This window comes from Brevibacterium aurantiacum (assembly GCF_003932995.1).
GTDB lineage: Bacteria > Actinomycetota > Actinomycetes > Actinomycetales > Brevibacteriaceae > Brevibacterium > Brevibacterium aurantiacum.
Genome location: NZ_CP025333.1, coordinates 3,452,454 through 3,567,796, shown reverse-complemented (window position 1 = coordinate 3,567,796; position 115,343 = coordinate 3,452,454). Strand labels below are relative to the sequence as shown.

Genomic DNA, 115,343 nt, shown 5'->3' with positions numbered 1-115,343 from the left:
ACGCTCTGGGTCGTCGTGCCTACCGCGCTCCCATCCGATTCATCGCTCTGTGGTTTGTGATCTTCGCGCTCGTCGGCGCCGGTGTCGCGGCCTTCGCGAAGGACTTCGACAACGACTTCACCCTCCCAGGGTCCGAAGCTCAGGTCGCACTCGATTCGATGGAGACGACCTTCCCAGAAGCCTCAGGTGTGGGCGCCTCCGTCATCGTCGTCGCCGCCGATGGCGACTCGGTCAATGACTCCACGTACAAGGATGAGATCGAGAAGGAAGTCGATCGGCTCGAAGACCTCCCTCACGTCGACGCCGTGACCTCGCCGTTCGACAAGATGGTCAAGGGTGCGATCAGCGAGGACGACTCCGCTGCGATGATCTCCGTCCAGTACGACGGCACCCAGCAGGAGGTCGGCGAAGCGGCCCCCGACCAGCTTCTCGACGAACTGGATCCGATCCGCGACGCCCTGCCCGAGGGCTCCCAAGTCGAAGGCGGAGGCCAGCTCTTCCAGATCACCGGCGTGGAGATCTCCTGGGTCGAAGGCATCGGCGTCGTCATCGCCTTCATCGTCCTGCTGCTCACCCTCGGATCCTTCCGCGCTGCCGGCATGCCGCTGATCACAGCACTCATCGGCGTCGGCATCTCCGTTCTCCTGGTCGTGGGATCCACGGCCTTCGGCGCAGTCAACTCTTCATCGATCATGTTGGCGCTGATGTTGGGCCTGGCGGTCGGCATCGACTATGCCCTCTTCATCGTCTCCAGGGCCCGGGCACTCCTGGCCGAGGGACATGACCCGCTCGAAGCCACCGGACGGGCCGTCGCCACCGCCGGATCGGCCGTCGTCTTCGCGGGCATGACCGTGATGATCGCGCTGCTCGGCCTGTCCCTGGCCGGCATCCCGTTCCTCACCGTCATGGGCATCGGCGCCTCCGGGTCCGTCGTCGTCGCCGTGCTCATCTCCCTGACGATGGTTCCCGCGCTGCTGGGATTGGTCAAGGACAAGATCACCCCCAAGCCGACGAAGCGCTACCGTCGGGCGTTCGCAACCGCGCAGGAGAAGGCGGGCGACTCCGTCTCTCGGTCTGAGATTGCCGCCGAGGCGGAGGCTGAGGCCGGTGAACCGTACCCGAAGACGATCATGAACAAGTTCTTCGCCGGTTGGCTGCACGTGGTGACGAAGATTCCGCTGCTGACGGTCGTGATCATCGTCGGTGGACTCGCATTGTTCGCCATCCCTGCCTCCAACCTCCAGCTCTCCCTGCCCACTGCAGGCAGCCAGGAGGAGGGCACGCCTGCCCGCACGAGCTATGACCTCATCGACGAGCACTTCGGTCCCGGCTTCAACGGACCGCTGGTCATGACGAGTGAGATCGTGACCTCCGACGACCCCCTCGGCGATGTCGAGAAGATCGAGAAGGAGATCGAGGACGTCGAAGGCGTCGACCAGGTCATCCTCGCCACCCCGAACCGGGACGCGACGACAGCTCTGTTCCAGATCATTCCGACCACGAGCTCCGAAGATCCGGCGACTCTCGACACCGTCGACCGCCTCCGTGATCTGAGTGCCGACATCGAGGACGAGGACGGTTTCGAAACCGCGGTCACCGGTGCGACGGCGATCCAGATCGATGTCTCTGATCAGCTCGGCAAGGCGCTGGTGCCCTTCGGCATCTTCGTCGTCGGCCTCTCGATCATCCTGCTCATGATGGTCTTCCGTTCGATCTGGGTGCCGATCAAGGCCACCGGCGGTTTCCTCCTGTCCGTCTTCGCCTCCTTCGGCACCGTGGTCCTCGTCTTCCGCGACGGACTCTTCGCCGGTGCGATGGGCATCGATTCGACCGGTCCGGTGATCAGCTTCCTGCCGATCATCGTCATGGGCATCCTCTTCGGGTTGGCCATGGACTACGAGGTGTTCCTCGTCTCCGGAATGCGCGAGGCCTACGTCCACGGTGCGAGTGCCCGGGGTGCGATCAAGGCCGGCTTCGCCTCGTCGGCCCGAGTGGTCTCGGCCGCGGCGATCATCATGTTCTCCGTCTTCGCCGCCTTCGTTCCCGCGGGTGAGCCGATCATCAAGTCCATCGCGCTTGCCCTGGCCTCGGGAATCTTCGTCGACGCCTTCCTGGTGCGCATGTCCTTGGTGCCTGCAATCATGCAGATGCTCGGCGACAAGGCCTGGTGGCTGCCGAAGTGGCTCGACCGCATCCTGCCCCGCCTCGATGTCGAAGGAGAGGGCCTGGCCCACGAGGTGGCTCTGCGAGATTGGCCGGAACCGGACTCCGAATACCGGGTCTACGGTCGCGGCATCGCCGTCAGCTCGGGTCGACGCGGATTCGCCCAGGTCGACATCTCGCTCTCACCGGGCCAGATCCTCGTCGCCAGCGGCCAAGCACGCAAGGCATTGCTGCTGGCTCTCTCCGGTCGCGTCGGACTGACCGCCGGTGAGATGAAGATCGGAGACATGGTCCTGCCCGAACATGCCGGACGGGTGCGTCGTCGTGTCCCGTACTTCGACCTCGATAAGAACGGGCCGGGGACGATGCCAGGGTCACGCGAGCTCTCACAGCTGCGCACCTCGGCGCCGGACCTGCTCATCATCAGCGAAGCAGGTGCACTGGCCGGAGAAAGCGGCCGGGACGTACGCGATCTACTCTTCGATCTGCAGGCCGAGGGCACGGCAATCGTGCTGGGTCTGCCCGACGGCGACATCACCGGGATCCTGTCCCCGAACACGAACTACTTCCACCTCGATCTCGATGAGGCCAAGCCGGAGGCTGAGCGTGGAACCGACAATGACAACGGCGGCGTGCAAGCTCACGCGGCCGGTCGCAGCGAAATGGAAGGCGTGCAGTCGTGAGACTCGAACGTGCGAACTCGAAACGGCCCGTGACCTGGCTGTCCCTCTTCGGTCTGGTGCTCATCCCGATCATCGTGGCCGCTGGATTCATTCTGGCCACGTACAACAGCACCGATCGCCTCGATACGATCGAGGCCGCGATCGTCAACAATGACGACGGCGCCGAGGTGGATGGTGAGACCGTGCCGATCGGCCGGCAGCTGACCAGCGGGCTTGTGGGTGAAGAGGACAACAACATCCATTGGGTCATCACCGATGAGGACGATGCCGAGAAGGGCATGTCCGATGGGACCTACGCAGCGACTCTGACGATCCCCGAGGGCTTCTCCCGGGCTGTGACCTCGGTCAGCGATGCCAAGTCGGCAACTCAGACGCAGCTCGACGTCGACGTCTCCGGAGTCGCTCCGGCCGCCGACACCCAGATCGCGCAGTCCGTGGCCGGAGTGGCACGGACAACCTTCAACACGCAGATGACCGAGACCTACCTCGACAACATCTATGTCGGCTTCAACGACATGGGTGATCAGATGAAGGACCTCGGAGACGCCGCCGGTGAACTCGACGAGGGTGGCGAAGAGCTGGCGAAGGGGACGGAGAAATCCGCGAGCGGGGCCGGTGAACTCTCCGCCGGTATGGACAAGCTCGACTCTTCTGGATCCGAACTCAGCAAGGGCGCCGGAGACCTGTCCAAGGGTGCTGGTGAACTGTCGAAGGGCACCTCTGAACTTTCGGGCGGTCTCCAGGACATGAAGAAGTCGACGGCGGATCTGCCCGACAGCACGCAGAAGCTGGCTGACGGTGCCGGAGAGCTCTCCGGGGGAGTCGACGAGTACACGAAGTCCATCGACCAGATCATCAAGGGCTTCGCCGGTTCCGGTGACTCCGGCTCCGGCGAGGGCGGTCTCGATGATCTCCTCAAGGGCGGCAAGGACCTCGACAAGGGTGCCCAGGGAGTCTCCGAGGGTGCAGAAGGCCTGTCAACGGGTCTCGGCCAGTACCGCGACGGGCTCCAGGAAGGCGCCGACCAGGCCGATCAGCTGGCCAAGAGCGGAACCGTGACCGGTCTCGATTCGCTGGTGTCGGCGGGCATGATGACCCAGGACGAGGCCGATCAGGCACGTGCTCAGATGTGCCCTGCCGGCACACCGGACGAGGTCTGCGCCGGCATTGAGAAGGCCTACGCTCAGGGGCTGCTCAACGGCACCTCGGGTGGCCTGAACAGCGCCGTCGACGGTCTGGAGCAGAAGCAGGACGGCGAGTCGCTGCTCGGCGGAGCGGACAAGCTCGCCGACGGTGCGGGTGAACTCAGCGACGGCATGAGCAAGTTCGTCAAGGGACTCGAAGACGGCCTCGGTGAACTCACCAAGGGCATGGAGGACATCTCGAAGAATGCTCCGAAGCTGCTCGAGGCCTCGAAGGGCCTGCGCGATGGTGCCTCCGGTGTCGCCGAAGGCAATCAGAAGCTTGCCGACGGAATGCCGGAGCTCAGCGACGGCATCGCCAAGGTCGCCGATGGTTCGAGCGAACTCGACGACGGTGCCGGACAGCTCTCCGATGGACTCGGCGAATTCTCCGCGGGACTCGACCAGTACACGACCGGTGTCTCCACTGCTGCCACCGGCACCTCTGACCTTGCGGCCGGACTGGACACCCTGTCCGAGGGCACAGACAAGTATTCGCAAGGAGTCGGCAAGTTTGCCGACGGTGTGAAGAAGGGCGCGGACGAGGTTCCCTCCTATTCGGCACCGGAGCGTGACAAGCTCTCCACAGTCGCCTCGGAGAACATCAAGTCGCCGGACTCCTCCGACGCGGGCGATGTGCTGCAGGGATCGACTCTTGCGCTGCTCATCATGCTCGCCCTGTGGGTCGGCGGACTCGTCACCTACACGGTGCTCAAGCCGATCCCCGCCTCGACTCTGCTCTCGACGAAGTCCTCGGTGGCCGTCTGGCTGCGCGGATTGGTGCCTGGCGTAATTGTGGGACTGCTGCAGGCCCTGGTGCTGTCGATCCTGGCGGTGACTGTGTTGGATATCGACGCCGTCCAAGGCTTCGACATCGCGGTGTTGACGTTCGTCTCCGCGCTGGTGTTCATGGTGCTCAACTTCGCACTGGTGGCGTGGTTCGGCGGCGTGGGCAGGTTCCTGTCGGTGATCGCCGTGGTCCTGGCTGTAGCCGGCCGAACGATCGGCGCGGTGCCCGGCTTCTTCGACTTCCTCGCCCCGATCCTGCCGCTGACGCCGGCGATGAACGGCTTCGCTGCGATCACCGCCGGAACCACGGGCGTGGCCGCTGCCTATGGCGGCCTGCTGGCCTGGGCGATCATCGGAGTCGTGATGTCCCTCCTCGCGATCGTGCGAGCCAGGACCACGAAGCCCGAAGCCGCCCTCGAAATGGCCGACGCCTAAGGGGAGACCCGCTTGGCGGGTGCCGCCTGCGTGGGGAGTGTCCCGCGTGGGTGCCGCCTGCGTGGGGCTGTTCAGGGAAACAGCTCCATCGAAGTTGAATAGCTCTGCTTTAAAGGCGAGCTATTTAACTTCGATGCAGCACCAGCAGGAACTCGCGCGCTGCTGCACCTTCAGATGAGGTCGAGGATCGCTGCTGCCGCGGCGTGGGAGTCGTTGAGAGTTGCGGCGTTCGTATTGGGGTTCGCTGCGATCGCCAGCCCCCATTGGACCGAGGAGAGTTGAATGGACAGCGCGAAACGGCGGGGGTGAACAGCGCCCTCCACGTCGATCGTGCGGTAGGGCCGCGGGGTGAGCGCGAGCCCGTTGAGGAACTTCTCGCGGCCATCATCCAAGGTCAGGCGGGCAGGCGTGAGCTGACCGCGTTCGACCATCCCATGCACCAGCACATCGGCTGCCCTGGACACCGCGTTCGTCGGTGAAGCCGCATCGATGACCACACTGCCGGTGATGTCGCCTGCCACCTGCGCCGAGGTGACTGTGAAGATCTGCGGCAAAGGATCCCCGGTTGGAGCCGCGGGCCACCCGCTTGCAGGTGTTGCACCCACGTCCGCAGGTGCAGCGACCTCGGGACTCGCTTCGATGCGCATATCGGGGCCGATGAACTCGACGAGGCCGGCTTCGGCCAGTGCGAGAAGCTCGGCGATGCGCTGCGGGGGAGGACCGTCGCAGATGCCGGAGACGAAGCTTTCGAACCAGCCGCAGATCTCCATGTCGATGCTGACTCGGTCGATGTGGCCGGCCACGATGAGCTCTTTGAGCAGCAGTCGAGACTGCCAGAGCACGGTGAACAGCGATTTCTCAGCGCTGCCCTCTGGCCCGGACAGAGAATCATGAAGGTCGTTGCGGAGGAAGTCGAGCATCCACTCGTGCAGAGAATTGGTCTCCCGGGGGCCACGACTGTCGAACTCTCGACCTTCGAGAGGATTGAGCAGCTCGTGCAGTGACATGCGGTGGGCCGGATCGGGGACGAGGCTCTCCTCGATCTCCGACCATGCGAAGGCCTCACGGGTGACACGACCCTGCCGCGCAGCCTCGGCGCCTTCGTGCTCTCGGGACTCGGCCGCGCCCGTGGCTGCGGAGTCCCCGCTGCCAGCACTGGTCTCGCGCGTCTCGGGGTGGGTCTCCTGCCAGGTGCGCCTGGTCAGGTGTCGGGACACCGCCTCGGCGATGGCCTCACGCAGCTGACCGGGATCACCGGCGAATGCTCCGGGACGGATCCGGGACAGGGTGCTGTAGTAGGCGAGACGGAGATCGGCGAGGATCAGCGGCCACAGCTGGTCGTTGAAGCGCGCACCGGCTTTGCGGTCGCCGTCGAGGTCATCGAGACCGGCCAGCAATGCGATGTTCTCCCGCGTGAAGTAGCGCAGCGGCCACGGTGAGCGCGGGTGGGCCTGGCAGATGGGTTTGCTGCGGTAGGGGACGCCGCGACGGGAGCCGAGCAGCAGACGAGGTTCCTCACCGCTGCGCACATAGCGGAGCTCGCCCGCGATGTCGGGACCCGGGTCGAATCGGCCGCCACGTTCGTGCGTGAACAGGGTCTGCAGATCGAAGTAGTTCAGGCCCATGCCACGGACGATGACACGGTTGCCAGGGGCCACCTCGGCGACGGGAGCTTCGGCAGGCAGGCCCTGCGGGATGTAGAGCCCGCCGGAGCGCTGCGCGAAGGCCGCGAGCCGGGCACGCTCATCGGTCTGCGCACTGGGAATATGGCCGACGGCGAGGACGACGGCGGAGGCGATGATGGCGGTGCCATCCTCACAGCGAACCAGCTGCGGCGGCACGGTCTCGGGATCCGCGGACGTGTGGCCGAAAGGTTCGACCGGCGGGAGATCGATGACCGATTCGACCTTCGTGGGGTGCTCGACGATCTCGATGAAGTCGGGTGCCATGTCGCGGATGCGAGCGTAGGCATCACGCAGATAGCGGCCGTAGAGAGTCCGGCTGGGGAACGTCGCGTCGACGGGATCCGTTCCACCCATGTCGCGATACCACTGCGCCATATCGGGGCCGAAGCGATCGGACGCGGCGCCGGAGTCCGCAGCAGTTTCGGGGGAGACGAAGGAGCAGCTGGAGTCGGGGAAGATCGTCTGTTCGGCAATCGTCGTGTTCATCAGCAGCGTCTCGGGCTGATCCGTGCGCCAGACGATGCCCGCACCCGGAGGGTAGGGGTCGATGAGGTGGATGACGATCGCGGGCGGGGTGTCAGCACCCACACCAGTACCAGCACCGTCGCCGTCGGCGCTCGAGAACCGTTCGGCGGCGAGGGCGACGAGCCTCTCGAGGACCGAGAGTCCTCGCGGTCCGGCGCCGATGATCGCGACCGAGTGGGCCTGCGAGTCCAGGCTTTCGGCGCTCGAAGCGCTCGTCTCAGCTGAGCTGCTGGTTCCTGACCATGGTGAAGAAGTCGTCACCCTTCATCTCCGGCTCCCGGGCCTGGATAGCCGGGGAAGTCGTCGCCGGGCTTGAAGCCCTTCGGGTAGCACTTGCCTTCGGCGTTGGGCTCGCCGGGCTTCGTGGTCTCGGTGGGCTCGCCGCCCTCTTCTTCGGCGGGCTGGTCCTCGGCAGATGCCTCCTCCGAGGGAGACTCCTCCGAAGGTGCCTCCTCGGCGGTGTCCTTCTCCTCATCCGTGGTCGGCTTGTTCGTCGGTTTCGCGGTCTCTTCGCCATCGGACGCGCCCTTGACCTCGCCGAGGATCCACTTGTGGAGGACGTCGAAGTCGGGGTCGTAGGTCGGGGTGACGTCGTTGTTGATCTGCACCGTTGTCACGTCGCCCTTCTGCATGGCGACAGCGAGTTCGATGAAGGCCGGGACCTCGTTCTGCGGGATCGAGGTGGCGATGTTCTGAGTCGCTGAGTTCGCGAGCTTCGGATACGCCGTCGCGAGTTCGCGCGGATCGATCTGGTCGAGGGTTGTTTTGATCATGCGCTGCTGACGGCACATGCGGTCGTAGTTGTCGCTGCCTTCACGCGACCGGACGTACCAGAGTGCGTCCTTGCCTTTGAGTGTCTGCGGGCCCGGGTCGACCCAGCCGTAGACCTCGTTGGCGACTCCAGACATCGATTTGCCGCCGCCCATCGGGATGGGACGTTCGACGTCGATCTTCACACCGCCGATGGCATCGACGACGTCTTCGAACCCGGCCATGTCGACCGCAGCCCAGTAATCGAGATTGAGGCCGAGTGAACCCTCGACTGCCTGCATCGTGGTGAACATACCCGGCTCCAGGCCATGGGTGTCGCCGATCTTGTCCTTGTTCTCCTCGCCCCACTGCCAGACGGAGTTGATGAGGTCGACCGAGGGTTGGCCCGTGGGCCGAAAGCCGTCGGGCCAAGCCTTCTCCAGTTCGCTGCCTTCGGGGAAGATCGGGAACGCGAGGTTACGCGGCACTGAGATCAGGGCGGTGTTGCCTGTCTTCGTGTCGATGGAGGCGACGAGCATGGTGTCGGGACGTGTGCCCTCGCGGTCATCGCCGTTGTCGCGGCCCATGAGGAAGACGTTGATGTAGGGCTTGTCGGCCCAGAGGTCCTCGGCGCTCTTGGAATGTCCTGTGCTGTCGCCGAACAGGCTCGAGACCGTATCGCCCTGGACCCGGGAATAGACCGAGCCGACGCCGAAGGGAATGCCGATGATGAGCGCCAGAGAGACGACGAGCACGCCGGCCAACTTGTTCTGCCACGAGGTATAGCGGTGCCCTTTGCGCAGCCCGAAGTGGGAGATCACGATCACGAGGATCCAGATCACGCCGATGACGGCGAGGACGATCGCGAGGAAGGTCAACATCGTCGGACTTGAGACGACGGTGCCGAACGCGCGGATCGGTCCCTTGATGAGGACGTAGACGAGAGCGACGAGGAAGGTGAGGACGAATCCGCCGAGCAGGATGAAGCCCAGGGGACGGAAACGTGTGCGCAGCAGCCCGATGCCCGGGAGCAGCGTGCTCAGCGAGGTCCAGCCGACAAGGCTGGGGAAGGCTTCCCCGACTCGTGAGGAGTGGCGACGTGCGCGCGGAGCCTCGTCCGCGGACGCTGCCTCGGCCTCGCGGCGGTCCCTGCGCCGTTGAGGTGCTTCCGCTTCGTCGGCGAAATCATGTGCTGATTCCCTCGCCGAGGTGGGGCGGTTGTTCCGTGCGCCGGTGGGCCTGCTGGACTCGGCAGCGAATGTCGCTGGCGCGCCGGGGGAATGCTCCGTTGTGGAGGCGCTGTGGTCCCGGGCCTTGTCATCGTGTGCTTGGGCGGCCGATGCCACACCTGCTGCTGAGGCGCCGCTGGCTCCTGCTGCGCGAAGCATCCGTGCTTCGCGGCGGGTCCGTGGCGCTACCGGGCGAGGTGTCGGTGCCTTCGACTGGTTCTGCTGAGAGTTCGACTGGTTCTGTGCTGAGGACGAGTTCTGAGACTGTGCGGGCCTCCGGCCGGACTGTGACTGAGCTCGTGACTGCGACTGCGACTGTGACGGCGTCTGTGGCTGCGATGTCGGGCGGAGCGAATTGGATCCATCGTCACTGGCTGTGGCATCACCGCGGAATCGAGGACGAGAAGAAGCGCGGAGCCGATGACCAGCAGGGCGTGAATTGGGGTCGTTCCCATTCGGCCCGTGCTTGTCAGGGGGAATCTCTGGCAAGTTCTTAACTCCTCATAAATTACGTCTCGTGCTATATGCGTTGCTCACGATGCAGGCCATCGGCGCGCATCGTGGACGATGTCAGCGCAGGGGGCACCTCCGTAGCATCGTTCCCGAACCCGTCAGAGAGCAAACCGCAGAGCACTTCAGATCGATTTTACGCTTGTACATTGATGAATGCTGGAATTCGCGTGTACGTGAGCATGGGAGTCTGGTCGCCATCCCCTTCTATTCGGCGATCCACCCCTGAGATGTTTATGATCAAGGCCACTCTTTGCCCGCACATTTTGCTCTTCGCCATTGGTTTCGCATAGGCTGTTCCCCGTAGTGCAAACTGCAGATTCGACGCTCTCTTCGCAGAGTGGCATCGAGTCAGTATTTGGAGTCGTGGCTGAGCGGCCGAAAGCGTCACCCTGCTAAGGTGAAGTCCCTTGAACTGGGGACCGAGGGTTCAAATCCCTCCGACTCCGCGTTGTTCGAAACCCCCGTCTGACCAGGTGAACACTGGGCAGGCGGGGGTTTTTCGTGCGCTCGCTCCCGCCGCGTGCCTAGGCTCACGCCAGACTCCCACTCACACTGGCATCCAGACTCTGGTGTGATCGGCCCCGATCCTTTAGGCTCAGGATTGTCAGTCAATCCTGTGTTGGCTGACATTTGCGTCTACGAGAGGGCAGTGTCATGAAGATCTTGGTGGTCGGAGCAGCAGGGCACGTCGGAGGAGTTGCTCGAGCCGAACTGGAAACCCGAGGGCACCAGGTCATCGCAGCCTCGCGGTCGACAGATCCCGGAGTTGATACCTCGGACCCTGAATCGATCGCTGCGCTGCTCAAGGCCGTCGGGCGAGTCGATGCCATCGTCGTCGCGGTCGGTGCCGCGGCATTCAAGCCGGTCACCGAACTTTCGCGTGAAGACTATCTGGAGGCCTTCACATCAAAGGCCCTGGGGCAGGTCGAATTCGTCACGCAGGGCCTCGACTACCTTAATGACGGTGGTTCGATCACTGTCACCACCGGTGTGCTCAGCCGGGAGCCTGTGCCGACTGCCGCTGCGGCAGCATTGGTCAACGGCGCCGTCGAATCGTTCGTCATCTCCGCAGCACCTGAGCTTCCGCGCGGCATCCGGATCAACGCGGTCAGCCCCAATGTGCTGGCGAACTCCCCGCACTTCCACGACGCATTCGCGGGAATGGTCCCGGTTACTGACGAACAGGTTGCTGCGGCCTTCGTGCGCTCCGTCGAAGGAAACGTCACCGGCAGGGTTCTATCTGTCTGACCCAGTCCGTGATTCGACCGAACTCAACAATCGATACCGATCAGGAGGCGTCGGAGTGGACTCATCGAAATCAACGAAGAATACCGTGGGACGCCCAACGGCAGGCACGTCGGCATCGCAGGCCCCGCTGGACTCTTCCTCGAGCGCGGCACGGACTCCTGCGTCCAACACGGAACGCAGGCAGCGCGTCGTCGATGCAATCAAAAGGCGGATCATCCTCGGCGAGATCCGCCCGGGCCAACGCATCATCGAAGCAGAAATCACCTCTTCTCTCGACGTGAGTCGCCCCACCGCTCGCGAGGCGCTCAATCAGATGGCCAGGGACGGCTTTCTCATTCAGGAGGCCTATCGGGGCCTTCGCGTGGCCGATATTGAGGCCGATTCCCTTCTGGAGATCGCTCGAGTCAGGGTCGCCCTCGACACGGAGGCGATCAGCGAGATTCTCGCCGACCAGTCTGGGCAGCGCATGGCCGTGCTGGAGGCGGCATGGCGGAAGTTCGAGAAGGCGACAGCGGGATCGGATCCGCTGGCTCTTCACGAGGCGCACGTGGAATTCCACCGGGGCATCTGGGAAGCGGCGGACAACTATCTGCTCATGCGCATCTGGCCGGTGATGGAGGCCCAGATGACCATCGTCTTGGCCTATGACCAGTTCACCCGGACGAATCCCGCACGGGCTCATGCCATCCATGCGGCACTGATGCGCGCGATTCGCACCGGCGATCCGGCGCAGATCCGCACTGCTCTCGACGTACACACCATGGACAGTGCGCAGGAGCTGGCACTGCTGGCTCCCGGCTCGGCTGAATGACCGGTCCCGAGGCGTGATCGGGGGAGTCGCTCCACCCGTGGTGGAGGCCGTCAGGAAACTCTGTGCCGAAGAGCATTGACGCGGTCAGATCGAGTGCGTAGCGTAAACCTCAGAGGGATTGTCATACAATCCCTGCGGCCTGAGGCTGCGGCCAGCGGCGGTCGCAGTCGACACTGAGGGAGACCTGCATGAAGGTAGTCGTTGTCGGTGGTGGAGTGGTCGGGCTGACCAGCGCCTATGAATTGGCGAGTGCCGGCTGTGAGGTCACCCTCCTCGAAGCAGGAAAGTGCGGCGCCGGTGCATCCCACGGCAATGCCGCAAAAGTGGCGCTGGCGGAAAGCACTCCGGTGCCAGGGCCTGGTGTCTTGCTGCAAGGCATCAGATGGATGCTCAGACCCGACAGCCCCCTGTCGATCAAACCGTCCGTGGCCCCCGGCTATCTGAGCTTCCTGCTCCGCATGGCCCGGCACTGCAATGCCCGGGACTTCGAGGCCGGACTCGACGTGCACCTGCGGCTGGGAGAAGACGCGAATGCGCTCTTCGACGACTACCAGCGCCAGGGCATCGATTTCGAGATGCATGCTCGAGGAGTTCTCCTCGCCTTTGAGACCACCGCTCGATTCGACGAGCACAGGCAGACGTTGCCAGCCTTCGCCTCGGCCGGACATATCGGCGAAGAGCTTCACGGTGATGACCTGCTGGCAGCAGAGCCGGCCCTGAGCGACCGCATTCGCCATGGAATCTACTTTCCCTCCGATCGCCAGATAGAGCCCGACTCCCTGACCCGCGGACTGCTGGGGAAGTTGAGCGAGCTCGGAGTGAAGGTGTGCGAAGGAGTCAGTGTGCGCAGCTTCGTGCGCACCGGTGACACAGTGACTGCGGTCGTCACCACTGATGCGGAAGTCATCGCAGCCGATGCCGTCGTCGTGGCTGCGGGTGTCCCGACCGGCGCACTCGCGTCTGAGCTCGGAGGCAGGCTGCCCATCTACTCCGGCAAGGGGTACAGCATCGACTACTCTCCGGCGCCGATAGAGCTCAGAACCTCCCTGACTCTCGAAGACACGAGAGTCGCAGTCACTCCGCTCAACGGCATGCTGCGTCTGGCGGGAACGATGGAGTTCGGCAGCCGCAATGACGATGTCAACGACATCCGCGTCGAAGCCATTCGCCAAGCCGCCCGCCAGTCATTCCGGGACTGGGGCGAGAACCCGACCCGCGAGCGAGCCCCATGGGCGGGCTCACGGCCGATGACACCGGATGGGCTTCCGGTGATCGGCGGTCTGGGAACCGCGAAGAACGCCTACATCAATTCCGGGCACTCGATGTTGGGGCTGACCCTGGCCCCAGCCTCGGCGAAAGTGCTTACCGACATCATGCTCGACCGCTCCTCCAGCCTCAGCACCGATCTCCTCGCGCGGATATCGCCGCAGCGATTCTGATCGCCTCACCCCGCCGTTCGACGCCGAACGACGAACACCAGTTGAAAGGCCACCACCATGACGACCACCTTCACCGGCATCTACGCCGCGTGCATCACCCCATTCAGCTCTGATGGTGCCGAGATCGATATCGCCGGTATCTCAGCTCAGGTCGAGCACATGATCTCCAACGGTGTCCACGGTCTGGTTCCGGGCGGCTCGACCGGAGAGTTCACGGCTCTCACGGTCGCAGAGCGCAAGGCCTGCAACCGTGCGTACATCGAAGCCGCCGCCGGGCGCGTGCCCGTGGTCGCCGGCACGGGGGCACTGTCGACAGCAGAGACCATCGAGCTCAGCCGAGATGCCGAGGAAGCCGGAGCCGATGCTCTGATGATCGTGCCTCCCTTCTACGACACTCCTTCATTCGAAGAGATCCTCGTGCACTATCGGGCGATCTCGGACGTCGTCGACATCCCGATCATGTTCTACAACATCCCGGATGCCACAGGCCTTGAGCTCAGCGCCGAAGAGTTCGGACGTCTTGGTCGGGAAGGAAGAGTCGCGAACTTCAAGGACACCAGCGGCGACTTCTCCAAGTTCACCTCGGTCTACCTGAACCACTCCGACGACATCCAGCCCATCAACGGCTGCGACACGTTGACCTTCGCCGCACTGGCACTCGGAACCGGTGCCGGAGTGTGGGGAGCCGCCAGCTTCATTCCCCGCCTGTGCACCGATCTGTACTCTGCGCTGGCTGTCGACGTCGACATGCCCCGGGCGCGGGACCTGTGGAAGAAGATCCATCCGATCTGCGTCTTCCTCGAATCCCACAGCTACGCCTGCGGGGTGAAGACCGGGGTCGAGCTCGTCGGGCTGCCGGCAGGACCGACACGTGGACCGATTCTGCCGCTGGCCTCGGAGCATCGTGAGGAGCTCCGAGGTCTCCTCACCGCAGCAGGCCTCGACACCGTCGCCTGATCGTCTAACGCGGTCTGAATAGGGGAGGGACACAATGACCAACAGGCAGCTCATCCAAACAGTGGACGTTCACGCGGCGGGAGAGCCGGGTCGGGTCCTCATGGGTTCTGGCCTGCGCGTCAAGGGCGAGACCATGGTCGAACGTCTTCGCTACTGTCGGGACCACCTCGACGACCTGCGCACCCTGATCCTCCAGGAGCCGCGCGGATATCCCGGGCTCTGCTCACCGCTCATCGTTCCCGCAGCAGATCCCAGCTGCGACTTCGGCATGATCGTCATGGAGCAGGGTGGGTTTCGACCCATGTCGGGTTCGAATCTCATCTGTGCAGTCACGGCACTCATCGAAACGGGCGCGATCGACGTCAGCGAACCTGTCACCACACTGCGCGTGGACACGGCAGTCGGAGTCGTCACGGTGCGGGCACAGGTCGAAGATGGTCGGGCCGCACTGATCACCTTCGACAATGTGCCGTCCTTCGTCCATGGCCTTGACCTGCCCTTGGACGTCCCCGGCTACGGCACGATTCCCGTTGACGTCGTCTTCGGGGGACAGTTCTACGTCCAGACCTCTGCCGAGCACCTCGGCGTCGAGCTCGAACCAGCCAACGCCAAGGAGATACTCAGAGCCGCAGCAGCGATGAGGAAGGCCGCCGATGATGCCTTCGACGTCGTCCACCCGCTCATTCCCGAGATCGACTCGATCGATCTGCCGATGATCCACGGGCCGGCACGCAGCGAGGGCACGCACGGCCGCAATGCAGTCGTCCTGCCCAACGGCGAGGTCGACCTGGATGACCCGAGCACCTGGTCGGGCACCTTTGACCGATCACCGTGTGGAACCGGGACGAGCGCACGCGTGGCGGCGAAATTCGCCAGGGGAGAGCTGGCCATCGGGGAGAAGTTCGTCCACGAGTCGATGATGGGCACCACCTTCACCGCCGAGGTGAAGGAGACAGCAACCGTCGGAGACCTCCCCGGGATCATCCCGACGATCAGGGGCCGCGGATGGATCACCGGATTCCACCAACTCGTTCTCGAAAGTGACGACCCGTTCCCCGTCGGCTACACCGTCGGCGACATCTGGGGACAGGGCATGGGTCGAATGACGGCCGAAACCGCCGCCACAGACCGCTCGACTGCAAAGGAATAACAGCATGGATCTCGACGGCCGCACCATCCTCGTCACCGGGGCCGCCGGTGGCATCGGCTCGGCGATCACCGCAGCTTGCGCGCGACTGGGCGGAATCGTCATCGCCGTGGATCGAGTGGAGGTGCCTCACGATCCATCTCTGACCGCCGAGGTGGCAGCTCGGGTCACGTCATATCCGGCCGATATCTCGACTGCGGACGGCTGCACCGACCTCGTGACCCGGGTGCAGGAGCGCTTTGACTCCATCGACGGCCTGGTCAACTGTGCCGGAGTGATGCGCAGAGGTTCCCTCCTCGACATCGGTGAGGACGATTGGGCGGCGAGCTACTTCGTCAACGTCGACGCCGTCATGCGTCTGTGTCGCGGGATCCTGCCGATGATGATCGCGGCGCAGGCCGGCTCCATCGTCAACATCGCCTCCCAATGGGGTCTGCACCCGGCGGGCGGGCACATCGCCTACAACAGCTCCAAGGCCGCGGTCGTCTCGTTCAGCCAGAGCCTGGCGCGTGACTACGGTGGCGAGGGGGTGCGGGTCAACGCCGTGTGCCCTGGTGAGATCCTCACTCCGATGCTGCAGCAGAAGCTCGATACTTCGAATATCGCCGAGGCGGAACTCGCCGAGTCCATCCCCTTGGGCCGGCTGGGACGCCCCGCTGACGTTGCGGAGCTGACGACGTTCCTGCTCAGCGATCGAGCATCGTTCATCTCCGGCGCCGCGATCGAGATCACCGGAGCCCAACGTGTCGGCTGATAGGCCACATCGGGCGCGACGGTGATTCGTCGGGCTCACTGATAAAGGAGGACAGCATGAGCGTCGAAGCAGCTCGCCCACTGGCAGGAAGGCGAGTCCTCGTCACGGGAGGATCGAAGGGCATCGGGGCAGCAATTGCCAGAGCCGTCCACAGAGACGGGGCGACGGTGGCGATCCACTTCAACTCCGACGAAGCCGGTGCCCGTGACCTCGCTGCCGAACTCGGTGACCGGGCATACCCAGTCCTTGCTGACCTGGCACGCCCCGGGGCTGCCAATGGTCTGTGGGCCGCGGCGGGCGAGACTCTCGGCGGCGTTGACACCCTCGTCAACAATGCTGGCGCCTGGATCCCCTCACCGCTCGCCGACGCAGACGAATGGGAACAGGGGTGGGAGGTGAACCTGCAGCTCAACCTCATCGCTGCGGCGGACCTGTGCAGGTGCGCGCTCCTTGATTTCCCCAACCTCGGCGGTGGCGCGATCGTCAACGTCACGAGCCGTTCGGCTCATCGCGGTGACGATGCAGAGCATCTCGCCTATGGTGCTGCCAAAGGGGGACTGCTGAGCCTGACCAAGGGCATCGCCCGGAGCTTCGGTCATGCCGGTGTCCTCGCCTATGCGATCGCTCCGGGATGGGTGGACACCGGACTTGCAGCCGGGGAGATCGACGACGAGGCGATCGCCGAATTGCCGCTGCGTGAAGTCACCCCGCCAGAAGACGTCGCCGAACTCGTGGCATTCCTCGTCTCCGGACGGTCCCGGCATCTGACCGGTGCGACTCTCGACATCACCGGAGCCGACTACGTGCGCTGAGGTCCGAACTCAGCGCACGCAGGCAGCACCGCTTCAGAACCGAACGGCGCTTCAGAACCGCACGGCGTCGATGAACTTCTTCAGCTCCGGGTCCTCTGTCTTGTTGAACGCGTCGTCTGGAGTCGCATTCACCGCGATCTCCCCCTGATGGAAGAAGACGACCCGGTCAGCGGCCTTCGAAGCGAACGCCATATCGTGCGTGACCAGGGCAACGGCGATGCCCTCCTCTTCTTTGAGCCTGCGCAGGACGTCGAGAACCTCGGCCGCCACCGGCGGATCGAGGGCACTCGTGATTTCGTCGCAGAGCAGAAGCTTCGGGCGCATCATCAGTGCACGGGCGATCGCCACTCGCTGCCGTTCACCACCGGAGAGCTCGCTGGGGCGGGAGTGGATGTGGTCGGACATCCCCACCTCGGCGAGGGCCTGCTCTGCTCGCTCCAGCGCTGCTGACTCCGACATGCCCAGCCGTTTGCGCGGGGCCAACGTGAGGTTCTTGAGCACATCCATGTGCGGCCACAGGGTGTAGCTCTGGAAGATCATGCCGACGTGGGAGTCGACCTGCTTCCATGCCGGAGTGCGTTTGGCGTCCTCGAATACGACCTCGCCGTCGAATGTCATCGTGCCGGCGTCGGGGTCGGTGAGTCCGGCGATGGCCCGCAGAAGCGTGGACTTGCCCGATCCCGACCTGCCGATGATGACGGTGATGTCACCGGCCAGCATGTCGAAGTCGATGCTCTTCATGACCTCACGGTCTCCGAAGCTCTTCTGCAGTCCGCGGCAGGAGACGAGCACATCGCCGGACTTTGCGGTGATGTCCCTGTGCATCCCGGTGTGGGCAGTCGTGTTCTCGCTCATGGTTTGACCTCGACTTTCGTTCCGGGTGCCATCTGTGCGGCCAAGCTCCTCTTGCGAGTGCCTCTCACATTGCCTGTGGCCATGAGGTTGCGCTCGATCTTGCTCAGGATGAGCGAGGCCGGGAACGCGATGATGAAGTACATGAGCGCGGCGACGGTGAGGATCTCCAGTGCCCGGTAGGACTCGGTGGAGATCTTGTTCGCGGTGAACATCAGGTCTGCCACAGCGATCGTCGAGACCAGTGCGGTGTCTTTGAATATCGAGATATTCAGAGACATGATCACCGGCAGCTGCTGTTTGAGCGCCTGCGGGACGATGATGTGGCGAATCTGCTGGAACCGAGTCAGCCGCAGCATCTTCCCGGCCTCCACCTGTTCGGGTGGGACCGATTGGAATCCGCTGCGGTAGGCCTCTGCCATGAAGGCTGTGAGGTTGAGGGTGAGCGCGATGATCGCCGAGATCGTGCCGGGGATGGTGATCCCTGTCAGGGTCGGCAATGCGTAGTAGACCCAGAACAGCTGCACCAGCAGCGGCGTGCAGCGGAAGATCTCGATGTAGAGCTGGGCGAGCCAACGCACTACCTCGATATTGGACATGCGCAGCAGAGCCAGCGGGATGGCGATGATCATACTGAGCACGATGACGATGACCGCGATCTCCACGGTCAGGAGCAGGCCTTCGAGCAACCGTGGGAAGTTGTTCGAGACCACGCTCCAGTCGAACGTGTAATTCATGGGAATTCCCTTCTACCGGGGGCGAGGTCGATCACTTCATTGCGAGATCGCCGAGGTCGTCGGCACTCACGACTCCCGCCTTTTCCAGCGCGGCATCGAAGGATCCGTCGTTCTTCGCGTTCTGGATTGCGATGTTGATGACCTGCAGGGAGCGAGGATCGATGTCCGCGCTGACTCCGTAGTTCGAGTCGCTCTTGAAGATGACGGGCTTGGGGCGCACGATCTTCAGTGACTTGTTCTTCTGCGCGGCGTCAGCCAGAGTCGGCAGATCGCCGAGCGCGGCGATGGCGCGGCCCGATTCCATCGCGGTGACCGACTGCGGGATCGCCTCGGCGTTGACGATGTCGACGCCGAGGTCGACGACCCGTCGTTCGTACGAGGTGCCCGTTGCCACGGCGACCGGCTTCTTCTTTTTGAGGATGTCCTCGGTGGACTTCAGCCCGGACTCAGCCTTGACGATCCAGACACCTTCATAGGTGTAGACAGGGTCGGTGAACTGAATGGCCAGGGAGCGCTCCGAGGTGGCGTCGAGGTAGGCACCGACGTCGAACCTGTCGGCCTGCAGGCCGGAGACCATCTTTGACCATTCCGCTGCGACGGGAGTGAACTTCACTCCCATCTCATCGGCGAGGTTCTGCAGCGGCAGCACATTCGGCCCGCCCATCTTCCCGTCCTTCTGCTCTCCGGTCATCGGGGGAGCCGACGCGATTCCGACTCGGAGCTCGCCTTGGTCCTTGATCTTCTGGATCCATGCGCCGTTCTCGGTGCCCCCGGCACTGCCTCCGGACCGGAGTCCAGCTCCGAAATAGCCGCCCGCCAGCGCGAGTACGATGACGGCGACGATTGCAATGATGATTTGACTTGTCTTGGACATCTTTGTCTCTCTTCGTCAAAATGCCGACCCTGCTCCGGGTCGACCCTGCACGGTATGGCGGGGCCCATCAGGGTGACGGACAGACACAATCCTCCCGCCGGTGTGTCATACAATCGACCATATAGCGACTTCTGCGCAATATCGAGAGTAGAGCGCAAACTGGACCCGCAAGTGTTACCGAATCACTGATGAGTGCGGTGATCCGCAAAAGTCAAAGTTTTGGGTTGTCAGACAATTTCAGGCTGATTCAGTGTGCCGCGTCGGCACGGTGAGACGTTTTGCGGACTCGCTGGCCTCAGCGCCTTACCGGTTTGTGCGCAGCCACAGAATGGCGACGTGGAGCGCGGTGCGCGATTCTGCGTCCTCCAGCGAGACGCCAAGCCTGCGCTGCAATCTGTCCAACCGCGCATAGAGCGCCGGCCGGGACAGGAAGCCGCTGCGGGCCAGTGCTGACTTGTTCCCGCCGTGTGCGAGGAACTGTTCGAGAAGACCGAGCATCTCCTCGCCATCGGACTGACCTCCGGGCTGACTTCCGGACTGGTTCCCAGGCCGATCCCCTCGCCCACTGGGGGCTTCGAGCAAGGGAGCAAGTTCTGCCTCTGCGAAGGCTCGAACACTCGGATCATCGTGCAGAGACGAGAGCAGTCCACGCAGCCTCACGTCGGAGAAGCGGTAGTACTGGCGTTCCCTCAGCTCGAGAGTCGAGGCGATCTCGGCCACCTGGGTCGCGGGCTCGAGCCCGGCAGCGGAGTCGATGAGCGACTCGCTCATGCGTCCGACGCCGACGGTGGTGCCGTCAGCGGGAATCTCAGCGATGAGCCGCTGCAGGGTCGTATCGACATCGACACCGGCAGGCAGTGCCAGCACAACCCCGAACGATCCCGACTGGAGTCCGGCCGAGAGCGTCGAGCAGCGATGGGCGCTCGCGGCAGACACGAAATCACGATGCAGTGACCGCTCGCGCAGCTGGAGGGTCGTCGGATCGGTGCTCGGGCCCCGATCGATGCGCACGACCAGAGGAATCATGCGCCCTCGCGGAGCGAATCCTAGATCTGCTGCCCTGGCCCGGACCTGCTTTTCGTTGAGGTCTGTCGATTCGATGATCTCGCGCACCAGCCCGCCCTGGGCCTGGACGAGGAGGTCCTGTTCATCACGCTCAGCCATTCGTGCCAGTGTCAGAGTCTGCGCAGCACGCTCGATGACCTGCGCAGCCTCCTCATCTGACCTCAGGCGACTGGGCGCCAGCAGACGCCCCCACCTGCGATCCCGCAGCCCCACCGGGGTCTGCAGCCACCGCTGCCCCTGTTCGCGTTCACGTCCAGGGCCACCGGCCTGGGCGAGCACACGATGCCCGACATCTTCTAGCAGCACAGGGGTGCCCAGCAGCTCCGCAGTTCGATTGACGATGTCCTGGGCTCCAGCGCTCTCGAGGCTCAGCTGCGTGAACACCTCGTGGACCGTGCGCGCATGTTCGACGCGAGCGAGCTGCCGCTTGAGCAGCTCCTGGTGAGCCAGCTCCGTGACGCGGACGAATTTGATGCGGCGGCGCAGGACCACGATCGGAAGCTCTCGACCCTGAGCTGCCCTTCGCACGTTCTCGATCGCGGCCTCATCGGGCCTGCCGTCGTCATGGATGAGTTCGATGACCGCGCCGGCGGCCGAGGCTGATTCGAGCTGATCGAAGAAGGTTGCCGTCGACTCCAATGAGGACCGGTAGGACATTCCCGTGCTGAGGACGAGTTCGCCGCCCTCGAGGAACTGGGCGACATTCTCCGAATCGGCGATGTGGACCCATCTCACGACTCGTCCCACCTGGTCGCCACCGGACACGAGCTCGGGCTCGCCAAGGCGAATCTCCTCAACGTCGAGCAGGCTCGCGAAGGTCAGATCCGGTGCTGGCTGCGACCAAGCCTCCATTACGTCACTCCTTTGTGTGTTCTCGAAATCATGGTGTTTACACAGTGTAAATCGAGCCAGGGAAACGTTGACAGGGTGTCCATAGTGAATCGGGTTCGACTGACCCACCATTGAAGGATCAGGGTCACCTCAACGGTCAGACCCACCTCGGCGATATGGGATGAACTGCGAAAGGACGGCACAGCATGACTGTGATGAACGCGAACGAAGACGTCGACCGCGAGGTCGTGGGCACAAGCGATGCGGGTACGGAGCCTGTTGAGACCCAGAGCCACGACTCTCGAACGTTCACCGCGGAAGAGCTGAGTGCCGGTCAGCAAGCTCATGATCTGGACCGGGCACACGTCTTCCATTCCTGGCAGGCGCAGGGTCCGTTCACCCCGATGACCGTGCTGGCAGCCGAAGGGCCCTATGTCTGGGACGGGGAGGGGCGGAAGCTGCTCGACATGTCCTCGCAGCTGGTGAACACGAACATCGGGCACCAACACCCGAAGGTCGTCGCCGCGATCCAGGAACAGGCGGCGAAGCTGTGCACCATTGCGCCTCAGCACGTCAACGATGCTCGGTCCGAAGCCGCCCGGCTCATCACCGAAGTCACCCCCGGCGACCTCGACCATGTGTTCTTCACCAACGGTGGTGCCGATGCCAACGAGCACGCAATCCGGATGGCGCGCCTGCACACCGGACGGACCAAGGTGCTCTCCGCCTACCGCAGCTATCACGGAGGCACTCAGCTGGCCGTCAATGTCACCGGTGACCCGCGGCGCTTCGCCAACGACTACTCGGCAGAAGGCATCGTCCACTTCATGCCCGCCTACCAGTACCGCTCCTACTTCGGGGCGACGACCGAGGCAGAGGAGACGCAGCGGGCGCTGCAGCACCTCGAGGACATGATCACCTTGGAAGGGCCGTCCAACATCGCCGCGCTCATCCTCGAGACCGTGCCCGGAACGGCCGGAATCTACGGGCCGCCGGCCGGGTACCTCGAAGGGGTGCGGGAACTGACATCGCGTCACGGCATCGTCTTCATCGCCGACGAGGTGATGGCCGGCTTCGGGCGGACCGGAGCCTGGTTCGCCGTGGACCATTGGGGAGTGACACCGGACCTGCTGACCTTCGCCAAAGGCGTGAACTCGGGCTATGTGCCCCTCGGCGGAGTCGCGATCTCCGATGACATCTTCGAGACCTTCCGCGACCGCGTCTACCCGGGCGGACTTACCTACTCGGGCCATCCTCTGGCCTGCGCGGCCGCGGTGGCGACGATCACCGCCATGCGCGAGGAAGGCATGATCGGCAACGCCGAACGCCTGGGTCGCGACATCATCGGACCCGCACTGCACGAGATGGCGCAGCGCCACCCCTCGATCGGCGACATTCGCGGAATGGGATGCTTCTGGGCCGTCGAACTGGTCAAGGACCGAACCACCAGTGAGCCGATGGCGGCCTACGGCGGCAGCTCACCGGAGATGAACCGGGTGATCGCTGCGATGAAGTCAGGCGGGGTGCTGCCGTTCGCGAACTTCAACCGGATCCACGTCGTACCGCCGCTGAACACGCCCGACGACGACGTGTGCTTCGGCCTCGAGGTGCTCGACCAGGCGCTGAGCATCGCCGACGGATACGTCAACTGACCTTTTCGGCCCTCGCCGGGTGGACTGTGAACAGCAATACATTCCGCACCTGGTGAGGGCACGTTCGGCCAGCTCAGAGATGAACGCAGAGTGTCGTGAGTGGAGTTCTGTCGAACAGTGGGTGAAGACTCAGGGAATTAGGCGGTAGACTTTTCGCAGATTGAGGTCGCTGCCCGCCAGCTAAATCATCCACGGTCCGAATTGTGTCTACGTTCAAGGTCGCTTAGTGGAAATCATCTTCGTCGTCGTGCTGGTCATCGTACTGGCACTGTTCTTTGACTTCACCAATGGCTTTCACGACACAGCCAATGCCATGGCGACACCGATAGCCACGGGAGCGATCAAGCCGAAGACGGCGGTCACCCTGGCAGCGCTGCTCAACCTTGTCGGAGCCTTCCTCTCCACCGAGGTGGCCAAGACCATCTCCGGGGGCATCATCAAAGAAGGTGGTGGGGGAGTCCAGATCACTCCGGACTTCATCCTCGCCGGCCTCATCGGTGCGATCATCTGGAACATGGCGACCTGGCGCTTCGGCCTGCCGTCATCGTCCTCGCACGCACTGTTCGGTGGACTCATCGGTGCCGCAATCGTCGGCGCCGGTCTCAACTCCGTGGACTTCGGCGTGTTCTTGTCCAAGGTGGTCCTGCCCGCACTCGCGGCTCCGATCATCGCCGGCGTGGGTGCCTATCTGTGCACCCGACTGGCCTACTCCATCACGCGTCGCAACGGCGAGGGCAAGACCGCTCACCGGGCGCCGTTCAAATACGGTCAGATCTTCAGCTCCTCGCTCGTGGCACTGGCACACGGGACCAATGACGCTCAGAAGACCATGGGCGTCATCACCCTCGTGCTCGTGTCCGCGAACCTGCAGGATCACGGAACCGGCCCGCACATCTGGGTCATCACCGCCTGCGCGCTGGCGATCGCCTTGGGCACCTACGTCGGCGGATGGCGAATCATCGACACCCTCGGTACGAAGCTCACAACCGTCAAGCCCGCTCAGGGTCTGGCCGCCGAGACTTCGACCGCAGCCGCCATCCTCGCCTCGTCCCACCTGGGCTTCGCCCTGTCGACGACGCAGGTCGCCTCGGGATCGGTGCTCGGCTCGGGACTGGGACGCAAGGGCGCAGACGTTCAGTGGTCCACCGCTGGACGCATCGCCTCCGGTTGGCTGCTGACCATCCCGGCGGCAGGAATCGTCGGTGCTATCGCAGCCGGTGTCGCACACTTGGGCACCATCGGAGTCATCCTCGACACCATCGTCGCCGTCATTGCGGTCCTCTGGATCTTCCTCAGCTCACGCAAAGTCGCCGATCCGGAGATCTCGAACTTCGACACCGTCGGCGAGGCTGTGGGAATTCGCGGTCGTAAGCGCAAGCTGCGCAAGGACCGCAACCGCAAACGCGCCGCTATGAAACGTGCCGCTCGCATCGATGCCCGCGACCAGCGAATTTCAGACAGGGCGGACGCGAAGTCCGATGCCGGCGTCACTGTCGATACGGATTCAGAACCTGCTTCCGGCTCCGGGGTTGCTTCCACCTCCGATACGGCGGAGACCGAAGTCGACGGGGCCCGCGCGGACAAGGGAGATACGAAATGATCGAGTGGAGCTCATTCCTCATCGTTGCGGTCGCGACCTGGGTGTCGGCGATCGTCGTCATCACGCTCTTCTCCACCGCAGTGCGAATGAGGGCCGTGCACGTCGACCTGGCCGCCGCGGGGCAGAGTAAGCCACTGCTCAGGGTCGGTTATTGGGCTGTGTTCGGTGTGTGCAGCATCGTCGTGCTCGTCGGCGTCTACCTCATCGTCCCGGCCCTCCACGGAGCGTAGGGCCTGGGGCGTCAGGCCCGGCGGCTAAGACCCGGCGGCTGATTCCAAGCGGCGACTGATCGCGTGGCGCTTGATGCAGAGCCTTATCGCTCCGGCGCCCCACGGCGTCTAGCCCTCGAAAGCTTCTAACTGCACGTCTCGTAATCGAGCGCGTCCCGGACCGTCACTGCTTCACTTCCTCGCTGCCAGCGGCAAGCAGCACCGGTCGTCGCATTCACTACAGTCCGTCGCTTACACAACCGTTAGTTCTGCACGTCCTCCCCGGACCCTCTCGTCCTACAGTTCCTGCGGTGCGCATTAGTGCTCCCGGTACGTGATGAGATTTCTGGCATTGGCAACCAGCCCGGAGCCTCGTCCAGGCCTCTGCCCACCACTTCGAACGGTTTCCGGCTGACTGCCCACCTCAGGGACTGAACCACACGGACCCCGCGTCCCGGCACACGAAAATCCCCCAACCACCTCGGCGATGGTTGGGGGATTCTCTGTCGTTCAGAAGAGTCTCAGAGCCTCAGTGACTCAGGCGAGGCCCAGACGGTCACGCAGGTTGTCGACCTCGGCGCGGAGTTCGGCAGGAACCGAATCTCCGAGCTGCTCGTACCATTCTTCGATGAGTCCGAGCTCGGTCTCCCACTCCTCGGGCTTGATCGCGAGAGCCTTGCGCAGCTGCTCGTCGGTGAAGTCGAGGCCCTCGGTGTCCAGACCGCCCTCAACGGGGGTCAGGCCCAGCGGGGATTCGGCTGCGTCGGCGGTGCCGGTCACACGCTCGAAGACCCACTTGAGAACGCGCGAGTTCTCGGAGAATCCTGGCCACAGGAACGAGTTGTCGTCATCGCGACGGAACCAGTTGACGTAGAAGATCTTCGGCAGCTGGGCACCCTCGGTGTTGCCGATGTCGAGCCAGTGCTGCAGGTAGTCACCGACGTTGTAGCCGATGAACGGACGCATGGCCATGGGGTCGCGGCGAACGACGCCGACGGCTCCGGTGGCGGCTGCGGTGGTCTCCGAGGAGAGCACCGAGCCCATGAACACACCGTGGTTCCAGCTCTTGGTCTCGGTCACCAGCGGCATTGTGGTCTTGCGGCGACCGCCGAAGAGGATGGCCGAGATCGGCACACCGTTCGGGTTGGTCCACTCGGGAGCCAGGGTCGGGACGTTGGCGATCGGGGTGCAGAAACGCGAGTTCGGGTGAGCGGCTGGAGTCTCCGAGTCCGGGGTCCAGTCGTTGCCGCGCCAGTCGGTGAGGTGCGCTGGCTTCTCGTCGGTCTTGCCTTCCCACCACACGTCGCCGTCGTCGGTCAGTGCGACGTTGGTGAAGATGTTGCCGCCGGCTTCGATGGCGCGCATCGCGGTCGGATTGGTGGTGTAGCCGGTGCCCGGTGCGACGCCGAAGAGGCCGAACTCGGGGTTGACGGCGTAGAGCTGGCCGTCGTCGCCGAAGCGCATCCATGCGATGTCGTCGCCCAGGGTCTCGGCCTTCCAGCCGGGAATGGTGGGCTCGATCATGGCGAGGTTGGTCTTGCCACAAGCCGAGGGGAACGCGGCGGCGATGTACTTGACCTCGCCCTCCGGGCTCGTGAGCTTGAGGATGAGCATGTGCTCGGCCAGCCAGCCCTCATCGCGGGCGATCGACGAGGCGATGCGCAGCGCGTAGCACTTCTTGCCCAGCAGGGCGTTGCCGCCGTAGCCGGATCCGAATGACCAGATGGAGCGGTCTTCGGGGAAGTGGGTGATGTACTTGGTGGAGTTGCAGGGCCAGGCGACATCTTCCTGACCGGGCTCGAGCGGAGCGCCGACGGAGTGCACGCACTCGACGAAGGTGCCGCCGTTGGCCACGATCGCGTCGAGGGCGTTCTTGCCCGAGCGAGCCATGACGAGCATGGAGAGCACGACGTAGGGGGAGTCGGTGACCTCGATGCCGAACATCGGCTGGTCTGCCTCAGCATGTCCCATGACGAAGGGGATGACGTACATGGTGCGTCCGCGCATCGAACCGGTGAAGAGAGGCTCGAGGGTCTTCTTCATCTCGGCTGGAGCCATCCAGTTGTTGAGCGCGCCGGCGTCCTTCTCCTCTTCGGAGCAGATGTAGGTGCGGCCTTCCACACGGGCGACGTCCTCGGGGTCGGAGGCCGCGTAGAATGAGTCCTTGGTGCCGGTCAGGCGAACGATCGTGCCGGCTTCGACGAGCTGGTCGGCGATAGTGGCCTTCTGCTCTTCCGAACCATCGACCCAGACGATGTCGTCGGGGGTGGTGAGGGTGGCGACCCGGCTGACGAACGACAGCACCGACTCGTTATCGGTCGGTGCGTTCTTCAGCTGGTCAGCGACGACGTCATGGTCGAGGACAGTCATGAGTGGTCTCCTGGTCAATCGGGATTACGGGGTTCTGCCTGGCGGCTGGTACATCTCCACCGTAGGACGCGGGTGACCCGGAAAATCCTGGTTTTGAGTCACGCGAAGATGTGCATTCGATCACAACGGCATCACGAAAGACGCAAATGAGTCATTTAGGTGACGTGTATTTGCATAGTGATGATCGTTTCTTGCAGAAGTTGTTCCAGCGTGAAAATCGCAGTCCTCGCTCCCTCGCCGAGGTGGTTCTCGGCTCCCGTGAGAGGTGGACCTAACTTCTACCTCTTGTAGAATTAGGGGCAGTCGTCGGCAGTATTGGCGCCTTCGACTTCATTTGAAACCCCTAAGGAGCATCATGCCCCGCACCACCATCGGACTCGGCGTCGTCCTCATCGCCGTCGGTGTTATTGCCTATGTCGCCACCGCCTTTGCCAGCTGGACCGCGCTGATCCCAGCCATTCTGGGTGCAGTCCTTCTGATCTGCGGCCTCATTGCTCTGAAGAAGCAGAAGCTCGGAATCCATATCGCCCTTGTCGTTGCGATCTTGGGTATCTTCGGCACCGCGATGAACGTCATGCAGATCGGCGCACTCATCGCCGGTGAGGCTGAACGGCCCGCCGCAGTGATCACCAGCATCATCACCTTCGTGCTGCTCATCATCTACGTCGTCATGGGCGTGCGGTCCTTCATCGCCGCCCGTCGGTGGAAGAATTCGGCACAGACGGAGTCCGCGCAACGATAGTCTGCGCGCTGTTGTCGAGTGGGGCCGCCGACTGCCATCGAGGCGGGCGCGGCTCCACTCAACCGAAGTCGCAAATGTGGCGAAGCGCACTCGGCCCGAATTTGAGCTTGAGTGAATTCGGTGTGTATAGTTGTTCGAGTTGCAGGGCGTGAGTCCGAGCGACATGCGCCACTAGCTCAACGGATAGAGCATCTGACTACGGATCAGAAGGTTGGGGGTTCGAATCCCTCGTGGCGCACAGTTAGAAAGCCCCTCACCAGCGGAAACGCAAGGTGAGGGGCTTTTTCGATCCCTGCCCACAGAGAAGCCAGCTCGGCGCTAGGATTGACCCATGGCCGCAATCACTGCCGATGACGGTGTCCGTCTCGAGTACACCCAAGCCGGAGACCCCTCCGGCCGCCCGGTAGTGCTGCTGGCCGGGTTCAAGGCGCCGGCGACCAGCTGGCGCTACCAGGTCGGAGCGCTGACGCAGGCAGGCTTTCAGGTGTTCAGCGTCGATCTGCGCGGCCACGGAAGCGCCGAGCATCCCAATGCCGGAGTGACCATGGAACGCCGCGGCCAAGACATGGCACAGGTCCTGGAAGCCTTGGACCTCACCGATGTTCTCCTCGTGGGCGGGTCCATGGGCGGCAACACCATCTGGTCCTACCTGTCCCAATTCAGCGCCGACCGCATTGCCGGAATCGCCATCGTCGACCAGACTCCGAAGATGCTCAATACTGCAGACTGGCCTCACGGCTACTACGGCTTCGACGAATCCAACGCCGATACCTACTTCGCCGAGGAGATCCCTCCCACCGGACACGGCACACCCATCTGGAAGAGGGGCAGGCGCCTGCTGCGTCTGCTCAAGGCGATGAAGGATGTGGACAGGACACTCACCCGCGGAGAGCTCGCATTGCTGAATGACCATGCCAAGGCCGATTGGCGCCCCGTGATCGAAGGGACGGATGTACCCGTGCTCTTCGTCGCCGGAGCCGAGAGCGAGCACTGGCCAGCATCGCACGCGGCCGCATCGGCAGGACTTGCTCCGATCGGTACGTCGGTGATCATCCCTGACGACGGGCATGCGGCCAACATCGAACAGCCCGAAGCGTTCAACGAGATCCTGCTCGACTTCGCGAAGTCCCTTTAGCGGCAAGCAGTGCATCTCGCTGTTCAGGGGACAGATGCTTGACCACTTCGCGCATCGTCACACCCGAGGCGCGATGGGCGCGGGGCAACATCCACTCGAAGACCATGTCCGGACGTGTGCGGGCCGTTTCGCGCAGCACCCACCCGATGGCCTTGCGGATGAAGAACTCCTTCTCCTCGAGCATGGCGTCGGCAAATCGCGTGAATCGCTCAAAGTCTCCGCGTCCCTCCTGCAGCGGTTTGAGGTGGGCCAGCAGTGCAGACCGTCGGATCCAGAAATCTTCGTCCCCAGACCAGCGTTCCAGCACCGGATCGAATTCCAGATCGTATTCGGCCAGAGGACCGACAACATCCCCAGCGAGGGGATCGACAAGGGCCCAGGTACGGGCCTGTCGCAGCAGTCGTTCCAGGAAGTCACTGTCACCGGCGCCGAGGTGGTCCTGCGCTTGGGTGATCACCATCGTGGCCGCGCTGCGGAGATCAAAGACAGGAGCGTCGATTCCGATGGGCGCCGGGTTCCACAGCGCCTCGGCAAGTTCGACGAGCACTTCGTGATCCAGTTCCGCAGTGTGCAGAGCCGAGCGCACCACAGCCCGAGTATCGGGCACGCCGACGCCGTAGTGGACGAGCTCGCTCTTGAGGTAGGCCTGGTCTTTGGCGGCGCGTACGGAAGAGCCACGAGCACGCAGTTCGCGCTCGATCACCTCGGCGAGGGAATGCGCAGTGGATGCAGCTGATGACATGGCACGATCATCTCACCGCACGACGAAGAAGGGCAGCACATAGAAAAACCCACGCACACAGCGATGTCACTGTGTGCGTGGGCTCCTGGAATGGCTCAGTCAGTCAGGTGGGTCCTGCTCAGTCCGTGCCGGCGTCGAAGGCTGCGGAGAGACCTGCGAGGTCACTGGCTGCATCGACATCGGCACCCGAGTTTGCGATCTCCTCGGCGCCACCGGCTTCGAGTGAGCCGACGAGCTCCGAGGTCGGGCCCGAGACGATGCCCATGGCCGCGTACTGCTCGAGGCGGGCGCGCGAATCGGCGATGTCGAGGTTGCGCATGGTCATCTGACCGATCCGGTCCTCGGGGCCGAAGGCGGCATCGCCCACGCGCTCCATCGACAGCTTCTCCGGGTGGTAGGACAGGTTGGGGCCCTGGGTGTTGACGATCGTGTAGTCGTCACCGCGGCGCAGGCGCAGGGTGACCTCACCGGTGATCGCCGAGGCGACCCAGCGCTGCATCGATTCGCGCAGCATGAGTGACTGCGGGTCCAACCAGCGTCCCTCGTACATGCGGCGACCCAGACGGCGACCCTCTTCGTGGTAGAGGGCGATGGTGTCTTCGTTGTGGATGGCATTGAGCAGGCGCTCGTAGGTGATGTGGAACAGCGCCATGCCGGGAGCCTCGTAGATGCCGCGCGACTTGGCCTCGATGATGCGGTTCTCGATCTGGTCGGAGACGCCGAGTCCGTGCCGGCCACCGACCTCGTTGGCCTTGAAGACCAGGGCCACGGGATCGTCGAACTTCTCACCATTGATCGACACGGGACGGCCGGCCTCGAAGCCGACGGTGACCTCTTCGGTGGCGACCTCGACGTCATCGCGCCAGGCGGCGACACCCATGATCGGATTGACGATGTCGAGTCCGTTATCGAGGAACTCAAGGCTCTTCGCCTCGTGGGTCGCACCCCAGATGTTGGCATCGGTGGAGTACGCCTTATCGGCGGAGTCGCGGTAGGGGTAGCCGTGCTCGACGAGCCATTCGCTCATCTCCTGGCGCCCGCCGAGTTCCTCGACGAAGTCCGCGTCGAGCCAGGGCTTGTAGATGCGCAGCTTCGGGTTGGCCATGAGGCCGTAGCGGTAGAAGCGCTCGATGTCGTTGCCCTTGTAGGTCGAGCCGTCGCCCCAGATGTCGACGCCGTCTTCCTTCATGGCGCGCACGAGCATCGTGCCGGTGACCGCACGGCCCAGGGGAGTCGTGTTGAAGTAGGTCTTACCGCCGGAGCGGACGTTGAAGGCACCGCACTGCAGAGCGACGAAGCCCTCCTCGACGAGGAGACGCTTGGCATCGACGAAGCGGGCGATCTCCGCGCCGTACTCCTTGGCACGTTCGGTCACCGATTCAAGGTCGGGCTCGTCATACTGACCGATATCGGCCGTGTAGGTGCAGGGGATGGCGCCCTTGTGGCGCATCCATGCGACCGCGCAGGACGTATCCAGTCCGCCGGAGAAGGCGATTCCAACGTGCTCACCGACAGGGAGCGAAGACAATACTTTCGACATGCCGTCCAGCTTAGCGGCCAGAACAACCCATGTCGAATTGTTATGCATAGATCTGTATTTTTATGTGAATGAGCGGAACGGTTGGACCCTCGCCGAGGTGGTGGCGTGCTGGATCTCAGCGATTCGAGCGGTGGGAACGGATCGCCTCGGCGACGGCGATCGCATCGCCTTCTGGCGCGTTGGACTGACGATCGGGGCGAGCGATGACGAGGTAGGCGAAGCCAGCAGCCAACACCACGACCAGACCGATGAGAACGATCCAGTCGGTGAAGAACGAACCCGAGTCGCCGGGCAGTGAGAGCAGGACCATGGCGAAGAGACCGTAGGCCAACGCCGCGACGTTGACGAGGAAGCCCCACCCGCGCAGCGACCATGGACCAGCCGGCTTCCATCCCTTGACTCGCTGGCGCAGTGCGCCGAGAACGACCATCTGGAAGGCCAGATAGATGCCGAGGATCGCGAATGAGGTGACCGCGACGAGGATCCCGTCGTTGAACCAGATGAGCACGCAGATGAGGGCCGGGGCGATGCAGGCGACGATGAGTGCGTTGCGCGGAACCTTTGTGCCCTCGGTGACCTTGGACAGCCAACGGTGGCCGGGCATCATGCCGTCACGGGCGAAGCTGAAGATCAGCCTCGACGCTGCGGCCTGGAGGCTGAGGACACAGGAGATGAACGCGAGGATCGCGACGAGGAGGAAGATCTTCGCACCGACTGCGCCGAGGCTGCCCTCGAGGATCGAGGGAATCGGATCCGCAACCTCGCCGGCGACGATCTCCTCGAGGTTCGGGGCCGCGAGGACGTATCCGCCGAAGGAGAACAGTGCCGAGACCGCGCCGACGACGATCGTCATGAGCATGGCCTTGGGGATGCCGCGAGCGGGATTGGAGACTTCCTCGGCGACGTCGCCGCAGGCCTCGAAGCCGTAGAAGAGGAATAGGCCGGCGACCGCGGCGCCCAGGAACGTCCCGACGTAGCTGCCGTCACCGGCGGTGCCCATGGTGTCGAAGAAGACGGAGAAGCTGTGTTTGCGCTCAAAGATGAGGAGGAAGAGTCCGAGGCCGATGACGCCGATGAGCTCGGCGAAGAGTCCGATCCGGGCGATGCGCGCCAGCCATTTGGTGCCGCTGAAGTTGATGGCCAGAGCCAGGACCAGAAGCGCCAGGCTCACGGCGAGCGTGGTGTTGCGGTTGAGTTCGAAGCCGAGCAGGCTGGCGGCGAATCCGGAGCCGAACTCCGACACCGAGGTGATGGTGACGATGAGCGCGCAGATGTAGACCCAGGCTGCCATCCAGGCGTAGCGCTTGCCCCAGAGTCTGCGAGCCCACGGGTAGATTCCGCCGGCGATGGGGAACTGGGAGACGACCTCGCCGAAGACCAGGGCCACGAGCATCTGACCGCAGGCGACGATGACGATCCACCAGATCGACGGCGGTCCGCCGGTGGAGAGCGCGACGGCCATGAGCGAGTAGACGCCGACGAGCGGCGAGAGGTAGGTGAAACCGAGGGCGAAGTTCGCCCACGGGCTCATCGACCGCTCGAAAGAGTCGTTGTAGCCGAGGACGGAGAGATGATCTGCGTCCGAGAGATGGGGTTTCGGGGTTGGTTCAGTCATGGGATTGCGCCTTTGCACGAATCGACGGTGATACAACGGTGCTCATCGTATCTCAGAATGTGGATGGGGTGGAGCGTCTGGATGCAACGGGCCGGGTGGAAGGTCAGGGCCGCTCGCCCATGCGGACGAGAGCGATTTCACCCACGAGGCGGAGGTGCCCGGTTCTGCGACAACGTAGGTTGGATCGTAGAGACTGTGCAGGATATGAGGAGGAGCCGTGAGCATGGGAACGGATCGCAACGATAAGGTCATCGTGGACGCAGAGCCGACAGCTGCCTCGGCGGGGGAAGAAGTCGACGCCAAGGGGCGACCGTTGGCGATTGCGCCTGCCAAGGTGCCGTGGCTCGAGTTCGCAGTCTTCGTCGCTGTCGCGGTGATCCTCGCCTGGGTCGTGTGCCTGCCGCTGTGGCTGAGCGGCGAGGGCATCGGAAACGTGATGCTCGTACAGGTCACGGGGATGGCCATGATGTTCACCCCGCTGATCGCTGTGGTTGTGGCGATGCTCATCCAGCGCCGACGCACCGGCGAACCCCGGGCCAGCATTGTCAGGTACCTCGGCATCTGGCCGCTGCGTCCCTTCGGCCGGGTTCTCGGGATGACCGCGCTCGCCTTCTTCGGTGTCTTCGTGCTGGTTGCTGTGGCCTACCTGTTGGGTGCGGCCTTCGGATGGATGCAGGTTGATCTGCTCGGTCTCTCTGGCTTCAAGGCGCAGTTGGCGCAGCTGCCCGGGTTGGAAGACATCCCGGTGGTCGTGGCTGTGATCGGCTATCTGGGGCTCATGGTTCTGGGGTCGGTGCTCAACGTGCTCGTCGCCTTCGGTGAGGAAGTCGGCTGGAGAGGCTGGCTGCTGACGAGCCTGCGTCCCCTCGGCACCTGGCCCGCACTCATCATCGTCGGAGTCATCTGGGGTCTGTGGCACGCACCGCTGATCCTGCTCGGATACAACTTCGCTCGCCCCGACATCACCGGCCTGGCGTTCATGGTCGGCGGGTGCATCATGCTTGGCATCCTGTTCGGCTGGCTGCGGCTGCGCACCGGTTCGGTCTGGCCGGCCGTCGCCGCGCATGCCGCCCTCAACGGTTCGGCGGGGATGCTTCTCGGACTCTTCATCGATGGATCCGCCGAGGCGCCGGACATGGCTTTGGTCTCGTTCTTGGGAGTATCCGGTTGGATCGTCTCGGCGATCGTCATCGCCGTTCTCGTCGTCACCGGCCAGTTCCGCAAACAGCCCGAACTGGGTATCAAGGCGCCGAAAGCGCCCGTGCCTGCAGTGAGTCCGACAGAGGCGCCTACAGCGAGTCCGACAGTGACGCCTGATGGCGAAGTGCTTTGAGGCTGAGGTCGGGCATCCGTTAGGCTCAAAACCCCCAACCTCAAGGAGAATTCCATGGCATTCGGATCATCGTTGCTGCAGACGGCAGGACGCGTACTCACCGCACCGATCTTCATCACCGGCGGCTACTCGGCACTGACGAGTCCCGGCGGGCGAGTTGCTGCTGCCGCTCCGACGCTCGATGCGATCCGCGAATACGTGCCGGTCCTGCCCGAAGACGATGAACTCCTGGTCCGTGCCAACGGCGGACTTCAGCTCCTCGCCGGGACCACCATGGCGTTGGGCTTCAAGCCGCGCCTCTCCGCGCTCGCCCTGGCCGGATCTCTGGTGCCGACCACGCTGGCCGGTCACGCCTTCTGGGACATGGACGGCGCCGACGCTGCCGCACACAAGACCCACTTTTCAAAGAACGTCGCGGCATTGGGCGGGCTCCTCCTGGTTGCAGGCGCTCAAACGACCAAGCAGGCAGCTAAGAAGGCGGCACAGAAAGCCGCGAAGAAGGCTCAGAAGAAGGCACTGAAGCAGGGCTGAGCAACTCTGGCAGCTGATCAGCGGCAGAGCCGGGTCCAAGGGGGCTCGGTTCCAACCAATGTTATGGGTAGTGTGACGAACATGCCCGAAAAGAATGACGGCACCGCTGAGTCTCAGGGTGCTGAGACGGAGTCTCTTAGTTCCGAGTTGGACGAGATCATCACCTTTCACGATGTCGATGACTCCGACATGTGGGTTCGGTCCGGTCTGCCGCGCGCACCGATCGCACTCGTCGACCATGATTCTTCCTGGAACGAGCAGTATTCACATCTGTCGGAGCTGATCCTGTCCGCGCTCGGGCCTCTGGCATTGGGCATCGAACACGTGGGCTCCACCTCGGTGCCGGGACTGGCGGCGAAGCCCATCATCGACATCGCGCTCGTCGTCCCCAGCCCAGGTGAAGAGATTGCATACCGACCTCATCTGCACTCGATCGACTTCGAACTCGTGATCCGCGAACCTGCCTGGTATCAGCACCGAATGTTCAAGCACATCGACGCTGGAACCGGAACTTTGCTCACCCCACTGTGCAATCTCCACGTCTTCGGCCCGCGGTGCCCGGAAGTCGCCCGCATGCGAATGTTTCGGGACCGACTGCGCAGCCATCCCGATGATCGGGACCGCTATCAAGAGGCGAAGCTGCGCTCCGTTGCCAAGGCCAACGCCGCCGGTGAGACGGTCATGGAGTACAACGCCCGCAAACATGACGTGATCAGGGACATCTACCGCAGCATCTTCCGCTCCGCAGGATGGAATTGAGCGGCTTCGCCGCGGTCCCTGGAAAACTCCAAGCAAGCGCCTATGCTCGAGGTATGGGCAAGGCACTTCTCATCGTGGACATCCAGAACGACTTCACCGAGGGCGGGGCGCTCGGCGTCAACGGCGGTGACCGTGTTGCCGAAGAGGTGACGCGCTACGTCGACACCCACGCTGACGAATACGACGCGATCATCGCCTCTCGCGACTGGCACGATGCCGACAGCGACAACGGCGGCCACTTCAGCCAGGATCCCGACTTCGTCGACACCTGGCCAGTCCACTGCGTCGCGGACACAGAGGGCGCAGCGTATGACCCGCTGCTCTCCGTCGATGCCATCACCGACCACGTGCGCAAGGGCCAGGGCACCCCTGACTACTCCGCCTTCCAGGGGACGACGGAAGCGGGGGAGCACCTCGGCGATCTGCTGACGAGGCTCACCATCGCCGAGGTGGACGTCGTCGGAATCGCGACCGATCATTGCGTACGCGCCACGGTCCTCGACGCGCTCAAAGGCGGTTGGTCCGTGCACGTTCTGCAGGACCTCATCGCGGGCGTCGGCCCGGACTCATCCACTGTGGCCCTGTCCGAGATGGATGCGGCGGGCGCCACGATCGCCTGACGTAACTGTGCAGGTCACACGGCACGAAACCGCGTCTGCTGCGTTTACTCCATCGAAAGTTGCAGATTTAGTCTGAACTCCTAGGCGATGTTTCCAGCTCAGAAAATTGATGAGCTTGAGACATGAACACAACACTGACGAAAAGCGCGCACACACTCGTGTCGAAGCGCGGTTCGTGGTTCGTCCTCGGCGGGATCGTCATCCTTGTCACCCTCCTCTTCGGGCTCCTGTCCGGACCAGGCGAGGACCGGGCCAACGAATCAGCTCCGGCCGACTCCGAATCCACCCAGGCCGCCCAGCTCCTGCAGAAGTTCCCGGACGCCGACAAGCAGTCGGTCATGGTCGTCGCCTCTCACGAAGACGGTTCGACACTGAGCTCGGACGAACAGGCCGAACTGGGCAAGCTCGGCGGCACGCTCGGGGACTACATCGACTCGACCCAGAACGGAGATTCGAGCCAGAACGGCGAGTCATCCGATGCAGCGGACTCCGCGGCCGGTGACGATGCGTCCCAGGCCAGCCGACCGATCATGAGCGAGGACGGCAAGGCCGCGCTGCTCATGGTCCCCATCGAGGTCGGACTGACCAACTCCGACACCGCTGAGACCGTCGACGGGCTCCGCGACTTCATCGCCGATGACTCGCAGGCCGGTGCGCTCGAGGATTCCGGAATGTCCCTTCTGGTCACCGGTGGACCCGCGATCGGCGCCGACATCGCCTCTGCCTTCGGCGGCGCGGACTTCACGCTCCTCATCGTGACCATCGTCATCGTCGCCCTGCTGCTCATCATCACCTACCGCTCGCCGATCCTGTGGCTGCTGCCCCTGATCGTCATCGGCACCGCCGACGGGCTCGCCTCCACGGTGACCGGGGCCATCGGTGACGCACTTGACCTGCAGTTCGACACGGGCATCATCAGCGTCCTCGTCTTCGGCGCCGGAGCCAACTACGCGCTCCTGTTCATCTCCCGCTACCGCGAGGAGCTGGGCCGCGAATCCGACCACCGTCTGGCACTGGGATCGGCCTGGACCCACACCGCCTCGACGATCCTCGCCTCGAACCTGACGGTCGTCCTGTCCCTGCTCAGCCTCGTCTTCGCCGTCATCCCGGGAACCCGCGGACTGGGCATCGCCGCAGCGGTCGGACTCCTCATCGCCGCAGCCGCCGTGCTCTTCGCACTGCCACCGGTTCTCGCGATCTGCGGCAAGGGCGTGTTCTGGCCCTTCGTCCCCAAGGTCCAAGACGCCACCGATGAAACGGCTGCCACCGATGAGACGGCTGCTGATGAAGCGTCCGCAGCCACGCCAGCGGCCAAGCCCTCAATCTGGAGGACCATCGCGACTCGCGTGGTCAAGAAGCCGGGCATCCACCTCGACGCCGGAATCGTCATCCTCGGTGTCATGGCCACGGGACTCATCGGCACCTCGGTGGGACTGGACCAGTCCGAGAAGTTCCGCGTGCAGTCCGAATCGGCGCAGGGTCTCGACGTCCTGTCCGAGCACTTCCCACCCGGCGAATCGCAGCCGATCTGGATCGTGGCCGACTCATCCCATGCCGATCAGGTTGCAGACTCCGTGGCCGACATCGATGGGGTCGTGCGCGCCAACGTCATCGATGAGACGACGACCGAGGGGTCCTCGATCTCGAAGGTCATGGTCACCGGCGAATACGAACCGGACAGCCCCGCAGGCCTCGACCTGATCACGGACATCCGCTCCGACGTCCACGCGATCGACGGTGCGAACGCACAGGTCGGCGGCGCGGCGGCCACCGAACTCGATGTCCGTGACGGCAACGCTCAGGACTTCCTGACGATCGCGCCGATGATCCTGGCCATCAGCTTCATCATCCTGCTCGGCATCCTCCGTGCACCGCTTGTGGCCGGAACGCTGCTCGTGGTCAACGTGGCATCCTCGGCCGCGGCGATCGGCCTCGGCGCTTTCCTCAGCCGAGCGATGTTCGGCCAGGCAGTCCTCGATGCTCAGGTTCCGATCCTCGCGTTCCTGTTCCTCGTGGCACTGGGCATCGACTACTCGATCTTCCTCTCCCACCGGGCGAAGAAGGAATCGGTCGTCCACGGTGCTCGCCAGGGAATGATCGAAGCCATCAGCCACACCGGCGGCGTGATCACCAGTGCCGGCATCGTTCTGGCCGGAGTGTTCGCGGCGCTGGGCATGCTGCCGCTGATGGTCCTGGGGCAGCTGGGACTCATCGTCGGCGTCGGCGTCCTCGTCGACACCATCCTCGTGCGCACGGTCATCGTCCCGGCCATCATCAGCCTGGTCGGCAACAAGATGTGGTGGCCCAACAAGGCGATCACGCACTCGAAGTACAAGTACTCCGGCGCGGATGCCGCGGCGGCCGGTGACGCCGATATTCGGGACGATCAGCCAGCAAACTCCGCCCACTCCTCGCAGGCCAGCAGCATGCAGACCGACGAGGCACAGGCTGACGGCGCTTCGACAGAGGGAACCCGCCTCCTGGTCGAGTCCGACCGGGACGAGGCCACAACCTCGGCGGGCCACGGTAGGCACTGATCAGAGCTGCTGAAAGCTGACGCAGTCAGTTGGCACAAGCGGGGCCTGGTCATCGAGACATCTCGATGACCAGGCCCCGGCTCCGTCGAAAAGCGCACGCGGGTGCCGCAGATGTGGTTGAGTTGGCAGGAATGACGACAAACGCGAGGAACGACTTGCAGGAAGGTGGGACCGTGGAATTACGCGGGTGGACAGAGCGAACGATGGAGATCGGCCAGCACGCAATGGCCCTGGCTCTCACCGTGATCTCGTGCATCCGCGCCATCGATGCCGGAGCCGCACCCCTGGCCGCATTCGCCGTGAGCATCGTCTTCCTCGGCTGGTACGCGCTCGGGGCTGTGAGAGCCGCCCGCAGCGGCGCCATCGTCCTGGCCAAATGGTGGCTGCTGGTCCTGGCCGTCGCCTGGCTGTGCACCCTGCTGGTGTCCGCCGAGTTCATCTGGATCGCCTTCGTCCTGTGGCTGCTCGCCGGTCACCTGTTCTCCCTGCGCATCGCAGTCGTCTTCACCGCGCTGACCTACATCGCGACGGTCGTGGCGCCCCTGGCCCACTACGGTGCGGTCGGCACCGCCAGCATCATCGGATCACTCATCGGTGCGGTCTTCGCGCTCGGACTCTCCCGCGGCTACATCGAACTCCTGCGCGAGGGGCGCCGGCGCGAAGAGCTGCTGCAGTCCTTGGAACTGGCCCACCAGAACCTGCTCGACCTCCAGGACGAACTGGCCCTGACCCAGCGTCACGCCGGCGAGATCCAGGAACGCACTCGGGTCTCCCGCGACATCCACGACACGATCGCTCAGGAGATCTCCTCAATCCGTCTCATCGCCCACGCCGAGGTGGACAGGACCAGTGATGCCCATGCTGCCCAGGTCCTGCGCCAGGTCGAAGACCTCGCCGCGCAGAGTTCGCGAGACGTCCGCCGCATCATCGCCGCCCTCGCCCCGGCCGAGCTCGAGGACGGTGCCCTGACCGCCGCCATCCGGCGTCTGCTCACCCGCTTGGAGGACGACACCTCCATCCGCGGTCGTGTCGAAGTCGATGAGACCGTGCCCTCTCTGCCTGCCGAGGTGGAGGTGGCGCTGCTGCGGACCGCGCAGTCCGCGCTCGCCAACGTCCGACAGCACTCCCACGCCTCACGAGTCATGGTCAGCCTGATGGATCTCGACGGGTCGATCCGCATGGACATCGTCGACGACGGTGTCGGCATGTCCGAACCCGAGGCGCGAAAGCGCGAATCGGATTCCGGGTTCGGACTCGACTTCATCGGGTCACGAATGCGCGAACTGGGAGGCGAACTCGTCATCGAGACGACGCCCGGTTCGGGCTTCGCGATCTCAGCCACGCTGCCCAACAACCCGACCCTGACTTCCCGACAGAACCACCTCGGCGAAGGTGGGGACGTCGAAGGACAACGCACACAAGGAGACAGCGCATGACGATTCGAGTGATCCTCGTCGATGACCATCCCGTGGTGCGGGCCGGCCTGCGGTCCGTCATCGACGCACCTGACCACATCGCCGTCATCGGGGAGGCCAGCACCGGTGAGGAGGCGCTGGAGCTGGTCGATGAGCTCGCGCCCGATGTGGTGCTCTGCGATCTGCGTCTGGGAGAGGGCATCGACGGCATCGAGGTGACGAAGCGGCTGAACGCGCGGCCGAGCAAACCCGCGGTCCTCATCCTCACGACCTTCGACAACGACTCGGAGATCGTCGCCGCTCTCAATGCCGGAGCGGCCGGATACCTGCTCAAGGACATCAACCCTGAAGACATCTCGACTGCGATCGAGAAGGCTTCGCGCGGGGAGACCTACCTGCCTCCCGAGATCTCATCGAAGGTCGTCGCTGCGATGCGCAACCCGGGCCCGAAGCTGACTCGCCGCGAACGCGACGTGGTGAAGCTGCTGGCCACCGGTGCCTCAAATGCGCAGATCGCGCAGGAGCTCTTCGTCACCGAGGCGACCGTGAAGAGCCATCTGGTCAATGTGTTCACGAAGCTCGGCGTCGAATCTCGGTCACGGGCAATCCGCGTGGCTGAAGACCAGGGACTGGTGTAACGGTAAAAGGTCAATGTGTCGTGCCCGGCGTCGTACCCGCGCGGACAGGGCAGAAAAGTTGTCCTGAAGTTCATCGACGTATTCGACCGATATGACGGTTCGCCTGAGCCGGCCCGGCCAGAATAGTGAGAATGGGCGAAGCGATGGCAGACGTGGGGAATGAGCGCAGGAATCCCGGCACGATCGGTGAAGTGTTCTGGGCGTTCCTGCGTCTCGGTGTGACCTCGTTCGGTGGACCGGTCGCCCATCTCGGGTTCTTTCGTGAGACCTTCGTCGCCCGTCGTAAGTGGCTCTCCGACGGCGCCTACGCGGACCTGGTGGCACTGTGTCAGTTCCTGCCCGGACCTGCCTCCAGCCAGGTGGGCATGGCGATCGGACTGCAGCGGGCGGGCCTCGGCGGACTGGTGGCTGCCTGGTTCGCCTTCACCATGCCCTCGGCCATCGTGCTCGTCGCCTTCGCCCTCGGCGTCGCAGCATTCGGTGGGGATACGGGCATGGGGTGGCTGGCCGGACTGAAGGCCGCCGCCGTGGCCGTGGTCGCGCAGGCGGTGCTCGGGATGGCGAAGAGCCTGACGCCGGACGCCAAACGTGCCACCATCGCCGGGGCCGCGATGATCATCATCCTGCTCATCCCGAGCCCGCTCGTCCAGGTGGCGGCGATCGTCCTCGGCGGTGTCGTCGGACTTGCCTGGCTGCGCCGAGAAGCCGCTCAAGACGAAGCGGCACGAGACAAAGCCGCTCAAGGCGGTGCGTCGAAGGGCCCGGATGCGGATGAGCAGTCCGATGGAGGCAGTGCGCGACCAGACTTCGGGGTGCGCACCTCTCGAAAGGTCGGCATCATTGCGCTGACGACCTTCGTGGTGCTGCTCGTGGCACTGCCGATCCTGACCGCATTCACCGGTGATGCGAGTCTGCGCCTGGTCGATGTGTTCTACCGAGCCGGTGCGCTCGTCTTCGGCGGAGGGCATGTGGTGCTTCCGCTGCTTGAAGCGGAGACCGTCGCGACCGGTCTTGTGGGCCACGATTCCTTCCTCGCCGGGTACGGCGCCGCACAGGCAGTCCCAGGACCCCTATTCACATTCGCCGCATTCCTCGGCGCCTCCACAACAACGGGGCCGACAGGATTGATCGGTGCGGCCATCGCGTTGCTGGCGATCTTTCTGCCTGCAGCCCTCCTCGTCATCGCGGCCTTGCCCTTCTGGGAGCGACTTCGCAGCGCGAAGGCCGTGCGCCGGGCCCTGCTGGGAGTCAACGCCGCCGTGGTCGGCATCCTCGCTGCAGCCCTCTACGATCCGGTATTCACCCAGGGCATCACCTCACCTGCCACTTTGGCGCTCGCCGTGGGCGTCTTCATCGCCCAGGTGAAATGGAAGCTGCCTGCCTGGGCCGCAGTCATCGCCGCTGGCCTGATCGGTTTCGTGTTCCTCTGACAGGTCGCGGAGACCACGTGCCGAGACGCATGTGGAGAGTCGCTACCCCTACGTGTGCACAGGAGTCTCAACACGGCGGCGTTGTGTCGAGGTGGGGAGTACGACTAGGGTGCGATCAGCGCAGAACGCGCCGAGAACACCGAACTGTAAGTTGAATAACTGATAAGTAACCGATTGGGGTGACGTGCCTGGTAGAACGCCTGTCGTCCCACGCGATGTGGCTCGAAATGTTGCCTGAACCTCGAACTCAACTGTGATGGTTCTTCTCCTGCAGGTAGGCTCATCCATGCAGATCGGCAGTCCGTGCCGGTCGAGACAGGTGGAGGCGAACTATGGCAGATGGGGACAAGACCCTGCCCGGTTCCCCCGACGAACCAGGCAAACGTCGCTTCGGTGCTCTTTCGGGAAACACCAAAGGCATCAAGCCAGCGGCAGCGCAGACAGAGCAGACCGGCGACAACGCCGCCTCACCCGTACCTCCTGCCGCACCCGTACCTCCTGCCGGATCGGCCGACCACGTTCCCGCGGTTGAGCTCCAGGCGGATCCGACCGAACCACCAGCCGACCCTGCACAGCTCCCACCGGAGGCCGGTGACGTTCCTGCTGGCCCAGCGGGTGCCGAGAATGGACGCGGAACAACCGAGCCGCCAAGCGCCGTCGACCCGACAGCTGAACCGCAGGACATAGCAGGACTGCCCCCACTGCCGCGCGCCGGCGACCTCACCTCGGCGAGCGAAGACGCCATCGTCGACCCGTCCGAGGCGATCCTCGAACGCATCGACCTCGATTCCTGGAAGTGGCCGGAGTACTTCGCGTTCTCACTGACTCGGATGGAGGAGATCTTCCCTGTCGGCGGCATCCCGCGTGGCATCGGCCCGGTCCGCGATCTTGTGACCGAAGAGAACGACTTCCGTCCCCTGCCCATCGACCGCGAGAAGTGGTCCGGTGCCGACGAGAAATGGTCGACCGTCGGTGACGTTCTGGCCAACACATTCACCGATGCGTGGATGGTCTCCCGCGACGGCATCGCGCTGGAAGAGGAATACGCCTGGCCGATGAAGCCGGCCCGCCAGCACATGCTGTTCTCGATCAGCAAGTCCATCGTCTCCGCCGTCATCGGCGCACTCACCGACGCGGGCCTTCTCTCACCAGACGACCTGGTCACCACCCGCGTGCCGGCACTGGCCGAGAGCGGATATGCCGGAGCGACCATCCGCGATCTTCTCGACATGCGATCGGGCATCAAGTTCTCCGAGGAATACCTCAAGGAAGGCTCCGAGATCCGGGCCCTGTTCGAGGCGGTCGACTTCGCGCCGCGGACAGCCACCTCGGCGAACGGAATCAAGGACTTCCTCAAGGGCCTGACCAGCGACCGCGAGCACGGCGGGGCCTACGTCTACCGCAGCTGCGAGACCGACGTCCTGGCCTGGATCTGCGAAGCCGTCGTCGGGCAGCCCTTCTCCGTCATCGCCAGCGAATACGTATGGTCGAAGATCGGTGCGGCCCACGCGGCCCAGGTCTGCCAGGACCGGTGGGGCGGTTCCATCGCCGACGGCGCCATCAGCACCACCCTGCGCGACCTGACCAGGTTCGGTGAGATGATCGCCCGCGGCGGCACCACCGCCGAGGGAGTGCGTGTCCTCTCCGGCCAGTGGATCGACGACATCTTCACCGGAGCGGCCGACTCCGCCCAGGTCTTCGCCGATTCCCCGTCCGGTCAGTCCTACCCCGGTGGCATGTACCGCAGCCAGTTCTGGGTGCCCTCGGCCAGCCGCGACGTGGTCATCGGCATCGGCATCCACGGCCAGATGCTCTACATCGACCGCGCCACCCAGACCGTGGGCGTCAAGCTCTCCAGCGACCCCCAGCCGGTGAGCCTGGCCCAGCAGCACGGGACCCTGGCCATGTTCGAGGCCATCGCCGAGGCGGTTCCCCCGAAGTCCGAATCCGCCGCTACGTCGCCGGTGGCGTCCGCTGCCGAACCCGTGAACGACGTCGGCACCGCCGCTCCCTCCGCACCAGTGCCGAACACTTCTGCAGTGGCGGCGAGCACTCCTGCACCAGGTGCCGCCGCACCGAACGCAGCCGCTCCGAACGATTCCGCACCTAGCGCTGCCGCGCCAGCCGCTGCTGCACCCAGCATCGCTCCGCAGCCGTACGTGGCTCAGCCCGGCATCATCTGACTGAGGCTCCAGTGCTGGATTCCGTCGCTGTGTGACGAAACGGACGCACCCTCTTGCCACCGGCGGTAGCATGGCTATCTGGAACGTTTTCGATCCCAGGAGGTAGCGCACCATGACTGATTTCTTCGATCGCGAGGGCGACGGAAAGTACGACAAGGCCTACAAGGAGACCACTCCGGATATCCTCAAGGCCTTCGGTGATTTCAACAATGCAGTCTTCGCCGAGGACGGACGCGAGATCCCGCTGAAGTACCGCGAACTCATCGCCTATGCCGTCGGACTGACGACCCAGTGCGCCTACTGCATCGATGCGCACTCGAACGCCGCGGTCAAAGCCGGCGCTTCGGAGACCGAGCTGGCAGAGACCGCCTGGACCGCCTCGGCGATTCGGGCCGGTGGAGCATTCGCCCACGGACGCCTCGGCTTCAAACTCACCGGAGTCCACGACCACAGCTGATCCGGGCGGTCTGATTGCCTAGACTGAAGAGCAATCATGACTGATGACTCCCGAACACCTCTGCGCAGAACACCCCGTTCGCAGCCGCACCGCATTCTCGTGCTGGCTCTGGACGGGGTGTCTGCCATCGACCTCGGCGTCCCAGTCCAGGTCTTCGGCCGCGGCTCCAATGCGGTCAGCGCCACCGACTCGGTCCACCCGGGCGGCATCCTTCCGGGCGGAACCTGGCCGTACTCGGTCGAGGTCTGCGGGGCCGCAGCCGGGGTGATCACCGGGGCCGACGGACTCTCCTACAGCGTCGATGTCGGCCTGGACGCCTTGGAGTCGGCAGAGACGATCATCATCCCCGGAGCCACCTCGGTCGTCGACGACGAACCATCGGCTGCCGTCGTCGGGGCTCTGCTATCGGCGTTCGAACGCGGCTCCCGAATCGCCGCGATCTCGACGGGCACCTTCGTCCTCGCGCGCACCGGTCTGCTCGCCGGCAGACGAGCCACGACCCACTGGTCGACTGCGAAGGAACTCGCCCGACGCTATCCCTCGATCGAGGTCGACGAGAATGTTCTGTTCATCGATGAAGGTGAGCTGCTGACCTCGGCAGGTGCAGCCTCGGCGATTGATCTCTGTCTCCACCTCATCCGCCGCGACCATGGCGTTGGCCTGTCCAACCAGGTCGCACGCAGGCTCGTCGCAGCTGCCTACCGCAGTGCAGGCCAGGCCCAGTATGTGCCGCGCAGCGTGCCGGACCCTCTTGGTGAGGTCTTCGCGGACACCCGCGAATGGGCGCTGCAGCACCTCGGTGAATCACTGACGCTGACAGATCTCGCGGCCAATGCAGGGGTCTCCGTGCGTACATTCTCACGGCGCTTCGTCGATGACACCGGCTACACCCCGATGCAGTGGGTGCTGCGGGCCCGCGTCGACCTGGCCAGGGAACTCCTCGAGAACAGTGATCTCGGCATCGAGCAGATCGCTGACCAGGTAGGACTCGGTACCGGTGCGAACCTGCGCATGCACTTCCAGCGCATCCTCTCGACGTCTCCCAACGAATACCGGCACACGTTCTCCGGCTGAGAAGTTCCCCGTTCCCACCTGCACTCTCACCCGCGATTCACCACGCACTTTCACGCGAATCCTCACCCCGTTTTCACCCTTGCGGAGGCGTTGCAGAAACACTGTGAAACCGTTGGCCAGAAACTTGCGACATCTGGCAATACATCTGGCTAGAACCTTGCGTAGAATGTCTCGCTGGCCACTGTTGCGGTTCGTCTGAACGCGAGACTATTGAGATGTACCCACAAGGAGAACCCCTCGCAAGGAGTGACATTGACTCGCATCGCCATCAACGGTTTCGGTCGTATCGGACGCAGCACCCTGCGCGCGCTGTTTGAACGCGGCAGTGACTTGGAGGTCGTCGCCATCAATGACCTCGGCCCCATCGAGGACCTGGCGAGGCTGCTCAAGTTCGACACTACGCTCGGTCGCTTCGGATTCCCTGTCGAGGTCGCCGACGACAAGCTCATCATCGACGGAAAGTCGATCGCAATCCTCGCCGAGAAGAACCCGGAAAATCTCCCTTGGAAAGAATTGGACGTCGACGTGGTCCTCGAATCCACGGGCCGCTTCACCAAGGCTGAGAAGGCACAGGCTCACATCACTGCCGGTGCGAAGAAGGTCCTCGTCAGTGCCCCTTCGAAGGGTGCAGACGTCACGCTGGCCTATGGCGTGAACACCGAGGCCTACAAGCCCGAACACACCATCATCTCCAACGCCTCATGCACCACGAATGCTCTGGCTCCGCTGGCGAAGGTCCTCGACGACCTGGCCGGCATCGAACAGGGCTTCATGACCACGGTCCACGCCTACACCGGCGACCAGATGGTCCAGGACGGACCGCACAAGGATCCCCGTCGTGCCCGAGCCGCAGCAGAGAACATCATCCCGACATCGACAGGGGCCGCCAAGGCCATCGGCCTGGTGCTTCCGCAGCTTGACGGCAAGCTCAGCGGCGATGCCTTGCGCGTGCCCGTGCCGGTCGGCTCCATCGTCGAGATCAACACCATCGTGTCCCGTGAGGTCACCCGCGACGAGGTGCTTGAGGCCTACCGCACGGCTGCCGACGGAGAGCTCAAGGGCATCCTCGAGTACGAGACCGAACCTATTGTTTCCAGCGACATCGTCGGCCAGGCCGCATCCTCGATCTTCGATTCCGCGCTGACTCGCGTCGAGGGCAAGATGGTCAAGGTCGTCGCCTGGTACGACAACGAATGGGGCTTCTCCAACCGTGTCGTCGACAACCTGGAGCTCATCGCCGAAGGCTGACCCTCCAAGCGACTCTCCAGGCTGACTCATCAGCTGAGTGTCCAGTGAGACGAGAAGCTGCCCCGACCGCGCACATCGCACGGTCGGGGCAGCTTCTCGTCTGCTTGGGTGGTCTCAGACGTCGTCTTCGGCGGCGGTTCCGCCTTCGTCTTCCCAGCGTTCGATGGCGCGAACCTTGGCGCGATTGAACTTCAAGCGGACGCCGTAGCCGCCTTGTGATTCATCGTGGACGAACTTGGCTCCGAATTCTTCGAGGGCTTCGCGAATGCGGTGCTCCTGGAGTTCGGTGAGGTCATCGCGTCCCTTTTCGAAGTCTCTGAGTTCGGACTTCTTCACATCAGCTTTGGACGCAACGTCCTTCACGGACACGCGAACCAGGGCGCGGGCGGCACGAGCCAACGGCCCGTCGAAGATCTGTTCATTGCTCATGAGCAATACCTTGCCAGAAGATTCCGGAACCTGCCAGATTCCACCTCTTCTGCACTGACTTCAACGTTGGCTGCGCTGATCGTCACCGCTGTCATGCGCCCCGCTGTGAGTTCTTCCGATGCTGTGCGGCCAACCGGACCGGAGCGTCGGGAGCGCCGAATCCGAGGTAGTCACCTCGGCGTTCGATCATCTCGAAGAACACGGAACCGATCGTCGACGTGTAGAAGTGCGGGAACTCACCGTGTTCGTCCCAATCGTAGAGGACGTGGTTCTCCTGCAGCCGCTGCAGGAATTCCAGGTCGAGATCGAACCGGGAGTCGAGGTCCTCATAGTAGTTCTGGGGCACAGGGAGGAAGTCGAGTCCGCGGGAGAGCGCAGTCGCGGCGGCCTGGAAGATGTCCTCGCAGGCCACGGCCACGTGCTCCGGGTAGGCCTCGACGACCGAGCCGATTCCACGACCCGCGACGGCTTCGGCATTCGGCTGCGGTGAGACGTTGAGCGGCATCCGAACCGAACCGTCGGTGCTCGACATGACCTGCGACCTGACCAGGCCTGATGGGCTCGGCACGTCCTGTGAGGACTGGGCGTGAAGCGCCAGCAGCGAGGTGTAGAACAGGACAGCCTCGTCGTAGTGGTTCGACGGCTGGGCCAGGTTCACATGGTCGATGTGGGAGACCTGTTCGTCGTGATCGTGCCCGAACTCCTTGATCCACGCCGGCGTCGCCGCGTCGAACTGGTGGAAGAAGACCTCGGAGCCGTCGGGGGCGAAGACTCCGCGCAGCACCTCGTCGTCGTGCGCCTGATCGCGCGGCACTTCCTCAGCGTGCAGGAGCGCGGCGCGGTCCATGGCCGACTGAGAGTCGGTGACTTCGAATCCGATTCCGCGCAGGAACGTGCCGTTCACCGGCGCCGAGGTGGTGCCCGCTTCCTCGGTCACCTCGCTGACGATGATCCGGGCCTGCCCCCGCAGCCACAGCTGCACGTGGGGTTTGCTGCGGTGGTAGCCGATGAACTGGAACCCGAGCTGGTGCATCTGGCGAGTCAGGGTGCCGAGGTCGTCGGTGCTCAGCTCGACATAGTTGATGCCCCGCGGCTCCTCCACCTCTGGCAGGGGCTGCAGATCCAGTGCCGATCCCGGGCCGGCAGATCCAGCAGACTGCTGAGACTCAGCCGCCTTCCCGGGTGTATCGGCGATGCTGGCCTCGAGCCAGCGCAGGGAGCGCAGGCCGTCGACGGCGGTGCGGTTGGTGTCGCTCTGGCGGAACGAGTCGTTGAAGACCTCAAGCGACACTGGTCCGGCGTAGCCCGTGGCCGCGATCCTGGTCAGGAAGTCGCTGAGATCCCAGGCGCCCTCGCCGGGGAAGACCCGGTGGTGGCGGGACCAGCTGAGGACATCCATGGTCAGTGCGGGTGCATCGGCGAGCTGGAGGAAGAAGATCTTCTCGCCTGGGATCTCCGCGATGCGGCTCAGATCTGTGTTGCGCGAGAGGATGTGGAAGCTGTCGAGGCAGGTGCCGATCCGTGGGTGGTCGGCGGCCTTCACCAGATCCCAGGCATGGTCGTATTCGGAGACGAACCGACCCCACGCCAGGGCCTCATAGGCGACGTTGACCCCGTAGGAGTCAGCAAGATCGCCGAGGCGACGCAGCTGTTCGACGACCACGCCGTCATCGGAGATGGTGGCTGTCCCGACGTTCGAACACAGCAGAATGGTGTCGATCCCGAGTCGAGCCATGAGCTGGAATTTCGTCTCCGCACGCTTCAGGTTCTTCTGAAACTGTGCTTCCTCGACGCCCTCGAGATCCCGGAAGGGCTGATACAGATCGAGGCTGATGCCCAGCTCGCCAGCCAGCTTCGCGATGGCCTCAGGGGAGTCGGGGGAGACGACGAGGTCCTGTTCGAAGATCTCGACTCCGTCGAAGCCGGCCCGTGCTGCGGCCCGAAGCTTCTCCTCCAGGGTTCCTGACAGGCACACTGTTGCTATCGACGTTCGCATGGACGTCCTTCCTTACTTCTCGTCACGGGCAATTCTTCGTCACCGGCATGCTCCTCAGCGTGAGCGTGCCTCGTGCACTGTGTCGATCTCTTCGAGGCTGAGCGCCTTGGTCTCCTTCGCCGTCATGGCGGCTAGCGCCGTGAAGACACAGACACCGGCGGTGAACCCGGCGACCGAGATCCAATTCTCTCCCGAGGCACCGGCAACGGCCGAAGCCAGCACCGGAGCGAGTCCGCCGGAGACGGCGAAGCCGATCTGCGTGCCCAGGGCCAGCCCGGTGACGCGCACCGTGGTGGGGAACATCTCCGCGTAGAACGAGGGCCAGATCGAGTTGGCCATCGAATAGGCGCAACCGGACATGATCGCACCGCAGATGAAGATGAGGGTCCAGTTTCCGCTCGAGACCGCTGCCAGGTAGGGGAACATCATCAGTCCGGCACCCAGGGCTCCGGTGATGAAGACGGGCTTGCGGCCGATGCGGTCGGAGAGGATCGCGGCCAGAGGGATGGCGAACAGAGCCACGCCGTTGGCGATGACCGACACCAGCAGCATGGTCGATCGTTCGAGGCCGACGATCGAGGTGGCGAACGACAGCGACCAGACGGTGAAGACCATGTTCACGGTGTTGACCATGGCGCACGAGGCAACACGTAGGACTGCGGCCTTGTGCCAGCGGAAGACGGCCAGCAGCGGAGGATTCTGATTGCGGGCCTCCTTGAACGCAGGTGGCTCGTCGAGGCCCCGGCGAATCAGCCAAGCGGTGAGCACCACAAGTGCCGAGAGCCAGAAGGGTACGCGCCAGCCCCAGCTGAATAGCGCCTCCTCTGGGAGGAATGCAGTGAAGGGGATGAAGACCGCGGTGGCCAGGAGGGTGCCGAACTGCGTGCCGTGCAGCGTCCAGCTCGTCGTCCAGGCGCGCTTAGTCTCCTGGGAGTGTTCGAGGGAGACGCTGATCGCGCTCGCCTGTTCACCGGCAGCGGAGAGTCCCTGGATCACGCGACACAGCACCAGAAGTGCCGGCGCGAGGTATCCGACCTGGTCGAAGGTGGGCAGGCAGCCGACGACGAAGGTCGAGAACCCCATGAGGAACAGGGTGAGCATGAGGACGAACTTCCGTCCGTAGCGATCGCCCAGGGGTCCCATGATCAGCGCGCCCAGCGGACGAACCACATATGCGACGCCGACTGTGCCCATCGCCAGAAGGATGGCCATGCCCGGAGCGGTTGTGTCCGGGAAGAACAGGAAATTGAGCACCAGTGCCGCGGCGGTTCCGTAGACCGCGAAGTCGTAGTACTCGAGAGCCGAACCCGTCCAGCTCGACAGCGCCGCCCGGAACGGGGTCTTGGCGGGACGAGCGTCTTCGGTCGCGTTGATCATGCTTCCTCGCATCTCTCTATTGCCATAATATGGAAGTCGTTGTTACAGTGTGGTTTACAGTGCGATCGAGATGACATAGTCTGTCAACGTTCAGTTCACGTAAACGAGCCACGTTCAGTTCACTCAGTCGAACCAAGCAGTCGAAGCAAGGAGGCGAAGAATGCCGGCAAAGGGATCCAACTCCGTGACCAAGGCCTTCGATATGCTCGAGCTCCTCGGCGATCACGCGGAGGGCATCAGTGCCGCCAGGGCCGCGGAGCTCACCGGCCATCCCTTCAGCACCGCCTATAGGCTGCTCGGCGGCCTCGTCGAATCCGGATACGCCGACTACGATCCCTCCACCAAGGCCTACACCCTGGGACTGGAAGTCTTCCGTCTCGGGCAGAAGGTGGCTCATCGTCGTGGTTTCGCCGGATCCTCCAAGGACCTGCTCCAGGCGCTGACGGCGTCCACGGGGGAGTCAAGCATCCTTTCCGTCCGTCGTGGCAATGCTGCGCTCACGGTGATCACGGTCGACGGTCCGCAGTTTCGGACCACGACGGATCCCGGTGACGACTCTCCGCTGCACACCTCGGCGCTGGGGCAGGCGCTGCTCGCCCACGACCCGAACAGCGATGACACGATCGGCAAGCTCGAATTGGAGCCGCGGACCCCGAACTCCATCACCGATCCCGCACAGCTGCGAACCAAGCTCGAACAGATCCGCACCACCGGCTGGGCGGGACAGTCCGAGGAAAACGACATCGGCATGAACGCCCTGGCAGTCCCCGTCTTCGACCTCGACGGACGGCTGCTGGCCGCCCTCGCATTGGCCGCACCGGTGTTCCGCCGAACCCTTGACGAACTCATCGAATTCGTTCCCCAGCTGACCGAGACGGCGGCCGCGATCGCCGCCAGATTGCCCAGGTGACCATGCAGACCGTTATCGTCCTCAACGGACCCAACCTCAACCTCCTCGGCGTCCGCGAACCCGAAATCTATGGCCACACCACACTGGCCGACATCGAGGACATGTGCACCGCAAGCGCCGCCGAGGCTGGACTGAGCGTCCGTTGCATCCAGAGCAACCACGAGGGCGACCTCATCGATGCCGTGCACGAGGCCCGAGAGACCACAGTGGGTGCCATCATCAACGCCGGCGCCTATACGCACACGTCTCTGGCACTCCACGATGCGCTCAAATCCTATGACCATCCGATCATCGAAGTGCACCTGAGCAACCCGCATGCCCGCGAATCATTCCGTCACCACTCCTACCTCTCACCCGTTGCCGCAGCGGTGATCGCCGGTGCCGGAGCCAAGGGGTATGTGCACGCGATGGAAATCCTGGCCGACAAGCTCGACACCTGAAACACCGCACGCACCACGTGAACACGCACCACACGAAAGTGAGACTATGACCCGGTCACTGCTCCTGGGACTCATCGGCGAAGGCATTTCCGCCTCCCGCACCCCGCGCATGCACGAGAACGAAGGCATCGCGCACGATCTGACCACGATCTACCGCACGATCGACATCGCCGAGGAGCGACTGACCTCTGTGCCGTTGGCTGAGCTGCTGACATCGGCCGTGCACCTCGGCTTCGACGGCCTCAACATCACCCACCCCTTCAAGCAGCAGGTCATCGAGCTACTCGACGAGGTCGACCCCGGCGCTCGCCGCATCGGCTCGGTCAACACGGTCGTCATCGACGAAGCCGGGCGCACGACGGGTCACAACACCGATGTCACCGGGTTTGCGCGAGGTTTCGAAGCCGGGCTCGAGGGTGCGGCACGGGACCGCGTGGTGCAGATCGGTGCCGGCGGAGCGGGCCGTGCCGTCGCCTTCGCCCTGTCTGAGTCGGGTGTCAAGGACCTCGTCATCGCCGACATCAGCGCCGAGCGGGCACAGGACCTGGCCGCCGAGATCGGGGACGACGTCCGCGCAATCTCGATGTCGGAGCTGGAACCGGCCATCACCTCGGCGGACGGAATCGTCAACGCCACCCCGGTCGGAATGGCGGCCTTTCCGGGGACGCCCTTCGACACGGACCTGCTGGATTCGCAGACCTGGGTCGCCGACGTCGTGTACTTCCCACTCGAAACGCAGCTGCTCAGGGAGGCCAAGGCCAAAGGGTGCCGGACCCTCGACGGTTCAGGGATGGCCGTCAATCAGGCAATCGACGCCTTCGAACTCTTCAGCGGACGCAAGGCCGATCCGACTCGAATGCGCGAGACCTTCCTGTCCTTCGGAGCCTGAGCTCACCGACGTGTGAAGTGGGAGCTCACTGAGCGTTCTTCTGCTTCCGGTACTCCCGGATATAGGTGATGACGAAGATGCCGACGATGATCGCCAAGGTCAGCCACAGCGCGTACTTGTCGACGACCTTGAGGATATCGACGGCGGCTTCGCCCAGCTGATAGCCCAAGGTCGTCCAGATGAGAGTGAAGATCAGGCAGCCCAGGAGGTCGGCGATGAGGAACAGCGATAACCGCATCCGTGTCCAGCCGGCGACGAGGTAGACGAGAGTTCCCGGTACTCCCGGGCAGCGCGAGACGATGGTCATGAGGAAGAGCGCCCAGTTCGGGATCCGCTTGAGGGATTCGATGCGTTTGATCTGTCGCTCGTTTTGGGCGAAGAGCCGTAGAATTCCGTCGCCCCAGCGTCGGCCGGCCAACCAGAAGGCCCAGTCGAGTTTCGCCATTCCGATGAATCCGGCAACGATGACGAGCCACAGCGGAATCTCACCGACGCGGGCGTAGGCACCTGCGGCAACGACAGCGGTCTTGGCGCCGTTGATGAATTCCTGCAGGACCGGGGCGTTGACCAGCATCCAAGGACGCAGCGGCATGAGTCCCAGGTAGACGAGTGGGACGCCGATGATGAGGAAGAGCAGCACCTTGTCCAGACGCGCGGCCTTACCCTTCCACGGTTTGATCGCGGCCCAGGGGCTCTCGTCGGAGGAGTCAGTGCTCTCTTTGGGGGCCTCGGTCGGGCCGTCGTGATGAGAGTCACTGCTTTCGGATTCCTCGAACCGGGCCTCGTCATCGGGCAGACGGTTCTCACTCATCAGGGGCTCCTGCCTGGGGCTGTGCGGTCGGCGCTCACGGTATCACAGGGACTCCGACGATCCCTGGCAGTGCGCGGTTGACCTGGTCTAAGAAGACTCTCATCGCGGATCGCTCGACAAACCTTCCGGCCTTGGGCAGTGTTGAGAGCGTGGAAGGACGATCGAAGATTCTGGGCGGCGTGATCGCTGGTCTGGTTGTCGTGCTCGCTTTGGTTGCAGTCATCATCGTCAGGACCTCTGCTCAGCCGGAGCCACCAGATCTCACCCCGGTCGAAGTCACCCCAGAGACCTCGGCGCCCGCGAGCGCCGATGGATCCGAATCCGCAGGTGCGACCGAATCGGCCGACGCAACCGAGTCAGCAGACGGCTCTGCCGATCAGCCCACCGACTCGAGTCAGTCCTCGAATTCTTCCGACGACTCGTCCGGGCCCGAGGAACTCGAACATTCCTATGAGCCGGTGCCCAACCCGCCGCGCGAAGTGCCCGCTGCCTCCGCCAACTCCGACGGCGGCGGCTCCGGCGGCGATGACGACGACGATGATGACGGCGACGACGACGGCGACGACGGCGACGACGATGATGATGGCGATGATGACGACGACTGAGCGTCGCATCAGGATGACCGTTCAGAACCGACTGACGATCGCGGTCGCCATTCTCTCCGTACTCGCACTCACCGTTGTCGGACTCGTCCTCTATACCGTCGAAGCGAACAACGTCGAGGGGCGGAACTCTGCCTCCATGACTCAGGAGATCGCAGAGATGCGCTCCTTCGCCCAGAACGGTGTCGATCCCGAAACAGGGGAGCGCTTCACCTCCGTCGATCAGATCCTCACCCAGTTCCTCGCCCAGAATCGGCCGGACGAGGACGAAACCCTCTTCGCCTTCCTCACCGATGGTCGCGTCCTCTACCAAGGAGACCCGAACTCCGCGGTGAATCGTTCCCAGGAGTTCGAGGAGGCCGTGGCCGGAGTGTCCGCTGACGGCGGGGAGATCAAACTGACGATCGACGGCGATGAATACGAGGGCTACGTACTGCCGATCACTTCCGGGCCCGGTGGAAACGCGCCCGCTGGGAATGCATCCGCTGGCGACTCGGCTGGCGGAACCAACTCGGGTACTGCCAACGGCCCGGGGTCGTTCGTCGTCGTCCACAACGTCACCGCCAGCCACACCGATCTCACACACGTCATGCAGATCTACATCATCGTCGCACTGGCCGCCGCACTGCTCATCTCGGGAATCTCGTTGGTGCTGGCCAGGAAGCTTCTGGCCCCGGTCACCGAGTTGCGACAGACCGCACAGTCGATCTCCGGCGGCGATCTCAGCAGCCGAATCACCACACGAGGCCATGACGACATCGCCGAGCTCGGACGCACATTCAACGACATGCTCGACCGCCTCGAAGCCTCCTTCGAAACACAGCGGCGCTTCCTCGACGACGTCGGCCATGAGCTCCGCACACCCCTGACCATCCTCAGCGGCCATCTTGAGACCATGGACTCCAGCGACGTCGATGACGTCGATGAGACCCGGACGATGCTGCTCGACGAAACCGATCGGATGGCCCGACTCGTCGAGGAGCTGCTGATTCTGGCGCGATCTCGGCGCCCCGACTTCGTCCGACCGGAACAGGTCGACGTACCGTCCCTGCTCAACGAGTCCCTGGCCAAGGCCAAAGGGCTGGGGCAGCGTGATTGGCGGATCGAGACTCCACCGGCAATCGTCCTCACCGGTGATCGACAGCGGCTGACGCAGGCTCTGCTTCAGTTGGCCTCAAACGCCGTCGAACACACCGAGGAGGACCAGTCGATCACCTTCGGCGCCCGCGTAGTCGATGACAACGTCCACATCTGGGTCCGCGATGAAGGAAGCGGAGTCCCGGATGAGATCGCTGCCGACGTCTTCGAACGATTCAGTCGAGGGTCGACAGAAGGACACGGCTTCGGACTCGGACTGTCCATCATCAGGGCCATCGCCGAGGCGCACGGAGGCACCGTAGTCCTCGACCACGTCTCCAGGGGCGCCCAGTTCCGAATGATCCTGCCGAAAGGACCGCAGTGAACAGAATTCTCGTTGTCGAAGATGAGGCGCGGATCTCCGCCTTCATCGCCAAAGGGCTCAAAGCCGCAGGCTTCGTCACGGAGATCGCCGCCGATGGGATCACCGGCCGTGATCTGGCGCTGACAGGAGACTTCGACCTGCTCGTCCTCGACATCGGCCTGCCGGGCCTCGACGGATTCAGCGTGCTCAGCCAGCTGCGCAAAGACAGACCCGATCTTCCGGTCCTCGTTCTCACCGCACGCGACAACGCCGATGACACGATCTTCGCGCTCGAGTCCGGTGCGGCGGACTACATGATCAAACCGTTCAGATTCGGCGAGCTGCTGGCCCGCATCAGACTGCGGCTCAAAGAGACCGCCACCGAAGCACCGCAGACGGAACTCGTCCGCGGCGACGTGCGCATCGACCTGCTCAAGCGCCAGGTCTGGGTGGCAGACAAGATCATCGACCTCTCCGCCCGGGAGCTGTCCTTGGCAGAGATCCTGCTGCAGAACCGCGGCAATGTGCTCTCACGAGAACAGCTGCTGTCCCACGTGTGGGGATTCGACTTCGATCCCGGCTCCAACGTCGTCGATGTCTACGTGGGGTATCTGCGCAAGAAGCTCGGCAGCGACTTCGTCACCACGGTGCGAGGATTCGGCTACCGCGTCGACTGAGTTCGATGTCGACCGAATTCGACCCTAAGAGTCTTCTCATCTGAATCTTAATTCCACCTTAATTGCGCGCGACAAGATGAGAACTATGAATTCCACTTTGAGAATCGCACTGTTCTCCCACGACTCGCTGGGCCTGGGGCACATCCGCCGCAACCGTGCACTGGCCTTCGCCATGGCCAAGTCACTTCCCGCACTGACCGGTCGACGAGTGAGCGGACTGCTGATCGCAGGCAATCCCGAAGCCACCCGCTTCGACCTGCCGGCAGGGTGGGACTGGGTGATTCTTCCAGGTGTGACTCCTGCAGCCGGTGGATACCAGCCGCGGGCGCTCGCCTCGTCGATGGAGGGACTCAGCTCGCTTCGGAAGGCCGCCATCAAGGCGATCCTCGACCAGCAGGACCCGGAGCTCTTCATCGTTGACCGGCACCCCTTCGGCATCGACGGCGAACTCAGAGAAGCACTTCGCCACGTTCGTGCCCGTGGATGCCGGACGGTCCTCGGCCTGCGCGAGGTCCTCGACTCACCCAAGGTGATCGAGCGGGAATGGAATCGCGTGGGCGGCCCCGGTGCTGTTGCGGACTCCTTCGACGCGGTCTGGATCTACGGCGATCCTGACGTCTACGACCCTCGCACGACCGGCGAGGTGCCGACGGAACTCGCCCGCATCGCCGAATGCACCGGGTACCTGGCCATGGAACGCCCCGATGACCGGGCCACAACCACGCCGGGAAGGTTCGTGCTCACCTGTCTGGGCGGCGGCTCCGACGGCGCCGAACTCGCCTCGATCGCCGTGCGCTCACAGCCACCGGCAGGGTACAACCACCTGGTCGTGACCGGCCCGCAGATGGACTTCGCAGACTTCGAAGCACTCAAACGCACCGCAGCGAAAGAGACGACGGTCATTCGACACAGCGATGACATTCCCGGTCTCATCGCCTCGGCCAGCGCCGTTGTCTGCATGGGCGGCTACAACACTCTGAGCGAGGTGATGGCGACTGCGACCCCAGCTCTCGTCGTCCCCCGCAACAGCCATCGCGCGGAACAGCCTCGGCGGGCAGAAGCGCTCGCTGCCGTCGGAGCCGTCGACACCTGCGCCTTCTCCGAGGTGAGCGTCGCCGCGCTCAACGACTGGTTCGGAGATCGGGTGGGCCACTCGATCGACCGTTCGAATGTCGACCTCGCCGGGCTCCAGACCATCGCACATCTCGCAGCCGAACTCATCGGCACAGACGCCGAGACAATCGGCACAGACTCAGCTGCAGCAAGCCGTGGCAGCATCACTTCGATCAAGGAGATTCGCTATGCAGGCTGATCACACTCCCACCAAGCCTTCCGTCCGCCGGGCCTACGTGCTGAAGATGTATCCCCGGTTCTCTGAGACCTTCATCGTCTCCGAAATCCTCGCCAGGGAAGCCGCCGGTGAAGAGCTCGTCATCTTCTCCCTCCGTCCCACGACCGACACCCGCTTCCACCCGGAGCTGGCCAGGGTCAAGGCGCCCGTCATCCACGTCGAACGGCCCTCGAGCGCCCGTAGCTACTGGCAGACCTGGCAGGACAGCCTGCAGGATCCGAAGATCGCCTCCGGTCTGCAGACCCACCTCGGCGACCTTGCCGAACTCGGCCACGACGATGCCGTCCAGGCAGTGGCCGTGGCCCGCTTGGCACTCGAACACGAGGTCACCCACCTCCACGCCCACTTCGCCTCGGTGGCGACGACCGTGGCCAGAGCCGCCTCAGCCCTGACCGCTATTCCGTACTCGTTCACCACACATGCGAAGGACATCTTCCATGAGAGCGTCGAACTCGAGGATCTGAGCCGGAAGGTCGCAGGCGCCGACCACGTCATCGCCATCAGCGACTACAACCACAGCTATCTGCACCGCATCCTGGGACCCGAACTCAGCGAACGGATCGTCGTCGTGCGCAACGGTCTCGAACTTGAGCGTTTCCCCTACCGTCCCACCATCGCCGAGCAGCCAAGTGGCGCGGAGCAGGCGATTCCCTCGCTGCTGGCAGTCGGTCGCCTCGTCGAGAAGAAGGGCTTCGGGCATCTGCTCACTGCACTTGCGCGGCTGCGCGATCGCGGCCTGCCCTGCCACCTCGACCTCGTCGGCACAGGTCCGCTCGAGGACGAGCTGCGTGAGCTCATCGACACTCTGCATCTCACCGAGCTCGTCGACATGCACGGTGCTCTGACCCAGTCCGAGGTCCGCGAGATGTTCGTCAGCCACGACCTCCTCGTCGCCCCCTTCGTCATCGGCACCGACGGCAACGCCGATGGCCTGCCGACCGTGCTGCTCGAAGGCATGGCCACTGGAATTCCCTGTGTGGCCGGCAATGTCACGGCGGTGCCCGAGGTCATCATCGATGGTGAGACCGGCTGGCTCGTCGACGACGGGAGCGATCCCGAACAGATCACCACCGCCATCGCCGAGGTGGTCCGCCGTCTGCGAGAAGCCCCGGATTCCGTGCGAGAGATCACCGACGCCGCGAGAGATCTGGTGTGCCGGCTGCACGACTCGGCGGCCCAGGCCCGCGAACTGTCCGGACTGGTCGACCAGGCCGGCCGCGCCCTACCGAACGCCGGCCGCGCCGCACCAAACGCTGATCAGGCCGCGTCGAACACCGACCAAGCCGCACCGAATGCTGACCGCGAACTGGAGTACGTGTCATGAGAATCGCCTACATTCTGCTCGACCCGGGCATCGGAGTCTTCGGCACCAAGGGCGCGAGCGTCCACGTGCAGGAAGTCGTCCGCACCTTCAGGAGCCTCGGCCACGAGGTCAGCATCTTCTGCACCCGCACCGATGACGACATCCCAGCCGACCTCGCCGACGTCGACATCACCCGGCTCGAGGTGCCACGCGGACTGGACCGAAGCCAACGCGAGATCGCCCTCATGCGCCTGTCCGACATGCTCGCCGATATGGTCGTCGACACCGTTTCCGATCCGGATGCGGGAGCCGACCAGGGCTTTGACCTCGTCTATGAACGGTATTCGCTGTTCTCCACGGCCGGAGCCGAAATCAGCAGCCGCCTCGGCGCGCCATTGGTCCTTGAGGTCAACGCACCGCTGCTCGCTGAGCAGAAGCAGCATCGTGGGCTCGTCCACGACGAGCACGCGGCTCGGACCACGGCCCACAGCTTCGTCGGAGCCGAGCGGATCGTCTGCGTCAGTGATGCGGTCGCCGGCTGGGTGAACCGGGACTACCCGGGTCTGAGCGATGTCTCGGTCGTCCCCAACGGTGTGAACACGGACCGGATCACCCCCACCGCGACCGCCCGGGACGCATCAGGCAGCCGTGCGGTGCGGATCGGATTCGTGGGAACCCTCAAACCCTGGCACGGCACTGATCGACTGATCGAGGCCTGCGCGGGGCTGCAGGGAAACTTCCATCTCGACATCCTCGGGCATGGGCCGGAATCGGAGGCTCTGCAACAGCAGGCGAAGGCCCGTCGCCTCGGCGGTCGCGTGACCTTCCACGGTGCGCTGGCCCCCGAAGAGATCCCGGCGCACCTGCGCACCTTCGATATCGCCGTGGCCCCGTACCCGGCGGGGGAGAACTACTTCTCACCGCTGAAGATCTACGAGTACCTCGCCGCAGGGCTGCCCATCGTCGCTTCAGCCGTGGGATCGATTCCCGCAGTTCTCGAAGGCACAGATGCCGCGACACTGGTGCCCGCCGATGACACCGGTGCCCTGAGTGCTGCCCTGCAGAACCTCATCGACGACGCCGAAGTGCGTCATCGTATGGGTGCTGCCGCCCGATCCGAAGCCCTGGCCCATCATTCGTGGACCAGCCGGTGCCAGGAGATCCTGGAACCGTTCGTCATGGAGCCGGTATGAGTCAGACCCCGCAACCAGAGCAGAAGTCGCAGCAGGCTTCGCAGTCGAAGAAGTCCCGGACGAAGATCTCGCCCGGGGCACTGAAGCGAACCCTGCGAATCCTCACCCCGCACCTGGGCCAGCACAAGTGGCTCATCCTCGGCGGACTGGCCGCACTGTTCTGCGACGTCATCTTCCGCATCCTCGAACCCTGGCCGCTCAAGATCGCCATTGATGCGGTGACCTCTGCCCTGGGCGCAGAGATCGGGCCGACCATCGGCGTCGGATCCAACGTCGGGATGACCCTGGCCGCCGCCGCGATCGGTCTGGCGGTCATCGTGGCGGGCAGGGCCGTGGCGAACTATGCCTCGACCATCTGCTTCGCACTCGTCGGCGCCCGGGTTGCGACCCAGCTGCGCTCACGGGTCTTCGAACATGTGCAGGCCCTGTCGCTGAAGTACCACTCGCGGGCCTCGATCGGAGACACCTCTCAGCGCCTCGTCGGCGATATCGGACGCCTCCAGGAAGTGGCGGTGACGGCCGGTCTTCCGCTGGTGGGCAACGTCATCACCCTGGCCGTCCTCCTCGTCGTCATGGTCATCCTCGACCCGATCCTCAGCGCCATCGTGCTCATCACGGCCGCGATCTACGGGGTGCTCTCGAAGATCGCGACCCCGAAGATCACGACGGCTTCGCGTTCGACCCGTAAGGGCGAAGGCAGGCTCGTCGGCTCCGCTGCTGAGGCCCTCGGCGCCATCCGCGTCGTCCAGGCCTACGGTCTCGAAGGCACAGTGGCACGCGAATTCGCCAACGGCAACGAACGCGCACTCAAGGCGGGAGTGCGGGCACGTCGCCTCGCCGCCGGCCTCGAGCGCTCGACCGATGTGCTCGTCGGCATCTCCCAGGCTCTCGTGCTCATCTTCGGCAGCTATCAGGTGCTGCGTGGGGCCATGTCCCCGGGCGATCTGGTGCTGTTCCTCATGTACCTCAAGATCGCGATGAAGCCGCTGCGCGATATGGCCAAATACACCGGCCGGATCGCCCGCGCCACCGCATCGGGGGAGCGGATCGCGGACCTCCTCGACGAACCGATCGAGATTGCCGACGCCCCCGGTGCGCTCACCATGGGACCCGTTGCCGGTGATGTCGTCTTCGACCGCATCACCTCGACCGATGGTCATGGAAACCCGTTGTTCGATGATCTCGATCTGCTCATTCCCGCGGGTCAGAAGGTCGGAATCCTCGGCGCCTCAGGGGCCGGGAAATCCACACTGATGAGCTACCTGCTGAGGCTCTCGCAGCCGGAATCGGGATCGATCTTCATCGACGGCTACGACACCCACAACGTCACCAGAGCCTCCCTGCGGTCGAGCATGTCCGTGCTTCTGCAGGAATCGGTGCTGTTCGCCGCGACCGTGCGGGAGAACATCCGCTACGGTCGCTTGGATGCCACCGACGCCGAGGTGGAGGCCGCGGCCCGTGCCGCCTCAGCCGATGATTTCATCCAAGGACTGCCCGACGGTTACGACACCGTGTTGGGCAACCGCGGCGACACCCTCTCCGGTGGGCAGCGCCAGCGCCTGGCCATCGCCAGGGCATTGGTGCGCGACGCCCCCGTCGTCGTCTTCGACGAAGCGACCTCGGGCCTCGACCCGGCGACCCGGGGACAGGTCACAGACTCGGTCTCCATGCTGACCGAAGGGCGCACCAGCATCGTCATCACTCACGATCTGGCCATGATCCGCGGCCTCGACCGGGTGCTGTGGCTCGAAGACGGACAGATCGTCGAAGACGGATCGCCGAGCGAGCTGGCGGGCAATCCCGGCACACGCGTCGCCGAGTGGATGCGCACACAGGCCGAAGATTCCCAGATGGGAAATATTCCTCAGGAGGTAAGGGCGTGACCATGACGGACCTTCATGGAATCGATGATGAGGCAACGGCAGAACTCGATGAGGCAACGGCGGAGTTCGCGAACCTGCCGTACGTGACCGAGCTCAGATCAGCCGAGGCACTCTCGCAGCGCTTAGGCTTTCCCGTCGTGCCCAACCGCATCCGCGTCAAACCCGGTCGCAATGCCATCGTGTCCTGGTCGCGGGAAGCCGGGAGCCGCCTCGGCGGGCTTGAGGACTGGGGGTGGACTGCGGTTGTGACCAGCGCTGACAAGCTCGTCAATATTCGCAGGCGGGCTGCCCGGCACGATGAGACGATCACTGTGCACGAATGCAGCGAACCACGATCCGCCGGTGCCACCGGCAGTGTGCTGCTGAGTGGATCGGTGGCGGCGGATTCGAAGCTGGGGAAGGAGACTGCTCGCGCGATTGCGCGGTTGAACGGTGAGATCGATGTCATCGGCTACAACCCCGGACGGAGAGTTCTGCTCAAACATTCGCCAGAGCACGCGGGGGCTCCCGAGTTCATTCGCATCGGCACCCGCTCCCAGCAGCACCTGGTCGAGACCGCCAAACAGTGGACCGATTGGGGTCTGCCGACCCTCCCTGTCGAACCCATCGGCAGCAAAGGAACGGCTGTGGGCTCTCCCTGGTGGGGGACGGGTGACCTGGAGACGTCTCCCGACCTCGCTGTGGCCGAGGAAGTGGGAGTCATCATCGCAGAACTTCACCGCCACACCCCCGCCGAGGTGGTCTCCGGTTCCTCTCCATCGCCGTTTGATCAAGCCGAGGAAACCGCGACGCTGCTGGCGCAGCTGCTGCCCGAAGTGGGCAGGTCCGTCCAGGACATCGTCCGGGAGCTTCGACAGCGGATCGGGAACGAACCCCTCACCGGTGCTGCAGCCGATGGCGGCGCCCGTGCGATTCATGGGGACCTCAGCCCCGACCAGGTGCTTGTCGGTCATTCGGAATGCCGCATCATCGATCTCGACCGGGCCGGTGTCGGCCCTGTCGGGATGGACCTTGGCCGCTGGGTGGCCGCCTGTCGGCGACGCACCGACGAGGAAGGCACGTCACTCGAGGCCGGGTTCCTCGACGGCTACCGAGCAGCAGGCGGAGTCGATGTCGATGTGGAGGCATGGGCCGCCTGGGCCATGCTCGTCACGGCCGTCGAACCGTGGCGCACATGCCGACCGGATTGGCAGCAGGCCACAATGCAGACCATCAATGCAGCTCAGCAGGCTCTGTCCGCGAACGCGAGCCGGGTGTCGAAATGACGCCAGGACCTGCGGCACAAACAGTGTCTGACATCCCCGAATTCGTCACGATCGAAGGCCAGAAGTGGACTGTGTGCCGTGCCTGGCCCGCCAGCCGAGGTCGGATCGCGCTCGAAGCTCAGCACGGGTCTGCGATCAGGTCAGGGTTCCTCAGCAACGGTCGAGTGGACATGCTCGAGGAAGGCAGAGACTCGAAGCTGCCGGGACTCGAGCGACTGCTCGGCACCGCTGGGAACCGCGTGGTCTCGCATCGGCCGGGGAAGAGAGCCGTGATCCGCCTGGCCGATGGACGCTTCGCCAAATGCGTGCGCTCGTCCAAAGCGGATGGAATCGTCGCCGGACAGGACCGGGCCGAAGCGTTCCGGAACGGCTTCGCATTGCCGACCGTGCTCACCGCGGATGATTCGACCGTCGTCCTCAGTGCACTGCCGGGCGTCGAACTCCATGATCCACAGCGCTTGGGTGCTGATTGGTCGCGTGCCTGGGCGGAAGCTCTCGACGCTTGGGCGCTCGCCGCATCCACGACCGACACGACCACTGAGACGGACATGACTGCTGGAGCGGACACGAGTGCCGCGACGAACACGATTGCTGCGGCGATGCCGTCGATGCCGGTCCATTCGGCGAGCTCGGAAGTGCAGGTGCTCAACGAGTGGCGCGATCGTGCCCGCGTCCACCTCGGAGAGAAGCTCGCCGAGGTTGATGCTCTGATCACGCAGGTCAGCGCCGACCTGCTCAGCGACGGCGCGTCCTTGGCAGACGGGAACAATTCCTCGGCGGGGGAGCGGAACTGGGGTCCGATCCACCGCGACCTCCATGACAAGCAGGTCATGTGGGATCCGGTGGCCGGACCCGGACTGCTCGACGTCGACACGGCCTGCCTCGGCGAACGCGAACTCGACCTGGGCAACCTGCGCGCGCACGCGCAGTGGCGCAGTCACCAGGGGATCTGGACCCAGGACGACGCCGAGGTGGTGATCGGGGAGATCTCTCGGATCACCTCGGCGAGCGGACTGGATCCAGACCGGGTCCGCACCTATGAGCGCTCAGCACTCGTGCGGCTGGTCTGCGTCTATGCATTCCGACCGCGCTGGGCCCCACACACCGGGGTCCTGCTCGAAGCCGCCCACGAATGACGCGACTGCAGGCGTTTCTCGCCCCGTGCTCGGCTCTCGTCGAGTTTCACTCCTGAGTGCTGCGGCGGGCATCTCCCCAGATGTCGACGCCGGAATCGACGGCGAACGTATCGATGGCGGCCAGTTCCTCGGCGCTGAATGGTTCCGAATTCAGCGCCGCGACATTGTGTTCGAGCTGGGCGACCCGGCTGGAACCGATGACAAGAGAGGACACACGATCATCGCGCAGCGCCCAGCTCAGCGCCATCTGTGCCAGTGACTGACCGCGAGCTTCGGCGAGATCATTCAGCCCGCGAATGCGCTCGAGGTTGTCCTCGGAGAGGAAGCCATCCTTGAACGAAGGAGTGGACTTTCCTGCCCGTGACTCTTCGGGAACTCCGCCGAGGTATTTGTCGGTGAGCAGACCCTGTGCGAGTGGGGAGAACGCGATGACGCCCAGCCCCTCGGAATCGGTCGTATCGAGGAGGCCATCGGATTCGATCCACCGGTTGAACATCGAATACGAGGGTTGGTGGATGAGCAGCGGAGTGCCCAGCTCCTTCGCCAGCGCCGAGGCGCGGGCTGTGTCGGCGGCCGAATATGAGGAGATGCCGGCGTAGAGGGCACGGCCCGAACGCACCGCGGTGTCGAGGGCGCCGATGGTCTCCTCGAGGGGAGTCGAGGCATCGGGGCGGTGAGAGTAGAAGATGTCGACATAGTCGAGGCCGAGCCGCTTCAGCGAGGCGTCGAGACTGGCCAACAGGTATTTGCGGCTGCCGCCCGGTCCGCCGTAAGGGCCGGGATGCATCGCCCACCCGGCCTTGGTCGAGATGATGAGCTCGTCGCGGTAGGGATGGAGATCTTCGCGCAGCAGTCGCCCGAAGTTGGTCTCGGCCGAGCCGGGAGGTGGACCGTAGTTGTTCGCGAGGTCGAAGTGGGTGATGCCTAAGTCGAAGGCCCGGCGCACGATGTCACGCTGATTCTGGAAGGCAACATCATCGCCGAAGTTGTGCCACAGCCCCAACGACAGAGCGGGGAGGACGAGTCCGGAGCGACCGACCGGGCGATAGCTCATCGATTCGTAGCGGTCATCGGCTGCTTGATACACGGTGCCTCCTGCGGCGGGAAAAGACTCGAGTGCTGACCCTCAGCTTAGTCGTACCCGCGGACACGGCTGATGCCCTCTCATCTGTCCTCAAATCGTAAAAGTCAGACCAGTGGTCTTGATTTCCAGGTGTGTCCTATGCCTCAATAGTCACGTGACCAAATTCCACTCGATTCGGGATCAGCTCCTCGACCGCCTTGAGACGATGGCCGCCGGCGAGCAGTTCCCGCCCGAACGCCAGCTCGCCGAAGCACTGGGCATCTCGCGGATGACCCTGCGCCGCGCCATCGACGAACTGGTCTCCAAGGGCGTCGTCCGCCGTCGCCATGGCGCAGGCGTCTTCGCCCTCGGCCCGAAACTCGACCAGCCACTGGCAGCGAGCTCCTTCACAGAAGACATGGTCGCCCGCGGTATGCGCCCGGGGTCGCGCGTGGTCTCCTTCGACGTGACCAAGGCCGGCGCCCACATCGGGCGCAGGCTCCACATCGACGATGATGCCGAGGTCATCGCAATTCTGCGTCTGCGCCTGGCCGATGACGAACCACTCGCACTTGAGGAACTGCACATCCCCGCCGCCCTCGTCCCCGGTCTGATGCCTGCGGACCTGGAGAACAGTTCGTTCTACGAACTGCTGGCCTCGCGCTTCTCCATCTCTCTCAACCACAGTGTGCAGACGATCGAACCGACCCTCCTCGACGCGGGCGAGGCGAAGATCCTCGGAGTTCCCGAACAGTCAACGGCACTGCTCTTCGAACGCACCTCCCGAGGAGCCGACGGCGTGCCCTTCGAATTCGTTCGCTCGGTCTATCGCGGAGATCGCTACAAGATCCGCAGCGAACTCACCCTGCCCGACACCCACGGAGGAGGCCGCCCATGATCATCGCCGGCCTGATGACAGGAACGTCCGCCGATGCCCTCGACGTCGTCCTCGCTGATTTCATCCACGATGACGGTGACGAGCTGAGTGTCCGCCAGGCGGCTGGTCTCTCCGAACTTGGTGTCCGCATCCTCGCCAGCCGAGAGGTCGAATTCGACCAGCAGCTGCGCCGCGACATCCTGCGTCTGCTCGAGCCTGCCGACGTCCCCCTGTCCTTGGTCTCCAGTGTCGATGCCCGCTTGGGCCGCTTCTGCGCCCAGGCCGTCAGCGACCTCTGCACCGAAACCGGAGTCGAGGCCGAGCTCATCGTCTCCCACGGGCAGACCGTGCGCCACGACATCACCGAGGGTGCCGTCACCTCCACACTGCAGATCGGCCAACCGGCATGGATCGCCGAGGCGACCGGAGCTCCCGTACTCTCCGACGTCCGTGCCCGCGACGTTGCCGCCGGTGGGCAGGGCGCCCCGCTCGTCGGAATCCTCGACAGCCTCCTTGTCGGTGACGTCGAGGCTCCGATTGCGGTGCTCAACCTCGGCGGCATCGCCAACATCACGGTCCTCGCGCCCGAGCGCGCACCGCTGGCCTTCGACACCGGCCCCGCCAATGCACTCATCGACATCCTCGCCCGCAGGATCACCAAAGGGGAGGCGGGCTTCGACCGTGACGGGGAGCTGGCCGCACGCGGTCGGGTCGATGAGGAGCTGCTCGAGCAGCTGCTGGCCGATCCGTACTACCAACTTCCGGCACCGAAGTCGACGGGCAAGGAACTCTTCCACGCGGACTACCTCGATGGATTCCTCGAACCCAGGACCCACCTCGGCGAGCATGATGCCATCGCGACGGTCACGGCGCTGACCGCGCGCACGGTCGCCGATGCCTGCCACGCACACGGAGTCACCACGGTCATCGCCTCCGGCGGGGGCACCCGGAACCCGACGCTGCTGGGGCGAATGGCCTCGGAACTCGGCCCCGGCATCACCCTGACCAGCACGGATCAGGCCTTCGGGCTGCCCGAAGGTGCCAAAGAAGCCCTCCTCATGGCGCTGCTCGGATGGCTGAGCTGGAACGGACTCGCAGGCACCGAGCCGAACCTCACCGGTGCCGCGCATTCGAGCATCGCCGGACGGCTGAGTCCGGGACGCGGCCCGCTGAACCTGCCCGAGCCTCTGGAAGCCAGACCCACACGCCTGAGAATCCTGGACCGATGAGACCGGCGGACCGATGAGACCACTGAACTGATGAGGCCCTGCACCGATGCAGGCCTCGCGAAGAAACGCACACCCCTTGTATGAAGGAGAAGCACCATGCAGATCATCGACCTTCTGGTGATCATCGTCTACCTCGTCGCCACGGCGTGGTTGGGCCTGAAGCTCAGCGGAAAGCAGAAGGACCTCCAAGGCTACTTCCTGGGTGGTCGGAACATCCCGTGGTGGGCGGTGTGTCTGTCCGTGGTCGCCACGGAGACCAGCGCCCTGACCGTGATCGGCATTCCGGTCATGAGCTACCTCGGCGACATCAACTACCTGCAGCTGGGCCTGGGCTACATCCTCGGCCGAGTCGTCGTCGCCTTCTTCATGCTCCCGCGCTACTACGACGGTGAGATGCTCACCGCGTACGCCTACCTGGGCAAACGCTTCGGCACCTCGACCCAGACAACCGCGGGTGTGACCTTCCTGTTCACGCGCCTGCTGGCAGACGGCATCCGCGTGCTGGCCGCCGCCATCCCGGTCAAAGTCATCCTCGACGGCCTGGGCATCCACACGAACTACTTCGTCATCATCGTCGTCCTCTCACTCGTCACGATCGCCTACACCTTCATCGGCGGCATCAAGGCCGTGGTCTGGGTCGATGTGGCTCAGATGTGCCTCTACGTCGTGGGCGGTCTGCTGGCGATCATCGTCATCACCGCTGCCCTCGGCGGTGGCTGGTTGAGCGAGGCGGCGTCGGCCGACAAGCTGAACATGTTCATCTTCGAAGGCAATCCGATCTCGGCTCCCGACTCGTTCATCCCCTCGCTGCTCGGCGGCGCGGTCTTCGCCATGGCCTCCCACGGCTCCGACCAGCTCATCGTCCAGCGTCTCCTGTCCTGCCGCTCGAAGATCGAGGCGCAGAAGGCGCTCATCGTCTCCGGCGTCGTCGTCTTCGTCCAGTTCGCGATCTTCCTCGCGGTCGGCCTGGCGCTGTGGGCCTACTACGATCACGCGCTGCCGGCCGATCTGGGTCTGAGCCGTGACGACGAGATCTTCCCGCTCTTCATCATCGAGGGTCTGCCACCCGGCGTCTCGGGTCTGCTGCTGGCCGGCATCCTCGCTGCGGCCATGTCGACCCTGTCCTCGTCTCTGTCCGCACTGTCCTCCTCGACGGTCAACGACGTCTATGCACGGTTGAAGAAGACGCCGATGACCGACGCCGAGGGCTTCAAGGTCGGGCGCTGGGCGACGATCGGCTGGGGCATCGCCTTCATCCTCCCCGCCACCGTCTTCCAATCCGATGAGGGCAACATCGTCATCCTGGCCTTGGGCGTCGCGGGCATCACCTACGGCGGGCTGCTCGGGGCGTTCGTGTTCGGCATGGTCAACAAGCGCGCCACCGCCGTGGACGCGAACATCACCTTCGCCCTGGCAGTCGCGGTCAACGCCTTCTTCTTCGTCATGGAGAAGTACATCACCGGCGAGGTGTGGGTCGCCTGGCAGTGGTACCCGCTCCTCGGCGTCATCGTCATGGTCGTGATCGGCGGGCTCCTGTCCCTGCGCCACCCCAAGGCTCAGACCCGCAGCACCGTCGCCGAGGTGGAAGGCAGCAACCGCTGATGACCCAGTCCCAGCAGCCACCGTCCCCGGGCCCGCTGTCGCCGACCGAACAGCGCAACCCCCGCAGCGCGGGACTCGACGACCTCGACACCCTGGGTGTCCTGCAGGTGATGAATGATGAGGACCACGCCGTCCTGGCCGCGGTGCGGGCGGCCCTGCCGCAGCTGGCAGAACTCGTCGACATCGCGGCCGAGCGAATGCGCCGAGGCGGTACCGTCCACTACTTCGGTGCCGGCACCTCGGGCCGGTTGGGAGTACTCGACGCCAGCGAACTTCTGCCGACATTCAACCTCGAACCTGGGCGCGTGGTCGGGCACATCGCCGGTGGCCAGGCGGCGCTGGTCAACGCGGTGGAGAACGCCGAGGACTCCACCGGCGACGGTCGCAGAGCTGCGGGAAAGCTCGGTCCCGACGACGTGGCGATCGGAATCGCCGCGAGCGGTTCGACACCCTATGTTCGCGGGGCATTGGAAGCCGCCGGTGAGGTGGGCGCGCACACCGTGCTCATCTCGAACAACCCCGCTGCCCCCGTCGCCGAGGCGGCGGCTGACCATATTCTGCTCGACACCGGACCCGAAGTGGTGACGGGTTCGACCCGGCTCAAGGCCGGAACGGCGCAGAAGCTGACGCTCAATGGGTTCTCGACGGCGCTGATGATCGCGCTGGGTCGCACCTGGCGAAACCTCATGGTCTCCGTGGTCGCCACGAATGACAAACTGCGGGAACGGACCGTGCGGATCCTCTGCGAAGCAGCCGACCTGTCTGATGCTGCTGCCCGTGAGCTGCTGGAGGACTGCGACGGCGAACTCAAAACGGCGTTGGTCGTCTCCTTCACCTCGGTGACGCCCCAGGCCGCGGCGAAGCATCTCGCGGACTCCGACGGCTCAGTCAAGGCTGCGATTGCGGCAGTGTCTGCTGAATCGGGACGCGAGACCTCATGAGCGGTTTCGTCCTCGGCATCGACATCGGTGGCACCGGCAGTCGCGTCGCGATCGCACCCTTCGACGCGAATGCTGCGAGCACGACTGCTGACGGCGCCACGGCCGACGGTGTCGCGGCCGAGCCGCTGGGGGTCCTTACCGGCCCCGGGGTCTCCATCGGAGCCGAGGGCAGCAACGCCCCACAGCAGATCCGGCGGCTCGTCGTCGCGGCCAAGGAAGCATGGCCGGACCATGTCGAGTCGATCCGCGGAGTCGGCATCGGTGCCACCGGCATCGCCTCACTGAGCGCCGACGTCGGGGAGCTTGCGCGATCACTGGTGGTGGAGGCGAAAGCAGAAGCGGCGGTGGCGATCGATGCGTTGACGGCCCACCTCGGCGCCCTATCGGGTTGTGGGGGAGCGGTGACGGTCCTGGGCACGGGAGCAATCGCCATCGCCCATCCCGGGCCCGACCCGCAGGGAATGCTGTTGCCGAAGTGGAGGAGAGTCGACGGTTGGGGGCATCTCTTCGGTGACCGCGGGGGCGGTGCCTGGGTGGGCAGACAGGCACTCGAGGCAGCGCTGAAGTGCCACGACGGAGTCGATGATCGAGGCGCCGGTCTGCTTGAGGCGGCACGACAGATATTCGGCGAACCGGGCACGTGGCCTGCACAGTTCTACACGCGCAGCGATCGAGCAGGACTCCTCGCCGAGTTCGCCGTCGACGTGGCTGGCCGCGCCGGTGCGGGTGATCCCGTGGCCAGCGCACTGTTGGCCGAGGCTGGACGCGAGGCCGCGCGCAGTGCGATCGCAGCCGGAGGCCAAGGAGTCGACGCCGCATCCCGAGTCACGCTCAGCGGTGGTCTGCGCCGGGCAGGTGAGTCTCTCGTCGAGGCGTTTCGTGCTGAGGCTCTGCGCCTGAGGCCAGGGGCGGCCGTTGTCGAACCCGCCGGCGATCCGCTCAGCGGGGCGCTGACCTTGGCGAATCTGGTGGGGCAGAGGCGATTGCGGCCGCAGCCGGGAGTGCTGTGGGTCTGAGTTAGTCGCGCCGGCGACGGCAAATGCATGTCCAGTATTCACCTGGCCTGCATCTGCGGACCAACAGTCGGTCAGGATCTTCACACAGGATCGACAGTGTGAGAACGATTCGTGAACTGAATTCCGCGGTCCACCGTCCTGCCGATGAGCTCGAACTTCCCACGGGGCCGCGCACGAGGGCCTACAGGTGCTTCGAAGCACTGCCGGCGATCGTGAGCTTCTCCGCCATCGGATTGGTGTTCGTCCTGCCGTTCATCGACGCGACTGCCGGGGCGATCTACGTCTTCACCGTTGTCGGACTCACTCTGTTTCGGGCGATGCGTGGAGCCGTCGACGTTTCACGAGGATTTGTGCGCTTCCGGCGCAGCTCCCGAGTGGACTGGGGCGCCAGGCTGCTCGATGTCGAACGGGCGCTGGACGGACAGCCCTCACGTCCCTATCCCTGGTCTGGGTTCCGGGCGCAGCAGCACGCCGCGACGATTGCCCGAGTGCGCGAGAACCCAGGTGCAGTGATGCGTCCCTCGTCCGTGCTCCATGCTGTCGTGGTCGCTGCCTACAAACGAGCCCTACGATGTGGTCGCCGACGGAATCCGCTCCCTCCTGCACACCTCGACCTCGCCCTCTAAGATCGTCGTCTTCTTCGCCTATGAGGAACGCGGCGGGCCTCGGATGGCTGAGACGGCACGTCGCCTGGCGGCCGAGTACGGTGACGGTTTTGCGGCCTTCGTCCTCGTCGAGCATCCGGCCGGAATCCCGGGAGAGATTGCGGGAAAGGGCGCGAACATCACCTACGCCGGTCAGCGGCTGGCTCATTGGGTGGAGGCGAACGGGATCGATCCCGAGTCGGTGCTCGTGACCAGCCTCGACTGCGACAACACACCCCACGAGGCGTATTTCGACTATGTCGCCTACGAATATGTGCTCGCGCCCGATCGCGCCCACCTCTCGTTCCAACCCATCAGCCTCTACCTCACGAACATCTGGGAGGCGCCCGCGCCCTCTCGTGTCGTCGCGAGCGCGAACTGCTTCTGGAATCTCACGACCACGGTCCGCCCTCTCTCGCTGCGCAACTTCGCCTCCCACTCTCAGCCACTGACCGCGCTCGTCGACATGGGGTTCTGGTCGAAGAAGACGATCGTCGAAGACGGCCACCAGTACTGGAGGAGCTGGTTCCACTTCGACGGTGACTACCGTGTCGTGCCCATCCACGTTCCGATCTACCAGGATGCTGTCCTCGCCGGCGGATTCAGGGACACGATGGTGGCTCAGTTCAAGCAGCTCAGCCGTTGGTCATACGGTGCCAGCGATGTGCCCTATGTAGGGGTGAGGGTCTTCTCCGGGACTGCTCGAACACCCTTCTGGCCCGGTTTCCTCCGCTTCCTCTCACTCATCGAAGGTCATGTCAGCCTGGCCTCGATCTCTGTGATCATCGCAGTCGGCGGGTGGATTCCCTTCGCTGTGGCAACGCAGACAGGAGAGGTTACGGACCTCATCGAGCGGATGCCGATGACGGTCGGTCTGATCCAGCAGATCGGCATGGTCGGTCTCATTGCTTCCGTCATCGTCTTCAACTCGCTGCTGCCGCCCCGGCCGGTCCACGTTCCACCGGTGCGTCGGGTGACCATGTGGCTGCAGTGGGTGCTGTATCCGCTGACCCTGCTCGTGTTCAACTCCTCGACCGCGCTGCATTCGCAGTGGCGACTGCTCACCGGTCGCTACCGTGAGCGCTTCGACGTCACTGAGAAGGTCTCCGGGGTGGGACGCAGGACTGTGTGAGTTCGCCGCCCCATGTCAATCGGTCTCCTCGTGGTCTAGCATCGATTCTGTGCCCGCAATGCTGAGGAACACAATGCTGAGGAGCGTGTCATGACAGACGCTGCGCACGACCAACTCGATGCCGACTGTGACTGCATCATCTCCGGAGGCGGGCCCGCCGGAATCGTTGCCGGGCTGCTCCTGGCCCGCGGTGGTGTCAAGGTTGTGGTGCTGGAGAAGCACATCGACTTCTTCCGCGATTTCCGCGGTGACACGATCCACCCATCAACACTGCGGCTTCTGGACGAGCTGGGACTCTACAACGAATTCGCTCGCATCACCCACCGCAGGGTGACCAACATCAGTCTCGCGGGTGACGACGGTCGGGACTACATCCTCGGCGACCTGTCCAGGTTGAACACGCCGCATCCGTTCATGACGATCGCACCTCAGTGGGACTTCCTCAATCTGCTGGCCAAGGCAGGGGAGGACGAACCCGGGTTCGATCTGCGCATGGGGGCCGAGATGACCTCGCTGATCTGGGACGGCGACCGAGTCGTCGGTGTTCAGGTACAGGCTCCCGACGGTGAGACCGAGCTGCGGGCACCACTCGTCGTCGCCGCTGACGGTCGCTGGTCGAAGGCTCGGGACGAGGCGCAGCTGTCGATGCGGGAGCTGCGGTCCACGATCGACGTGTGGTGGTTCCGGATCGACACCCAGGCGCAGCTGGCCGAATCCATCGCTCCTCGCGCCAAGGGCGGCAACGTGTTCGTCGCGATTCCGCGCGACGGTCACGTCCAGATGGCCCGCCTCATCCCGAAGGGCGAGGACACACGCTTCCGTGAGCAGGGGATCGAGTCTCTTCGCCGCGCGGTCGCCGAGACCTTCCCCGTGCTGGCAGGCGATGTTGCAGCGCTGCGGCTTGAGGATGTGAAGCTCCTTGATGTCAGGCGCAATGAGGCCAAGCGCTGGTTCGTCGACGGGGTGCTGTGCATCGGTGATGCGGCCCATGCCATGAGCCCGCTGGGCGGAGTCGGCGTCAATCTGGCAGTCCAAGACGGTGTGGCCACGGCTCGTCTGCTGGCGGAGGCGCTGCGGACGGGAAGCGTGTCCACCAGCGACCTCAGGCGTGTGCAGCGCAGACGGCTGCTGACGACGAAAGCGGTTGAGCTGCTGCAGGGAGGCATCCACGCGATGGTCGAGCCGGTCGTCCACAACGGCGGAGTCATCCGCCCGCCGGCGCCGGTCCTCTGGCTGCTGAAGACGTTCCCGGCACTGACCGTGATTCCGGCGCGCATCCTCGGAATCGGTATCACTCCCGAGCATGCTCCGGACTTCGCCCGTCGGCAACCGGAGACAGTCTGACATTCGCTGCCGCGGAACTCCGAGCGTCTGCCTTCAGTCCCGGATGCGGCGTTGCCTCGCCAGCAGGTTGGTGAGCTGACGGCATTCGGCATCTGACATCGTGTCCAGGCCGAAGCGGGCATCGGCGACGATCTGACTGGCCCTGTCGGTCAGCGCACGTCCCTTGGGCGTGATCTCAGCGAAGACCTCTCCGTCGTCACCGGGTTCCAGCGCCCTTTCGAGCAGATCGTTGTCCTCCAGCCACCGCACTGTGGAGAAGGATGAGCTGGTGTCGACCTGCAGCTGATCGGTGAGTTCGACGAGGGGGAGAGCGCCTCTCTGATCGAAGAACAGGAGGAGCAGGGCTTCATAGCGTGCGTAGGTGAGTCCCAGCGGGCGCAGCTTCTCATCGAGACTGTCGATGAGGAAGCGGTGGGCCCGCATCAGTTCGGTGGCAGTCTGCATCCGGTCGCGTTCGGGCCATCGCATCTCCCACGCGCTCGCGGCCATTGAGACCGGATCGTTCAAGGCCGGTGAGGCGTTGCCGATCCTGAACTCCTCCGAGTCCCGGAAGCCGTGATCGGTGTTGAACTCCATCGTGTTCCACTCTTCGGTGTCCACATTGGGGCCGACTCCGGTGCGCACTGCCGGGTACTGACCGGTCCGCGTGCCGGCGCTGAAGCGTGGCTGGTGTTCGGCCCTGAGCTCCTCATCCGAATCGAATTCCTGGTCGGCGTCGGAATCGAAGTCCGTGTCGGCGTCGATGTCGGCCGAGGCGCCGGTGACGAGGTCGTCACCGTCCGGGAGCTCCTCGTCGTCGTCTTCGTCCCTGGTGTTGAGCGAGGTGATGGCCGAGCGCAGTCCGGAACGCTGAATCACCGTTTGGATGGTGAGGTCTCGTTCGTCTGGCCGGCCGACGTAGCGGATGTCGCGCAGGCCCTGGTCCTGGGCAGCGGATTCGAAGACGAAGTGACCGTATCTGAAGATCCGGCCCATCAGGGGCTTATGGACCGAGATATCGAGGATACGTGCCATCGGCATCGTGGCCTTGTGCTGAGTGAAGATCCCATGGATGCGGAACACGCGCATGTTCGTGATGACGAACCGGTCCATGTGCACGAACAGTGCACGGTAGACGCCGAACAGGGCAATGGCGGCACCGATTCCCAATGGGATCGACGCGAAATCGATCGGGACTGTGAAGCTCAGGGCGGCAACGGCCAGGCCCAGCAGAATGATGAGCGTGGGGGAGACGAAGGCAAGGAAATGGCGGCGAACTTCGTCGACGACGATTTCGCCCTCTTCAGCGATGAGATGATCTTCGACTCTCGGGTCGGTCAGTGCCCCGAACACGTCAGGCTGCTTCCTGCGCGGCTACGCGGACAGGGAAGTGAAGAAAGTGACCAGTGAGCCGACACCGGTACCCACTGCTTCGAAAGCGTTCCGCACTGCCTCGGCTGAATCTTCTGGCCGACTGAACAGATAGAACGCCACAAAAATGACGACGAGCGTGAGGACGGCCTTTTTCAACCACTTCACAACGGACTCCTCTTTGCCGCGTTGCTGGGATGGCAGATGCGGACAATTGGTTGCACAACCCGTTAATCGTAACCGCCCTTGCTGTCGGCCCCCGAGAAGGCGCGCCCAAAACCTGTGATCGTCGTCTCATACAGCGAGAATTGAAAGCAGATGGCCGCCGAGGTGGCCCTTCCCTTGCCAGCGCCCCCAAAGGGTGCCATTCCGGTTTCCCTCATCCCGGTTCGACGGTCAGCACCCCTGTGCAGACAGCGGAATCTGCGTACTGTTGAAGGCATGAGAAAACTATTTGATTCCATTCGCAAAGTTGGTTTCCGTCGCGGGCCCGACCGGGTTCTCGGCGGTATTGCAGGCGGTCTCGCCGAGGCCACTGGAATGAACGTGTGGCTGATGCGCCTGCTCGTCCTCATCTCGTTCCTGCTTCCAGTTCTGGGCGTCGGCGCATATGTGGTGGCCTGGGCGCTCACTCCTTGGCAGGACGGAAGCATTCCCCTTGAGCAGGCCTTCGGCGGCCGCCTTGAACGCTGAGTGAACATTCGGTGTCGTGCGGCCGACCGGCCGTGTCCTCAGCGTTCGCTGTCCAAGAGCATCATCTGTTCGGACGGATAGCGATCGCCCCGGACTTCGCTGTCGGCCAGAGCTGAGTCGATGACCGCCAGATCATCGGCGCTCAGGCGCACTCCATTGCTGGAAACGGTGGCGGCCACCTGCTCAGCAGTGCGAGACCCGACGACCGGCACGATGTCCTCACCTTGAGCGGCCACCCATGCGATCGCCAGCTGAGGAAGCGTCACGTCCCGCGCTGCAGCGATTTCCGCGAGGGTGGAGGCGATCCGCTGATTGTGGACTAGGTTGTCCCCCTGGAAGCGCGGGAACATCGCGCGAGTCCCTCCCACGGAACCTGCAAACAGACCCTTGGCCAAAGCCCCGTATGCCGTGACTCCGATGCCGAGTTCACGGCATGCAGCCAGAATCCCATTCTCTTCGATGCCGCGGCTGAGCAGTGAGTATTCGATCTGCAGGTCGCTGATGGGCGCTGTCGCCGCCGCCCGACGAATAGTCTCTGATCCGACCTCGCTGAGCCCGATGTGGCGGACGTATCCGGCATCGACGAGGTCGCTGATGGCGCCCACAGTCTCCTCGATGGGCACACTCGGGTCGAGCCGAGCCGGCCGGTAGATGTCGACGTGGTCCGTGCCCAAGCGCTTCAGCGAATAGGCCAGAGAGTTTCGGATCGCGTCTGGACGAGTGTCGAATCCGATGAACGAACCATCGGGTGCAAGGACGGCGCCGAATTTCAGTGAGATCACGACGTCCTCACGGTTGCGCTCACGCAGTGCGGCGCCGATGAGCATTTCATTGTGACCGGCACCGTAGAAGTCTCCGGTGTCGATGAGTGTTCCCCCGGCATCCACATACGAGTGGATGGCGGCGATGCTCTCCTCGTACCGTGTCGGTCCATAGGCTCCGGACATGCTCATGGCACCCAGTCCGGGAGATGTGACGCGAGGTCCCTGCGTTCCGAGTCGGCGAGTGTTGACGGTTGGATTCTCTGTGTATGTGCTCATGACCTCAAGCCTGGCAGGACGGTGTCGATGGCACGAGGCCCTGTCGATCCAGGGACAGACTGTCCCTGGTTACATCGGCCGATCGGATGGACAATCAGGAGATGACTGATCGTTCTGGGTTCGCTGACTTCATCCGCCGTCGACGGGAGCAGCTGCGGCCAGAAGATGTGGGGACCGGCCACACGCATCGTCGCCGCACTCCTGGACTGCGGCGCGAAGAGGTTGCCATGCTCGCTGGAGTATCGGTCGACTACTACGCTCGCCTCGAACAAGGGCGGGGATCGACCCCGTCGATCGGAGTGGTTTCGGCGGTGGCTCGTGCGCTGCAGTGCGACCGCGATCAGCGCGACCACATGCTGCACCTCGCCGGCCACCCGGTGCCGCCGCGCAGCTCAGACGGTCACGTGCGTCCCGGTCTCATCGCTGTTGCCAACCGGCTCGTGGATCTTCCCGCGGTGATCGTCACCGACCTCGGCGAAATCGTCTGGGAGAACTCTCTGGGTCGCATACTTCTCGACGGCCTGGCAGGAGAGCCTGGACGCGGCAGGAATCTCATCTGGGAGTGGTTCGCCGACCCCGACACTCGGGCGATGCCCCCGGAGCACTGGGATCGCATCTCCGCAGCCCACGTCAGCGACTTGCGGGCCACCTACGCCCGCAGGTCAGGCGAAGCTCACGTAAGGAAATTCGTCCAGGATCTCATTGCTGTCAGCGACGAGTTCAAGGAGCTCTGGGAGCGTCACGATGTGGCAGTCCACCACTCGGACACCAAGGTCTTCGTCCACCCGGAGGTCGGATTGCTCGAGCTTCGATGCGAAGTCCTGCTGACGCCCGACGACGACATCTCTCTGCTTGTGTTCTTCCCGATGGAGGGCACCAACGCGGCAGAACAGCTGCAGCTGCTCGGCGTCGTCGGTTCGCAGAAGATCTCATCCGACTGAGAGATGCAAAGACCCCGCGATCCCTTGTCTTCACAGGGATCGCGGGGTCTTACTTTCGGGTGGGCCCCGTGGGGATCGAACCCACGACCCACGGATTAAAAGTCCGTTGCTCTACCAACTGAGCTAGAGGCCCCGCCCCAACGAGACCGCGTGGACAAGCGCCACGGAAGTGTTGTCGGAGACTCAATAATATTAGAGGTAAGGGGCCCGAATACTCAAACCGGTTCTCAGTGGGGACCAGCAGGATTCACTCACTGATCATTTTCCGAGTTCAGGATGCTCGTCACCGGTGTAGGTGCGAGGGAGGGCATCCGGTGCAGTGGGATACTCCTCGGCAGCCTCGTCGATGACATCGGACTCGATGGCCTTGTTCTTCTTGATCTTGCCGCGCAGCGCCGCAACGTTCTTCAGCCCGGCCAGCAGCTTGCGATCCTTCTTCGGTGCGACGTACTCGGGATCGGTCTCCAGCGGGAAGATCGTGGGCGCGTCACCGAAGGCCTCGGATGACTCTTCGGCAACCTTGCGGGCCATCTGAGCGTTGACCACACCGCCGATGATCGCGCCGATGCCGAAGGGCAGCAGACGACCGACCAGTGAGCCACCGGCACGTGCGGCGAATTTGCGGATGAAGGTCTTGCGCAGTTTCCGTACCAGCAGATCGACGACTGGGGCAGGCAGCTGCTTGGTCACTGTCGAACCCCAGTTGCCGAACATCGACTCCGAACCGCCGGACTGCTTGCTGAACTTCTGGACGAGATTCTTTCCGTCCTTGCCGAGCATCAGTCCCAGCACCAGCGCATTCGCGCGCTTGGAGTCCTGGACCGGAAGTCCGTGGATCTCAGAGATCGCCTGAGCAAACAGCGCGGTCCCTTCGAGGAAGCCGGCAGTCTCTGCTGTGGCCACACCCAATGCTGCGGTCGTACCCAGTCCTGGAACGGCGGCGGTGGCGCCGACAGCTACTCCGCCCGAGGTGGTCAGGGCGAGGTAATGGCGACGGATGATCTTGATGAGCTCTTCCGGAGTCGCATCCGGGTTCCGGCGACGCAGGCTGCGCACATAGGCGAGAGCCACGGGGCGCTGGACCGACAGAAGCCTCGACAGCATCGACTGGGCGCGGGGATTGAGGGACCCGTCCTCGTTGACAGCGAACTTCGCTGCCTTGTCCAGGCCCTTCTTCGCCACTGATGGTTTTGCCACGGGAGTTCCTCCTCGTTGTCTGCACTCGTGACCTGCTGGTCGCAGGCACGAATTTGTCACCAGTTTAGTAGTGGCCACTGTGAACGCGACGAATGAATCCTGACCGGGAGGCGAACGTCGGCTCAGGTTGGCGCGCGGGTCAGAGTGGGGGACTAGACTGCTCTGACGATGACACAGCCACGCTTTCACCGCCCGATTCCTCTGGCCGACCTCGATTCCATCAGCGATACGAGTGACCCGGTGACCAGATCAGAGACCTCTCATGCCACCGCGGCGCTCCTCCTCGGAGACTCGCGCGGACAGCGCGATGAGGCCGCAACGAAGCGATTTGTGGAGCTGGCCGACGACATCGGCCTCGAGGTCATCGCCGAAATGTGGTCTGCGGCTCCCGCTGTCTCCGCGCCGGGAGCGCTCTGGCGCCTGTATGCGCTGCGGGAATGGATACTGACGGCTCCGCGTGAGCTCGCCGACATGTTCTCAGCTGGGCAGCGCAGGGTGACCGACGGGCTCGGCCTCGACGACATCCTCGCCGGGGTGGAGCTGCCCGCAGGTCCCGACGAGGTGGCCCGTGCCATCGATGAGATCCTTGCCGGCGCTTTCCGTGGGGATGTCGTCATCGCCCTCCTTCGGGCTGCCGCGTTTGTCGGCATGTGCGCCGAAGGCACCGACGACGTCGAGGCGGCCACGCGGCTGCGGCAGTTCGCGAAGGACCTCAAGGATGCCGCCATCTCCCACCGCCACGGCGGACTGGACTGAGCAGGCGACCTGACCGTATGCGGAGCACCTGACCCGGTGCGCGACTGTGAGATTGTCAACTCTCGTTCACCCGCCTCGGCGGTGGACTCATGAGTGTGAGCGAGTATCGTTGTGGGTGGCCCTCGTGGCCACCGGACGCTGGATCTGAAGCCCCGGGCTCCAAATTCAGCCGCTTCGAGCGGCCTACCGCCGAGAGGCGCTCTCGGTTCAGCGTCCGGCACATACAATTGAAGCAACATGCACATTCGTCCGGCTCGACCGGGCCCCGGGCAGGAGGAGCGCATGCGGCTCAAGCGAGTACCGCAGGACACTGTCTTCTACGAACGTCTCTCCGACCTGGTCGGACAGATGAGGCAATGCAACCTGGTGCTTGCCGAACTCTCCGGCATCGAAGTCAGCGAACGCCGGCAGGTCGCAGACCGCCTCCGCGAGATCGGCGATCAGGCCGATGAAGACATGGGAGCCGTGCTTCGTGCGCTGCGCGAGAACTACATCACCCCCTTCGATCGCAATGACCTGTACCTGCTCGGTCATCACATGCGCGATATCTGCCATCTTCTCCACGGTGCTGGTTTCGTCCTCGCCTCTGAAGCATTCGATCAGCTGCCCTCAGGCGTCCTCGAAACCCTGGCCGTCCTGTCTAACCAGACGGACCACACTTCCCGCATGGTTACCCGACTGCCGGGCAAATTGGATCAGTGGGACTACGTCGACTCCATCAATCGCCTCACCTACCAGGTCGAGGCTCTGCAGTGGCGAATGTCCGATGCTGTTCCGAACTCGAAGCGGGGCCTGACCTACATGGCCGCCGTCTCGCAGCTGGGACAGGCCTTCGTTCGCGCCGCATACGGCTTCACCGAGCTGGGCAAGGTCGTCGCCGCCATAGCGATCAAGGAGTCGTAGTCCGTGGATCTGCTCTTGGCGGGAGTCATCGTGACCGCGGTGATCTTCGCCGGTTCGAACGGTTTCCATGATGCAGCGCTGACCATCGGAAACGCTGTCGTCGGACGGTCCATCAATGCACGGTGGGCCCTGGGCCTGGCCGTGGTCTTCAACTTCATCGGGGCACTGCTGGGCGAGGGAATCGCCTCCGTCGTGGCCAACCAGATCGTCCACTTCGACGGCGACCCCGAAGTCATCCTCACGTCCCTGATCATCGCCTTCGTCGCAGCAACGGCGTGGAGTCTGTTCACGTACTATCTCGCGTTGCCGGTGTCTTCCACGCACTGTCTCATCGGCGGACTCCTGGGTGCCGGCATCGTGCTGGGCTTCTCGGTCAACTCCGCGGAAGCCCTCGACTCGGTGATCCTGCCGCTGGTGCTCTCGCCGATTCTCGGCTTCCTGCTCTCATGGGGTCTGACGGCTCTGCTGTCGAAGACCTTCGCGGCTTCTCCGCCGAAGCCGCTCTTCCGCGGTGCCCGCATGGTCGACTCGGTCCTCACCGCCTCGTTGTCGCTGGTCCACGGCATCCAGGACGCACAGAAGATCGCGGCCCTGGTCATGGTCGGTATGCTCGCTGTCGATACCAATCCGCATACGGAGCTGGCCGTCGTGGAGATCTCCTGGCCGGTGCGGCTGATCATCGCCGCAGCCCTGGCGATCGGCACGGGGTTGAGTGGATGGCGGGTTGTACGGACTCTGTCGGTGCGTATGGCCGGCCTCGACCCGCTGAAGTCCGCGACGGCCGATGCCACCTCCACGTTGCTCATGTACACGGCGGCACTCATCATGCGAGTCCCTGTGTCGCTGACCTTCATTCTCGGATCGGCGATCCTGGGCACGCAGTACGCCGGCCGCAGGGGCAGGCCCCGAGCCCGTTTCATCGTCCCCATCATCGGGGGATGGCTGCTGACCATTCCTGCGGCCGCGGCACTGGCGATCTGCATCGGTCTGGTGGCCAGACCGCTGGTCGGCTGAGGCGTCACCGCGACACCGCGACACGGCGACACCGCGTCACCGCGACACGGCGTCGCTGCGTCGCCGGGTCACGGAGGTGCGAGCCTTCCGGCCGAAGACGATGCCGGTCGCTATCATGGCCACGGCGAGCACGAAGTGCAGCCAGTTGTCAGCGGTGTTGAGCGGAACGAAGTTGCCCATCGACTCCATCGGAACGACGAGGCCGTAGATCCACAGCACCGCGTAGACGATGCCTCCGACGATGAGGTATGTCTTGGCCAGTCCGCGTGACCTGAGCCCGAGCAGTCCGACGATGCCGAAGAGCAGGTGGACGATGTTGTGCAGCACCGAGACTTGGAAGATCCCCAGCAGCGCGGCTTGTGAATGATGTCCGGCGAACATGATCGTGTCCAGGTCCTGGGTGATACCTGGAACGAAGCCCAGGATGCCCACGAGGAGGAACACTGCGCCGAAGAGACCAGAGACGAGTTGGACGCTGGTGCGGGTGGTGTGAGCTGATGATGAAACTGTATGAGTTGTCATGACGATCCTTTCGAAGACTCTCGTCGTACATCAGCTGATTCGGAGCGGATTGAGTCGTGGATGGGTGGGCCGGCAGAATTCCAGTCGGAGTGGAGGGCGAGTGTCGCGGAGCTCAGCCACGATCAGTGTCAGTTGTCTGCCGGTTCCGCTGTCGAAGACATGACGGCATGCACTGGTAATCTCCGATGGTCCGGCAGAGCTGTTGACTGAATTCACTCGCGCGTACGGAGCGGTTCTCGACCATGTTGTGGTCCAACTTTGGGCAGACAGCCTGAACGCAGACAACGGTTGGTAAGTCCTTGTCGACCCGCGTGCTTGAATCGACTAAAACTTACCAATCGTTGGGCTTCGCCCCTGCGAATGGATGCTTGGGAATAGAGTATGCAACTCCCTGGAGGCATCGGCTTGAGCTGATTGACGCTGCTGTCCGGCGCCCCGACACTCACCGACTCCGTTGTCGGAGTGTGAGCCTCCTGTGCCGCAGCAGGGTGGTCAGACTGTGGATGAGCGCCGGCGCCGAAGCGATGAGCAGCAGTATGCCACCCAACCTCGTCGTCGGCAGCAACACAGCACCGGCGATGACGAAGCCGGTGAACAGCACCGCCGAGATCACCCCGCTGGCCAGGAGTTCGAGGCCGGCGACCCGGCGGTCCAGTTTAGGAGTGGCTACCGATAGTTCGCCGTTCTCGAGCCTCTGCACCAGGCTGTCGAGTCGTCCCGGCAGACCCAGCGTCAGGCGCACGAAGTTGAGGGCTTCCTTGGCCGCAGTGCCGGCGACGCCGCCCTTCTCCTCCTCGATCAGCTCCCTGGCATAGGGTTCGACGACCTCCCAGATGTTGAATGAAGGATTGAGCGAACTGCACAGGCCCGAGACCATGGACAGCGAGCGGATGATGAGGAAGAGGTTCTCCGGCAGCTGCACAGGCAGATCCCGCACCACTGATTCGAAATCCGTGGAGAAGGCCCGCAGCTCCTTCTCATCGACGTCGCGCAGCTGCGCGAACCCCATGCCTCCGAATCGTGCGAAGAGTCCCGTGAGGGAGCGCTCGAGTTCCTCCGTGTCCGCGCCGTCGAGCAGAACCCCGATGAGTTCGACGCTGGCGACGAGGCGGCGGGAATCTCGCAGCGCCACAGCGATGATGAGTTCCCGCAGGCCCGCGCGCAGGTTCTCGGGCACGTGCCCCATCATTCCGAAGTCAACGAAGGTCAGGTGCCAGTTCGGCCCCGCCGAGGTTGTGCCCGGGTGAGAAGGTGTCACGAAGATATTGCCGGGATGGGGATCGGCATGGAAGAAGCCGGTGCGGAAGAGCTGGTCGAACATCGTGTGCGCGAAAGTTGTTGCAACCTTGTGGGGGTCGATCCCGGCTCGGCGCAGATTGGTGATGTCGTTGGCCTTGATTGCTGTGACATCTTCCATGGTCAGGACCTGTGGTGTGGTCTGTTCCCAGACGATCCGCGGGGCCTGCGCCCGGGCTGACTCGACCGCAGGAGCAGCATCTGACGCGTCCGCCGACCGTGCCGCCGACGGTGTCGCCGACCCGGTTGCCGATGCTGCCGCGTCCATGGCGAAGGCCTCCGCATTCGCGGCTTCATGGAGATAGTCGATCTCCTCGAGACTGACATGGGCGAACTCTTCGGCCAGTGCCGGCATATCGACCCGTCGGGAGATCAACCGGACTCGGGAGAGCCAGCCGGCGATCCGGCGCAGGGCGCGCAGATCGACGGCGATGACAGCGGCGATGCCTGGACGCTGGACCTTGACGACCACCTCGGCGAATCCGAGCTCCTCGGCATTGTCCGAGGTCAGAGTCGCCGAATGCGCCTGACCCAAGGACGCGGCAGCCAGCGGGCGCGGATCGAAGGAGACGAAAGCGTCGTTGAGATCCATCCCCAGCTGCGCCTCGGCGAGGGTGCGGATCTGCTCGAACGGAACAGGGGCGGCCTCGTCCTGCAGCTCCTCCAGTTCCTTGGTGATCTCAGGTGGGAGCACATCCATACGCGAGGAGAGGAACTGACCGACTTTGATCATCAGCCCGCCGAGCTCGACGGCCAGGGCGCGGAACCGTTTGGCGCTCGAACGCCACCGGTCTATCCGGCCCCGGGCCGCGAACCGACCCAGGCCGATTCGCGGCAGCGTCAACTCGAACCACCAGGCCACGATCATCTGGATCGCAGCGAATCGGAGGATGCGACTGTAGCGAGCCCGAAGGGTCCTCTCCTTCACGTGTCAGTCCTCGGCGAGGATCGAATACAGCCTGCGCTTGGTCTCCTCGAGAGCAGTGACCGCCTCAGCGACCTGTTCTTTGCTGCCGGTACGACCGACCTGAGCCGCTGCCTGGGCCAACTCGACGCCGGCCTTGGCCAGGTTTGCGGCTCTTGGTGCGTCGGGCTTCTTCGTCGTCTCCCACGGAGCACTGGACTCCGGTTCGGATTCGACCTGTTCGCGTCCGGCCTCGGTGAGCGAATAGGTCTTGCGCCCGCTGGAGGACTCCGCGCTGATGAGTCCCTCATCGGTGAGCAGCTGCAGCGTCGGGTAGACCGACCCCGGGCTGGGCTTCCAACTGCCGCCGCTGCGTTCTTCGATCTCTTGGATGATCTGGTAGCCGTGCATCGGGGCCTCGGCCAGCAATGTGAGGATCCCGGCGCGGACGTCTCCACGGTTCATGCGGAAAGGCTGTTTGGGGTTGAAGGAAGAGCGCAGCTGCTCCATCGCCTCCCAGATGTTGGAACCGCCCCAATCGCCGCCTCGGCGAGAGAAACCTCCGTGATTGAATGGCTCGTTCATGATGACCTCCAGGTCTGAATGTATCGCTCTGACGATATATAACGATATATCGGCGATGTGTTGCTGGGAAGGTCATTCGTTTGATTGAGGAGGCAACTCCCAGACCATGTTCAGGGGGACTCGCTGCCGAGATTTGGCCCGGCGCTGGACCTGGTGTTCGGGCTGCTGCCAGTCGTGCCGTGGCCCAGGCCGCTGTCAGGCCTGCCGCGGCGCGTAGGTGACAAGCAGATTGCCCTTGGAGGTTCTCTGCACGTCGGTCAGAGACAGGCGCTTGGGTGCATTGCCGTCGAAGATCGCGCGGCCGCTGCCGGCGACAACGGGATGGATGGCCAGAGTCAGTTCGTCGATGAGCTCTGCGTCGAGGAGCTGGCTGACAACGGACAGCGAGCCCTGCACCGCGATGTTTGCGCCAGGGCCTTCCTTCAACGCCCTGACGTACTCAATGAGATCTCCGTTGATGAGCGTCGAATTGGACCAGGTGAGATCTTCGGGAGACAGGCTCCGTGAGGCGACATGCTTCGGTGTGGAGTTGATGAAGTCGGCGAATATGGTGTCTTCGCCCGACGTGATGTTCGGCCAGTAGCCTGCCCACTCCTCGTAGGAGGTTCGGCCCAGAACGCAGTCGTCGACACTGTTGATGGCTCCGGTCATCCACTGACCCAGGTCATCATCGAATGAGTCGAACTGGAACAGGTTGGGGGCGGAGGCGACGCCGTCGAGCGAATGGAAGAGGCTGGTGATGAGTTTGCGGGTCATGGGATTCTCCTCATTGAGCGATCTGTGCGGCAAGGCGATAGTGAACTTTAAAAAATAAACTGCAGTTCTCATGATGAACTTCTGTTGCTAGGGTGTCAACCATGAAGTCATATGGACAGTACTGTGGTCTGGCTCGAGCCGCAGAGCTTGTGGGGGAGCGGTGGTCTCTGGTGATCCTGCGTGATCTGCTTGTGGGCCCGAAGCGCTTCAATGAACTCCGGCAGGGGATCCCCGGTATTCCGTCGAACCTGTTGACCAGCAGACTGCGCGACTTCGAAGATGCGTCAGTCGTCGAGAGGGTCTTGGACGGCCGGAACGTCGTCTACCGACTCAGCGAATACGGCCAGGGCCTTGAGCCCATTGTGGTCGGTCTGGGCCGTTGGGGCGCACGCCAGATGGACGTCCCGCGTGAGAATGAGGTGCCGACCGACAATTCGCTCGCAGCCGCCCTGCTGACTGCGCGCACAGACGAAAAGGTCCAGGCCTTCAGCGTCGAAGTGACTGCAGGTCCGGCCACCGCCCACGCAGATGTGTCTGCCACCGCGGTCTCGGTCGCAACGGGGCCCTTTCCCGACGCGGATCTGCGTCTCGGAGGTTCGAGTCTGCGCAGGTTGCTCGCAGATGGCGACATCGACGCCGCGATCTCTTCGGGAGCAGTCACAGCCAAAGGCCCGGCGACGCTGCTGAAAGAGTTCACCCGTGCCTTCAGCACACCCCTCGATGAGGTCGCCCACAATCTGCCGTGACTGCAGTCCGTGAATGCAGGCAACGGGTGGTAACTTCGTCTCGACCCAGGCGCTTGGATCGAGACGAAGTTACCACCCGTTGGAAATTCTCGATGAGAACTGCAGCCAACCTCGGCGAGCCGTAGTCACGGCTGCTCCTGCAGCCGCCTCAGATCATCCGAAGCGGCCGGAGATGTAGTTCTCGGTCTCTTCCTTCTCCGGGTTGGAGAAGATCGTCGAGGTCTCGTTGAACTCGATGAGCTTGCCCGGCTTGCCGGTGCCGGCGATGTTGAAGAACGCGGTCTTGTCGGACACGCGAGCGGCCTGCTGCATGTTGTGAGTGACGATGACGACCGTGTACTGGTCCTTGAGGTCGTTGATGAGGTCCTCGATGGCCAGGGTGGAGATCGGGTCGAGTGCGGAGCATGGTTCGTCCATGAGCAGGACCTCGGGCTCGACGGCGATCGCGCGGGCGATGCACAGGCGCTGCTGCTGACCACCGGAGAGTCCGGAGCCGGGCAGGTTGAGGCGGTCCTTGACCTCGTTCCAGAGGTTGGCGCCGCGCAGTGCACGCTCGGTGAGGTCATCGGCCTCGGACTTCGACATGCGCTTGCTGTTGAGGCGCACGCCGGCCAGCACGTTCTCCTTGATGCTCATCGTGGGGAACGGGTTCGCGCGCTGGAAGACCATGCCGACCTCGCGACGCACGTTGACCGGGTCGACGCCGGCACCGTAGATGTCGTTGCCGTCCATGAGCACTTCGCCCGAGACGCTGGCGCCCGGAATGACTTCGTGCATCCGGTTGAGGGTGCGCAGCACGGTTGACTTGCCGCAGCCGGAAGGGCCGATGAGGGCCGTGACCGAGCGGGGCTTGATCTGCATCTGCACACCGTCGACGGCGCGGAAGTCCCCGTAGAAGATGTCGAGATCCTTGATGTCGATCTGCTTGGACATGTGTTTCCCTATCTGTGGAATGTCTGTAACAAGTATGGGGTGCGTCAGGGTCTCAGCGCTTCATCAGCGCCCTGTCTTCGGGGCGAGCACCCTCGCGATGACGCGGGCGAGGAGGTTGAGGACCATGACCAAGGTGACGAGGACGAGGGCTGCTGCCCAGGCTCGCTCCGAGCTGGCCAGGGCCGCGTCACCGGGGGAGACGGGACGCAGCTGCGAGTCGTAGATGTAGGTGGGCAGGGTCGACATCCAGCCGGAGAACAGGTTCCAGTTGAGTGCCTTGGCGAATCCGGCGGTGACCATGATCGGTGCGGTTTCGCCGATGACACGGGCGATCGCAATGGTGATGCCGGAGAGGATGCCCGACACCGAGGTGGGCAGAACGATCTTGACGATCGTCTTCCACTTCGGCACGCCCAGAGCGTAGGACGCCTCGCGCAGGTCCATGGGGACCAGACGCAGGATCTCCTCCGTGTTGCGCACGACGATCGGAATCATGAGCACCGACAGTGCTACGGCGGCTGTGAAGCCTGTCTTCGCAATGCCTGCCGCATCCGGCATGATGAAGCCCACGATGGTGGAGAACAGGGCGAAGGCGAAGAGTCCGGCGACGATCGAGGGGATGCCGGTCATCACGTCGACGAGGAAGGTGATGGCCTTGCCCAGCTTGTTCTTGCCGGAGTATTCGACGAGGTAGATGGCCGTCAGCACACCGATGGGGATCGAGATGACGCATGCCATGGCCGTGATCAGGACGGTGCCGACGATCGCGTGGTAGAAGCCGCCTGCGATTGTTGCTTCGCCGGCGACGTACTGCTGGTCGAGGACGCCCTTCATGCCGAGCATCGTGCGGGTGAGGAGGTCGAAGCTGATAGCGGCTCCGCCCTTGGCGATGGTCATCCAGAGCAGAGAGATGAGGGGAACACAGGCGAGGATGAACGAAGAGGTGACGACGGTGGTCGCCACCCGGTCGGTGGCCTTGCGGCGGCCTTCGTAGGCTCCGGAGAGCGTGAAGACGGCCACGACGTTGATGAGCCCGGCGAGGACTGCGACGACAGGGATGTTGAAGCCGCCGAAGGCGATGAAGCTGATGATGGTCGCGACGATGATCGAGGCGGCCGCAATCACCCATGGTGTGATTTTGGGCAGCTGCTTGGAGGTGAGGGCGCGAGACGTGGTCGTCGAATTGTTCGTAGTAGTCAACATTCTCAACTGCCCTTCACCGAGGTCTTGGCAACAATTGCACGTGCGCCCATGTTCACCAGCAGGGTGATGGCGAACAGGACGAGGCCGACTGTGATCAGCTCGGACAGTCGCAGTCCGGCGGCTTCGGGGAAGTTCTGAGCGATCTCAGAGGCGATGGTCTGATTGCCGCTGACCACCAGGGATGCGGTGAGCAGTCCAGGGGAGAGGATCATGGCCACAGCCATGGTTTCGCCGAGCGCGCGGCCGAGGCCGAGCATGGTCGCCGAGGCGATGCCGGACTTTCCGAACGGCAGCACCGACATGCGGATCATCTCCCAGCGCGTGGCGCCGAGAGCGAGAGCAGCTTCCTCCTGCAGGCGGGGAGTCTGCAGGAAGACCTCGCGGGTCAGGGAGGTGATGATCGGCAGGATCATGATGGCGAGCACGAGGGAAGCCGTCAGCAGGGTACGCCCGGTGTTCGACACATCGCCGTTCGCGTCTGGGGCGAAGATCGGAATCCAGCCGAACCACTTCGACAGCCACAGGTAGAACGCGGTGAGGTTGCCGGCCAGGGCGATTCCCCACAGTCCGTAGACGACGGAGGGGATCGCGGCGAGCAGGTCGATGACGTAGCCGAGGAGCGGCGCGAGCTTCCGAGGCGACATGTGCGTGGTGAACAATGCGATGCCCAGTGCGAACGGAGTCGCCACGAGCAGGGCGATGGCGGAGGAGATCAGTGTGCCGATGATAAGTGGCCAGACGTAGGAGAAGAATCCCTTGCCGCCGGTGATCGAGCTCGGATCGGTGATCTGGGCTTCGATGGTGTCCTTGGACTGCGCCAGAAGGAACAGGGCGACTCCTGCCAGGATGAGCAGGATCAGGATGCCGGCGATGAGCGTCGCGGCCGAGAAGATCCGGTCTCCGGGACGAACGACGGCTTTGGGCTTCTGGCCCGCCCCGGACTCACCGCGTGAGCCCGGTTCAGGTGCTCCGGCAGGGCCGGACTCTGTGGTCTGTGTGCTGGTCGGCACAAGTGCTCCTCATGAAACTTGTGGTGGATCCGGTTCACGGATCCCTAGGCACCGAGAAGCGGCGCAGGGTCGCTGCGCCGCTTCTCGACTGATCAATTCTGCAGGTCAGTGGCCAAGTCTCAGCCTTCAACCTTGATCGAATCGATGACTGTTTCGATCTGCGAACGCAGGTCGTCAGACAGTGGAGCCGAGCCAGCGGAATCCGCTGCCGACTTCTGTCCTTCTTCGGAGACGACGAACTTCTCCCAGGCCTTGACCATGTCCACGGTCTCCTGGTCCTTGTAGGACGAGCAGACGACGTGGTAGGACACGAGGACGATCGGGTAGGCGCCCGACTCGGTGGTGTCGCGAGCCAGATCGAAGGCGAGGTCGCCTTCGCTGCGGCCTTCGACCTTCTCGGAAGCGTCGACGACCTTCGAGGCGGCATCGGCGGAGAGCTCGACGAATTCCTCGCCGACCTTCACCTTGGCCTTGCCCAGTGAACCGACAGCGGAAGCGTCGGCGTAGCCGATGGCTCCATCGGTGTCGGAAACGGTCTGCACGACACCATCGGTGCCCTGTGCAGCTTCGCCACCGAAGTCCTTCGGGAAGTCTCCGCTGACCTCAGCGTCCCAGTCCTTCTCGGCTGTGGCCTTGAGGTACTCGGCGAAGTTCTCCGTGGTGCCGGAGTCATCGGAACGGTGCACGGCGGTGATCTTCGTGTCAGGCAGATCAGCATCCGGGTTATCGGCCTTGATTGCCTCGTCGTTCCACGTGCTGATTTCGCCCTTGAAGATCTTGGCGATCGTTGCAGGGGAGAGGTTGAGTTCGTCGACACCCTCGACGTTGAACGCCACCGCGATCGGGGAGATGTAGACGGGGAACTCGTAGGCTCCATCGGCGCCGCAAGCTTCTTTGCCCTGCTCGACTTCGTCATCGTCGAGGTGAGCGTCAGAGCCGGCGAACTGAGCGTTGCCAGCCAGGAACTGCTCGCGGCCTGCACCCGAGCCATCGGGGGAGTAGTTGACGGTCACGCCGGAGTTCTCCGAGGCGAAGTCGGCGGTCCATGCGTCCATCGCAGCCTTCTGCGATGAAGCGCCGATGCCGGTGAGGGTGCCCTGCAGGTCGCTGTCGCCACCGCTGCTTGCTTCCTCTCCGGTGGCGGAGGTTCCGCCGCATGCCGACAGGGTGAGTGCGCCGACTGCGAGGATTGCAGCGGAGGGTGCCAGGTGCTTCAGCTTCACGAAGATGCCTTTCGAATATGAGAACACTGTTCGAGATTGCTCGATCTTTCGTGTTACACGCTAAGGATCGTGTGTAAAGCTCGGGGAGTGGCTAAGTGAATGGAAGATGAATGAACCCTGAAGGCTTCAAGTCCGAGTGAGTGCTCCATCACAGGCCGGGGTGAATTCATGAAAGGATCGTTGTCGGGACGACACGTCGGAGGGCTGAAGCCCGGCATTTCGGGTGACGCTGTGACCAGTCATTACGGGTGAAGTCCAGTCACGGGCACGCTGAAATCTTGAGGCGAACACGCCTAGGCGCAGTGACGGACACGCCGAAACCCGGGTGCAGACACGCCGAAACCCGGGTGCAGACACGCCGAGGCAAAGACGCGCCGAGGCAAAGACACGCCGAGCCTCAGGCGTCGATCGGGCGGATCCGTTCGAACTCGACGATGCGAGGCACAGCCCCCGGACGCACATACGCGACGATGATCTCACCGGGTTTGAGGTAGGGGTCCTCCTTCGGCAGCTTCTCCGCGATGCGCTGCGGGGCGTGCTTGGCATAGACCGAGAGGATCAGCGGCAGGACCGGCCGGTGGGTGCAGTAGATGACCGGCTTGCCTTTTTCCAGCAGCTTCTCGATGTACCGCGAGGTCTTGTCGGGGTTCGCTGAACTTGCCTTCTCGCTCAGGCACGAGACCTTCCTGATCGACTTGCCTGTCGCCGCAGACAGGGGAGCCAGCGTGGCCACACACCGCTTCCAAGGACTCGAGATCAGTTTCTTCGTGCCCCATGCCGAGAGCAGCCCGGTCAGGGCCATGGCCTGGCGGGTGCCCAGCGCCAGCAGCGGGCGCACGTGCTCCGTCTCATGCCACTTCGCGCGGGGAAAGGCCTTGCCGTGCCGGACGAGGATCAGCGGCCAGGCGCGAAGGGCGTCGGTCGCATCGTACTTCTCCAGGGCATCGAGTTGGTCGCGATCGGCGTAGGACGTCAGCTTCGTGCGGGCCTCGCCGACGGGAAGCCATCTCACCTCATCGACCTCGGCTTTGTTCATCGGCGCGAAGGTGTTCTCGCTCTTGACCTGTGCCGACCAGTAGAAGACCTTCTTGAGGTTCTTTCCACCGACCATGTATTCGGCCGAGGGCAGAGGAATGCCGAGGGTGATGTCGAGCCCCGTCTCCTCCTTGACCTCACGAACGGCAGTCTCAGGGAGGGTCTCTCTCGACTCCACCTTGCCCTTGGGCCAGGACCAGTCGTTGTAGCGGGGGCGGTGGATGAGGGCGACCTCGATGCCCTCGCTGCCCTGGCGCCAGCACAGGGCCCCGGCGGCGAGGATATCTGCGGTGACGCGCGAGGAGGCCTGCGCGGAACCGACCGATTTCGCGCTCAAGCCTCTTCCCCGATCTGTCGACGCTTGCGATGTCGGCGGATGAGCTCCGTCTGATACTCGGTGAGACGGTTGCCTTCATCATCGTGGGTGCTGCGCGTCCACTTGCCGTCGGCGGCAAGGTCGAACGCCGAGGTGGTGTCCGCGAAGGCGAGGTCGAAGAGTTCGATGATCTCGGCCTTGTGATTCGGGGCGACGAGTTCGACGAGGGTTTCGACGCGACGATCGAGGTTGCGGTGCATCATGTCCGCCGACCCGATGTAGACGAGCGGATCGCCGCCGTTGCCGAAGACGAAGGTCCGCGAATGTTCGAGGAACCGGCCGAGGACGGAGCGCACGGTGATGTTCTCGCTCACCCCGGGGATGCCCGGTCGCAGGGCGCAGATGCCGCGGACGAAGACCTCGACCTTGACCCCGGCCCGGGAGGCCATATAGAGGGCATCGATGATCGCCTCGTCGACGATGGAGTTGACCTTGATTCGGATCATGCCCTCACCGCCCGCCTCGGCGATGGCGATCTCCTTGTCGATGAGCTCGGTCAGTCCCGACCGGACCCGGGTGGGTGCGACGAGCAGACGCGAATACTCGGCCAAGGGGGCGTAGCCGGAGAGCTGGTTGAACAGCTTCGTCAGGTCATCGGCGACGTTCTTGTCCTTGGTCAGCAGCCCGAAGTCCTCGTACCCGCGTGCGGTCTTCGGGTGGTAGTTTCCGGTGCCGACGTGGCAGTAGCGGGTCAGCCCCTCGGCCTCTTGGCGGACGACGAGGGAGAGCTTCGCGTGGGTCTTGAGGCCGACGATTCCGTAGACGACGTGGACACCGGCGCGTTCGAGCTTGCGCGCCCAGGTGATGTTGGCCTCCTCGTCGAAGCGGGCCTTGATCTCGACGACGGCGAGGACCTGGATGCCGGCCTGTGCGGCGTCGACGAGGGCGTCGATGATCGGGGAGTCACCCGAGGTGCGGTAGAGCGTCTGCTTGATGGCGAGCACGTTCTTGTCCGCAGCCGCCTGCTCGAGGAACGCCTGCACGCTGGTGGAGAACGAGTCGTAGGGGTGGTGGAGGAGGATGTCGCGATTGCTCACCGCTGCGAAGACGTCGACCTGGTCGCTGGATTCGCGCAGCGACAGGTCCTTGTTCATCTGCGGGACCATCTTGCGGAAGTGCAGGTCATCGCGGGGAACATCGGCGATATCCGACATGCCGGAGAGGTCGAGCGGGGTCGGCAGCTGGTAGATCTCGTTCTCGTCGATGCCGAGTTCGTCCTTGAGCATCTCGCGGACCCGGGGGTGAATGTTCTCCGTGATCTCCAACCTCACGGCGGGGCCGAAGCGACGTCGCAGGAGCTCCTTCTCCAGAGCCTTGAGGAGGTTCTCCGCATCGTCCTCTTCGACCTCGACGTCCTCATTGCGAGTGACGCGGAAGGTCGAGTGGTGGATGATCTCCATCCCCTCGAAGAGAGTGTCGAGGTGTTCGGCGATGATGTCCTCGAGCGCAACGAAGCGGGCGGGGACATCGCGGCCGACGGGGCGGTCCGTGGCCGTGGCGACATTGAAGAACCGGGGCAGGCGCGGGGGCACCTTGACCCGGGCGAAGAGTACCTTGCCGGAGTCCGGGTAGCGCAGGAGGACGCCGAGGTTGAGCGAGAGTCCCGAGATGTAGGGGAACGGGTGGGCCGGGTCCACAGCGAGTGGGGTGAGGACCGGGAAGACATGGCCGGCGAAGAATTCGTCGACCCGGGCACGTTCGTCCTCGGTCAGCTCGTCCACTTGGACCTTCGTGATCGACTCCGCGTCGAGGCGGGGCCCGATGTCGTCCTTGAGCAGGGCGGCATGGCGGGTCATGAGTTCGTGGGCCCGGACGCCGATCGCGTGCATCACCTGCAGCGGCATCCGCCCGGTGACGCTGGGCACGGCCAGGCCGGTGTTGATGCGGCGTTTGAGGCCGGCGACGCGCACCATGAAGAATTCGTCGAGGTTGGTGGCGAAGATCGAGAGGAAGCGGACCCTCTCCAGCAGCGGCATGTCAGGGTCTGAGGCGAGGTCGAGGACACGCTCGTTGAACGCCAACCAGCTGAGTTCTCGGTCGAGGAATCGGTCCTCCGGATCCGGCAGACCCAGTTCCGCTCCGACTGCGCTGATGTCGTACATCGCTCTACTCCTGATTGCGTTCGGTCGAGGAAGCCGGCGCATAGGACACATGCGCCACCGCGACATGGAATCCCAGCCGCTCGTACAAGCCTAGCGCCGGTGCATTGTCGGACTCGACGTAGAGTTCGATCGCTGTCGCTCCGGCTGTCACCATCCGCCGCATGCCCTCGATCGTCAGCGCCTTGCCCACGCCCTTGGCATGAATGCTCGGATCGACCCCGACAACATAGACCTCGCCGAGGCGGCCCTCATCGTCGGTGTCCGTGAGCTTGGTCTGGTGGAATCCGATGACCTGATCATCTCGGGTGGCGAGGATCACCGAATCCGGTTCGAAGTCGGGTGCTTCGATGACCTCGGCGAAGTCTTCTGCTGTCTGCGACCCCTGCTCAGGGTGCCAGTCGAATGCCGCATTGTTGACTCGTCGCCAGCCCTCCTCATCGCCAGGGGCAAAGGACCGGATCGTGACGCCCTCAGGAGCCGAGGTCTGCGGCAGGTCTGCCAGGCTGAGGCCGGATTCGGTGCGCATCTGATAGAGCACTCGGTCGCGGCCGAGGCCGTGCTTGTCCGCGAGCCTCTGGGCTGCGGGGTGGTCACCGTGTGACCAGCACCAGGAGGAAGGCTCCTCCTGCATGATCGTCGACAGCAGCTCCTCGCCGAGGCCCTGGCCGCGATGGTCAGGAGCGATGAGGAATTCGGCCGCATGGCGATCGCCCTGCAGGGCGCGGATGCCGTATCCGATGAGAGTCTCGTCGGCGGTGCTCGAGCCTGCCGCGTCGTCGGCGTAGACCCGCCACACGCTCGATGCCGTCTGCGCGGAATGCGATTCGTCCTCGCCGGTGGCGATGGCCAGGAGCCCACCGGAGATCTCGGCGGACCCATCGGTTGCTGCCACACTGTCGAGGAAGGCCACTTCCGCCTCGGCGAGGGTGGCGATCGGGGTCCCGGTCACGGCTCCGCTGGCTTCGATTCTCATACCTTCACGTCCTCCTCGTTCGACTCCGGCTGTGCTTCAGGTGCTGATTCTTCGTCGGGTGCCGACACCTTGTCATGCGCCGACATCTTGTCATTTTCCGGCACCTTGTCGGGTTCCGACTTGTCGTCTGTGTTTGAGACTGCTCCACCGTTGTGGGCAGCCGCGGGGTCATCGTGTACGTTCGCGGAGTCCCCGCGGGCTGCTGCTGAGTCGGGGCTGAAACGGTAGCCGACGTAGCGCACGGTGTGGATGGCGTTCTCAAAGTCTTTGCCGAGTTTCGCACGCACACGTCGGACATGCACATCGACGGTGCGGGTGCCGCCGTAGTAGTCGTCTCCCCATACTTCGAGCAGGATCTCATCACGGGTGAAGACGCGCTCGGGATGCATGGCGAAGAACTTCAGCAGGGCGAATTCGCGGTAGGTCAGATCGAGGCTGCGTTTGCCGAGGTGCGCGGTGAATGCGGTTTCGTCGATACGCAGGGCCCCGCTGACGACGATCATGGGGTCACTCTCGCTGCCCCACGACCCATTGCCGTATGCGCTCTCGGTACGTGAGCCTCCGGACATGGACGGCGCTGAGGCTGTGCTCGTGCCGCCGCCTCCTCGCGAGGGGGTGTCATATGACGCCGTCGACAGGTGGTGGTCACGGGCCAGACGCAGGCGGGCCTCCACCTCGGCGGGGCCGGCGGTGGTGAGGACGATATCGGACACATTCCACTTCGCCGAGGCGGTCGCCAGGCCGCCTTCACTGAGCACGACGAGAATCGGAGCACTGATGCGAGCCCGCGCCACCGCCTCGGCGATGGCAGGGGCCAAGGACAGATCAAGGCAGGCATCGGCGACGATGACGTCGGCAGCGCTCAGATCGGAGGCCGCCGAGTTCAGCTGCTCGAGGCCGAGGCGTTCGATCTGATGGCCGAGGTACTGCAGGGATTCCGGTGCCAGTGGGGATTCGATCCGGGCGGTGGGGCAGATGTGCAGGATTCGCATGTACTCGTCCCACCTCCTCTGACTCGGTGCGACCGCAGAAGATGCGGCCTGGGGAAAGTATACCGAGGGTGCGAAGGTGTGCCTCCCCGAAGCCTGGGGAGGGGGTTGCCGGGGCGCCGGTGAAAGGAGGGGAGGCCGGTTATGAGGTCGGCTTGCGTCCTGCTGTGTAGGCCAGTGAGAAGAAACGCGCACGGAACTCGGGGTCTATGAGCATGGCGCGGTAGCGCTCCATGTCCGTCATGCTCAGCCCCGCGGCCAGAAGCGGCGTCTCGGCCTGCTTGCTGAGATTGGATTGGTAGACGGCCCAGGGGCCGCCGCCGCGGGCAAGCGGGACGAGGTGCTCTGCGGAAACCTCGCTGAGCCCGGCATCGAACATGGCTGCCTCGGTCTGCTCGGCCCACAGATAGTCGTGTCCGGCGGCCGGACCGACCTGCCGGTACGCCGCATCGTTGTACTTGCGCCAGACATCATGATCGGATTCCTCCGGCGCCACCAGCAGCTCGTCGGCAAGGCCCACATCTGCGAGAACGAGCCAACCTCCGGGGGCCAACTCATCGATGAGCTGGGCGAATATCTCCCTGCGCGCGGGCAGGCGGGTGAGGACGAGTCGTGCATGGATGAGGTCGAAGGGACCGGCGGGGACTCCCTCGCGGATGTCGTGACGACGCGGCTCGACTCCGGGCGTGCGCGGCAGATGTGTCGTGTCGAGGTCGACCGCCAGAACCTGTCCGTCGGTCTGCTCTGCGATCATTCGGGCCACCGAACCGTTGTCGAAGAGGTAGTGGTCGAAGTAGTGGTCGTTGGGTGAAATCGGCTTCATCGTTGTCATGGTGTCCTCCGTATGGCCTGTCCGGGCCTGGGTGCTGACCGATCGGGATGAATTGATGCGATCCGTTTGAACTGGTGCGCATCAGCGTAGGTTGGTGCGCAAAGGTGTGACCAGGTTCGGACGTGACTCATGTCCGATGCCCGCGAGCGGAGGTCTGATGCCTGTGGAAGGCTGCCTGTTGTCTGTAAAAGGCGGCTTGCTGGCCGTGAAAGTCGGTGATCGCGGGCGACCCGAGCATCGGCGGGGGATCGCCGATACCGGCTCAAATCGCGTCCTCGCGGCCGAGTAAGGCACGATAGTCCTGTGATCAGATGGATTCGAGTAGCTGTTGCCCTGGTGCTGGCCCTGGCCCTCAGTGCCTCCGTGTACTGGGGCTACACCTTGTTCCTGCTCGCCACGGGACTCATCGTCTTCGGCGTGGCCTACGGTTGGCCCCGGCTCACGGACTCACCGCAGCCCCGCGCGACCTCGATCATGCTCTTCCTCTTCGGTGCGGCCGGACTGCTCGCGGCGTACCGCGATGACACGGCACCCTATCTGGACTGGCTCCCGGTCCTGGCGGGTCTCGGTCTGCTGTGGACCTTCGTGCAGAATCTCACTCGCGGGATGGGTGCTTCGGACGCCGTGGCCAACGTCTCGGCGCAGGTTGCTGGCGTGGTCATCGCCTTGTCCGCGAGTACGTGGGTTGCCGCGATCACCGTTCCCGGAGACAAAGAGTCCATCGTCGTGGGCCTCGTCTCGCTCATCGTCGCAGGCTGCATGACGGCCTTGCCCTGGCCCGCGATCTACACCTCACCGCTGGCGATTACGATGTCGACAGCGGTCGCCGGAATCCTTTCGGTCCTCATCTTCGAGAGCTCTCTCAGCCTGCCCGTCTCGCTGATCCTCGGCGCCATCATGGGTCTCCTGGTCGCCGGAGTCGACCGCATGCTCGGACTCATCGCCCACAGCAAATATCAGGCCGTGAGCCTTGAGCTGTCCCAGAACCTCGAGCTGAAGAAGAACGTGGAGAAGGCCCGCAGCTTCGCCGTCCAGCTCGCGCTCGGCGCGACTCCCATCGCACTCGGCGGTGTCGTCGTCTACTCCCTCGAGCGCATCGCCTTCTGACCTCGGCCTGGGTGCGCGCACCACGGAATGGAAATGTAGACTGGGAGCATGGATAACCTCGTCGCTCTCGAAATCGTCTTCTCCAGTCTCGTCGGCATTGCCGCACTCGGCGCCCTGGGCGTCGGAGTCAAGGTCGTCACGGCGCTGTTCAAAGACAATCGCTGAACTCAATGATCGAACTTGATTCCTCGGTACATCCCGAGCTCGTTCCCCTGTCCTGGCTGATCGGTTCGTGGGAAGGCGTCGGAGTCGTCGGCTACGCAGACACCCCGGAGAAGCAGTTCGGGCAGCGCGTCGAATTCACCGCCCACCCCGGAACACCGTTCCTGCAGTACACCGCGCATGCGTGGCTGCTGAGTGAGGACGGGGAACTGGAGTCGACCCTGACCCTGGAGACAGGAATCTGGCAGCTCGTGCGTCCGCGCGATGCCGGTGACGTGGGCCCGGGAATGCTCATTCCGACCGAGGACCCGAGCTTCACCACGGCTGCGGCCGTGGAGACCCTGCGCACCAATGACGACGGATTCGAGATCGAAGCCGAGATCGTCCACCCCCACGGAGTGATGGAACTCTACGCAGGTCACGTGAAGGGACCGCGCATCGATCTCAGCACCGATGTCGTCGCCCGGACCAAGACCGCGAAGGAGTACACGGCCTCGACCCGCATGTACGGCCTCGTCGGCGGAGAACTGATGTGGGCCTGGGACATGGCCGCACTGGGCCACGAGCTCGCCACCCACTCCTCGGCCCGACTGAAGAAGATTGCCTGAGATGGTCGACCCCGACTCGAACGCACATGACGGCGAAGCCGACGCTGCGGAGACGCAGGCGGCGCAGTCGCGTCCCTCATCGCTGAGCCGCCCGCTGAGCTCCACCGCGGTCCTCGGCGAAGGCGAACTGGCACACACGCCCCTGCACTACGGTTCACCGCTGCGTGAACAGCGGGCACTGCTCGAAAAGGGCGCGATCGTCGATCTGGCCCACCTGCGCATCCTGCGTCTGAGTGGAGCAGATCGTCTCACCTGGCTGAACTCCATCACCACGCAGAAGCTCGACACCCTTGCCCCGGGCGTGGCCACAGAGACTCTGGTCTTGGACCCGAACGGCCGCATCGAAGGCTGGCTGAAGCTCGTCGACGACGGTGAAACGCTGTGGGCGATCAGCGAGCTGCGCACCGACGACACCCTCGAATTCCTGCGCAAGATGGTCTTCATGATGCGGGTGACGATCGAGGACGTCAGCGACGAGTTCCAATGCATCGGCGCACTCGTCGCCCTGCCGGACAGCCTGCCGGTGACCCAGCTGTGGACCGACCCCTGGCCGCACATCGGGACCGGCTCGGCCTCGTACGCTCAGGTTGATCTCGGCCTCGGGGTGGCAGGGGAGGATCACCCCGGACTCGAGACCCAGTTCGTCATCGGCATCATCGCCCGCGCTGACCTGCGGGCCACCTCGGCGAATGACTTCACGATGGCCGGCTTCGACGCCTGGGAAGCCCTGCGGATCGCCGCCTGGCGTCCCGGTGTGAACGAAATCGACCACAAGTCGCTCGTCGGCGAACTCGACCTTCTGCGCACCTCGGTGCACCTGGCCAAGGGCTGCTACCGCGGCCAGGAGGCTGTGGCGCGCGTGCACAACCTGGGCCAGCCGCCTCGTCGACTCGTCTTCGTCCATCTCGACGGATCCGGGCACATCCAGCCCGAAGCCGGCGCCGAGGTGCTCGCTGAGGTCCGCGGAGCCGAGCGTTCCGTGGGGCAGCTGTCGTCGGTCGCCCTGCACTGGGAGCTGGGTCCGATCGGCCTGGCCGTGGTCAAGCGCAATCTCTCCGCTGAAGCGCAGCTCAGCTTCGATCTCGGCGAGGACGCGGCCCGTGTGGTCGGGGCCCAGGAGACGATCGTCGCGCCCGTGCGCGAACACGATCTCGACCTGCCCAGCCGCAACAGAGACGTCGACATGCGGAATCAGAACCGCTGAATTTCGACCTCGACGAAAACCGCGGGTAGAAACTGCATCCTCGGTTCGCTCAGCGGTCTGGAACCGTTCTGTGAGCACGTTTCGCATGCTCTGACAGCTGCGCCGACGGCAACTGAATTCGCATCGTCTGGTTCCGAGTTTCGCGTGATCTGACCAGCCTGCGGACGGTAAGTGACAAGAACCGTCGATAGGCTCTAATCTTCTCGTTATGACAGCTTTGGAAATTGGCGGCGAAGCTCTGCCGCAGGAACGTAAGATCGTCACCGAGATCCCCGGGCCGAAGTCCCGTGAGATCGAGGAACGACGCAAGTCGGCAGTAGCACCGGGAGTCGGCTCGAGCCTGCCCGCCTATATCGTCGCCGCCGGCGGCGGAATCCTCAAGGACGTCGACGGCAATCAGATCATTGACCTGGGTGCAGGCATCGCCGTGACGACCGCCGGAAACTCGAACCCCCGCGTGGTCAAGGGCGCTACCGAACAGCTCGAAGCGTTCACCCACACCTGCTTCATGGTCAACCCGTACGAGGGCTATGTCGAGGTCGCTGAGGCGCTCAACCGCCTGACACCCGGCGATCACGAGAAGCGTTCGATCCTGCTCAACTCCGGCGCCGAGGCTGTCGAGAACGCCGTCAAGATCGCCCGTGCCCACACCGGTCGCGATGCGGTCGTCGTGTTCGACCATGCCTACCACGGTCGCACCAACCTGACCATGTCGATGACCGCGAAGGCCGCTCCCTACAAGGCCGGCTTCGGTCCGTTCGCCGGTGAGGTCTACCGCGCCCCCATGTCCTACCCGTTCCGCGACAACGACGCGGCCGGCACCAAGGTCAGCGGCGAGGATGCGGCCAAGCGCGTCATCACCATGATCGAGAAGCAGATCGGCTCCGAATACGTCGCCGCGATCGTCATCGAGCCCATCCAGGGTGAGGGCGGCTTCATCGTCCCGGCCGAAGGCTTCCTGCCGACGCTGGTCGAGTACGCCCGCGAGAAGGGCATCGTCTTCGTCGCTGACGAGGTTCAGGCCGGCTTCGCCCGCACGGGCAAGATGTTCGCCTCCGAATGGGAGGGCATCGTCCCCGACCTCATCACGACGGCGAAGGGCATCGCCGGCGGTCTGCCGCTCTCGGCCGTGACCGGTCGCGCGGAGATCATGGACTCGGTCGGACCGGGTCGCCTCGGCGGCACCTACGGCGGCAACCCCGTCGCCTGTGCGGCTGCCCTGGGCGCCATCGCCTCCTATGAGAACGACGGACTCGTCGAGAACGCCACTCACATCGGCGAGATCATCACCGAACGTCTCACCAAGCTCCAGAGCACGTACCCAGAGGTCGGTGACATCCGTGGCCGCGGTGCCATGATCGCCGCCGAGTTCGTCCAGCACGACTCGATCGATCCGAACCCGGACCTGGTCAAGAAGATCGCCGACTACTGTGCGAACAACGGCGTCCTCGTGCTCACCACGGGAACCTTCGGCAACATCCTGCGCTTCCTGCCGCCGCTGGCGATCTCAGACGAACTGCTCAATGAAGCATTCGACGTCATCGAAGCAGGCCTCGGCGAGATCCTCGGCTGAGCAGAAGTCCCCGGCTCGATCTGACCCAGAGCGCCCAAACTCGCTCTAGAACCACCTGACGGCGGTCCAGCTACCTTGTACTTGGTAGCTGGGCCGCCGTCAGCATGGTGTGGAGTGGGACGGGAGTGGTGCTCAACCGCTCCAAGTTGGCAGCAGTGGGTCAGTCAGCGGAGGTGCGACGAAGAAGAAGCCTGGCAAAAAGACGTGCATCCACAACGTCAACAGCGGAATCTCGTTCAAGGGAGCTATCGTCCACGTGAAACAACTGGTCACCGGAGTCGTGACCTACAAAAACACCAAATACACAATCCAGGTCGGTGATGAGTGACATGCGTGGGCAGGCCCGCCGTTCCGTTCTCCTCACCGGGTTGAGCTACCCGCTCTTCATTGCTGGAATCGTCCTCCTCTTCACCGCAATGAATGTCCCAGGCGCCGTTCTGCTTGGGTCCGGCGTATTTCTTATCGGCATAAACGAGCTGTGCCTCTATATAGCGAGAAGCAGTCTGGAAAGGCAGAATTTAGGCTCGTAGCTAGCTATTTTCTCTCTCAGAACTGTCATGCTGGCACCAACTCGGGCAGTGGCGGCAGGGGCCAGCACACTGTCGGATATCGGTGATATCACCAGGTCAAGGGGACGAGGTGATATCACCGGTTCCAAAGGGGGACGGTCCGGGTTGTTCACGAGGGGCGTGCTGCTGTGGGGAGTGCCTTTACAACGCTAGCCTGCTTGTCGCGAACGGGCATCGCACGTAAGTATGAGATCCGCCTGCTTCGGCGGGAACGAGGGCATAGCACAATAGGCTCCATGACATCAGCGACAGACGACGGCACCATGAGTACGCCCAACAGATTGTGGCTCGTATTCCGTGGGCCGCGCTTCGTGGATCTGCCTATGCGGCTTCTCGCCCTCATCATGGGGCTGACTGTGCTGATTCCGGGGTCGTTCGAGATCGATGAACCTCGATACATGCTCCTCCTCGTCTGCGCCTATGCTCTCATCGTTCTCTCCCCGTTCTTCCCTTTGGCGACGGTGTTCGTCTCGACAGGGCTGAGCCTCGTCTTCGTCGTGCTCTATCCCGACCTGGAGAACATGTGGCTCTTCACTATAGATCTTGTGGACTAGTTAGTCTGACTTCTCGAAGGATGTGGCGGTCTCTACCAAACGGATCGATGATGGTCTTGTGGTCGGGTCTGACTCATGGCTCTTCTGACACCCCGCTGTCTGGGGGTTGTCCTGTTTACGACGTGTCGACTGGCTCGGCTCACTGTAATAAGTGCAGCCCAGCAGGCCGTCATGTCCTGATAGGAGTCTGGCGTGTCCCCGATAGTGAACTGACTGACGCCGGCTGAGCTGCGCACCCGAGAACTCGAAAAGAAGGGGCGCAGTTCCCATGATGAACGATAAGCAGGTTAAGGTCTACGGCGGGATCGACACGCACGCGGACACACATCACCTCGCGGTGATCGACCAAGCCGGGCGCCGACTGGCTGATGCTCAAATACCGACTACCGCGACTGGGTACCAGGCAGCATTGCGGTTTTTGGGTTCCTGGCCTGGATTGGTCAGCGTGGGCATCGAGTGCACCGGCTCCTATGGAGCCGCGGTCACCCGAGCTGTGCGGGAGGCAGGCATCACGGTGTTCGAGGTGAATCGACCCAACCGGTTCGACCGGCGACTCCACGGCAAGAGCGATCCCTTCGATGCTTATTCCGCCGCTGAGGCTGTGCTGGGTGGCAGAGCCAGCGCGGCGCCCAAGGGCGGGGACGGGCTCGTGGAGTCGCTGCGAGTACTGCGGACCTCAAGGTCCTCGGCGCTGCAGGCTCGGACTGCGACGATCAATCAGATTAAGGGGATGCTGATCACAGCCCCAGAGGATCTGCGTACACGTTACAAGGGCCTGTCAACTCCCAAACTGATTGCAGCACTGGCGGCATCGCGACCAACAGCGACACCGGTCACCGCCGCCGAGGCCACGGCCTACAGCCTGCGGCTGCTGGCAAGGCGCTGGCAAGCACTGACCGGGCAGATAGAGGACTTGGCTGGGCACCTGCAGCGACTACTGGACGACCACGCTCCCGACCTGATGAGGGTCTTCGGCTGCGGCCGAGACACCGTCGCGCAACTGTTGATCACCGCCGGGGACAACCCTGATCGGCTACGTTCAGAAGCCGCGTTCGCAGCACTGGCCGGGGTCTGCCCAATCCCGGCATCGTCGGGTAAGACTAAACGCCACCGACTCAACCGCGCTGGGGACCGGCAGGCAAACTCCGCGCTTTATCACATCGTGATGGTGCGGCTGCGTTACAACCAGGAGACCCGCGACTACGTGGCGCGGCGAACTGCTGAAGGCAAGACCAAGATGGAAATCATCCGCTGCCTGAAGCGTTACCTCGTCCGCCAGCTCTATCCCCTCATCGTCGAGACTCTTCATCCCAGAAAAGAGGTGGCCGTCGCTTGACGAAACACTATAGGAGTGTCGCAGTTAGGGGTGTAATCGGGGTCTGAATCCTCCCGTCTCGAGCAAGCTTCGGGCGATGTAGTGGGTGAGGTTCCGGAACCCCAGCGCCGATCCACGTAGGTGTTCCAGCCTGCCGTTCAATGCTTCCGTCGGACCGTTCGACGTCCCCGGCCGATCGAAATACGCCAACACATCCATAGCCCGCTTCTTCAACGTCCGCCCCAGCCGGCGCAGCTCAACAAGACCAGCAGGCACCCCGGACGAGATGGAGTCGATGATCGACTGCAGCGACTTCTTCCCCGCGGTTCGGTCCGGGTTGCGGTAGGCGGTGATGATGTCTTGGAACACGCTCCAGGTCACCTCCACATCAGCATGATTCTCATCAGCAAAGAGAGCGACGATCCGTTGCTGCTGCCGCTCGGTGAGTAACTGACACCCGGTGTGCAGAGTCCGCCGGGCCTGATACAACGGGTCGCCCTTCTTCCCGCGGTGCCCGGTCGTTTCCTGCTGAACACGCCTGCGGACCTCGTCCAGACTGTCCCCGGCGAGCTTGACGACATGGAAGGGATCCATCACTTCCACCGCGGCCGGCAGCTCTTCGACAGCAGCGGTCTTGAACCCGGTGAACCCATCCATCGCCACGACCTCGATTCCATCGCGGAAGGCCTTCGACTGCCGGGCCAGCCACGATTTGAACACGGCCTTCGATCGTCCCTCAACCATGTCCAGCAATCTCGCTGGTCCTGTCTGATCGCGGATCGGGGTGAGATCGATGATCACGGTCACGTACTTGTCACCCCGTCTGGTGTGCCGCCAGACATGTTCGTCGACGCCGATGACGCTCACGTTATCGAACCGGGAAGGATCGTCGATGAGAGCCCGATGTCCTTCGGCCAGGATCGCGTCATTAGCGGTGTGCCAGGATACAGCGAGCTTGGCCGCGATGACGGAGATCGTGGCGTGATCGACAACGAGTGCTTTCAAAGCCCATGCGAGTCCGGTGCGCGAGATCTTGGCCCTGGCTGGGGCTGCTTGGTCGGTGTCATGGCGCCACACGCGCCCACAGAGTTCGCACTTGTAGCGACGGAGTCGGATGAGCAGGGTGGTGGGACGGTGCCCGAAGGGTTCGTGAGCCAATTTCCGGGTCACAGTATCGCGGGGCCGGCCATGTCCGCCGCATCGGTGGCACCACTCATCGTCAGTGGTTGGGGTGCACAGGAGAACTGTTTCTGAATCGGTGACGTGTTGGCCCGTGCAGTGCAGGCCGAGTGTGTCGAGGTGGCAGAACGTGGTGAGGTCAGGGGTGGAGAACGTAAGGTGGTGCACGTCGAGGTCTTTCGGATGGTTTGTGTAGGAACTTCCATCTTCGAAAGGCCTCGACCTATTTCTGTGTAGCGACGCGCACCGGTTCTACACCCTCAACTGCGAAGAGCCGAACATGTTCCCCGAGGCGCTCATCTTCGCCATTGCTGTACTGCTCAGCCACCGGCGTTGGGTCGGCTCTGCTGTCGGCACAGTGGGACTGGTCGCCTATCTCATCTCGTGCACCGAGCTGGCGGCCTACGACGGCGGCATTGCGGGGTTCATCGACTTCGGATATGGGTGGCTCACGTACTCACTGATCGGCCTGGCCGCCGGATTCGTCGAACTGAGGATCCAACGTGAGATCCAACGCCGGGAGCGCGCCGCCGTGGAACACCAGCAGGCGGTGGAGTCATTGCGTGCACGCTTCACCAGCGATATGCACGACACAATCTCGAACTCACTCGCAACAGAGGGCGCAATCATCAAGGCATTGGCCAGGGGGTCGCGGGATCTCGGCACAAACCGTCAGCTCGCCGAGCTCGCCCTGGTCAACACCGAGGCGTCGAAGCGCCTGCGTCAGCTCGTCACACAACTCAGTGACGGAGACGAGCGACAGATCAGGATTCGACTGCAGGCCGAGGCGAAAGCACTGGCCACGTCCATTGAGAACGGCTGCGCCGCCGGCGGTGTGTCGTTGACGCTCAATGTCGGCACCCTGCCCCGATTTGCCTCCCCGGTGCTCGGCGCACATTTCACCGCAATTATGCGGGAGCTGGCGACGAACGTCATCCGACACTCCCTGCCGGGAACCGAATCGAGTCTGACCGTGGACGTGGATCGTGGCGAACACGACTCGGCTGTCCTGCGATTCCGTACGGAGAATGAGGCTGCGACCTCGCTGACGCGTCCGCCTCGATCTCTCAGTCGGCGCGCTCAGGCCTTGGGCGGGTCTTGCACCACGGGATCGACTCACCAGGGGCGCGTCGTCGTCGAAGTCGTTCAGCCACTCAGGTTTCACGCCTCGGGTGACGGAGACGAGGTCGACGCAGTCTGTGCCCGCGACGATTTCACCGCGGCGGAGCCCTCCGCAGCGCCTCTCGAAACGAGTGCCGACCGTGACGAATCGGCGACGAAGAGCGAGAGGGTATGAGCGGCTCGGTCGGGTTAGAGAACGACAGCTCGCCAGCAGACGAGCGCATAGTCGTGCTCATCGTCGACGACGATTCGTGGACGACGAGAGCCGTGGCTGCAGCTCTTGTCGACGACGGAGGGTTCACAGTTCTAGAACCTCAGCACTCCGGTGAGGACGCAATCGAAGCGTTCGATCGTCATCGCCCGGATCTTGTCCTCATGGATGTCAACATGCATCCGGGTATGAGCGGAGTGGATGCGGCCAGGAAGATCATGTGTCTCAACCCGGAGGCGACGATCGTTGTGCTGACCACTGTTTCGCCCGGGCCGGGCATCACACGAGCTCTCGAGGCTGGAGCGATAGCGGCGGTGAACAAGTCCGCCACAGATGCCGAACTCGTTCGCGTCGCGCGAGCGGCAGTCGCTGGAGAGTCTCCGGCCCTGCTGCGTTCCTTGGCGGAGGACATCATGATCAGCGGCGATATCTCCGCGGACAGTCCGAGCACGGTGCCGACTCTGACTCCGAGCGAGAAGCTCCTGCTGCGTCAGATCTGTGAGGGGATGGACTACTCGGAGATCGCCGAACGACAAGTTGTCACCGTCTATACGGTGAAGTCCCACGCCAGGAATCTGCGGATCAAGCTGGATGCGAAGAATCTGGCGCAGCTCGTCATCCGTGCCATCCAACATAAGTTCTACGTTCCGGAATGACGGAGTTCATTCGAAAGGCACTGTGGGTTCTCATGTCCGTCGGCGTCGGTTGCTCAGTGTTGGTTCTCGTCGCTGTCCTCTTCATCCGGTCCGACCTCGCACAAGACGTCCTCTATGACAACCAAGATTCGCATGTCGACTGCGATGAAGTGCCCGCGCGGGGAGTCGTCGAGGACTCGCTTGCCGACTTTCCAACGTTCGATGATTCAGATGCCGTTGCTGTGGAACTGTGTTCCGGGGCGATCATCGAAGTGCAGTATGGAAGTCACGAGACGCGACAGAAAGTGGAAGCGTACCTGAGCAGGCACGGTGAGAACGATCCATCGACTGGTTGGCGGTGGCGTTCGATCCCCGTCCAATTGCGGAATGTCTGAAGCACAAACAAGTTCGGTAGTTGACGGGGTCACGAGGTGCGTGGGTGCGCCGTTGACTACAGTGGGTATATGAGTGAAACGAATGCCCTGCGCGTCTCCCGCCTGTTGCGAGAGACCGCGGGGTTTCTGCTTCCCCTGACCCAGACCGAAACCGACGTCGAAGTCACTCGCATCGAGTTCGACCTTGATCTCAGAGCCTCGGCCGGTGTTCTTGGTTCTCCGGCTGGACTCGCGGGGGCCGTTGTCCTCGTCACCGAAACTGTGGACGGTCCGGGCGGGCTCAACACGATTCGCGCGCGGTACTCGGGTGCCGCGGCACTCGTCGTTTCGCCGGGAACGCACGCTCACCTCGGCGAGGGGACAGACACGTCAGCGGCGCCCATTCTGCTGGAACGATCCACCGGCGTGACCTGGTCCGAGGTGCTGGTTCATCTGCGGCAGCTCAACGAGGGTGCCTCGAGTGCCCTGGCCTGGCCAGATGTCGATGATCTAAGTGCGCTGGCCGCGGTCATCGCGGAGATGACGGGTGCGTCGATCACGATCGAGGACCCGGCGTCGCGCGTGCTTGCGCACTCCAACCTCGGCGATGAGATCGATGACATTCGACGCGAGACCATCCTCTCCGGCGCAATCCCCGACTGGCGTATCGCCGAGCTCGAGGAATCCGGATTCCTCGACGTGGTGCGCCGTTCGACCGACGTGGTCGAGCGACCAGCTGCCGGGACCACTCCTGCCCGGTCGGTCATCGCCCTGCGCAGCGAAGGCGAGCTGCTCGGTACGATCTGGGCCGCCTACCCCGACGCGGTGGATCCGGCGTCCCTGCGCGAGGTACTCCGGGATGCCGCCCGAGCTGCAGTCCCGGTGATGCTGCGGACCCTGCGCCGGTCCCCGTTCGAGAAGCGCATCCGCCGCGAGGCCCTCGGCTCCATCCTCGGCGGCTCGCCGGACCTGGGCCCGGCCGCAACTTTGCTCGCGCTGCCCTTCTCCGGGCATTACGCAACCCTGGCCTTCGCCGAGGTGGCCCCCGACCGAGAGCCCGTGCTGAGGTTCCATCTGCGGGCCGCCTTCGCCGATGCCGTGCTCGCCCATGTGGGGACTCATGGTCACCTGGCGGTGCTCGTGCACATGAGTGAGGGCATGTCGGCGATTGAGATCAAGTCTCATGTCGTCTCGACGTTGCAGCGGTCCCTGCCTCCGAGCGAGCCGTTTCACTTCGGGGTGGGCACTGCGGTCGAACGCCTCGACCATGTGGCACGTTCGTGGACCGAAGCCGTGTACGTCGTCGACGCCCTGCTGGCCGGCGGTGCTTCCACGCCTGCGGGAAGCGGATCTGTCGACGCTCAGGACGTGGTGCGTGGGGCGACGGCCGAGGATGTTGCGGCCGAACTCGTGGGCCTCGAAGTCGCCGATGCTCTGCGCTCGGTGGGTCCTCGCATCACGGAGCCTGCCCGGCTGCTCGCAGCACACGATGCGAAGCTTCAGGGGCAGCTCCTCGAGACTCTTCGGGTGTACTTCGCAACAGTTGGAAACTCCGCCGAGGCGTCCCGACGTCTGCATGTGCACACGAATTCCCTGCGTCACCGTCTGTCACGGATCGAGGAGATCACGGGCCTGTCGACGGCGGATCGTGCGGGGCGGCTGTGGCTGGAGTTCGCTGTGCTCGTCTTCGACAGGGAAAGCCACTGATCCGGCACAGACCTGGCTGAGGGGCTCTACGTGTAGGCGGTTTCGAATCGCCATCGACGTCGGCTGTGTGGTTCTCACAAGGCAGTGAGGGAAAGTTTGGCAGATAATTGTTCGTTTGCCCTGGTCGCGGCGTTCTAGAGTGACAGCACATCACGAACGAAGGACGCTATGCACAGAAACCAGTCGGGGCCGGCGGTCCAGGCCAGCCGGGATCGGGTCATCAAGGCCGTGGCGAAGAGCTCAACCCGTGAAGGCGGTGTCGTAGGAACCGGTGCCGAGGCCAACGGTGTTGACGCTCCGTCGCCGATACTCGATGATGCGACTCCGGTGCTCGGACTCATCGACCTCGACCAGATCGCGGGCGCGTACGAGCACCTGGTTTCGGCATTCGCGGGGGACACCGAAGTCCTCCACGCCGTGGCCTGCAAAGCCGTGCCGCTGCGAGCCCTGTTGCGCTACTACGCAGATGTCGGCGCGGGATGCGAGGTCGCCAGTCCCGGCGAGCTCGACCTTGCCCTGGCCGCAGGCTTCGCACCTGAGAGCATCGTCTTCGACTCTCCGGCGAAGACCCTGTCCGAACTTACACGTGCAGTGTCGCTGGGTGTGTCGATGAACATCGACAACTATGCAGAACTCGAACGACTCGATGCGATTCTCGCAGCCGAGGCACCGCTCAATGCAGACGCGAACCGGGCAGGCACACCCTCCGCCGACGCGAACCGGGCGGATGAGCCCGGACCCGGGACCGCCTCGGCGAGGGTGGGGATCCGAATCAACCCACAGTCGGGCACGGGCACGATCGGTGCGCTGTCGACTGCCACACAGACATCGAAATTCGGCATCGGACTGGCCGACCCGGGAGCTCGCGAAACACTCATTGAGGCTTACCTGGCGCGTCCCTGGCTCAACCAGATCCACGTCCATTCGGGTTCCCAGGGCATCAGCCTCGACCAGGCCGCCGCAGGTGTCGAAGCGGTCGTCGAGCTGGCGCAGGAAATCAATGCGCGCGCCGCAGAACGTGAGGGAGGACCCTTCCGGGCGTCATCTCAGGCGGAGAACCGCAGCGACGACCGCCAGATCACCCGCATCGACATCGGCGGGGGGCTGCCGGTGAACTTCGCCGGCGAGGACATCACCCCGACCTTCGCCGAATACCGGGCTGTGCTCGAAACGCAGGTCCCCGGCCTGTTCGACTTCGACATCATCACCGAATTCGGGCGCGCACTGCTGGCCAAGGCCGGCACCATCCTGACCCACGTCGAATATGCCAAGACCACCGGCGGCCGCCGCATCGCCATGACCCACGCCGGCGTCCAGGTCGCGACCCGCACGGCCTATGCCCCCACCGACTGGCCGCTGCGTATCCTCCCGTTCAACCCAGACGGCAGTCCCAAATCCGCCGAGGCGGTTCCCACCGATGTTGCCGGCCCCGCCTGCTTCGCCGGAGACCTCCTGGCCCGCGACCGAATGCTGCCGCGCCTTGACGCCGGCGACATCGTGGCCGTGCCCGACACCGGCGCCTACTACTTCTCCAATCCGTTCTCCTACAACCTGCTCCCGCGGGTGCCCGTGTTCGGGTACAGGGCCAAGCAGGAGGGAGTCGAGTTCTCCGTCATCCGCCGCGGTCAGAGCAGGGAAGAGATTCTCGCCGAGGCTGGCGAACCCGAGATCGCACCGTATCGTCCGGTTCAGAGCGAAGGAGACAGTTAACGATTCAGCAAACATTCAGTTTGAGAGCATGAATGATGACAACATCCGCATAGTCTCGGAGGGAAGCACCCGAGTGACCAGCACGGCAGCTGGTGACAGTACTTTGACGACGAAGAGGAAACGATGAATATCAGACGCATGACCGTAGCGGCCATCGCCGCTCTCGCACTCAGTCTCTCCGCCTGCGGGTCCGGCGGTGGTTCGGGTGATGGAGGTGAGACCACGAATGACCTCACCTTCGGAACCGGAGGCACCTCCGGAACCTACTATCCCCTCGGCGGCGAGCTCGCCACGATCTTCGAAGAGAATGTCGACGGCACGTCCGTCAACTATGTGGAGTCCGGAGCCTCGGCGGAGAACCTCGGCAAGATCTACCAGGGTGAGTGGCAGCTGGGCTTCACCCAGAGCGACACCGCGAACAACGCTGTCCAGGGTGAGCTCGAGGACCTCGACGGCACGAAGATCGACAATGTCGGGTGGATCGCCTCGCTCTACCCTGAAGCCGCACACATCATCGTGCGAGAAGATTCCGGGATCGAATCCGTTCAGGATCTCAAGGGCAAGAAGATCGCCGTCGGTGATGCCGGTTCCGGTACCCGCGCGATCTCGGACGCCGTACTCGACGCGGCGAACATCGGCGAGTCGGACTACACGCCGGAGATCACTGACTTCGGGGCCTCGACCGATATGCTCGCCGACAAGCAGATCGATGCGACGATCTTCGTCGTCGGCACCCCGGTGGCCGGACTGACGCAGCTGGCGGCGACGACCGACGTCAAACTCCTCGGCCTCGACGAGAAGACGACCTCGGCGATCGAAGAGAACAGTGGTGCCGAATCCTACGACATCCCTGCCGATGCCTACGACTTCCTCGAGGAGGACGTGCCCACGGTGTCCGTCTTCGCCTCCCTGGTGGCCTCCACGGATCAGGTCAGCGAGGACACCGCCTACGGAATGACCAAGGCGCTGTTCGAGCACAGCGATGAGATCACGCTGGATGTCGGGAAGTTGATCACCAAGGACTCCGCCATGCTGGGCATCGGCGATGTGCCGCTGCACCCCGGAGCCCAGAAGTACTACGACGAAGAAGGCATTGACCTGCCGTGAGTGATCACCCGACACCGCCCCGGCCATCTGACAACGCGGCCGGGGCGGTCGCCGAGCAGACCGCGGAAGCGAAGCAGGACTCCGCCGAGGTGCTGCGCAAAGTCGACACCTCGAGTCGATTCCGCACCGACCTCGGGTGGTGGGCGTGGGTGATCGGCGGTATCTCGATCGTCTTCACCCTCTACCACCTCTATGCGGCACTGGAGCGTCCGTTCAACACGTGGATGCACTCGTCCCTGCATCTTGCGGGGGCGACAGCCCTGATCTTCTTCCTCTACCCGGCCAGTAGGCGGCTGCTCGACGCGCCGGCCACTGGAAACCGGGTGGCCGATATCCTCATCGGCCGGGGCAAAGGGATCCCCTGGTACGACGTCCTGCTCGGATTGGCCGGACTCGGCTGCAATCTCTATGTGTTCTTCGACTACACGCGCCTGGTGAGCAACTCGGTGCAGATCCTCGGATACTCCGAACTCGACTTCTTCGTCGCCGTCCTGGGAGTGCTCCTCATTCTCGAAGCGACACGTCGATGCGTCGGCCTGCCGATCGTCATCATCGCCGGAGTCGCTCTGCTCTATGGTCTCTTCGGCAACTACCTGCCGGTGTTCAGGCATTCGGGGCTGAGCGTCGAAGACCTCGCCACAGGCATGTTCCTGTCCAGCGGCGGGGGCATATTCGGCACGCCGATCCAGGTGTCGGCAAATTTCATCTTCCTCTTCCTCTTCTTCGCGGTGATGCTCGTCCACACGAACATCGGACAGTTCTTCAACGACCTCGCCTTCCGGCTGACCGGACGGTACACCGGCGGCCCGGCAAAGGCGGCCGTGGTGGCCTCGGGTCTGCAGGGAATGGTCTCGGGCTCTTCGGTTGCGAACACGGTCGCCTCGGGATCGTTCACCATCCCGCTGATGAAGCGGGCCGGGTTCAAACCCCACTTCGCTGCCGCGACCGAGGCCACAGCATCGACCGGCGGGCAGCTCATGCCGCCGATCATGGGCGCAGCGGCATTCATCATGGCTCAGAATGTGCCCGACCTCGAATACAACGGGCTCATCGTCATCGCCATCATTCCCGCTCTCCTCTACTTCCTCGGAGCGTTCCTCTCCATCCACTTCGAGGCGAAGACCACCGGAATCCTGGGCATGGCGAAGAGCAGCCTGCCCAACAGCATCGAGCTGCTCAAACGCCTCGACCTGCTCCTGCCCCTCGTCGTCATCGTCCTCACTCTGCTGTCCGGCATGTCGCCGATCCGTGCGGCACTGTTCGGCATCGGCACAGGGTTCATCCTCAGCTTCCTGCGCAAGATCACCCGTCTCACTCCGCGGGGGTTCGTCGAGTTGCTCGTCTCGGGCGCACGAACGGCCCTGCCGGTCATCGCGGCCTGTGCGACAGCTGGGATCGTCGCCGGCACCGTCACGGTGACAGGACTCGGCGGTCAGCTGGGCAAGGGGCTCGTCGATCTCGCGGGAGGCAACTTCTTCGTCGTGCTGTTCATGGTGATGATCGCCTGCCTGGTGCTCGGCATGGGACTTCCGACTACGGCGAACTACGTCGTGACGGCCACCATCGCCGCGCCGATCCTGTATAACAACTTCGACGTTCCGCTCATCGCGGCACACATGTTCGTGTTCTTCTTCGGCATCCTCGCCGACATCACACCTCCTGTGTGTCTGGCGGCCTATGCCGGTGCGGGCATCGCGGCGGCCAATCCGATGCGCGCAGGTGTCACTGCACTGCGTATCGCCATCGCGGGCTTCCTCATCCCGTATGTCTTCATCCTGGAGCCGGCACTTCTGCTGCAGGGAACCGTGTCGGAGATGCTGATTGCCCTGGTCACACTGATTCTGGGCATGGTCGGAGTCTCAGCGGGTCTGGCCGGCTACTTCTTCGGTTCGGCTAACGTCGTCGAACGGCTGCTGCTCGTCGCCGGCGGCATAGCCTTGGTCTACCCGAACCTGTGGGTCTCGGC

The 115,343-nt window shown here is 63.8% G+C and carries 97 protein-coding genes and 3 tRNA genes (2 of these 100 cut by a window edge); 67 read left to right on the top strand and 33 right to left on the bottom strand.

Translation table 11 applies throughout. The annotated features are described in order from the left end of the window. Together CXR25_RS16505 and CXR25_RS16500 are read left to right on the top strand one after the other, a co-directional pair. A protein-coding gene (locus tag CXR25_RS16505; RefSeq protein ID WP_101583031.1) for an MMPL family transporter crosses the window boundary here: on the top strand, window positions 1-2,846 show its 3' portion. 16 nt of this gene lie to the left of the window's left edge; 2,846 of the gene's 2,862 nt are visible here — the last part of the coding sequence; the start codon falls outside the window, past its left edge; the stop codon is at window positions 2,844-2,846. Next, entirely contained in the window at window positions 2,843-5,251 is a 2,409-nt protein-coding gene (locus CXR25_RS16500; protein WP_101583030.1) for a YhgE/Pip domain-containing protein, read from the top strand. The genes CXR25_RS16505 and CXR25_RS16500 overlap by 4 nt, the downstream gene beginning before the upstream one ends. 170 nt (window positions 5,252-5,421) lie before the next feature. Here the strand turns inward: CXR25_RS16500 and CXR25_RS16495 are convergent, their stop codons facing one another. After that, complete coding sequence (locus CXR25_RS16495) at window positions 5,422-7,722, bottom strand: FAD/NAD(P)-binding protein (protein WP_096162023.1); 2,301 nt, start codon at window positions 7,720-7,722, stop codon at window positions 5,422-5,424. Further along, entirely contained in the window at window positions 7,719-9,599 is a 1,881-nt protein-coding gene (locus tag CXR25_RS16490) for an LCP family glycopolymer transferase (protein ID WP_101583028.1), read from the bottom strand. The genes CXR25_RS16495 and CXR25_RS16490 overlap by 4 nt, the downstream gene beginning before the upstream one ends. 711 nt (window positions 9,600-10,310) lie before the next feature. Here CXR25_RS16490 and CXR25_RS16485 point away from each other — a divergent pair. The 8 genes from CXR25_RS16485 to CXR25_RS16450 all read left to right on the top strand — a co-directional run bounded on the left by CXR25_RS16485 (window position 10,311) and on the right by CXR25_RS16450 (window position 17,121). Next, window positions 10,311-10,399 (top strand) — tRNA-Ser (locus tag CXR25_RS16485). 208 nt (window positions 10,400-10,607) lie between these two features. Beyond that, window positions 10,608-11,201 carry a short chain dehydrogenase gene (locus tag CXR25_RS16480; protein WP_009882562.1) on the top strand — a complete coding sequence of 198 codons (594 nt, stop codon included), beginning with the start codon at window positions 10,608-10,610 and terminating at the stop codon, window positions 11,199-11,201. A gap of 55 nt (window positions 11,202-11,256) precedes the next feature. Beyond that, window positions 11,257-12,012: a GntR family transcriptional regulator gene (locus CXR25_RS16475; protein ID WP_069600948.1), complete on the top strand. Its 756-nt coding sequence runs from the start codon at window positions 11,257-11,259 to the stop codon at window positions 12,010-12,012. Between the two features lie 188 nt (window positions 12,013-12,200). Further along, window positions 12,201-13,451, top strand: a complete 1,251-nt coding sequence (locus tag CXR25_RS16470; RefSeq protein ID WP_009882560.1) for an FAD-dependent oxidoreductase — start codon at window positions 12,201-12,203, stop codon at window positions 13,449-13,451. A gap of 57 nt (window positions 13,452-13,508) precedes the next feature. Continuing rightward, window positions 13,509-14,408, top strand: a complete 900-nt coding sequence (locus CXR25_RS16465; RefSeq protein ID WP_069600946.1) for a dihydrodipicolinate synthase family protein — start codon at window positions 13,509-13,511, stop codon at window positions 14,406-14,408. 34 nt (window positions 14,409-14,442) lie between these two features. Continuing rightward, on the top strand, window positions 14,443-15,558 hold the full coding sequence (locus tag CXR25_RS16460; protein ID WP_069600945.1) for a proline racemase family protein: 1,116 nt from the start codon (window positions 14,443-14,445) through the stop codon (window positions 15,556-15,558). Between the two features lie 4 nt (window positions 15,559-15,562). Then, window positions 15,563-16,309, top strand: a complete 747-nt coding sequence (locus CXR25_RS16455) for an SDR family NAD(P)-dependent oxidoreductase (protein WP_096146285.1) — start codon at window positions 15,563-15,565, stop codon at window positions 16,307-16,309. 56 nt (window positions 16,310-16,365) lie between these two features. Further along, window positions 16,366-17,121 carry an SDR family NAD(P)-dependent oxidoreductase gene (locus tag CXR25_RS16450; protein ID WP_083248850.1) on the top strand — a complete coding sequence of 252 codons (756 nt, stop codon included), beginning with the start codon at window positions 16,366-16,368 and terminating at the stop codon, window positions 17,119-17,121. 51 nt (window positions 17,122-17,172) lie between these two features. Here the strand turns inward: CXR25_RS16450 and CXR25_RS16445 are convergent, their stop codons facing one another. The 4 genes from CXR25_RS16445 to CXR25_RS16430 form a co-directional block, all read right to left on the bottom strand. Beyond that, entirely contained in the window at window positions 17,173-17,976 is an 804-nt protein-coding gene (locus CXR25_RS16445; protein WP_009882555.1) for an ATP-binding cassette domain-containing protein, read from the bottom strand. After that, window positions 17,973-18,710: an amino acid ABC transporter permease gene (locus CXR25_RS16440; RefSeq protein ID WP_009882554.1), complete on the bottom strand. Its 738-nt coding sequence runs from the start codon at window positions 18,708-18,710 to the stop codon at window positions 17,973-17,975. Before CXR25_RS16440 ends, CXR25_RS16445 begins: the two co-directional genes overlap by 4 nt. Before the next feature lie 31 nt (window positions 18,711-18,741). Continuing rightward, complete coding sequence (locus tag CXR25_RS16435; RefSeq protein WP_101583025.1) at window positions 18,742-19,584, bottom strand: substrate-binding periplasmic protein; 843 nt, start codon at window positions 19,582-19,584, stop codon at window positions 18,742-18,744. Between the two features lie 303 nt (window positions 19,585-19,887). Continuing rightward, the gene (locus CXR25_RS16430) at window positions 19,888-21,501 is read right to left on the bottom strand and encodes a PucR family transcriptional regulator (protein ID WP_101556567.1); all 1,614 of its coding nucleotides are present in this window, start codon (window positions 21,499-21,501) and stop codon (window positions 19,888-19,890) included. 185 nt (window positions 21,502-21,686) lie between these two features. Between CXR25_RS16430 and CXR25_RS16425 the strand changes: the two genes are divergently transcribed. The 3 genes from CXR25_RS16425 (at window position 21,687) to CXR25_RS16415 (ending at window position 24,962) form a co-directional block, all read left to right on the top strand. Then, window positions 21,687-23,132 carry an aspartate aminotransferase family protein gene (locus CXR25_RS16425; RefSeq protein ID WP_009882549.1) on the top strand — a complete coding sequence of 482 codons (1,446 nt, stop codon included), beginning with the start codon at window positions 21,687-21,689 and terminating at the stop codon, window positions 23,130-23,132. A gap of 226 nt (window positions 23,133-23,358) precedes the next feature. Further along, on the top strand, window positions 23,359-24,732 hold the full coding sequence (locus CXR25_RS16420; RefSeq protein ID WP_009882548.1) for an inorganic phosphate transporter: 1,374 nt from the start codon (window positions 23,359-23,361) through the stop codon (window positions 24,730-24,732). Next, entirely contained in the window at window positions 24,729-24,962 is a 234-nt protein-coding gene (locus CXR25_RS16415; protein WP_009882547.1) for a hypothetical protein, read from the top strand. Before CXR25_RS16420 ends, CXR25_RS16415 begins: the two co-directional genes overlap by 4 nt. A gap of 516 nt (window positions 24,963-25,478) precedes the next feature. Here the strand turns inward: CXR25_RS16415 and CXR25_RS16410 are convergent. After that, the gene (locus tag CXR25_RS16410) at window positions 25,479-27,311 is read right to left on the bottom strand and encodes a phosphoenolpyruvate carboxykinase (GTP) (RefSeq protein ID WP_009882546.1); all 1,833 of its coding nucleotides are present in this window, start codon (window positions 27,309-27,311) and stop codon (window positions 25,479-25,481) included. Window positions 27,312-27,666: 355 nt separating this feature from the next. Here CXR25_RS16410 and CXR25_RS16405 point away from each other — a divergent pair, with 355 nt between their 5' ends. The 3 genes from CXR25_RS16405 (at window position 27,667) to CXR25_RS16395 (ending at window position 29,188) form a co-directional block, all read left to right on the top strand. Next, the gene (locus CXR25_RS16405) at window positions 27,667-28,053 is read left to right on the top strand and encodes a hypothetical protein (RefSeq protein WP_009882545.1); all 387 of its coding nucleotides are present in this window, start codon (window positions 27,667-27,669) and stop codon (window positions 28,051-28,053) included. A 165-nt stretch (window positions 28,054-28,218) separates the two neighbouring features. Beyond that, a tRNA-Arg gene (locus CXR25_RS16400) sits at window positions 28,219-28,291 on the top strand. 93 nt (window positions 28,292-28,384) lie between these two features. Next, window positions 28,385-29,188, top strand: a complete 804-nt coding sequence (locus CXR25_RS16395; protein WP_096146291.1) for an alpha/beta fold hydrolase — start codon at window positions 28,385-28,387, stop codon at window positions 29,186-29,188. Here CXR25_RS16395 and CXR25_RS16390 read toward each other — a convergent pair. The 3 genes from CXR25_RS16390 to CXR25_RS16380 all read right to left on the bottom strand — a co-directional run bounded on the left by CXR25_RS16390 (window position 29,151) and on the right by CXR25_RS16380 (window position 33,085). Further along, entirely contained in the window at window positions 29,151-29,930 is a 780-nt protein-coding gene (locus tag CXR25_RS16390) for a DNA alkylation repair protein (protein ID WP_009882543.1), read from the bottom strand. The genes CXR25_RS16395 and CXR25_RS16390 overlap by 38 nt on opposite strands. Window positions 29,931-30,048: 118 nt before the next feature. Then, window positions 30,049-31,470: an argininosuccinate synthase gene (gene argG / locus CXR25_RS16385; protein WP_069600939.1), complete on the bottom strand. Its 1,422-nt coding sequence runs from the start codon at window positions 31,468-31,470 to the stop codon at window positions 30,049-30,051. Window positions 31,471-31,585: 115 nt separating this feature from the next. Then, the gene (locus tag CXR25_RS16380; protein ID WP_096146292.1) at window positions 31,586-33,085 is read right to left on the bottom strand and encodes an APC family permease; all 1,500 of its coding nucleotides are present in this window, start codon (window positions 33,083-33,085) and stop codon (window positions 31,586-31,588) included. A 223-nt stretch (window positions 33,086-33,308) separates the two neighbouring features. Between CXR25_RS16380 and CXR25_RS16375 the strand changes: the two genes are divergently transcribed. The 12 genes from CXR25_RS16375 (at window position 33,309) to gap (ending at window position 47,310) form a co-directional block, all read left to right on the top strand. Next, window positions 33,309-34,418: a CPBP family intramembrane glutamic endopeptidase gene (locus CXR25_RS16375; protein ID WP_009882540.1), complete on the top strand. Its 1,110-nt coding sequence runs from the start codon at window positions 33,309-33,311 to the stop codon at window positions 34,416-34,418. A gap of 54 nt (window positions 34,419-34,472) precedes the next feature. Continuing rightward, window positions 34,473-34,949, top strand: coding sequence for a DoxX family protein (locus CXR25_RS16370; RefSeq protein WP_096146293.1), 477 nt, complete (start codon window positions 34,473-34,475; stop codon window positions 34,947-34,949). 81 nt (window positions 34,950-35,030) lie between these two features. Then, window positions 35,031-35,708: a GrpB family protein gene (locus tag CXR25_RS16365; protein WP_101556565.1), complete on the top strand. Its 678-nt coding sequence runs from the start codon at window positions 35,031-35,033 to the stop codon at window positions 35,706-35,708. Between the two features lie 53 nt (window positions 35,709-35,761). Beyond that, the gene (locus CXR25_RS16360) at window positions 35,762-36,328 is read left to right on the top strand and encodes an isochorismatase family protein (RefSeq protein ID WP_009882537.1); all 567 of its coding nucleotides are present in this window, start codon (window positions 35,762-35,764) and stop codon (window positions 36,326-36,328) included. 122 nt (window positions 36,329-36,450) lie between these two features. Then, window positions 36,451-38,865, top strand: a complete 2,415-nt coding sequence (locus CXR25_RS16355) for an MMPL family transporter (protein ID WP_096146294.1) — start codon at window positions 36,451-36,453, stop codon at window positions 38,863-38,865. A gap of 173 nt (window positions 38,866-39,038) precedes the next feature. Continuing rightward, window positions 39,039-40,301, top strand: a complete 1,263-nt coding sequence (locus tag CXR25_RS16350; protein ID WP_240513693.1) for a sensor histidine kinase — start codon at window positions 39,039-39,041, stop codon at window positions 40,299-40,301. Next, complete coding sequence (locus CXR25_RS16345; RefSeq protein ID WP_009882534.1) at window positions 40,298-40,918, top strand: response regulator; 621 nt, start codon at window positions 40,298-40,300, stop codon at window positions 40,916-40,918. The genes CXR25_RS16350 and CXR25_RS16345 overlap by 4 nt, the downstream gene beginning before the upstream one ends. A gap of 131 nt (window positions 40,919-41,049) precedes the next feature. Beyond that, entirely contained in the window at window positions 41,050-42,348 is a 1,299-nt protein-coding gene (gene chrA, locus CXR25_RS16340) for a chromate efflux transporter (protein WP_096146296.1), read from the top strand. A gap of 332 nt (window positions 42,349-42,680) precedes the next feature. Then, on the top strand, window positions 42,681-44,531 hold the full coding sequence (locus CXR25_RS16335; RefSeq protein ID WP_101583022.1) for a serine hydrolase domain-containing protein: 1,851 nt from the start codon (window positions 42,681-42,683) through the stop codon (window positions 44,529-44,531). A 112-nt stretch (window positions 44,532-44,643) separates the two neighbouring features. Next, window positions 44,644-44,988: a carboxymuconolactone decarboxylase family protein gene (locus CXR25_RS16330; RefSeq protein ID WP_009882529.1), complete on the top strand. Its 345-nt coding sequence runs from the start codon at window positions 44,644-44,646 to the stop codon at window positions 44,986-44,988. A gap of 36 nt (window positions 44,989-45,024) precedes the next feature. Next, complete coding sequence (locus CXR25_RS16325) at window positions 45,025-46,062, top strand: GlxA family transcriptional regulator (protein WP_096146297.1); 1,038 nt, start codon at window positions 45,025-45,027, stop codon at window positions 46,060-46,062. Between the two features lie 252 nt (window positions 46,063-46,314). Next, window positions 46,315-47,310, top strand: a complete 996-nt coding sequence (gap, locus tag CXR25_RS16320) for a type I glyceraldehyde-3-phosphate dehydrogenase (RefSeq protein WP_009882527.1) — start codon at window positions 46,315-46,317, stop codon at window positions 47,308-47,310. Window positions 47,311-47,424: 114 nt separating this feature from the next. On the opposite strand, the gene CXR25_RS16315 is transcribed toward gap, so the two are convergent. From CXR25_RS16315 to CXR25_RS16305, 3 genes are all read right to left on the bottom strand, one after another. Beyond that, window positions 47,425-47,739 carry a hypothetical protein gene (locus CXR25_RS16315; protein WP_009882526.1) on the bottom strand — a complete coding sequence of 105 codons (315 nt, stop codon included), beginning with the start codon at window positions 47,737-47,739 and terminating at the stop codon, window positions 47,425-47,427. A 91-nt stretch (window positions 47,740-47,830) separates the two neighbouring features. After that, the gene (locus tag CXR25_RS16310) at window positions 47,831-49,735 is read right to left on the bottom strand and encodes a bifunctional sugar phosphate isomerase/epimerase/4-hydroxyphenylpyruvate dioxygenase family protein (protein ID WP_125240795.1); all 1,905 of its coding nucleotides are present in this window, start codon (window positions 49,733-49,735) and stop codon (window positions 47,831-47,833) included. Window positions 49,736-49,789: 54 nt separating this feature from the next. Next, window positions 49,790-51,112, bottom strand: coding sequence for an MFS transporter (locus CXR25_RS16305; protein ID WP_096146299.1), 1,323 nt, complete (start codon window positions 51,110-51,112; stop codon window positions 49,790-49,792). Window positions 51,113-51,272: 160 nt separating this feature from the next. Between CXR25_RS16305 and CXR25_RS16300 the strand changes: the two genes are divergently transcribed. From CXR25_RS16300 to CXR25_RS16290, 3 genes are read left to right on the top strand one after another with little or no spacing between them, the layout of a single operon-like run. Beyond that, window positions 51,273-52,022: an IclR family transcriptional regulator gene (locus CXR25_RS16300; RefSeq protein WP_009882523.1), complete on the top strand. Its 750-nt coding sequence runs from the start codon at window positions 51,273-51,275 to the stop codon at window positions 52,020-52,022. A gap of 2 nt (window positions 52,023-52,024) precedes the next feature. Further along, complete coding sequence (gene aroQ, locus CXR25_RS16295; RefSeq protein WP_125240929.1) at window positions 52,025-52,462, top strand: type II 3-dehydroquinate dehydratase; 438 nt, start codon at window positions 52,025-52,027, stop codon at window positions 52,460-52,462. Between the two features lie 46 nt (window positions 52,463-52,508). Next, window positions 52,509-53,351 (top strand): shikimate dehydrogenase, encoded by an 843-nt coding sequence (locus tag CXR25_RS16290; RefSeq protein WP_009882521.1) that lies wholly within the window; start codon window positions 52,509-52,511, stop codon window positions 53,349-53,351. 25 nt (window positions 53,352-53,376) lie between these two features. Here the strand turns inward: CXR25_RS16290 and CXR25_RS16285 are convergent, their stop codons facing one another. Next, window positions 53,377-54,162 (bottom strand): DedA family protein, encoded by a 786-nt coding sequence (locus tag CXR25_RS16285; RefSeq protein ID WP_009882520.1) that lies wholly within the window; start codon window positions 54,160-54,162, stop codon window positions 53,377-53,379. A gap of 149 nt (window positions 54,163-54,311) precedes the next feature. Here CXR25_RS16285 and CXR25_RS16280 point away from each other — a divergent pair, with 149 nt between their 5' ends. The 9 genes from CXR25_RS16280 to CXR25_RS16240 all read left to right on the top strand — a co-directional run bounded on the left by CXR25_RS16280 (window position 54,312) and on the right by CXR25_RS16240 (window position 65,013). Beyond that, window positions 54,312-54,767 carry a hypothetical protein gene (locus tag CXR25_RS16280; protein ID WP_029416821.1) on the top strand — a complete coding sequence of 152 codons (456 nt, stop codon included), beginning with the start codon at window positions 54,312-54,314 and terminating at the stop codon, window positions 54,765-54,767. Further along, window positions 54,700-56,226, top strand: a complete 1,527-nt coding sequence (locus CXR25_RS16275) for a sensor histidine kinase (RefSeq protein ID WP_226825619.1) — start codon at window positions 54,700-54,702, stop codon at window positions 56,224-56,226. Before CXR25_RS16280 ends, CXR25_RS16275 begins: the two co-directional genes overlap by 68 nt. After that, a complete protein-coding gene (locus tag CXR25_RS16270) occupies window positions 56,223-56,882 on the top strand; it encodes a response regulator transcription factor (protein WP_009882516.1) in 660 nt (219 codons plus the stop codon). The genes CXR25_RS16275 and CXR25_RS16270 overlap by 4 nt, the downstream gene beginning before the upstream one ends. 85 nt (window positions 56,883-56,967) lie before the next feature. Continuing rightward, window positions 56,968-58,194 (top strand): glycosyltransferase family protein, encoded by a 1,227-nt coding sequence (locus CXR25_RS16265; RefSeq protein WP_096162034.1) that lies wholly within the window; start codon window positions 56,968-56,970, stop codon window positions 58,192-58,194. Then, window positions 58,184-59,557 (top strand): glycosyltransferase, encoded by a 1,374-nt coding sequence (locus tag CXR25_RS16260; RefSeq protein ID WP_125240794.1) that lies wholly within the window; start codon window positions 58,184-58,186, stop codon window positions 59,555-59,557. Before CXR25_RS16265 ends, CXR25_RS16260 begins: the two co-directional genes overlap by 11 nt. Beyond that, a complete protein-coding gene (locus CXR25_RS16255) occupies window positions 59,554-60,729 on the top strand; it encodes a glycosyltransferase family 4 protein (RefSeq protein WP_069600933.1) in 1,176 nt (391 codons plus the stop codon). The genes CXR25_RS16260 and CXR25_RS16255 overlap by 4 nt, the downstream gene beginning before the upstream one ends. Next, the gene (locus CXR25_RS16250; RefSeq protein WP_125240793.1) at window positions 60,726-62,612 is read left to right on the top strand and encodes an ABC transporter ATP-binding protein; all 1,887 of its coding nucleotides are present in this window, start codon (window positions 60,726-60,728) and stop codon (window positions 62,610-62,612) included. Before CXR25_RS16255 ends, CXR25_RS16250 begins: the two co-directional genes overlap by 4 nt. Before the next feature lie 2 nt (window positions 62,613-62,614). Continuing rightward, complete coding sequence (locus tag CXR25_RS16245; RefSeq protein WP_069600932.1) at window positions 62,615-63,877, top strand: phosphotransferase; 1,263 nt, start codon at window positions 62,615-62,617, stop codon at window positions 63,875-63,877. Next, window positions 63,874-65,013: a phosphotransferase gene (locus tag CXR25_RS16240; protein WP_125240792.1), complete on the top strand. Its 1,140-nt coding sequence runs from the start codon at window positions 63,874-63,876 to the stop codon at window positions 65,011-65,013. The genes CXR25_RS16245 and CXR25_RS16240 overlap by 4 nt, the downstream gene beginning before the upstream one ends. 46 nt (window positions 65,014-65,059) lie before the next feature. Here CXR25_RS16240 and mgrA read toward each other — a convergent pair whose 3' ends face one another. Beyond that, window positions 65,060-66,100 carry an L-glyceraldehyde 3-phosphate reductase gene (gene mgrA / locus CXR25_RS16235; protein WP_009882509.1) on the bottom strand — a complete coding sequence of 347 codons (1,041 nt, stop codon included), beginning with the start codon at window positions 66,098-66,100 and terminating at the stop codon, window positions 65,060-65,062. Window positions 66,101-66,251: 151 nt separating this feature from the next. Between mgrA and CXR25_RS16230 the strand changes: the two genes are divergently transcribed. The 8 genes from CXR25_RS16230 (at window position 66,252) to CXR25_RS16195 (ending at window position 74,861) form a co-directional block, all read left to right on the top strand. Continuing rightward, window positions 66,252-66,974 (top strand): GntR family transcriptional regulator, encoded by a 723-nt coding sequence (locus CXR25_RS16230; protein ID WP_125240791.1) that lies wholly within the window; start codon window positions 66,252-66,254, stop codon window positions 66,972-66,974. After that, on the top strand, window positions 66,971-68,182 hold the full coding sequence (locus CXR25_RS16225; RefSeq protein WP_009882507.1) for an anhydro-N-acetylmuramic acid kinase: 1,212 nt from the start codon (window positions 66,971-66,973) through the stop codon (window positions 68,180-68,182). Before CXR25_RS16230 ends, CXR25_RS16225 begins: the two co-directional genes overlap by 4 nt. 96 nt (window positions 68,183-68,278) lie before the next feature. Then, window positions 68,279-69,784, top strand: coding sequence for a sodium:solute symporter (locus CXR25_RS16220; RefSeq protein ID WP_125240790.1), 1,506 nt, complete (start codon window positions 68,279-68,281; stop codon window positions 69,782-69,784). Further along, window positions 69,784-70,725 carry an N-acetylmuramic acid 6-phosphate etherase gene (gene murQ, locus CXR25_RS16215; RefSeq protein ID WP_096146307.1) on the top strand — a complete coding sequence of 314 codons (942 nt, stop codon included), beginning with the start codon at window positions 69,784-69,786 and terminating at the stop codon, window positions 70,723-70,725. Before CXR25_RS16220 ends, murQ begins: the two co-directional genes overlap by 1 nt. Beyond that, on the top strand, window positions 70,722-71,741 hold the full coding sequence (locus tag CXR25_RS16210; RefSeq protein ID WP_125240789.1) for an N-acetylglucosamine kinase: 1,020 nt from the start codon (window positions 70,722-70,724) through the stop codon (window positions 71,739-71,741). Before murQ ends, CXR25_RS16210 begins: the two co-directional genes overlap by 4 nt. 98 nt (window positions 71,742-71,839) lie before the next feature. Then, window positions 71,840-72,367, top strand: a complete 528-nt coding sequence (locus CXR25_RS16205) for a hypothetical protein (protein ID WP_125240788.1) — start codon at window positions 71,840-71,842, stop codon at window positions 72,365-72,367. After that, entirely contained in the window at window positions 72,315-73,517 is a 1,203-nt protein-coding gene (locus tag CXR25_RS16200) for a hypothetical protein (RefSeq protein ID WP_125240787.1), read from the top strand. The genes CXR25_RS16205 and CXR25_RS16200 overlap by 53 nt, the downstream gene beginning before the upstream one ends. 90 nt (window positions 73,518-73,607) lie before the next feature. Further along, window positions 73,608-74,861, top strand: coding sequence for an FAD-dependent oxidoreductase (locus CXR25_RS16195; RefSeq protein WP_125240786.1), 1,254 nt, complete (start codon window positions 73,608-73,610; stop codon window positions 74,859-74,861). A gap of 33 nt (window positions 74,862-74,894) precedes the next feature. Here the strand turns inward: CXR25_RS16195 and CXR25_RS16190 are convergent, their stop codons facing one another. Further along, window positions 74,895-76,193 (bottom strand): PH domain-containing protein, encoded by a 1,299-nt coding sequence (locus CXR25_RS16190; protein ID WP_069600926.1) that lies wholly within the window; start codon window positions 76,191-76,193, stop codon window positions 74,895-74,897. A gap of 459 nt (window positions 76,194-76,652) precedes the next feature. On the opposite strand from CXR25_RS16190, the gene CXR25_RS16185 reads away from it, so the two are divergent. Then, window positions 76,653-76,904 (top strand): PspC domain-containing protein, encoded by a 252-nt coding sequence (locus CXR25_RS16185; protein WP_069600925.1) that lies wholly within the window; start codon window positions 76,653-76,655, stop codon window positions 76,902-76,904. A gap of 38 nt (window positions 76,905-76,942) precedes the next feature. On the opposite strand, the gene CXR25_RS16180 is transcribed toward CXR25_RS16185, so the two are convergent. Continuing rightward, window positions 76,943-77,944 (bottom strand): aldo/keto reductase, encoded by a 1,002-nt coding sequence (locus CXR25_RS16180; protein ID WP_096146309.1) that lies wholly within the window; start codon window positions 77,942-77,944, stop codon window positions 76,943-76,945. A 101-nt stretch (window positions 77,945-78,045) separates the two neighbouring features. Here CXR25_RS16180 and CXR25_RS16175 point away from each other — a divergent pair, with 101 nt between their 5' ends. After that, window positions 78,046-78,885 (top strand): helix-turn-helix transcriptional regulator, encoded by an 840-nt coding sequence (locus CXR25_RS16175; protein ID WP_096146418.1) that lies wholly within the window; start codon window positions 78,046-78,048, stop codon window positions 78,883-78,885. Between the two features lie 60 nt (window positions 78,886-78,945). Here the strand turns inward: CXR25_RS16175 and CXR25_RS16170 are convergent. Further along, window positions 78,946-79,018, bottom strand: a tRNA-Lys gene (locus CXR25_RS16170). A gap of 125 nt (window positions 79,019-79,143) precedes the next feature. Next, a complete protein-coding gene (locus CXR25_RS16165; RefSeq protein WP_083248844.1) occupies window positions 79,144-80,082 on the bottom strand; it encodes a hypothetical protein in 939 nt (312 codons plus the stop codon). Between the two features lie 168 nt (window positions 80,083-80,250). On the opposite strand from CXR25_RS16165, the gene CXR25_RS16160 reads away from it, so the two are divergent. The 3 genes from CXR25_RS16160 (at window position 80,251) to CXR25_RS16150 (ending at window position 82,755) form a co-directional block, all read left to right on the top strand. Next, window positions 80,251-80,838 carry a hypothetical protein gene (locus tag CXR25_RS16160; protein WP_069600912.1) on the top strand — a complete coding sequence of 196 codons (588 nt, stop codon included), beginning with the start codon at window positions 80,251-80,253 and terminating at the stop codon, window positions 80,836-80,838. A gap of 237 nt (window positions 80,839-81,075) precedes the next feature. Next, the gene (locus CXR25_RS16155) at window positions 81,076-81,741 is read left to right on the top strand and encodes a DUF47 domain-containing protein (RefSeq protein WP_226823654.1); all 666 of its coding nucleotides are present in this window, start codon (window positions 81,076-81,078) and stop codon (window positions 81,739-81,741) included. Window positions 81,742-81,744: 3 nt separating this feature from the next. Continuing rightward, window positions 81,745-82,755, top strand: coding sequence for an inorganic phosphate transporter (locus CXR25_RS16150; RefSeq protein ID WP_114384456.1), 1,011 nt, complete (start codon window positions 81,745-81,747; stop codon window positions 82,753-82,755). Window positions 82,756-82,791: 36 nt separating this feature from the next. Here CXR25_RS16150 and CXR25_RS16145 read toward each other — a convergent pair whose 3' ends face one another. From CXR25_RS16145 to CXR25_RS16130, 4 genes are all read right to left on the bottom strand, one after another. After that, complete coding sequence (locus CXR25_RS16145; protein ID WP_096178514.1) at window positions 82,792-83,277, bottom strand: DUF4383 domain-containing protein; 486 nt, start codon at window positions 83,275-83,277, stop codon at window positions 82,792-82,794. A gap of 442 nt (window positions 83,278-83,719) precedes the next feature. Beyond that, window positions 83,720-85,441: an ABC1 kinase family protein gene (locus tag CXR25_RS16140; RefSeq protein ID WP_241212422.1), complete on the bottom strand. Its 1,722-nt coding sequence runs from the start codon at window positions 85,439-85,441 to the stop codon at window positions 83,720-83,722. A 63-nt stretch (window positions 85,442-85,504) separates the two neighbouring features. After that, window positions 85,505-86,062 carry a PadR family transcriptional regulator gene (locus CXR25_RS16135; RefSeq protein ID WP_009883696.1) on the bottom strand — a complete coding sequence of 186 codons (558 nt, stop codon included), beginning with the start codon at window positions 86,060-86,062 and terminating at the stop codon, window positions 85,505-85,507. Window positions 86,063-86,257: 195 nt separating this feature from the next. Continuing rightward, entirely contained in the window at window positions 86,258-86,818 is a 561-nt protein-coding gene (locus CXR25_RS16130; RefSeq protein ID WP_069600909.1) for a dihydrofolate reductase family protein, read from the bottom strand. 101 nt (window positions 86,819-86,919) lie between these two features. Here CXR25_RS16130 and CXR25_RS16125 point away from each other — a divergent pair, with 101 nt between their 5' ends. Further along, window positions 86,920-87,564, top strand: a complete 645-nt coding sequence (locus CXR25_RS16125; RefSeq protein ID WP_069600908.1) for a winged helix-turn-helix transcriptional regulator — start codon at window positions 86,920-86,922, stop codon at window positions 87,562-87,564. A gap of 153 nt (window positions 87,565-87,717) precedes the next feature. Here CXR25_RS16125 and pstB read toward each other — a convergent pair whose 3' ends face one another. From pstB to CXR25_RS16080, 9 genes are all read right to left on the bottom strand, one after another. Continuing rightward, window positions 87,718-88,497, bottom strand: coding sequence for a phosphate ABC transporter ATP-binding protein PstB (gene pstB / locus CXR25_RS16120; protein ID WP_009883693.1), 780 nt, complete (start codon window positions 88,495-88,497; stop codon window positions 87,718-87,720). Between the two features lie 63 nt (window positions 88,498-88,560). Further along, on the bottom strand, window positions 88,561-89,700 hold the full coding sequence (gene pstA / locus CXR25_RS16115) for a phosphate ABC transporter permease PstA (protein ID WP_009883692.1): 1,140 nt from the start codon (window positions 89,698-89,700) through the stop codon (window positions 88,561-88,563). Between the two features lie 2 nt (window positions 89,701-89,702). Beyond that, window positions 89,703-90,710, bottom strand: a complete 1,008-nt coding sequence (gene pstC / locus CXR25_RS16110) for a phosphate ABC transporter permease subunit PstC (RefSeq protein WP_373270490.1) — start codon at window positions 90,708-90,710, stop codon at window positions 89,703-89,705. Window positions 90,711-90,829: 119 nt separating this feature from the next. Next, the gene (gene pstS, locus CXR25_RS16105) at window positions 90,830-91,933 is read right to left on the bottom strand and encodes a phosphate ABC transporter substrate-binding protein PstS (RefSeq protein WP_029417181.1); all 1,104 of its coding nucleotides are present in this window, start codon (window positions 91,931-91,933) and stop codon (window positions 90,830-90,832) included. Window positions 91,934-92,330: 397 nt separating this feature from the next. Further along, a complete protein-coding gene (locus CXR25_RS16100) occupies window positions 92,331-93,305 on the bottom strand; it encodes an NUDIX hydrolase (RefSeq protein WP_009883689.1) in 975 nt (324 codons plus the stop codon). Continuing rightward, window positions 93,302-95,446: an RNA degradosome polyphosphate kinase gene (locus CXR25_RS16095; RefSeq protein ID WP_096157578.1), complete on the bottom strand. Its 2,145-nt coding sequence runs from the start codon at window positions 95,444-95,446 to the stop codon at window positions 93,302-93,304. Before CXR25_RS16095 ends, CXR25_RS16100 begins: the two co-directional genes overlap by 4 nt. Window positions 95,447-95,450: 4 nt before the next feature. Further along, window positions 95,451-96,419, bottom strand: a complete 969-nt coding sequence (gene mshD / locus CXR25_RS16090) for a mycothiol synthase (RefSeq protein ID WP_096157577.1) — start codon at window positions 96,417-96,419, stop codon at window positions 95,451-95,453. After that, window positions 96,416-97,411, bottom strand: coding sequence for a winged helix-turn-helix domain-containing protein (locus tag CXR25_RS19155; RefSeq protein WP_096161807.1), 996 nt, complete (start codon window positions 97,409-97,411; stop codon window positions 96,416-96,418). The genes mshD and CXR25_RS19155 overlap by 4 nt, the downstream gene beginning before the upstream one ends. Before the next feature lie 139 nt (window positions 97,412-97,550). Then, window positions 97,551-98,240, bottom strand: coding sequence for a class I SAM-dependent methyltransferase (locus CXR25_RS16080; protein WP_125240785.1), 690 nt, complete (start codon window positions 98,238-98,240; stop codon window positions 97,551-97,553). 303 nt (window positions 98,241-98,543) lie between these two features. On the opposite strand from CXR25_RS16080, the gene CXR25_RS16075 reads away from it, so the two are divergent. The 6 genes from CXR25_RS16075 (at window position 98,544) to CXR25_RS16050 (ending at window position 105,353) form a co-directional block, all read left to right on the top strand. Further along, window positions 98,544-99,347, top strand: a complete 804-nt coding sequence (locus CXR25_RS16075) for an ammonia permease (RefSeq protein WP_236850515.1) — start codon at window positions 98,544-98,546, stop codon at window positions 99,345-99,347. Between the two features lie 170 nt (window positions 99,348-99,517). Beyond that, window positions 99,518-100,117 carry a nitrobindin family protein gene (locus tag CXR25_RS16070; RefSeq protein WP_009883682.1) on the top strand — a complete coding sequence of 200 codons (600 nt, stop codon included), beginning with the start codon at window positions 99,518-99,520 and terminating at the stop codon, window positions 100,115-100,117. A gap of 1 nt (window position 100,118) precedes the next feature. Next, a complete protein-coding gene (gene ygfZ / locus CXR25_RS16065; protein WP_009883681.1) occupies window positions 100,119-101,321 on the top strand; it encodes a CAF17-like 4Fe-4S cluster assembly/insertion protein YgfZ in 1,203 nt (400 codons plus the stop codon). A 208-nt stretch (window positions 101,322-101,529) separates the two neighbouring features. Beyond that, the gene (gene gabT / locus CXR25_RS16060; protein ID WP_096161805.1) at window positions 101,530-102,894 is read left to right on the top strand and encodes a 4-aminobutyrate--2-oxoglutarate transaminase; all 1,365 of its coding nucleotides are present in this window, start codon (window positions 101,530-101,532) and stop codon (window positions 102,892-102,894) included. A gap of 805 nt (window positions 102,895-103,699) precedes the next feature. Next, window positions 103,700-104,017 (top strand): hypothetical protein, encoded by a 318-nt coding sequence (locus tag CXR25_RS16055; RefSeq protein ID WP_125240784.1) that lies wholly within the window; start codon window positions 103,700-103,702, stop codon window positions 104,015-104,017. Between the two features lie 268 nt (window positions 104,018-104,285). Beyond that, window positions 104,286-105,353 (top strand): IS110 family RNA-guided transposase, encoded by a 1,068-nt coding sequence (locus CXR25_RS16050; RefSeq protein ID WP_083248759.1) that lies wholly within the window; start codon window positions 104,286-104,288, stop codon window positions 105,351-105,353. A gap of 24 nt (window positions 105,354-105,377) precedes the next feature. Here the strand turns inward: CXR25_RS16050 and CXR25_RS16045 are convergent, their stop codons facing one another. Then, window positions 105,378-106,679, bottom strand: a complete 1,302-nt coding sequence (locus CXR25_RS16045) for an ISL3 family transposase (RefSeq protein WP_009881950.1) — start codon at window positions 106,677-106,679, stop codon at window positions 105,378-105,380. Between the two features lie 112 nt (window positions 106,680-106,791). Here CXR25_RS16045 and CXR25_RS16040 point away from each other — a divergent pair, with 112 nt between their 5' ends. The 7 genes from CXR25_RS16040 to CXR25_RS16010 form a co-directional block, all read left to right on the top strand. Continuing rightward, entirely contained in the window at window positions 106,792-107,808 is a 1,017-nt protein-coding gene (locus CXR25_RS16040; RefSeq protein ID WP_096161803.1) for a sensor histidine kinase, read from the top strand. Further along, window positions 107,805-108,500, top strand: a complete 696-nt coding sequence (locus tag CXR25_RS16035) for a response regulator (RefSeq protein WP_069600899.1) — start codon at window positions 107,805-107,807, stop codon at window positions 108,498-108,500. The genes CXR25_RS16040 and CXR25_RS16035 overlap by 4 nt, the downstream gene beginning before the upstream one ends. Further along, window positions 108,497-108,874 (top strand): hypothetical protein, encoded by a 378-nt coding sequence (locus CXR25_RS16030; RefSeq protein WP_069600898.1) that lies wholly within the window; start codon window positions 108,497-108,499, stop codon window positions 108,872-108,874. Before CXR25_RS16035 ends, CXR25_RS16030 begins: the two co-directional genes overlap by 4 nt. A gap of 69 nt (window positions 108,875-108,943) precedes the next feature. Beyond that, entirely contained in the window at window positions 108,944-110,560 is a 1,617-nt protein-coding gene (locus CXR25_RS16025; RefSeq protein ID WP_069600897.1) for a PucR family transcriptional regulator, read from the top strand. A 168-nt stretch (window positions 110,561-110,728) separates the two neighbouring features. After that, entirely contained in the window at window positions 110,729-112,270 is a 1,542-nt protein-coding gene (locus CXR25_RS16020; protein WP_069600896.1) for a type III PLP-dependent enzyme domain-containing protein, read from the top strand. A 123-nt stretch (window positions 112,271-112,393) separates the two neighbouring features. Then, window positions 112,394-113,377, top strand: coding sequence for a TAXI family TRAP transporter solute-binding subunit (locus CXR25_RS16015; protein ID WP_164513846.1), 984 nt, complete (start codon window positions 112,394-112,396; stop codon window positions 113,375-113,377). Further along, on the top strand, window positions 113,374-115,343 hold the 5' portion of the coding sequence (locus tag CXR25_RS16010; RefSeq protein ID WP_096161801.1) for a TRAP transporter permease. 103 nt of this gene lie beyond the right edge of the window; only the first 1,970 of its 2,073 coding nucleotides appear in the window; the start codon lies at window positions 113,374-113,376; the stop codon falls past the right edge of the window. Before CXR25_RS16015 ends, CXR25_RS16010 begins: the two co-directional genes overlap by 4 nt.

Coding starts and splice junctions, on each gene's coding strand:
- CXR25_RS16285 (WP_009882520.1), bottom strand. CDS start 54,162: ATGAGTGAGAACCGTCTGCCCGATGACGAGGCCCGGTTCGAGGAATCC.
- murQ (WP_096146307.1), top strand. CDS start 69,784: ATGACCCAGTCCCAGCAGCCACCGTCCCCGGGCCCGCTGTCGCCGACC.
- CXR25_RS16135 (WP_009883696.1), bottom strand. CDS start 86,062: ATGAACGAGCCATTCAATCACGGAGGTTTCTCTCGCCGAGGCGGCGAT.
- CXR25_RS16245 (WP_069600932.1), top strand. CDS start 62,615: ATGACGGACCTTCATGGAATCGATGATGAGGCAACGGCAGAACTCGAT.
- CXR25_RS16410 (WP_009882546.1), bottom strand. CDS start 27,311: ATGACTGTCCTCGACCATGACGTCGTCGCTGACCAGCTGAAGAACGCA.
- CXR25_RS16185 (WP_069600925.1), top strand. CDS start 76,653: ATGAGAAAACTATTTGATTCCATTCGCAAAGTTGGTTTCCGTCGCGGG.
- CXR25_RS16255 (WP_069600933.1), top strand. CDS start 59,554: ATGAGAATCGCCTACATTCTGCTCGACCCGGGCATCGGAGTCTTCGGC.
- CXR25_RS16330 (WP_009882529.1), top strand. CDS start 44,644: ATGACTGATTTCTTCGATCGCGAGGGCGACGGAAAGTACGACAAGGCC.
- CXR25_RS16425 (WP_009882549.1), top strand. CDS start 21,687: ATGACTGTGATGAACGCGAACGAAGACGTCGACCGCGAGGTCGTGGGC.
- CXR25_RS16460 (WP_069600945.1), top strand. CDS start 14,443: ATGACCAACAGGCAGCTCATCCAAACAGTGGACGTTCACGCGGCGGGA.
- CXR25_RS16390 (WP_009882543.1), bottom strand. CDS start 29,930: ATGTCATCAGCTGCATCCACTGCGCATTCCCTCGCCGAGGTGATCGAG.
- chrA (WP_096146296.1), top strand. CDS start 41,050: ATGGGCGAAGCGATGGCAGACGTGGGGAATGAGCGCAGGAATCCCGGC.
- CXR25_RS16145 (WP_096178514.1), bottom strand. CDS start 83,277: ATGACAACTCATACAGTTTCATCATCAGCTCACACCACCCGCACCAGC.
- CXR25_RS16365 (WP_101556565.1), top strand. CDS start 35,031: ATGCCCGAAAAGAATGACGGCACCGCTGAGTCTCAGGGTGCTGAGACG.
- CXR25_RS16210 (WP_125240789.1), top strand. CDS start 70,722: ATGAGCGGTTTCGTCCTCGGCATCGACATCGGTGGCACCGGCAGTCGC.
- CXR25_RS16465 (WP_069600946.1), top strand. CDS start 13,509: ATGACGACCACCTTCACCGGCATCTACGCCGCGTGCATCACCCCATTC.
- CXR25_RS16380 (WP_096146292.1), bottom strand. CDS start 33,085: ATGACTGAACCAACCCCGAAACCCCATCTCTCGGACGCAGATCATCTC.
- CXR25_RS16240 (WP_125240792.1), top strand. CDS start 63,874: ATGACGCCAGGACCTGCGGCACAAACAGTGTCTGACATCCCCGAATTC.
- CXR25_RS16490 (WP_101583028.1), bottom strand. CDS start 9,599: ATGCTTCGCGCAGCAGGAGCCAGCGGCGCCTCAGCAGCAGGTGTGGCA.
- CXR25_RS16070 (WP_009883682.1), top strand. CDS start 99,518: ATGATCGAACTTGATTCCTCGGTACATCCCGAGCTCGTTCCCCTGTCC.
- CXR25_RS16275 (WP_226825619.1), top strand. CDS start 54,700: ATGATGACGGCGACGACGACGGCGACGACGGCGACGACGATGATGATG.
- CXR25_RS16315 (WP_009882526.1), bottom strand. CDS start 47,739: ATGAGCAATGAACAGATCTTCGACGGGCCGTTGGCTCGTGCCGCCCGC.
- CXR25_RS16395 (WP_096146291.1), top strand. CDS start 28,385: ATGGCCGCAATCACTGCCGATGACGGTGTCCGTCTCGAGTACACCCAA.
- CXR25_RS16335 (WP_101583022.1), top strand. CDS start 42,681: ATGGCAGATGGGGACAAGACCCTGCCCGGTTCCCCCGACGAACCAGGC.
- pstA (WP_009883692.1), bottom strand. CDS start 89,700: ATGTTGACTACTACGAACAATTCGACGACCACGTCTCGCGCCCTCACC.
- CXR25_RS16195 (WP_125240786.1), top strand. CDS start 73,608: ATGACAGACGCTGCGCACGACCAACTCGATGCCGACTGTGACTGCATC.
- CXR25_RS16175 (WP_096146418.1), top strand. CDS start 78,046: ATGACTGATCGTTCTGGGTTCGCTGACTTCATCCGCCGTCGACGGGAG.
- CXR25_RS16430 (WP_101556567.1), bottom strand. CDS start 21,501: ATGGAGGCTTGGTCGCAGCCAGCACCGGATCTGACCTTCGCGAGCCTG.
- CXR25_RS16415 (WP_009882547.1), top strand. CDS start 24,729: ATGATCGAGTGGAGCTCATTCCTCATCGTTGCGGTCGCGACCTGGGTG.
- CXR25_RS16360 (WP_009882537.1), top strand. CDS start 35,762: ATGGGCAAGGCACTTCTCATCGTGGACATCCAGAACGACTTCACCGAG.
- CXR25_RS16015 (WP_164513846.1), top strand. CDS start 112,394: ATGAATATCAGACGCATGACCGTAGCGGCCATCGCCGCTCTCGCACTC.
- CXR25_RS16095 (WP_096157578.1), bottom strand. CDS start 95,446: ATGTACGACATCAGCGCAGTCGGAGCGGAACTGGGTCTGCCGGATCCG.
- argG (WP_069600939.1), bottom strand. CDS start 31,470: ATGTCGAAAGTATTGTCTTCGCTCCCTGTCGGTGAGCACGTTGGAATC.
- CXR25_RS16325 (WP_096146297.1), top strand. CDS start 45,025: ATGACTGATGACTCCCGAACACCTCTGCGCAGAACACCCCGTTCGCAG.
- CXR25_RS16375 (WP_009882540.1), top strand. CDS start 33,309: ATGGGAACGGATCGCAACGATAAGGTCATCGTGGACGCAGAGCCGACA.
- CXR25_RS16160 (WP_069600912.1), top strand. CDS start 80,251: ATGACACAGCCACGCTTTCACCGCCCGATTCCTCTGGCCGACCTCGAT.
- pstB (WP_009883693.1), bottom strand. CDS start 88,497: ATGTCCAAGCAGATCGACATCAAGGATCTCGACATCTTCTACGGGGAC.
- CXR25_RS16155 (WP_226823654.1), top strand. CDS start 81,076: ATGCACATTCGTCCGGCTCGACCGGGCCCCGGGCAGGAGGAGCGCATG.
- CXR25_RS19155 (WP_096161807.1), bottom strand. CDS start 97,411: ATGCGAATCCTGCACATCTGCCCCACCGCCCGGATCGAATCCCCACTG.
- CXR25_RS16445 (WP_009882555.1), bottom strand. CDS start 17,976: ATGAGCGAGAACACGACTGCCCACACCGGGATGCACAGGGACATCACC.
- CXR25_RS16345 (WP_009882534.1), top strand. CDS start 40,298: ATGACGATTCGAGTGATCCTCGTCGATGACCATCCCGTGGTGCGGGCC.
- CXR25_RS16180 (WP_096146309.1), bottom strand. CDS start 77,944: ATGAGCACATACACAGAGAATCCAACCGTCAACACTCGCCGACTCGGA.
- CXR25_RS16035 (WP_069600899.1), top strand. CDS start 107,805: ATGAGCGGCTCGGTCGGGTTAGAGAACGACAGCTCGCCAGCAGACGAG.
- CXR25_RS16440 (WP_009882554.1), bottom strand. CDS start 18,710: ATGAATTACACGTTCGACTGGAGCGTGGTCTCGAACAACTTCCCACGG.
- CXR25_RS16435 (WP_101583025.1), bottom strand. CDS start 19,584: ATGTCCAAGACAAGTCAAATCATCATTGCAATCGTCGCCGTCATCGTA.
- CXR25_RS16470 (WP_009882560.1), top strand. CDS start 12,201: ATGAAGGTAGTCGTTGTCGGTGGTGGAGTGGTCGGGCTGACCAGCGCC.
- CXR25_RS16405 (WP_009882545.1), top strand. CDS start 27,667: ATGCCCCGCACCACCATCGGACTCGGCGTCGTCCTCATCGCCGTCGGT.
- CXR25_RS16225 (WP_009882507.1), top strand. CDS start 66,971: ATGATCATCGCCGGCCTGATGACAGGAACGTCCGCCGATGCCCTCGAC.
- gabT (WP_096161805.1), top strand. CDS start 101,530: ATGACAGCTTTGGAAATTGGCGGCGAAGCTCTGCCGCAGGAACGTAAG.
- CXR25_RS16300 (WP_009882523.1), top strand. CDS start 51,273: ATGCCGGCAAAGGGATCCAACTCCGTGACCAAGGCCTTCGATATGCTC.
- CXR25_RS16250 (WP_125240793.1), top strand. CDS start 60,726: ATGAGTCAGACCCCGCAACCAGAGCAGAAGTCGCAGCAGGCTTCGCAG.
- CXR25_RS16055 (WP_125240784.1), top strand. CDS start 103,700: ATGACATCAGCGACAGACGACGGCACCATGAGTACGCCCAACAGATTG.
- CXR25_RS16290 (WP_009882521.1), top strand. CDS start 52,509: ATGACCCGGTCACTGCTCCTGGGACTCATCGGCGAAGGCATTTCCGCC.
- CXR25_RS16025 (WP_069600897.1), top strand. CDS start 108,944: ATGAGTGAAACGAATGCCCTGCGCGTCTCCCGCCTGTTGCGAGAGACC.
- CXR25_RS16455 (WP_096146285.1), top strand. CDS start 15,563: ATGGATCTCGACGGCCGCACCATCCTCGTCACCGGGGCCGCCGGTGGC.
- mshD (WP_096157577.1), bottom strand. CDS start 96,419: ATGAGAATCGAAGCCAGCGGAGCCGTGACCGGGACCCCGATCGCCACC.
- CXR25_RS16080 (WP_125240785.1), bottom strand. CDS start 98,240: ATGACAACGATGAAGCCGATTTCACCCAACGACCACTACTTCGACCAC.
- CXR25_RS16130 (WP_069600909.1), bottom strand. CDS start 86,818: ATGACCCGCAAACTCATCACCAGCCTCTTCCATTCGCTCGACGGCGTC.
- CXR25_RS16030 (WP_069600898.1), top strand. CDS start 108,497: ATGACGGAGTTCATTCGAAAGGCACTGTGGGTTCTCATGTCCGTCGGC.
- CXR25_RS16220 (WP_125240790.1), top strand. CDS start 68,279: ATGCAGATCATCGACCTTCTGGTGATCATCGTCTACCTCGTCGCCACG.
- CXR25_RS16020 (WP_069600896.1), top strand. CDS start 110,729: ATGCACAGAAACCAGTCGGGGCCGGCGGTCCAGGCCAGCCGGGATCGG.
- CXR25_RS16480 (WP_009882562.1), top strand. CDS start 10,608: ATGAAGATCTTGGTGGTCGGAGCAGCAGGGCACGTCGGAGGAGTTGCT.
- CXR25_RS16310 (WP_125240795.1), bottom strand. CDS start 49,735: ATGCGAACGTCGATAGCAACAGTGTGCCTGTCAGGAACCCTGGAGGAG.
- aroQ (WP_125240929.1), top strand. CDS start 52,025: ATGCAGACCGTTATCGTCCTCAACGGACCCAACCTCAACCTCCTCGGC.
- CXR25_RS16355 (WP_096146294.1), top strand. CDS start 36,451: ATGAACACAACACTGACGAAAAGCGCGCACACACTCGTGTCGAAGCGC.
- CXR25_RS16040 (WP_096161803.1), top strand. CDS start 106,792: ATGTTCCCCGAGGCGCTCATCTTCGCCATTGCTGTACTGCTCAGCCAC.
- CXR25_RS16260 (WP_125240794.1), top strand. CDS start 58,184: ATGCAGGCTGATCACACTCCCACCAAGCCTTCCGTCCGCCGGGCCTAC.
- CXR25_RS16265 (WP_096162034.1), top strand. CDS start 56,968: ATGAATTCCACTTTGAGAATCGCACTGTTCTCCCACGACTCGCTGGGC.
- CXR25_RS16305 (WP_096146299.1), bottom strand. CDS start 51,112: ATGATCAACGCGACCGAAGACGCTCGTCCCGCCAAGACCCCGTTCCGG.
- CXR25_RS16370 (WP_096146293.1), top strand. CDS start 34,473: ATGGCATTCGGATCATCGTTGCTGCAGACGGCAGGACGCGTACTCACC.
- ygfZ (WP_009883681.1), top strand. CDS start 100,119: ATGGTCGACCCCGACTCGAACGCACATGACGGCGAAGCCGACGCTGCG.
- CXR25_RS16050 (WP_083248759.1), top strand. CDS start 104,286: ATGATGAACGATAAGCAGGTTAAGGTCTACGGCGGGATCGACACGCAC.
- CXR25_RS16450 (WP_083248850.1), top strand. CDS start 16,366: ATGAGCGTCGAAGCAGCTCGCCCACTGGCAGGAAGGCGAGTCCTCGTC.
- CXR25_RS16140 (WP_241212422.1), bottom strand. CDS start 85,441: ATGATCGTGGCCTGGTGGTTCGAGTTGACGCTGCCGCGAATCGGCCTG.
- CXR25_RS16125 (WP_069600908.1), top strand. CDS start 86,920: ATGAAGTCATATGGACAGTACTGTGGTCTGGCTCGAGCCGCAGAGCTT.